The following is a 115343-nucleotide window of genomic DNA, read 5'->3' as shown; positions in this document are numbered from 1 at the left end:
TTTTCTCTGCAAACGCTGCGCCAATTGGCAGAAGAAGGAAAATATACAGAGCATCCGGCAGTCCAGCATTTCATAGGGTATGTGATCAACACATCATCTCTGCTGCCGGTGAAAGATGTTCTGCTGCTGGCGATGAGAAATTTTAGAGCATTGACACTGTACCACGTGATGCTGTGCTACAAATTTTGTCCGCAACGCAAATCTCCCAAAGAAAACGATCTGCACTTTTTCTCCTGCGCGCTGACTGCATACGCTGAAATCACAGTCAATTTCGGCGTGTCTTCACGCGACCGCATCAACAAAGCGTGCAGCGAACTGCATGAAAAAATGCAGCTAGCTGCCAAGAGTTGACTTCACCTCAACGTCTGCGCGTGACAGACCGCCACGGCTAACGCATCGGCAGCATCGCTGCTGGGCGGGCCGCTCAGTTCGAGCAGAGCCTGAATCATGTGCTGCACCTGCGTTTTGTCCGCGTGGCCATAGCCGGTCACAGCCTGCTTGACCAAACGCGGCGGATAGCCCTGCACCGGCAGTCCCTGCCGCAGCAGCGCGACGACCGCCGCGCCCCGCGCTTGGCCGAGCTTGAGGGCGGAGCGCACATTGTGGGCGACAAAAATTTCTTCCGCCGCCGCCGCTTCCGGCTTGTAGTGCGCCAGCACATCAGACAGCCCTTCAAAAATAAGCAGCAGCCGCCGGGAGAAATCCTTCTCCCGGTCAGCGCGGATGGTGCCGCAGGCGACAAAACCCAGCTCCGGCCCCAGCTTGTCAATGATGCCGTAGCCGGTGATCCGCGAGCCGGGATCAATGCCGATGATCCGCAGCGGCTTGAGCAGGGCTATGACAGCTTCTCCATCAGCTCTTCCGAGATGTCGAAGTTGGCGTGCACCTTCTGCACGTCATCGTGATCCTCAAGGCTTTCCAGTAGCTTGAGCAAATTGGCGGCAGTCTTTTCCTCAGTCACTTCAATGGTGTTCTTCGGCACCATCAAAATGCTCGCCTCACTCATCTTGACCTTGCTCTTTTCCAAGGCCTCGACCACCGCGTTGAAATCCTCCGGCGCAGTGTAAATCTGAAAGCTGCCGTCCTCGTTCACCACGTCCTCAGCCCCAGCTTCCAAGGCCAGCTCCATCAGCTGCTCCTCGTTCGCGCCCGCCGCGTCCACGCTGATCACGCCGCGCTTGTCGAACATCCAGCCCACGCAGCCGTTCTCGCCGAGGTTGCCGTTATTCTTGGCGAAGAAATGGCGGACATCCGCCACCGTGCGGTTCTTGTTGTCGGTCATGGTCTCAACTAAAACCGCCACGCCGCCTGGCCCGTAGCCCTCGTAGAGGATTTCATCATACACCGCGCCGCCCAGCTCGCCGGAGCCTTTCTTGATCGCCCGCTCAATGTTGTCCTTGGGCATGTTCTCGGCCTTGGCCGCGTTCACCGCGCTGCGCAGGCGGGGATTGCCGTCAATGTCGCCGCCGCCCATCCGGGCCGCAACCATGATCTCTTTGATCAGCTTGGTGAAAATCTTGCCCCGCTTCGCATCAAGAGCGCCCTTCTTGCGTTTAATGGTGCTCCATTTAGAATGTCCTGACACTGCCGCCTTCTCCTTCGTTGGTGTGTTTCAGCTGAAACTCCAGCCCTTCTTCGTCTTCAGAACGCTCATACAGCTGGAGCAGGATACAATGACACAGCCGCCTGTCTCTCTCCCGCAGGTGCGGGCGGCTGGCTCTTCCGCCCGCAGCGACGGTAGTTTAGGCAGTTTATCAGGTCAGGACAAGTTTTTTTTGAAAAAATGGCGCAGGTGGCCGCCTCGTCGCCACGAGTTGGTGGAGACCCCAATGCAGAGACATGCGCACCTACCTGCCCAGCATCGATTGCAGCAGCCGAGCAAAGAGGCCGGACTGCTGGCCCCGCAGCAGGGCGCGAACTGCTGCCAATGTCTTGCGGTCTTTCTCCAAATCAGGGTGGCCAATCTCCTCTTCAAGCTGCACAGCGCGGCTAAGGTATGGCTCCGCCTTGGCTAAGTTGCCTTGCTCTTTATATGTAAGACCGATATTCCAGCTCGTCACCGCTTCGCCTGCCTTATCGCCAATCTCCCGGCTGATGCTCAGACTCTGCTCCAGATACTTCAGGGCAGTGGCGTAGTCGCCCCGCGCATCGTAAATCTGGCTGATGTTGTTCAGCGTCGCGCCTTCGCCTGCCTTGTCGCCAATCTCTTGGCGGATGCGCAGGCTCTGCTCCAGATGCTTCAGGGCGGCAGCGTAGTCGCCCTGTGCTCGGTATATACCGGCGATGTTGTTCAGCGTCGTGCCTTCGCCTGCCTTGTCGCCAATCTCCCGGCTGATGCGCAGGCTTTGCTCCAGATACTTCAGGGCCGTGGCGTAGTCGCCCCGTGCCTTGTAAATCTGGCTGATGTTGTTCAGTAGCGTACCTTCCTCCGCCTTGCTTCCTGCCTCATGGAATATAGCTACGCTCTGCTCAAATAAGGAAAGGGCCTTGTCGTAGTCGCCCTTGCTGTAATGAATCGCAGCGATGTTACTCAGCGTCGTGCCTTCGCCTGCCTTGTCGCCAATCTCCCGGCTGATGCTCAGGCTCTGCTCCAGATACTTCAGGGCGGTGGTGTAGTCGCCCCGTGCATCGTAAATCTGGCTGATGTTGTTCAGCGTCGTGCCTTCGCCTTGCCTGTCTCCCAGCTCTTGGTCTATAACCAGGCTCTGCTCATACAGCGGTAGTGCCTCCTTGTACTTGGCAATGCGGTCAAGGTCATAGGCTGCGCTGTGCAGATACAGCGAGCGTTCCTTCTTGCTCTCCTCCGGCAGCAGGGCGGCTGCCTTCTGCCAGTAAGCGGCTGCTTTGGCGTAGCGCAACTGCACTTCTTGCAGCTTGGCGTTGTCGGCATAAGCCTTGGCAGCAGCAAGGCTGTGGTGTCTGGCAATGTCCTCCAGCAGCCCCTCCGCCTTGGCGTAGTCGCCCGCCTCAATGGCCTGCTTGGCCGCTTGGTCGTCGCCCACGCGGGCAAGCAGTGCCTTGTAGTCCGTGGCAATCTCGCGCAGCTTGCTGTCCAGGTCGTTGAGAGGAACCTGCTGCTCCTCCATGATTTTGAAGAAGCTGGCAAGGGCGGACTCGGTGACGGCGTGCTTCCCTGCCAGCTCGCCATACGCCTCATACGGCACGCCGTACTTGTTCACCGTCACATCGCCGGTGCCGGAGAAGATGCAGCCGTCGCCGCGCACCTCCTGCGTGACGTTCTCCTGCCTGCCGATGGCGTTCTCGCCTTGAGCGATGTTCTGCCCGCCGCCCTTGCTGTCGAAGTGGCTGCTCATGCTGGCTGTTTCTCGGTAAAGCCCCAGTAGGGATAATCAAGCTGATAGGACGCGACGAGGCCGGGGCTGTGCTCGCGGCTGGCCACCAGCCAGAGGTCATTGAGCCGCAGCTCGGCAGGCTCGCGGTTGAAGGGATCCCACTGCGGCAGCAGCACCATCGCGTTGTCGGCGGAATACTCAATGTCGCCGGAGACTTTGAACGAGCCGAGCTGCGGCTGCTGGTCGTACTGGCCATCCTCGCGGCGCGTCAGCTCGGAGATGACGAGAAACGAGGCGTTGAACTCGTCCCGGAGCGATTCCAGCTGCCGCAGCCAGGCATCAATGCCGGTGCGCCGCTCGGCGAAATCCTTGAAGGGCAGCTTGTGCAGGCTGTCTATCACCACCATCAGGTGCTCGGAGCCGGTTTCACGGCGGAGGAAGTCGAAATGGCTGCGCATCAGCTCCGGGGTCAGCTTGCGGTCTGTCACCACCCGGAACCACGGCAGGAGCTTGTTCAGCTCGTTCTTGCCATCCCGCAGCCTGACCTGCTCGTCCTCGGTCAGCCCGGAGCCTCTGATCTGCTCGCTGTTCAGGCGGGCCAAGCGGCAGAGCGTCCGCTGGTAAATCTTCTGGCGGCCATTCTCGAAGTCGTAGTAGATCACCGGCAGCCTGCGCCGGGCCATCTCGGTGGCGATCTGGATGAAGAAGCAGGATTTGCCCGCTTTAGGCAGACCGCCCATGATGTTGATGCCGTGGATGCCGCCCAGCGCACTGTCTAATTTGGCGAAGCCGGAGCGCATTGCGGCGTGGCCCGCGCCGCCCTCAAGCTGAAGTTGTTCCTCGAAGTGGAGGAATTCCCGCTCCGGCGAGCTGAAGGGCGAAAAGGACTTGGCCTCGCGGATCAGACGGAACACCGCCTTTTGGAAGGTGTTGCCCTGCTCGGCGGCCAGCTTGGTCAGGCAGCAGTGTCTGGGCGCGGCATCCGGCCAGCGGATCATCCGCACTTTGAAGCCCAAACGGCCAGCAAATTCGCGTGCCGCCGTCTCCGATTCCGGGCTTTTGTTGACGCAGACATACACTGTCTTGAGCCAGGCCAGCCGCTCCGCCTCCAAATAAACAAGATCAGCGGCGGCAATCAAGGCGATGCCGGGCAGGCCGATCTGGCGCAAAGCCAGCAGGTTGTCCTCTCCCTCGACGATGATTAAGCTGCCGTTTTCGCAGCGGGCGATGTCTTGCAGATTGAAAATGCGGAAGCTGGGCGCGGAGAATTCCTCATCGCCGTGCCAGAAGATATCGTCAGCCCGCTCTGGATGGACGCAGCGGGCCGCATAGCAGTTGCCGTCGTCCTGCACATAGGGATACGCCAAGTAACGGCCATTGAAGCCGATGCGCATTTCCTCCAGCACCGCCTTGGAAATACCCATCGCCGCAAAGCGGATCAACAGATCGGCGGTCAGCTTGCTCGTGAAGCCGAGCACGTCGTTGTTGATGTTTTTGATCGGGTAATGCACCTTGGAGGCGGTGTAGTCGCGGTCTGGATCAAAGCCGGGGGCAAGACTGGGGCTGAGGCGGGCTTGGCGGGCAAAATGGAGCGAAAAGCCGCCGGGCGTGCAGCGGTGCAGGCAGCGGAAGTAGCCGTGAAAGGCGCTTTCTGGGCTGATCAGCACAGCCAGCAGGCGGGTTGGCCCGCTTTTTCCCTGCTGTGTGCAGAATGGACAAGCGGCGGTCAGGAAGTTGTTCTTCAGCTTTGCGCCGGGCAGATGTCTGCTGTAAAACTCCAGCACCGGATCAGGGCGGCTCATGGCGTTCTCCTGCGGCGGTCAGGCGGGAAGGAGCAGATGGCGCAGTGCGGCATCCAGCTCCGGGAATTTGAAGACATAGCCTGAGTCCAGCAGCCGTCCCGGCCTGACCTTCGCGCTGGCCAGCAGCAAGTCCTCCGCCATTTCCCCGAAAAGCAGCTTCAGCAGGAAAACTGGCGCAGGCAGGAAGGCGGGACGGCGGAGAACGTGGGCCAAAGTTTCAGTGAAATCACGGTTGCTGACGGGCTGCGGCGCGGTCAGGTTGACCGGGCCGGACAGCTCCTCATGCTGAAGAAGATGGGCTATGATCATAGGCAGCTCGCGGAGGCTGATCCAACTCAGCCACTGCCTGCCGCTGCCTAAACAGCCGCCCAGGCCCATGCGGAAAGGCGGCAGCATTGTGGCCAGTGCGCCGCCCTGCGGACTGAGCACAATGCCGAAGCGGGCGTTGACCACCCGGATGCCAGCCGCCGCCGCTGGTTCCGTGGCCGCTTCCCAAGCCTGGCCAAGTTCCGCCAGAAAGCCTGCGCCGCTGTGGCTGCGCTCGGTCAGCTCCTCATCGCCCCGGTCGCCGTAGATGCCGACAGCAGAGGCCGAAATCAGCACCTTGGGCTTTTGTTCCGCTTGCGCAAAAAATTCAGTCAGCAGGCGGGTGCTGGCAATCCGGCTGCGCAGCATTCGTTGTTTCCGCTCCGCTGTCCAACGGCCAGCGGCAATGTTTTCTCCGGCCAAGTTGATGACCGCGTCCGGCGGTCCGCATGATCCCAGCTCAATAATGCCGCGTTCAATGTCCCAATACGGCGGAATCTGCCATGATTTGCGGCGGAGGGCGAAAATGTTATGGCCGTGCTCGGCGAGCGTCCGGCTCAGTTCGCGGCCAATCAGCCCGGACGCGCCGGTGATGAGGATGTTCATGATTTCGTTCTCCATGCAGGTGCCTGAACAGCGCAGGACGAGGAGCCTCTCTTTGCATAGATACTCCTTTTTTCACCTGCGGGCAATCACTTCCATGCAGCCTCCCGCCCTTCCTGCTTTCCCGTTTGACTTTGCCCGCGCACTTCCGCTACAATATTTTGCAAATCAGCAACCGTGCGGTTTGATAACAACTTGGAGGAAAAGATGACCGTGAAGAAATGCGCAGTCTCGGCAGCACTTTTGACCGCAGTCCTGTTTGCCGGAGCAGCATGGGCGGCAGAAGAGCCGATCAAACCGATCAGCCCGCCTAAAGATGTCAATCAGGCGAAAGCCGAGCTGGGCAAGAAGCTCTTTTTTGATCCGCGTCTGTCCAAGTCCGGCTTCATTTCCTGCAACTCCTGCCACAATCTGAGCATGGGCGGCTCAGACAACCTGAAGACCTCCATTGGCCATAACTGGCAGAAAGGGCCGATCAACGCCCCGACCGTGCTCAACTCCAGCCTGAATTTCGTGCAATTCTGGGATGGCCGGGCGGAGAATCTGAAGGCGCAGGCGGGCGGCCCGATTGCCAATCCTGGCGAAATGGCCTTCACGCATGAGCTGGCCGAAGGCGTGGTGAAATCTATTCCCGGTTATGTGGCAGAGTTCAAGCAAGTTTACAGCGATGACACCGTGAATATTGACCGGATGACGGATGCCATTGCCGAGTTTGAGAAAACCTTGGTCACGCCGAACTCCCGCTTTGACAAATGGCTGCTGGGCGATGCCAAGGCTTTGACTGAACAGGAGCTGGCGGGCTACCAACTATTCAAAAAATCCGGCTGCGTGTCCTGTCACTACGGCACTTCGGTCGGCGGTGGCACCTTCCATAAAATGGGCATGGTCGCGGAGTATAACACCAAGAATCCTTCTGAAGGCCGAAAAGGTGTTACAGGCAAGGAGGAAGACCGGCGGATGTTCAAGGTGCCAAATCTGCGCAATATCGAGCTGACCTATCCGTATTTCCATGACGGTGGAGCAGCGACCTTGAGCCAAGCTGTGGAAACGATGGGCCGCATTCAGTTAGGCAAGAAGTTCACCGATGAGGAAAACGCCAAAATTGTCGCCTTCCTCAAGAGCTTGACCGGCGAGCAGCCCAGCTTCACGTTGCCGATGCTGCCGCCGTCCTCGGACAAAACCCCGCCGCCCAAACCCTTTGAGAACTGAGCGGCAGTTTGCGCCGCATCCGGGCAATAAGCTCGGATGCGGCCTTTGTTCGTCAGCCTGCCGTTTTTTCCTCCGCCCATGTAGGTCGCTTCACCACCTGCGCCAGCAGCGAGCCGACCACCAGCAAGCCTGCTGAGATGTAAAAGGCGTAATCCAAGCTGCCGGTTTTGTCCTGAATCACCCCGCCGAGCTTGGCCATGAATGAGCCAAGCCCCCAGCCGATGAAGACCAGCCCGTAGTTCACGCCCAAGTTCTTCGCGCCGTAGAAATCGCCGGTGAAAAGCGGCATCAGCGACAGGCCGCCGCCGTACTGCCAGTAGGCGTTGCCCACGACGATGAAGAGCAGGGGGATATTCTGCGTTTTCAGGGCATAAGGCACCAGCAGCAGACAACAGGCCGAGATCATGCAGTTTATAGTGTAGGTGTTGGCCCGGCCTATTTTATCGGAATAAAAACCGGTGCCCACGCGGCCCAAGGCGTTGACCAGCCCGCCGTAGGCCACCAGCAGCCAGGCGTATTGCCCCGCGCCTGCTGTCACCAGCAGTTTGGCGGCATTGGCGATGATCAACATGCCCGACTGCGTGGTGAGGATGAACATGAAGGCCAAGGCGTAAAACTGCCACGTGCGCAGCATCTCTCTGGCGCTCCAGTCATGGCGGGTGGCCGCTGCTGCGACCTTGGCGGTGCGGGCGCATTTCGGCGCAGGCGGCACGTAGGAGCCGTCGGGATAGACCTCGTTCGGGGTTTTCAGAAGCTGCCCGGCGATGACCACCACCGTGGCGAAGAAGATGCCAAGATAAATGAAGCTCTTGGAAATGCCAAAGCTGTCAATCAGGTATTTGGCCAGCGGGCTGATGTACAGGGCCGCGCCGCCGTAGCCGCCCACCACCAGCCCGGCAATCAGACCACGGCGGTGCGGGCCAAACCATTTCAGGGCCGCCGGAGTCGGCGCGGCGTAGCCGATGCCCATGCCCATGCCGCCAAGAATGCCGAAGCCGAGAATCAGGCCGGTGTAGCTTTTCATCAGGCCCGCGACGATGCAGCCTGCGGCCAAAAACAGTCCGCCCAGCGTCGCTCCGAATTTCGGGCTGATTTTGTCCTGAATCCGTCCGCCGGGGATCATCAGCAGGGCGAAAGTGATCATGCACAGCGACAGCGGCGTGGCCGCCTGCGCATTGGTCAGATACGTCCAGCCCTCATTCAACCCGGTCATCGCTTCACCCGCCTTGCCGCCGGTCAGCGATTTCGACCACATGCTCCAAGCATAAAGTATGCCCAGACATAAATTGACCGCCATGCCCGCAAAAGTGGTGATCCACGCCTGCCTCGGCTCTTTCGCGCAGTGCTCCGCCATACTTCCTCCTTTTTTTTGAGTTGAACAGCTTCGCTGCCAGCAGTTTCTCCGGCATCCGGCTTTAACTGTAACACAAAAGCGCACCGAGCGGGAGACAAACCATTTTGCGGTTTCTTGAAGCTGGAGCGGCTGCGCCGTCCCGCTTTCTTGTTGCCCGCTGCGGCCATCTGGCGTATATTAGACCTCTTGCATAAATCGTAATTACCTGATAATAAACAGCTATAAAAATAAAAACGTGTAGCAGTCGGCGTTCAACGTGATATTTTCAATATTATGTTGGAGGAAATAAAGAAGAATATAAGAGATTTTGGCCGTCCGCCAAAATTGAGCCGGACTGAATTCCATATAGTAGTTTCTTGTGGAATCAGTGAATCAGCAGTACGAAGGACTGTAAAAAAATGAAGGTGCTCTGATTGAATCAAAAAAATATTTCATCATCCTGGAGTAAAGATAGAAAAACGCATAATTTCAGAATTTTTAAAGAAGGTGAATCTTCTGTGCAGGCAATGGTCTATGCAGCACGGTTGTATGCACCACAGTATCATGGCCTTTTTCCTCCTTTGTCAATTATGTTCCCGCAAATCCCGCTGTCCGCCGAGATTCGGCGCATCCTCGCCGCAAGCCGCACTGTGGCTGTGGTCGGCCTCTCACCCAAGTCGGAGCGGCCCAGCTATCAGGTCGCCCGCTATCTGCAAGAGGCAGGTTATTGGATCATCCCGGTCAATCCAAGTTGCGCCGAGGCGCTCGGCGAAATCTCCTATCCTGATCTGCGCTCGGTTCCTGTGTCAATTGATATTGTGGACATCTTCCGCCGCTCTGAGGAGGTGGAGCCGATTGTCCGCGAGGCGCTTGCCGTCGGCGCGAAGCTGGTTTGGATGCAGCAGGGCGTGGTCAACGAAGCGGCGGCCAAGATTGCCGAGCAGGCCGGGTTGCATGTTGTCATGGACCGCTGTCTGAAGATCGAGCTGGAGCGGCTGCGCCGCCCGCTTTCGTGTTGCCCGCTGCGGCCATCTGGCGTATAGTTTTTTCGTGTGGTTTTCTTTTTTAAACAGACAGGAGGGTCGGCAGGATGAAGGTTGTGGCATTCAACGGCAGCGCACGCAAAGGCGGCAACACCGAAAAATTGATCAGTTATGTTTTTGAGGAACTGGAAAAGGAAGGCGTGGAGACTGAGCTGGTCAGCTTGGCCGGGCAGCATCCGCACGGCTGCATCGCCTGCTACCAGTGTTTTGCGAATAAAAACCGCCGCTGCGCGGTGACAACCGACTGCGTCAACGACTGCATCGCCAAAATGGACGAGGCGGACGGCATCATCCTTGCCTCGCCCACCTATTTCGCTGATATGAGTTCCGAGCTGAAGGCCCTGATTGACCGCAGCGGCATGGTCTCGCGGGCCAATGGCGACATGCACCGCCGCAAGGTTGGAGCTGCCGTGGTCGCCTGCCGCCGTGGCGGGGCAATCCATGTCTTTGACTCAATCAATCACTTCTTCACCATCGGTCAGATGATCATCGTCGGCTCCTCCTACTGGAACATCGGCATGGGCCGGGAGAAAGGCGAGGTGGCCGACGATGCCGAAGGCGTGGCCACCATGCGCACGCTGGGCCAGAATATGGCTTGGCTGCTGAAAAAGCTCAAGGACTGAGCTGCGCTGCGGCCAGCAGCAGTGAGAATCCGGCAAAATAAGCATTGACCGCCGGCTTTCCAAGCCGTTATAACTGAAACAGGGTCTGGCTGCGGCAGCCGCCGGATGCGGTCAAGATATGCCTCTGCTCCTGCCGCGAGGAGGACAGAAAAGGAGCTTGCCATGCTGGTAATATGCGAGGACTGCGCCAAGAAATATCATATTGATGAGAGCCGGATTCAAGGGAAACGCGCCAAGTTCTCCTGCAAAGCCTGCGGTCATATTGTCGTGGTGGAGAAGCCGGAGCAACCAGAAGCTCCTGCTCCGGTCGTACCGGCAGTCTTTCCTGAAGTTCCGCCTGCCGCTGCGGCCAAGGACATTCCGTCTGTCCAGTCCAGCCGGAAAATAGCTGATGCCGTCGCTGCTGTGCCCGCTGCGGTCAAGGGCCGGGGCAAACCCTTCCTCCTGCCCCTACTGGCGGTGCTGACCGCTGGATTTGCTGCTGTCGGCGGCACCTTTTTTTATTTGTATCTTCAACATGTTCCATCTTTGATCAATGAGGAAAGCAGCCTGCGCAGCATGGCTCTGGCGACTGCTTTTGAGCAGGCTGTGAAAACGCCCCTGCTGCGCAAGGACTACTGGTTAGTCAGCCAGGAAACGAAACGGGCGGCCTTGCTGCCGGGTGTGGCCTACGCCGCTGCGGTGAATGGGAAAGGCGTGGTGACTGCTGGATTTTTCAACCCGCAGGCCGGATTTGACAGCAGCTTCATGCAGCGGGTCAAAGAGAAAGGTTTTCCGGTGGATGTGCTGGCCCAGCATGGTCTCAAGACCGGGGCTGAAGAAGGCAGTCTCCGTCTCAACATCGGCGGTTTGCTGGTTGATGACCGAGTGCTGGCTCTGCGCGGCGGCGACGGCGAAATTCATCTCGGTCTGCCTGCGCCCGGAACTGGCCAGCATGTCGTGCTCCATCTGCTGGCTTCGCCCCTGCTGCTCATACCTGCTGGCTTGGCGTTGTTGGTGATCGGCATCCTGCTTGTCCTCACCAATCTGCTCATCATCCGCCCCGCCCGCAGCCTGACCAACACCGCCAACCGGATCAGCCTTGGCGAGCTGGATTTGGTCATTCCGGCCAAAGGCTCCCGCGAGCTGCGCGAGCTGGCCCTTGCTGTGGAACGGATGCGCCATTCCGTCCGCATCGCTGTCGAGCGGCTGACCGCAAGGCCGCAATGAGACCGTCATGAAGAAGACCGCATTTGTCCTGCTTGCCCTGCTCTGCTGCGCCGAGCCGCGTGCCGAAGAGCTGACCTTGGCCATCCAGCCGCAGCCCAGCGTTGCGCCGGAACAGTTAGCCGCAATGACCGCTCCGCTGGCCGCCAAAATCAGCGCGGCGGTCAAGAGCAGCATCCGTCCGTTGTTGAGCAAAAATTCGGCTGAATACGAGACTGAACTGCTGCGCGGCGGCATCGCCATCGGCTATCAAAGCCCGCTGCTGTATGTCAAAGCCGCTGACCGGCACGAGGTGCTGCTCACCGCCTCAGAAGGCAAAAACGGCGGCCAAATTCGTGGCATTGTGATCAGCAGGCCGGAGTCTGGGATCAGCAAGGCTGCGGATTTGAAAGGCAAACGAATCATGATCGTCAGCAAGGTCTCGGCAGGCGGCTATCTGTCGCAGAAGCAGACGCTCAAGGAAGCCGGATTGGATGTGGAGCGGGACTGCCAGCTTGCCGAAGCAGCAGAGAATCGTGAAGAAAATGTCATTCTTGCGGTGAGTCTTGGCGATGCCGATGCCGGGTTCATTCCTGCCTCCGCATTGCACAAGGCGGATGAATTCATTTCGCCCGGCGCGGTGGCGGATGTGCTGCAAACTGCGCCGCTGCCAAACTGGGCCTTGTCGGTCAGCCGCAGCCTGCCGCAAGAGTTGAAGGATGGCATCCAGACCGCTTTGGCGCAACTGCCGGAAAACGACCCTGCCCTTGCCGCGCTGGGCATCAGCGGATTCAAGGCGGCCCAAGATGCGGACTACAATCCGGTCCGCAGCTTGGCGGAATGAGCAAACCAGCACGTGCGGATTGTCTCCCATGCTCCTGCCCCGCGAAAAACCTTTTCTGAGCGGACTGAACAGCTACTATCTGGACATAGAGAAGTTCATCCAGCATCTGCAAGGCGAGATCGGCACCGGCTGCCTTTACGGCAAAGGCGCGGATCAAGAGCTGATGGTCTATTTTGACGAAGCGGATATAGTCCGGGGCCTGACGCAGAACAAGGGCGAGCACGCTTTAGCCTCCGAGCAGCTTGACCATGTTTTTGCCGCCCTGACCCAGCGCAGCTTTCAGGTTTCTGTCTATTATTTGGATGCCGATTCGATTTTCTTCTGGGGCCAACTGCCGACATTCCGCCGGGCCAAATCTCAGCTCTCTTCGAGTAAAGTCAGCCTGCCGGACTTGGTGTTCCGCCTCTGCCAAAAAAAATTTTCCGGCTTTATCGAAGTGGATGTGCGGGGCCGGAGCAACTGCGCCGTCCTCTTCTTTCATCAGGGGGAACGGCGGGGCGGCTCCTATTACTGGGGCACTGGCGGTTTCAGTGCCTTGGATGACGATTACAACACCCTGCTCGGCATGATTCAGAAAAGCGGCGGCACCTACGGGCTGGGCTATTTCACCAACGATCCTGCCGCCGCTCCGGCCTTGCCGCCCGCGCTGTCAGCAGAACAAGAAGAACCGCCCGCCCTTGCCGCTGTTCCCGCCCGCCAGCTTGAAGCGATAGATCAGGCGGTCAGCGAATTCATCGCCCTGTATCAGGAAACCGCTGCCAGCAAAAGCGGTTTTGAGCCGCTGCTGGAGCTGAAACTGAAATTTATTGATTTTGTCTCTATTTATCCAGTGCTTGATCCCTACGGCAAAGCCTGCATTCTTCATGCGGACGGCAGTGTCAGCTTTGCCGACGACATTGCGGCCAAAGCAGGCGCGGAAGGGCTTGTGGACTGCGTTTGGATGGTGATTGAAGAGCAGAAATTGCACAAAAAATTTAAAGCGGCCCTGAAAAATATGGCGGCAAAAGACCTGCTGCGGTCGAACGGCATTGAGGTGGAACGGTGACGCTGCGGGTCGCAGTCGCCACGCTGGGCTGCAAGGTGAACCAGTTTGAGTCTGCCGCCTTTGTCACCGGTTTTCGCGAGCAGGGCTGCGAAATCGCGCCAGCCACCGGGCCAGCGGACATTTTTGTGATCAACACCTGTGCGGTCACAGGCCGGGCCGGGCAGCAGTCGCGCCAGCTCATCCGCAAAATCGCCCGGGAAAATCCTCATGCCCGGCTGGTGATCACCGGCTGCTACGCCCAAATTTCCGCCGCCGCGCTGTCCGATTTGGCTCCGGCCAGCTCACTGACCGTGATTGGCAACAGCGGCAAGCATCTGGTGGTGCAGACTGCTTTGGCCGCCAGCCCGCCTCAGCTGCTGGCGGCGGACATTGCATCAGCCTGTGAAATCAGCCCGCTGCCGGTGCGCCGTTTCAGCGGCAGAACCCGCGCCTGCCTCCGCATTCAAGATGGCTGCAACAATTTTTGCTCATACTGCATCGTTCCATACGCACGGGGCCGCAGCCGCAGCCTGCCGGTCGCCGCTGTGCTGGAGCAGGCCCGGATTTTTGCTGAGGAAGGCTGTTTGGAGCTGATCGTCACCGGCATCAATGTCGGCAAATACGGTCTTGATCTGAGCGAAGGCGAGGATATTTATTCCCTGCTCGGCAGGCTCTGCCACGAATTCCCGGCGGTCCGCATCCGCCTCAGTTCCATTGAACCGACGGAAGTCAACGACCACCTGCTCCGTCTGCTCACCGGCTGCCGGAACTTCATGCCCCATCTCCACATTCCCCTGCAAAGCGGCGACAGCGGCGTGCTGGCCCGGATGAACCGCCGCTACACAGCGGAAACCTTTGCCGAGGCCGTCGGACGCATCCACGCCGCTGCGCCTCATGCGGCGATCGGCTGCGATATTCTGACCGGTTTTCCCGGCGAAGACGAGCGGGCGGCAGCCAACAGCTTCCGCCTGCTCGCTGCGCTGCCGATCAGCTATCTCCATGTTTTCCCTTATTCAATCCGGCCCGGCACTGCGGCGGCCAATTTCCCGGATCAGGTGCCTGCGCCAGTCAAAGAAGAACGGGCTGCCCGCCTGCATGACCTTGATCAAACGCAACGGGCCGCCTTTTATCAGCGGCATATAGGCACAGAGCAACGGGTGCTGATCGAACGGCAGGACAAGAAAACCGGCCTGCTGAAGGGTTTTTCAGAAAACTACATTCCTGTGCAATGCAATGGCCCGGTCAGTTTAGTGAAAACCGTGGCTGCGGTGCGGCTGGTCAGTTTGCGGAACAGCGCAGTGACTGCCATCTTGGCGCAATAATTCTTTTTCGCGTTCCACCGCTTTGCGCTTGACACGGACGCGCCTGCATGGTTATTAACCAGCTAATTCAAAATCCGGCCCGGCCAAGGATCATCTCCCCTTCCTTCTGACTCAAGGACTGCGCAATGGTGTTTTTGCTGAATGTCATCACGCACATCATGATCATTTTAGGGATAGTTGGGCTGATTTTTTATATCGCTTATGCTGTCCACAAAGAAGAGGCCATGTTTGAAAAGGTCATTTTGGTTATTTCTGCTATGACTGGCTTTTTGATTTATTTCGGAGCAAGAGCACTGGGACTGTCTATTCCGGCTATGATGATGTCCTCAGTTTCTATTGCCAGCCCGATCAGAATGACTCTGTTTTCCATTCTAATTCCGTGGTCTGTTGGCGTTGCGGTGGCATGGTACTTCAGCTGGTGTCTCAACAAGCATATTGATATTGCCTTTCGGATAGTTATTCTTATTAGTGCCTTTATCGTGACCTTGTTTGGCGATGTGTATGCCGCCTCATACGCTGTGACAGCAGGCGGAGGGATTGACACCTCGCTGCTGCCCAATCTGACCTTCACAGTCGGCATGGGCCTGTACATTATCTTGAATTACAAAACCAGGTGAGCATTCGCCTTTTTTATACCTGTCCTTGACAAGGAGTGCTGTGATGATGCAAATTGTTGTTTTATTGCTGTCAGTCATATTGATTGGCTTGAATCAGGCTGCTGCTGCAGTCAAACCCTGCGAGGAGCTGAAGGCAGCGATTGCCGCCAAACTCGACAGCAAAAATGTCAAAAAGTATGAGCTGAAGATTGTTGCGGCGGACAGCAGCGTGACAGAAGGCAAAATTGTGGGCAGCTGCGAAGACGGCTCCAAAAAGATAGTGTATGTCCGGCAGATCGCGCAGGAGCAGCCGCCTCTGGTCGCCGCTGTCATTCCGTCGGCGGCAGCGCAGCCGGATGTGCCGGTGGTTGCGGTCAAAATGATTCCGGCGGCCATCAGGTCGTGTGAAGAGGTCAAGGCGGATATCGTCGCCAAGCTGGCGGAAAAAGGCGTGACCGACTATGAGCTGACTGTCGTCGAAAGTGGCAGCGCAGCCGCAGGCAAGATGGTCGGCAGTTGCGAAAATGGTTCCAAGCAAATTCTTTACAGCAAAAAATAGCCGCGAGCTGTTTCTTCCGCACGTGTGTCTTGCCGGTTTGCGCCTGTTTTGGGTGTAAACCGGCTTTTTTGTGCCGTTTTCCCTGCCGCAGACAGGCAATTTTCGTGACATTGCGGCAAAACTTGGTAAAATAACTGATAAAATGCGGTGTCGGCATATCAGCGCGCCGCGCTGCGGCAATCACGGTAAAACATACAATATGTTGTTTTACAATCAAATAAGCGGCAAAAGGAGGCAGGCTGCATGATGCGCTCAACCGCACCAAATTCTATGACAGGAAGCCGGAGCAAATTGCGCCAAGAAAAGCAGAGCGGCTTGACAACAGGCCGCATCGGCAAAAATTTGGAGCAGTATTTCACCGACATCGCCACTCACTGCCCCTACGAGCTGCCGTTCAAGGCTGTTTATCATCAGGCAATGTTTGGCTCCCTGACCGATTCCACCGTAGGGCTTTTTTTAGAAAACGGCTACCGCCGCAACGGCAACTGCATGTATTCCATGCGCTGCCCTGAATGCAAGGAGTGCGTCTCCATCCGTCTGAATCCAAGCCAATTTCAGCCAAACCGCAACCAGCGGCGGGTCTGGAAAAAAAATTATGATGTTGCGGTCGGCTTGGCTCCAGTGACTATGTCGGATGAAAATCTTGACCTGCTGGAGCGTTTCCTGAAGTCCCGCTTTCCGAACGGTAGGGCGGACGCGGAGAGCTACTATAATGGCTTTTTCATCACGGCGATGACGAGGTGCTTTGAAATCCGCTACCGGACCGAGAACAACAAGCTGTTGGGCGTGGCAATTATTGATTGCTCCGATCAATGGATGAATGCGGTCTATTTTTATTTTGATCCAGATCAGGCGGAACGCAGTCCCGGCACGTTGAATATCCTCTACTTAATTGATTTCTGCCGCCGACATGGCATCAGAAATTTGTATCTCGGCTACTGGATCAAGCAGCTCAAGGGAATGGAGTATAAAGAAGCCTTCCGTCCTCACGAGATTCTTGTTAACGGCACATGGCAGTGGGTGGAAAAATAACCTGAGTTCAGCGCAACCAAAGGAGGAGGCAAATGCGCAGCCATCTGTTGGCGAAGGTAGGATTTGTAGTGTTCACAGGAAGTCTGGTCATCTGCATTTCTCAGGCAAAGGCTGCCGCTCCCCAAGCTGGCGGCGCAATAGATGCCGCTGTCATGCTCGCAGCGCATAATCAGTGGCGGGCGAAAGTCGGCGTGCCTGCATTGCGGTGGTCGGACAAACTGGCCGGGACCGCGCAGCAGTGGGCCGCGCATCTTGCTGAATCGGGGTGCAAGCAGATGAGCAGCGGCAGCGAATACGGCGAAAATTTATATTGGGCCAGCGCGGTGAAATGGTCTGACGGCGCACGCCAAATCAGCAGAAAGCCGTCAAGCGAAGTGGTGAACAGCTGGGGCAGGCAGGAGGCGCAATACGACTATGCCAGCAACAGCTGTTCCGGCATTTGCGGCAATTACACCCAGATAATCTGGAAGGACACCCGCGAAGTCGGCTGCGGCATGGCCATTTGCGGCGACAAGGGACAAATCTGGGTCTGCAACTACTTCCCGGCAGGCAATGTGAATAATCAGCGGCCCTATTGAGCTGGTCAAGGCAGCGGCAGGTTCTGCTGCCTGCCACAAAGTTCCTTTTTTTTGCCCCTGCCAGACGGTTCTGCTTGACAGGAACAAAAAAATTTGATTAGTTGCATCCATTCGATTTAGGACAGAAAGCCTGCCGCTCAGGCGGGGCAGCTCATCCGCATCTTAAACTTTTAATGCACCCAGGAGGAATCCATGTCCGGCACCGAAGACAAGATTGAAAGCCTGCTCAAAGAAGGCGTATCCTTCCCCCCGCCCGCCGCAGGACGCGAGACAGCCTATGTCAAGTCCATCGAGGAGTACAAGGCGATTTACAAACGCTCTATGGATGATCCAGAAGGTTTCTGGGCCGAGCGGGCCGAGCAGCTTGTCACGTGGGACAAAAAGTGGGATAAGGTGATGAACTGTGATTTCCACAAGCCGGAAATCAAATGGTTCGAGGGCGGCAAGCTGAACATGTCCGTCAACTGCCTTGACCGCCACCTGACCGATGGCCGCCGCAACAAGGCCGCAATCATTTGGCAGGGCGAGCCGGAAGGCGATGTCAAGGTCTATACCTATCAGATGCTGCACACCGAGGTCTGCCGCTTCGCCAACGTCCTGAAAAAGAAGGGCGTGAAGAAGGGCGACCGCGTCTCCATCTACCTGCCGATGATCCCGGAACTGGCGATTTCTCTGCTCGCCTGCTCTCGCATCGGCGCGATTCACTCGGTGGTTTTCGCGGGCTTCTCAGCCATCGCCCTGCAAAGCCGGATTGAGGACTGCCAGGCCAAGGTGCTGATCACTTCCGACGCAGTGCTGCGCGCCGGCAAGACCATTCCGCTGAAGCCGAACGCCGACACCGCGCTGGCCACCTGTCCGTCCGTGGAGAGCTGCATTGTGGTCAAGCGGGCTGGCAACGAGGTGCCGATGCAGGCTGGCCGCGATTCGTGGTGGCATGATGAGGTCGCCGCTGCTGACATCTCCAGTAGCTGCGAGCCGGAGTCAATGGATGCCGAAGACACCCTGTTCATCCTCTATACCTCTGGTTCCACCGGCAAACCGAAGGGCGTTGTCCACACCACTGGCGGCTACCTGACCTATGCGATGCACACCACGCAGTGGGTCTTTGATGTGAAGGACAATGATGTGTACTGGTGCACCGCCGACATCGGCTGGGTCACTGGTCACTCCTACATTCTCTACGGGCCGCTCGGCTTGGGCGCAACCTCAATCATGTTCGAGGGTGTGCCTTCTTGGCCGGGACCGGACCGCTTCTGGAAGATCGTCGAGAAGTTCCGGGTCAACATATTCTACACCGCCCCGACCGTTATCCGCTCGCTGATGCGCGACGGCGAGGAGCCGATCAAACGCTGGGATTTGTCCAGCCTGCGCATTCTTGGTTCGGTCGGCGAGCCGATCAACCCGGAAGCGTGGATGTGGTATTATGTCAACATCGGCAAGGAGAAGCTGCCCATCGTGGACACGTGGTGGCAGACCGAGACCGGCGGCATCATGATTTCGCCGCTGCCTTACGCCACCACCCTCAAGCCCGGTTCGGCCACCTATCCGCTGCCCGGCATTGACGCGGCCATTTATGATGAGCAGGGTAACGAGGCCGGTGTCAACGAAGGCGGCCATCTTGTCATCCGCAAGCCGTGGCCCGGAATGCTGCGCGGCGTGTTCGGTGATCCAGCCCGCTTCAAGAAGGCCTATTTCAGCCGCTATGCTGGCATCTACGACCCGGAGGACGGGGCGCGCAAGGATGCGGACGGCTGCTTCTGGGTCATGGGCCGCTTGGACGACGTGATCAACGTCTCCGGCCATCGTCTCGGCACCGCTGAGATTGAGTCCGCGCTGGTCTCTCATTCGGCAGTGGCTGAGGCCGCTGTTGTAGGAATGCCGCACGCAATCAAGGGCCAGAGCATTTTCGCCTATGTCACCCTGAAGGCTTCGGCAACCGAGTCCGACGCGCTGAAGAAGGAGCTGAACGCTCATGTGCGCAAAGAGATCGGGCCGATTGCCACCCCAGAGGTGATCATGTGGGCACCGGGCCTGCCGAAAACCCGCTCCGGCAAGATCATGCGCCGCATCCTGCGCAAGATCGCGGCGGACGACTTCGACAACTTCGGCGACACCTCCACCTTGGCTGATCCTTCGGTGGTGGACAACTTGGTTGATGGCCGGAAGCAGATGCTGTAACCTGCTGAACCAGTGAGCGAAGCCTGAAAAGGCACGACAGGGCAGGATGTCGAAAGGCATCTTGCCCTGTCTTATTTGGGCTTGCCAATCTGTATTGAAAAAAATCATAGATAGAGAAAGCGGCAATGGCAACAAAACAGCTTAATCCTTTCACCCGCGCCATTTTGATGGCAAAACATGCTTGGGCGGTATTCCGGGCAAAAAATACGCCGCGCCACGTCAAGCTGATCCTTGCGCTGGGCTTGGCCTACATCATTTCGCCGTGGGATATCATTCCTGAATGGCTGCCGGTTATTGGTGTGCTCGATGATTTTGCTTTAGCTGCGCTGCTGATTTCTTGGGCGAGCGGGTTTGAGGTGGAAGAATAATCGCAGTTATATATCCTTGTAACAAAAGATCATGACTGAAAAAAAGAACAACAGAGATGATTTTTCTCCAAAAACAATAACTGCGTTACGAAGAAGAGCAGGAAACAGATGTTCAAATCCTGATTGCCGTGTCCCAACTGATGCACCGTCTGATGAAGGGCCGGAAAAAGTAAACAGCATCGGCGAAGCTGCGCACATCACAGCGGCAGCAGAAGGAGGCCCGCGTTACAATAAGGCATTAAAGCCTGACGAAAGACGAGCCATAACAAATGGAATCTGGTTATGTGCAAATTGTGCTGACAAAATTGATAAAGATGAAAAAACATACACTGTAGCATTGCTGCATGAGTGGAAAAGAAAGGCGGAAGAGAGCGCAAAGCGTGAACAAGGAAGGAAGCTCCTGACTGAACAGGAATCTCAACAGGAAGCGGTGAATACTTTGGTTGCTGCTGCAACTGGACAGACAGCGGTTTTTCTTCCTAACTTAGTGCCAAATGCAATCAAGGCAGAATCGAGTTATTGGGAAAAAATAGATCCAAGATTTACTGTCGAAACGAGTTATGATAAGGGAAAAACTGGTTATGCTGTTTATCCGAATGAAATTGTTAACTTTAAAATATCAGCAAAGGATTCTCACGAAAAATATTTTACCGAACAATTCGATAAATTAATAAAACACGGAGAGGATATTATCCTTAGCAGTAAATCTGTTAAACTTAAAGGGTTACCAATAGTAGAAAAAATGATAGAAGTCTTAAACTTAGATGGTTTTTTCAGGTTTGAGAATTTAGAAAAAAAAGCTATTAATCTTAACATTAAAACGATATCACCTGATTTGAAAACAGAATCGTTTTTTTGCGACTTACATGGGTATGCTATTTATGGAACTGAATCAATAACTATAAAATCAAAAGGATTAAATGATATGCTCTCAATGAGCATTAGGATTTACCCAGATAATACCGCTAAAGCAGAACTTGATGTGAATTACAATATATGGGAACAAAAAGAATTGAGATCCCTGGAATACTTTGATCGAATTTACGATTTTTATCGTAAATTAAATAATAATTGGACATTAAATATCACTGAAGAAAGAGAAAAAACAGTTATCTTGTCATTCTTGCATGATGACAATTTGTCATTATTTAGCCAATTTGTTTATTTTGATTTTATCAGAATGACAAGAGATATATCAAGAAAAATAATATGCCAGATTTATTATAATAGTTATTTTAAGCTAACGCATGATTTGTACCTAAAAATAAAAGAAATTCATGGAGTCCTGTCAAAAATAGGCCATAGATTTTCTTTTGACGGTACGTTACGTGCAAATTTGGAGGTAAATGATTATTCTGCAGAATTATTAAACCGTTGCAATACTGAGGATATATATTTTTTATTCAAACATGAACAATCAGAACATGAACAAATATATTTGTTTGAAACAAATATAACTATTCCAAAATTATCACGTACATTCACAAAGGTTAAACTAAAAATATGCAATAAATATGAAAATATTAAAGCTGGAGATTTGGTAGAAATAGAATTGATACCGGCAGATAATTGTGAGTGCATACTTGAAAAAATACCTGATATCAGAAAAGATGGAAAAGTTGGCATTGTTGAACAATAAAATATAACCAAAAGCGGCCATGAACCTTGCCACACCGGAGCAGATGCAGGCCCTTGACCGGGCCTCGATGGAAGATTTCGGCATTCCCGGCCTTGTGCTGATGGAGAATGCGGGTCGTGCCGCTGCGGATCAAATGGAGGCGCAGTTCGGCCCGGTTGCGGGCAAAACAGTCTGTGTTTTCATTGGGCCGGGCAACAACGGCGGCGACGGTTTGGTGATCGCCCGGCATGTGCATCAGCGCGGCGGTTCGCCCTTTTTGATTTTTTTGGTTGAGCCGGAGAAGCTGCGCGGCGATGCGGCAGTCAATGCGGCCATCTGCGGCAACCTGAAGCTGCCGAGCTGCGTCATCCACCAAGAAAACGAACTGCCGCAGCTCGCGGAGCGCATCGGGCGGCTGCATTGCGACCGCCCGATGCACAGTCTGGTGGACGCACTCTTCGGCACCGGTTTGGCCCGGCCTTTGGAGGGACGCTGCGCCGCCACAGTGCGCTTTATCAACGAATTGCGGCAGCGGCACGGCTGGCCTGTCGCGGCGGCGGACATCCCTTCCGGTCTCTGCGGGCGGACCGGAATGCCGCTGGGCTGTGCGGTGCAGGCTGATCTGACCATAACCTTTGGCCTGCCCAAGCCCGGCCATTTTCTGCATGGCGGCGAGGCGGTCGGCACGCTTGCGGTGGCGGATATCGGCATTCCGCCGCAGGCGGTTGCAGCGGCGAAGCTGCCGGGCGTTTTGCTCAACCGGCAGAGCGTCGCACCCCTGCTTCGGCAGCGGCCCAAAGCCGGACATAAAGGCACCTTCGGCCATCTGTTGATTCTCGCTGGCTCTGAAGGCAAAACTGGCGCGGCCTTGCTGGCGGCGCAGGCGGCCTTGCGCAGCGGCTGCGGCTTGGTGACGCTGGCTGTGCCGAAGGCTCTGAATGCAATTTTTGCAACTGCCCTGCCGGAAGCGATGACAGTGCCGCTGCCGAATTCAGATAAGTGCCTGTCTGTGGCGGATTATAAATTCATCCGCATCCTGATGGCAGGCAAGGCTGCGGCAGTCCTTGGCCCTGGCCTCGGCATGGCTGAAGAAACCGGCAGGCTGGTGCTGCGGCTGCATCAGGAACTGCCCATGCCCATGCCCATGCTCTTGGATGCGGATGCCCTCAACTTGCTGGCTTTGGAGCCGAACTGCATTGCGGATGCCGCCGCGCCGCGCATTCTCACCCCGCATCCCGGTGAAATGGCCCGTCTCGCCGGTTTGAGCGTCGGCGCAATTCAGCAAGACCGGCTGCACGCGGCGGATTGGCTGGCGGCAAAGCAGATTAAGGATGGACATGAAATCATCACCGTGCTGAAAGGCGCGGGCACCGTGCTTCGCTCCACAAAAGGCCGCTGGGCAGTCAACAGCAGCGGCAACAGCGGCATGGCGGTCGGCGGCATGGGCGATGTGCTGGCCGGTCTGATTGGCGGCCTGCTCGCTCAAGGCGCACCGCTTTGGGACGCGGCGGCAGCCGGAGTCTTTCTACATGGCTTGGCCGCTGATCTGCTTGCCGAAAAACGCCGCTTGGGCTACACTGCCTCCGAAGTGGCTGCGGCATTGCCGCTGGCCTTCATGCAGCTTACTTAACGAGGAACACGATGCTGACCGCAAAAGATTTGATGACTGCCAATGTCATCGCCGTCACCCCGGACACCCCTGTGCGCGAGCTGGCCCGCACTCTTGCTGACAACCGCATCAGCGGCGCGCCGGTTGTGGACGGCGCAGGCCAATTGATCGGCGTGGTCACGGAAAGCGATTTAATTTTTCAGAACAAAAAAGTCCATATTCCCACCGCGCTGGCGATTCTTGATTCCTTCATTTTTCTGGAAGCGCCGGACAAGATGGAGCAGGAGCTGAAGAAAATGGCCGGAACCACAGCAGGGGACATTTGCACCCGCAAGCCGGTCACGGTGCAGCAGGACACGCCGCTGGAGGAAGTAGCGACCTTGATGGCGGAGAAGAAAATTCACACTCTGCCAGTACTGGATGCCGACGGGCAATTAATTGGCGTGATCGGCAAGTCCGACATTATCCGCATGATCGCGGCGGGAATATGAAGGGTCATTTGCTCCGCATGTCTGTGATCCAATCCCAGTGCGCGGGCGGATTCTCCAGCAGATTGCGGCAGCGCGCAGCGTGCAGGGCATAGAGCTTCGAGCTGGGATCAAGCTTGGTCAAGGCTTGAAAAAGCGGCAGGGCGGCGGTAAAATTGCCAAAGCTGTATAGGTCGAAGGCACTGCTGTACATCTCCATTTCTTCGGCCCGATCAAGGCAGTTGTCGGCATTGAGGAGCTGGTAGATGGCCACCGGTTCGCTTTTTCCTACCACCCGCACAGTGTCAATCTGGCGGAAGATAAAATGATGGCCGATATCCACATCCACGGTCTCATGCACTGCCCCACTGACAATGATGTCCACGCCGTAGTGTTTCGTCAGCCCCTCCAAGCGCGAGGCAAGATTGACCATGTCGCCGATGACGGTATATTGAAACCGCTGCCGCGATCCCATATTGCCGACCCGCGCCAAGCCGCAGTGGATGCCGATGCCGATGCGGATTGAGGGCAGGCCGCGCCGCAGCCAGTCTTTGTTCAATTTTTCCAGCTCGCACAGCATGTCAAGGGCGCATTCGCAGGCCTGCCGGACATGCCCCGGCGTGGCCAGCGGCGCATTCCAGAAGGCCATCAGCGCGTCGCCGATGAATTTGTCCACCGTGCCGCGCCGGTCCATGACCGCTGCAGTCATCGGTGTCAGATATTCGTTGAGGAACGAGCAGAGGGCATCTGGCCGCATCTTCTCCGACATGCTGGTAAAGCCACGGATGTCGGAAAACAGGACGCTCAACACCCGCTCCTCGCCGCTGAGGACAAGGTGGTTTTTGTTTTTCACCAGCTCTTTCACCACCGCCGGAGCCAGATATTGGGTGAAGGCGGAATAGAGCCAGGCATTTTTCCGCTTTTCAGTGAAATAATTCAGTGAAGTCAGAACAGTGTACAGCAAGCCGGATGCGAGCGTCGGCGTGACCATGTCCACCAGCAGATGATTGGCACGGAAATTCCAGATTGAAAAAACAATGCTGCCGCAGGCGGCGGCAACGGCGAGGAGAAAGCCTTGCGCTGCCCCGATTCTGGGCAGGAAAATGATCAGCAGCAGGCTGATACACAGGAGCTGGAGAATATCCAGCCCCTCGACCCATTGCGATCGCTGAAGAAAACTGCCCGTCAGAATGGTGTTGAGGGCTTGGCCGTGCAGCTCCACCCCAGGAAAAAATTTCATTTTTACCGGCACAGCGACCTGGTCAAAAAGACCAGGGGCGGACGTGCCGACAAGGACATAGGCTTTGCGTAACTCGTTCAGACTGCGGCCTGCAAAAATTGCAGCGGCTGAAACATAGCGGAATTGTTCCGCCTGCTTTTCTTGGCTGTTTGAAGGAGCTTGCAGAAAATTCAGCCAGTTCATCGCATTGACAAAGCAGCTCAACACGTTCCTGAGTAACACGCCGAACAATTTTGACACGCGGTTTGGCTCAATCGCGTTGTCCATCTCCGGCGGCTGGCGGCTGAAATTGATCAGCAGCTCGCCCCGCTCGGTTGTCGGAATCCGATATGGCCCAACCTGCACCTCCCGAATTCCGTGCTCATTGCTTTCAACAAGTGCCGGACTGCCTTCCGCCGCAGCCGCTTGGAGCATGGCCAACACCAAACTGGGGTACAGGTTCAGCTCACCCGGTGTTTTTATCAGCAGGGGCAGGCGGCGGGTGATGGCGTCCTGATCGGGAATAATGTTGAAAAATCCGCTTCCTCGCGCCGCCTCTTCCAGCAAGGGCAGATTGACATCGGCATGACTGAAGCTGTGCAGCCGCCGGGTTGGATCAGGCCCGCGCAAAAGAAGGCTGCCTGTGCGCAACGGAAAAACAGGGCTGCTGGAATCTGCGCGGTTGGCAAAGAGATGGCCGACAACAACCGGAACTGGGCTGGCCGCCAAAACTCCGGCCAGCAGCTGGTCATGGTCAGGCAGGCCGTTCAAATAACGTTGCACGTCCGGTGGCATGGCCGCACCGTAGTTTTTAACGAACTGAGTGGGCGAAGTGCCGTCCGGTTCAGCAAAAACTATATCCAGCCCGATCACCGCCGGGCGGGCAGCGGCGATCTTGTTAATCAGCTCCGCCGTCCGGCTGCGCGGCCAAGGCCATTGGCCCAGCGTGACAAGGCTTTGCTGGTCAATGTCCACAATCACCACCGGCGGCTCGGCCAGCGGGGCGGGCATCTGCTCAATCAGCAGATCAAAGTTTTTTAGGCGCATATCGTGCAGCAGCGACGACTTCGACAACACCAGAGCTGCCAAGAAAAGCGAAATAATCCCGCCGACAATATGCAGCAGGTGTCCGCCTGAAATGCATTTTTTCCAAACAGCAGAAAACATTTCAGCGGTCAAACGGCGAAAGGCAGCTCATGGAGCATGAGGGCTGACAATTTTGTCGTTTTCATCAGGTTTATTGATCAATTCCTTGAGTTGATAGGTCGGATCGGCTTTCAATTTTTTCCCATCATCCAGAAAAAGCTGCACCTGCCAAAATCCTTTGAAATCAAGCTCAGGGGCAAGATTATGAAGCATGTTCAACGTGGAGTTGCCGATTTGCAGTGATGGGCAAACTCCGCAGTCCAAAGCAGCGCTGGCGATAGACAACGGCCCGACCAGCACAGAATTTCCAGTGTCGCCAATCAGCTCCACCCGCGAGCCTCCTCCGCCCGTCAACAAAACAGTCATCAAATCGGACGGTGAATGCAACGAAGGGCCTACTGCAAGCAGAAAATCTGTACCACGCACTCCCGCCACCACATTTGGGGTTTTGATGCGGAAAGAGCTGGGGCCGGTCACTTTTGACACGATGGTGCGCAGCCGCCCCAGCAAAAGTTGCAGTTTCGTATCTCGATGCCCGGTTTCAGATTGATAAACCGCTTGATCAATCACTAGCTTTGAATTGGCGGTAAGGGTGAGCTGGCTGTCATCCGTCAGCCGCATGGTGACACGGCTGGTCGGCGCAGTAATTAATGTATCGCCATTAAAAATCGGCAAATTTTGCTTCAGCCGATAAGCAGAAGTCCCGCCCTGATGTATGACCAACACTGCGCCTTGCACATTTTCAATTGCGCCTGCCTTTTCTGTTGTTCCGGGCGTAAAACCTTCGGCGATGCTGACCGACGGTGGCAACAAAGACGCGGAAGGCTTTTGCTCGGATTCCAAAAATTGGAGCAGTTCTTGGTCAGAAGGACAAACAACAGTTCGTGGAGGAGCAGCTAGCAGGTTGGATGAGGAAAAAAAGAAAAATACACTACAGGCCAGAAATACTGCATGAAGAATCTGTTGCATGGGTTAGGTGACGGCAAAAGGTGACTGAAATGAACGGGTAGTGGGTGAAATCCGTTGGCCGCAAGCGATAACTATCTGTTATCAAAGAAACAGAATGTACCTATCAACTGGTTTGGCCCACCACCAATGAACGTAATGCGATATTACTCAGATTACTCAGTCTGCCTGATTGTTTCACCGCTTTTTTTCTTTTTTCTGTTTTTTCACCATGCCGCCCTGCATCGTTCCACGCAATGACGAAGAGCTGCGCCGCTTGCGCACACTCATCCGGTCAACCCCGGTACCGCGCAGCGCTTTCAGCCCGGCCCAGATTTTTTCCTGATCGCCTTTGCGGACAAGGACGGCAAGTATTTCTGCCGGGGCCGCGCCATTGTTGACAGCATTCCGCTGCGGCCCGCGCCAGTTCCGGGGCAAGATCGCGCAGCACCTGCCGTGCGGCTGGGCCAAAAGAGAAAGCGGCTGCGAAGCGGGCTGGCCTGCTGCCGCACTGGCAGCGGACAAAGAGCCGATTTTTACTCTGCCGCCGGTCTCGCCTTTCAGCATCACGCTGGAATTATTTCCTGTGGTCAGGGAGGGCGGTCAGAAGGCGAGTCTGGCGCGGTGCCAGCAGCCCGCAGCGGAGAAAAATTATACGCGGTCGCAACCAGGTGGTGTTCATTGCCTTGCCTCTTCGGGAGCGCAATAGAGTGAGCATGACGGCATCTGCTTGATGCTCCGTCCTTCAGCCTGTGGCGCGATGTTTTCGCTCTCAGCAATGCTGTCCATTTTCATCAGGAGAGCGAGCAGGCCGCCTATGAGATAAATCAGCCCGCCTGCCCAGAGAATGTCGCTGGGAAAATGGCCGCCCTGGAGGATGCGGGCAATACCGACCAAGGAGCCGAAGAGCAGCCCTGCGGCAAGAAAGCCCGCCGCCGCCCGCCGCCGCCACTCCCGCAGCGCAAACCACGGAATCATGACCGCGAAGGCGATGGCGGCATGACCAGAGGGAAACGAGCTGTTGCTGCCAGCTTGGCCCGGCTGCCAGAATGGGGTGAACTGCTCGCTGCCGCCGAATTCAACAACTTCTCTGGGCCGCGCCCGCCCGTACTGCTCCTTGAACAGGAAGTTGACGGTCAAGCCGGGGCCAAGGGCGAGGCACAGCAGGACAAAAGCCGCCTGCCTGCGCCACTGTGCGCACCGCTGCTTGACAAAACCGAGCAGGAAGAGCAGGAAGGCTGCGCTGCCAATAAGGGCGGCTGGCACTCCCGCCCAGCGGTAGAGGGTGTTCCAAGGAAAGACATTGCCCTGCGGCCAAGCCCAGCTTGAGGCGGGCAGCACCGCAGCGATGGTGAGATTGCGCGGCACGACAGAGAAAACAAGACGGTCGGCATCGGTCAGCCAGAGCACTGCGCTGGCCAGCAGCAGGAAGAGGCTTACCAAAGCAAGTTCAAGCAGGCGTTTTTTCACCATTCGGCATTCGGGGGCTGAGGCGGCTGAAGCGGCGGCGAAGGGAGAATTCCTGCCGCTGCGCAGTTTTTTGTTTGCACAGTCAGCTGAATGATACTATATTATCGCCGTAGATGCCAAGGCCGCCGTGCCGCCGCATCTACCCTCACCCGTGGGCGGGTAGCTCAGATGGATAGAGTGTTGGCCTCCGAAGCCAAAGGTCGCGGGTTCGAATCCCGCCTCGCCCACCAGCCAATCAGTGAAGAAGTATCGCGTTCTTCGTTTTTGTATTTTCTGTTATATTTCCTACTTTTTCCATCAAAGTCCGCGTTCATAGCTGATAATGCTTGAAAATATCCAAGCATACCTTCAGAATAGGGTAATCCTCAAGGCGTAGTGGTGCACTTGATTCCTGCGCTGGAAATTTCCGCCGGACTTTGTTGTAATCACGTAAAAACAAACCGTTGTCAAGGAGAGCAAAAATGCTATCCTGTCCTATCTGCGGCTCTGAGAAGGTCATAAAAAACGGCTCCATCCATAATGGAAAACCGAAATTTTCCTGCAAGGAATGCCGCCGTCAGTTTGTTGAGAACCCGTCAAATAAAATAATTCCGCAGGAGGCCATGGAATTCAGTTGACAAGCTGCTCTTTGAAAATATTTCATCAACAGGAATTTCGAGAATCACGGGGATTAAACAAAAAATATGAAGATGTTCCGAAACAGACAGAAGATGTTTTTAAAAAAGATATCTGATTCTGCAATTCCATGAAATATGGTCGTTTGCCGTGTCAAAGAAGAAAAAAAATTGGATATGGATTGCGATTGACAGAGATTCGAAAAAAATTGACGGAGCATATGCCGGACGCAGAGACGCGGAAGGCGCTCTTGGCCCTTCGAATCACTTCCAGAATCATACAGAAAAATGCTGTGTTTCATACTGATTTATGGTCAGCATATAAAGAAATTCTTCCTCAAGGCAGACATTTTTCCGCCGGAAAGGACAGCGGAAAGACAAGTCATATCGAACGGTTCAATCTTACTTTGCGGCAGCGAGTTTCACATCTTGGAAGAAAAACGCTTTCATTTTCTAAAAATATGAAGAATCATATCGGATCACTTATTGTCTGCATTAGCCGGAAAAATATGGTCGTTTTCGAGAAGCATTGAAAACTTGGCCGCATCTGTTTGGATATCTGTCAATGATCGTTTTTGTTTTATTGATCTGCATGATTATTACCACCGGAAGCCAACCTCAGCCCAATATCCGCCCGGCCTGAAAAATCAGCACAGCGAGGCTGTAAGCGATCAGCGTATTGAAGGCGATGGAGAAGGCCGCCCATTTCCACGAGCCGCTTTCTTTGGCGATGGCCACGGCGGTGACGAAGCAGGGCGCGTAGCACATGATGAAGGCGAGAAAGGCTAAAGCCGCCGCCGGAGTCCAGCGCGGGTCGGCCTTCAGCCGTTCCTTGAGCGGGGCCGCCTCTTCCGGGTTCGTCTCGCCGAGGGAATAGGCGGTGCCGAGGGTGGAGACAATCACCTCTTTGGCCGCGAAACCGCCGACCAAGGCGATGTTGGCCCGCCAGTCAAAGCCAGCCCATTGACTGAGCGGCTCCAAAGCTATGCCGATCCGCCCGGCCACAGACGAGCGCAGTCTGGCTTCGGCCTGCTCGCGCTCAATCTGCTGCATCAATTCTGCCGAATTAGAGGCCGCCGACCGCCGGGCCGCGAATTTCTCCGCCTCCGCCGCTGGCAGACCGGGATAGGTCATCATCGCCCAGAGGAGAATGGAGATGCCGAGAATGACGGTGCCCGCCTTTTTCATGTACTGCCACGTGCGCTCCCACGTGTGCGTGAGCAGGCCCCGGAGGGTTGGGAAGCGGTAGGGCGGCAGCTCCATGACAAAGGGTGTGGATTCGCCGCGCAGCACAGTCAGGCGGAGAAACTTGGCTGCCAGCAGAGCCATAGTCCAGCTTGCCACCGTGGCCGCGAACATGTAGAGGGCTTGGTGATCAGCGAAAAAAGCTCCGATGATCAGGGTCAGCACCGGCAGCTTGGCCCCGCAGTTCATGAAAGGCACGGTGAGCAGCGTGGCCATCCGCTCCTTGGGCGAGCGAAGGGTGCGGGCCGCGAACACGCCCGGCACAGCGCAGCCGCCCGCAATGCCGCCGGAGACGATGAAGGGCATGACCGAGGAGCCGTGCAGGCCGAAAATATGGAAAATCCGGTCCATCATGAAAGCCACGCGGGCTAAGTAACCGGAATCCTCCAGCACAGCGATGCCGAAAAACATGAACATAATGATCGGGACAAAGCCGAGCACGCCGCCCGCGCCGTCAATCACTCCGGCGATGAGCATGGACTTCAGCGGGCCGTCTGGCAGGAATGCGTCCGCCAGCCCGCCAAGAGCCTCAAAGACACCTTCGAGCAGCTCGACAAAAAATCCTGACCAGCCGAAGGTGAAGCTGTAGAGGCCAAAAAGGATGGCGGCCATCAGCAGCGGCCCCAGCAGCCGGTGGGTGACGATTTTGTCTATTTTATCGGAAGCGTAAAGCCGGTCTTCATCAAAGGCCCGCGTCACCACGCCTTGGCGGATGATGGATTTGATGAAGCCGTAGCGGTGGTCGGCGATCACCGCTTCCGGGTATGCGTCAATGGTGTTGCGCAGATGTTTGCTCAGATTCTCGCTGCGGCTGATCAGCTGGCGGCCCAGCGCCGCGTCGGCCCGCATCACCCGGCTGATAATCTGCTCGTCGTTCTCAAGAATTTTCAGGGCGGTCCAGCGGGGCGGGTAGATGTCGGCCAGCAGGCTGCTTGCCTCAATCAGCGGGACGAAATCGCGCAGGGCTTGGTCAATGTCCGAGCCGTAGCGGAGCAGGGTCGGCGGATGCTCCTGCTGCTGGCTGACCGCGACCACCGCCTGCAACAGCTCGTCCACGCCTTGGCCGCTGCGGGCGACAATCGGCAGCACCGGCGCGCCGAGCAGGCGGCTCAGTTCAGCGGCGTTGATGCTGATGCCCCGCTTCTCCGCCGCGTCCACCATGTTCAGGGCGATGACCAAGGGCACTCCCAGTTCAAGAAACTGGCAGGTCAGATAGAGGTTGCGCTCCAGATTGACCGCATCCACAATGTTGACCACCACATCGGGCCGCTCGTTGACGAGATAATCGCGGGCCACCAGCTCCTCGACCGAATAGGCGGTGAGGGAATAGGTGCCGGGCAGATCAACTATCCGCAGCTCATTGCCGTCATGGACGAGCGAGCCTTCCTTTTTCTCCACGGTCACGCCGGGATAATTACCGACATGCTGCCGCGAGCCGGTGAGGCGGTTGAAAAGCGTGGTTTTGCCCGCGTTGGGATTGCCGGCAAGGGCGATATGAAGAGGGCTGTGCACCGGAATGCTCTGCGGTTGAGGTTGCGGAGGAAGGAAAGAACTCAGTCCCGGCGTTCAGCTTCTGGCTGCGCCGCAGCGCAGTCTGTTTTGCCGCAGGCGGAACAACCGCCCGCGCAGCCGCCGCTGCGGAAGGCGCGGAACAGGCGGCAGCAGAACCAGACAAGAATCGCAAAAACAATGAGACCGACAAGCAATTCCTGCATGATTTCAGGTCGGTTCGACGAAGATGCTGGCAGCGGTCAGTTCGTCCAGACTGAGTGTGCCGCCGTTGACTTTGACCATGCACTGCCGCCTGCGGCCACGGCCCGGACAAAGCAGCTCCATCTCCGCGCCCGGCAGCAGGCCCATGCTGGCCATCCTGCCGCAGGCCGCCCGGTCGCCGCTGATCCGGCAGACTTTGACCCGGCTGCACGCGCAGCATTCTGACAATGGCCGCGCCCCGGCCTGTGCTTCAGCTTGGCCGCCGAACAGACAATGAAAAAACATTTTTCCACCCGCCTGAACTTCCTTGGGAAACATGGATAAATCCGCACCTGATGCAAATAATAAATATTGTCAACAGGCTTGACAAGCATTTTCTTGCAATGCGCCGCGCCGCTGTTCCGGCTTTTTGAGAATTCAGCTTGTTTTTCGGCGAGAAAGATGATATTTTTGAATTTTCTAGTCCCGATACAATAAGGAAGCATCTTCACCTTCTGCACATAACTCGCGCACGGCATGACTGAGGCACAGTCGGATCACGGCGAACATTCCGCATTGCCTGGAAAAGATTTTTTTACAGCAGGCGCGGGAGGCAGCATGGCATCTTACGAAAAAAGCTCTCCGATCTACACCTTGCTCAGCGGCCAGCGGGTCGGGCAGATGTCGATAGATGAGCACAAGGAAATTGACCGCGAAGAACGCGCTGCGCACCAGAACATTTTTTCTGGGTTTCAATTTCTGCTGCTGCTCGTCGTTTTCCTCTGCACCCGCCTTCCCTGCGTGCAGATGCCGCAGCCTGCAACCCTGAGCGGCACCTTGACTGGTTTCACGCTCTTCGCCTTGATTTCCCGCTACGGTCTGCGGGAGCATCGCGGCACAGAGTGGCATCTACTGCTCGATAGCTGGGGGCTGCTCTTTTTTGCCGCCGCTGCCATCTGGCAGACTGGTTTTCTTTCCAGCCCCTTCCAATCCCTTTTTTTCATCAGCATCTTGCTCACCGGCATCTCCCTTGGTTCAAAAGCTGTTTATCATCAGGCTGGGGCAGCCACAGTCTGTCTGATATTGCTCGCTGCCGCAGACCGCAAGGCCTTTTCCGGCAATTTAGCCGCCTTAAAGGTGGACACCGAATATCTTTCCGAGCCGTTGATCCGGGTGACGCTGCTCTGGCTGCTGGCTTGGGCTGTTTCCAAGCTGTCGCAGGAAGCTGAAGTGACTAAGGAAAAAATCCGTCAACTTTCGCGCACAGACCAGCTCACCGGCTTGTGGAACATGAAAATGCTCCTGATTTTCATGCAGCGCGAGTACCAGCGCATCTTGATTCGTTCAGGAAAATTCTCAGTGCTGATGATTGACGCGGACAATTTGAAGGCGGTCAATGACATGTTCGGCCATCATGCTGGCACCATGCTGATCATTTTCATTTCCGAGACCATGCGCTCTGAGCTGCGCGAGGAGGACATGCTGGCCCGCTTCGGCGGCGACGAATTTGTCGCCTTCCTGCCAGACACCGCCTGCCAAGATGCGTGGAAGGTGGCGGAACGGCTGCGCCGCCGGATTGAGGACGCGCCCTTGGTCTATGAGGGGCATACAGTGCATATCACCGTCAGCTGCGGCATAGCCTGTTTCCCGGTGCATGGCGACGAACTGACTGAGATTATGAAAGTGGCCGACCGTGCCCTGTACCAGAGCAAAGATTTAGGCAAAAACCGCTGCACCATCTTCAATCAGCCTGCCCCGGAGCCGGTCAACTCTCCCTCACCTCAATCATTCCGCGCAGGTGATGCTTGACTGCGCCGATGGGCACTTCTTTACGGTGGAAAATTCCTGCCGCCAAGGCCGCGTCCGCGCCAGTTTTCTGAAAGACCTCAAGGAAATGCTCGGCGCAGCCTGCACCGCTGGAGGCAATCACCGGGATGCGCACCGCCTGTTTCACCGCCTGAATCAGTTCCAGATCAAAGCCCGCGTTGGTGCCGTCGCGGTCTATGCAGTTGAGCAGGATTTCACCTGCGCCAAGCTGCTCGCAGACCTTGGCCAGCGTCACCGCATCTACATCGCGCCCCTCACGCCCGCCCCGAACAGTGCATTGATACCAGCAGAATCGCTCACCGTTTGGCCCAGAAAATTTGGTTGGAATGACCTGATGCGGCACGGCATCAGGCGAATTCACATACACCCGGCGGGGATCAATCGAAATCACCACCGCCTGATTGCCATAGACGCGGGCAATTTGTTCAATGGAACTCATGCCAGTGGCCTTGCCGCTCTTCAGCGCTTCTTCCACAATCAGCACGGCATCAGAACCAATCGAGACCTTGTCCGCGCCAGAGCGGAAATACGCTGATGCCACCTCTAATGCAGAATAAAACTTGCCGTTCTCATCCTTGAAATCGCGGATGCCGCCGCCGATGGTCAGGGGCACAAAGACCTGTTTGGAGGTCTCCTCCAGCACGGCGAGCATGGGCATGTCTTGCAGCGGAAAAGCGCGGAAGGCCGTGATATTGAGGAAGGTGATTTCGTCGGCACCCTGTTGGTAATAGTCCTTGGCCAAAGCAACCGGCTTGCCGAGATTGCGCACTTGGCCCTGCTCGCGCACATCGTACTGGTCACCCTTGGTGACGACCAAATCACCGTGGTCATTCGAGCGCACATCGAGGCAGGCGATGATCCGGGCGGCGAGCTTAGTTGGCTGATGGTCTGTGCGGATGCTGACGCTTCCCCTGCTGGAATCTAAGAAATTCTCCAACAGGCGCAATCCAGCCTTGCCGCTTTTTTCCGGGTGGAATTGAGTGGCGATCACATTGCCGCGCTGCACCGCGCTGACAAAGGGACAGCCGTAGTCGGTCAGGGTCAGCACATCGTCGGGCTGCTCCGCCTCGGCGTAATACGAATGGACGAAGTAGAATTTTTCCTCGCCGGTGAAGCCGTGCAGCAGCCGCGATGCCTGCTGCGGCCTGATGCCGTTCCAGCCGATATGCGGCACGGGCAAATTTCCTTGAAAACGGCGCACCCGGCCCGGCAGAAAGCCGAGGCCCGGTTCCTCCGGGGCTTCTTCAGAGGCGGCGAAGAGGGCTTGCAGGCCGACACAGATGCCGAAAAAAGGCCGGTTGGCGCGAAGATGTTCAAGCAGCGGCTCGGCAAGCTGCTGCTCGCGCAGGCTGCGCATCATCGCCCCGAAATTGCCCACGCCGGGAAAAACCAGCCTTTCGGCCCGGCGAATATCTTCTGGCGAATTGACCCGCGCCACGGTCTCGCCCAACGATTCAAGGGCATTCACCACCGAGCGCACGTTGCCTGCGCCGTAATCAAGCAGAGTAATCATGACAGGCTGTTCCGCCTCGCGAAAAAATGATGGACGGCGGCTCCATGCCGCCGCCGTATTCTTAAAAGGGATTGCCCGGCAAGTCAAGACGGAAATCATCGGCTGCATTTTTGCCCGCCCGTCTTGGATAATCAGTTGCTGAACCGGAAAAGTCACGTTATACCAAAGGAGACAGGCGGCGGGCAGAACAGACCGCCCCGCCATCACCATATATTTTCATCATCTGAGATTGCTCATGAACTTGAACAACAAGAGCCTGCTCCGCAGCCGCTGCTTTGTCGGCGGCGGCTGGACGGACGCAGTCGCAGGCCGAACTATTGCGGTGCATAATCCGGCTGACGGCGGGCTGCTCGGCGCGGTGCCGTCCTTGAGCCGCGAAGAAACCCGGCAAGCCATTGCCGCCGCCGAGGCTGCTTGGCCGGGCTGGAAAAATCGCACTGCTCACGAGCGCAGCCGGATCATCCGCCGCTGGTACGAGCTGATCGTGGAGAACATGCACGATCTGGCGGTGATCATGACTGCGGAGCAGGGCAAGCCGCTGGTTGAGGCGCAGGGCGAAGTGCTGTATGGGGCCAGCTTTGTCGAGTGGTTCGCGGAAGAGGCCAAACGGGTGTACGGCGACACCATCCCAATGGCCCAGCCGGGCAAACGGATCATTGTGCTCAAGCAGCCGGTTGGGGTCAGCGCCTTGATCACGCCGTGGAATTTTCCCTCCTCAATGATCACCCGCAAGGCCGCGCCAGCCTTGGCCGCAGGCTGCCCGGTGGTGGTCAAGCCCGCTGTTCAGACTCCCTTTTCCGCCCTAGCCTTGGCCGCGCTGGCTGAGGAAGCGGGCTTTCCGCCCGGCGTGTTCAATGTCCTCACCGGCCCGGCGGAGGAAATCGGCGGCGAGCTGTGCGCCAATCCGGCGGTGCGCAAGCTGAGTTTCACCGGCTCGACGCGGGTGGGCAAAATCCTGATGCGTCAATGCGCCGACACGGTGAAAAAGGTCTCGCTGGAGCTGGGCGGCCATGCGCCCTTCATCGTTTTTGACGATGCTGATCTGGATGAGGCGGTGACCGGAGCGATTGCCTCAAAATACCGCAACTCCGGCCAGACCTGTGTCTGCGCCAACCGCTTCATCATCCAGCGCGGCATTTATCAGAAATTCGCGGAGAGGCTGATTCAAGCGGTGCAGGAGCAGCTCAAGGTCGGCAGCGGCTTTGATGAAGGCGTGACGCAGGGGCCGCTGATTGACCTCAACGCGGTCATGCGCATGGAGGCACAGGTCAAGGACGCGCTCGACAAAGGCGCACGCTTGGGCTGCGGCGGAAAACGGGCGGCACGGGCAGGCTTTTTCTTCGAGCCGACCGTGCTCTTGGACGTGACCCCCGCCATGCGCATCGCGCAGGAGGAAACCTTCGGCCCGGTCGCGCCGCTGTTTGCATTTTCCACGGAAGAAGAGGCGGTGGCCTTGGCCAACGACACGCCCTACGGTTTAGCCTCCTATTTCTACAGCCGCGATATTGGCAAGTGCTGGCGGGTGGCGGAAAATTTGGAATACGGCATGGTCGGCATCAACACCGGCATCATGTCCACTGAATCCGCGCCGTTCGGCGGCATCAAGGAATCCGGCATCGGGCGGGAAGGCTCGAAGTACGGGATTGACGAGTATCTGGAAATGAAATATCTCTGTTTGGGAGGAATTGAGAACTGACGCGGTAATTCAACTGGTTCGGCGCGGCGGAAGGACAACTTTGCTTGGCTCAACCCGATTGCGGCCATTGTTCTTGGCCAGATAGAGATTGCGGTCTGCCGCCTCGAACAGGTTGTCGTATTCGGCCAGATTGGCGGTGCAGGCCACTCCCAGCGTCACTGTGATCACCGGCACAATGTCCGAGCTGATATGGGGGATGGCGAGGCTGACTATCGCCCGCCGTGCGCCTTCCGCGATGTCCGCCGCCGAATGCAGATCCGTGCGCGGCAGGACAATGACAAATTCCTCGCCGCCGTAGCGGGCCACGCAGTCGCTGCTGCGCCGCGCTTGGCCTTTGAGGCTGTCGGCTATTTTTTTCAAACACTCATCGCCGGCCTTATGGCCGTAGGTGTCGTTATAACGTTTAAAATAATCCACATCGCAGATAATCAGCGACAAGGGCAGGTCAGCCCGGCGCAGCTCATTCTCCAGCAGCTCGTCAAAATAGCGGCGGTTGTAGAGACCGGTCAGCTCGTCAATCGCTGCGCACTGCTCGGCCACATACAGCCGGTTTTCCCGGTTCAGCATCCAGATCAGGCCGATTTCAATCAGAACAAAGCCTAACGCAGACAGTCCGACATACACTGCAAAGGTTTTGGCGGTCCGGCGCACCTGCTCAGTGACATCCTCCCAGATCAGCATGAACCCGGCCTGAAGCGTCGGCACAGCGTCCAGCTCGTTCTCCTGCGCATCCGGCAACGGAAAATAATACACTGAATAGAAAGCGGATTTTTTATACATCAGGGAAATATCGTCCACCTTGTAATCGCTCCTGATGAACAGTTCCGCCAGTATTTCATTCATCATCTCCCGTGAGCTGGTCACTTCAATATAATGATTGGCATCAATGTGCTCCTCAAAATATTTTTTCGTCTGGTCAGTCCACATCTTGCTGCGGACATAATCCTTGTTCAGCAGAGCGGCGGCATCAATGCGAAAAAGTTTGGCGTACAGAGGGACAATATCCTTGAACGAGGTGCTGATTTCCAAGGAGCCGACATACACTTTTTCTCCGCTGGCCGGATCAAGCACCCAAAGCGGCAGCACGCCGCGTTGCCAGGTGTAATTCTGCATGGCATCCGGCTGGAGGTGCGTTGCTTTTGTCTGACCAAATTGATACGTTTTGCGAAGGATGCCGTCCTCTTCGCTTGTCGGCTGGCTGATGCTGCTCGGCTCTGTCGGCGAGGCATTGGCTGCTTTGTTGCTTTCGAGCAAAAATGCCTGACTGAATTTGCTGCTGCTGATCAAGGTGGACATCTGCAGCATGCTGCTGTACACCATCTTCAAATTGAGCTTGAATTCCTCCTCGTGCCGCTTCGCTTGATCAAGCAGCGAGCTGGACAGCTCTTTCTTGAAGGTATAAAAAATAACCCCCAAGAACGTCGCGTTGACCAGAAGGATGACCAGCGTGAGACAGATGAGCAGCTTTTTATTTTTTCGGAGGGTTCTGCCGACAGACAGCCGCACCGGCAACTTGCCCTGCTGGCGGCGGCAGTGCGATGCAGCCTGATTGAGGATGCGCGAGATCATTCCACTTCGGTCATGAAAGAAAGAGCAGCTCCGGCAGAACCGCCGCTTGACTGCCGACGGTGATTGGTACAAGAAATTGTACCAAGATAGGTTATAATACAATTTTCTGCCGCAAAGTTCAAGCAGCTTTCTTCCGGCAGATAAGAAAAAAGCGGTCTGCCTGCTCAAAACTCCTCAGTCGCTGCCGTACATCAGGCAGAAAAGACAATCACAAGGCTGTTAAACGAGGGCGGCTCTGGCGCAGCGGGGCGAGAACTGCGGTCAAGGCCGCAGCGGCAAGGACGGCAGCAGACGGATGAGTTGAAGACGCATATCAGTCGTCTCCGGCGGGCGGCAGATGCACTTGCCTGAGCAGCTCGGCGGAATAGTGCCTCCTGATTCTGCGCCAAGCCGCGCGGATCTGCAGGGTCGGCGCGCCGAGCAGCTCGGTTTCTTCGCCGTTTTTGTGATCGGTCAGAAAAAGTCTGCGCTGCCGCAGCGTAACGGCATGACTCCAATCCACTTCGATCAGCTCCTGACTCTCCAGCACCGGCGGCGGCAGAGGCTGGCCCGCTGCGGCTACCTGCACGGCATCGCGCTCTGTGGTTTCCAGAAACCATGCGTCGCCGTTTTTGGTGCTGAAAAAAATGAACACGCCCAGTTCACGGCACTGCTCCTCGCAGCGTGCGGCAGCTTCCTGAATTTTTTCAATCTCCCCCTGAAGGGAAACTTGGCTCCGCCGCACTGGAGCAGGCGGCGGCAGCCCTGCTTGCTGCATCGGCAGACAGCAGTGCTTGTATTTTTTTCCAGAACGGCAGGGGCAGGATTGATTGCGGCTGATTTTGATCATGGCGGCAGCGCGTTGTTGAACAAGGAAAGCAAAGCGATGCACTCATAATCCTGCAACACGGCGCGGCTGTCAAAGGAAAAATGCGGCAGACGGCCTCAGCGGGTAACAGGCTTTTCTTCGCTGCCAGGCAGAGCCGGTTCCGGCTGGAGCGGCGGAACGGCATCTGCGCCGGGACGAAATACAGCCGACGGCGATGACGCGCTGTTGCGCCCGCCCTCTCCCTCTTTGGCATACAGCAGCACCTTGTTCAGGGGCGGTCTGCCGCTGCCATGCTGCGCTGTATAGACAAAAAGGCTGTTGAAATTCTGGGTGATCCGCCGCAGTCCCTCCTCCAGCGGAATGCGGCGGAGATCAGCAGAAACCGGCTGCTCAACGGCACCCCGCACGGTGATTTCCACCTTGGCCTGCGCGGCAATTTCTTGCAGAATCTCGCGTAAAGGCCGATTCCGAGCCTGCATGGTCAGCAAGCCGTCCTCAATCACGAGCTGAGGTTCGGACAAGGCTGGCACTGCTGCGGCAAAAAACGCCGCAGCCAAAGCCAGTCGAGCGCACAGCCTGTTCTTCATGATTACGAGCAGCGCGAATAGCCGCAGTCGCGGCAGACTTCGCAGCCTTCGGCAAAGACCAAAGTGCCGGGGCATTCCGGGCAGGACGAGGTGAAGCCCTTCTGCGTCCCAGCCATGAAGGATTTGAGCAGCCTGCCGAGCTGGGCGGGCAGATCGAACATGTGGCCGCTGGAGCGATCAAGCTGGCGGATGATCTCCTCCATCGGAATCTGATAGCGCAGGGCGAGCGAGACCAGTCGGCAGGTGGTGGTCCACATGGTGGATTTATCCTTCAGATCCAGCCGATTGTCGAATGGAAACTTGGCGAAGACCTCCATCGGGCTTTCCGCCTCGTCAAAGCAGACGATGATGTACACTGCATTGCCGTCCGCGTCTTTGAGCCGGTAGCGCTTGGCATCAAGCACATCGGGCAGCTCTTTTTTCTGCATCTCGCCTTGAGTTGACACCACAGCGGTCTGCTGCTTGGCCGCCGAAGCGGCGGTGCTGAGAACCTGGCCGTCCCGCGAGCCGTCGCGATAGACGGTCAGTCCCTTGCAGCCCAGCTCAAAGCCGAGCAGATAAGAAAGGCGCACATCCTCTTTGCTCGCTGTTGCAGGCAGATTGATGGTCTTGCTGATTGAGGAGTCCACGCCGCTGGCCTGCAACGCGCCCTGCATCCTGATATGATCCTCCGGGGCGATGTCCTGCGCGGCTTGGAAAATGCGCTGCCATTTTTCCGGGATTTCCGCATGGCCGAGCACTGTGCCGCTCTTGGCCACCTTCCGCATCAGCTCTTCAGAGAAAAAGCCCTCGCGCTTGGCGGCGGCCTCGAAATGTTTGTTGACCATCAGAAAGCGGTCTCCGTCCATGACATTTTTTTCTGTCACCACCGCAAAATACGGCTCACAGCCGGAAGAGCAGTCAGCGATCATCGAAACCGTGCCGGTAGGCTGAATGGAGGTCAGAGCGGCATTGCGCCGGGCCGGATAGTGGTTGTGCTGCGGATCCCAAGCCGGGAACGGGCTTTTCAGCTCCGCCAAAGCGATGGAGGCGGCCTCAGCCTCGTCGCGGATGAACTGCATGACCTTGGCTGATTCCGCCCGGCCTGTCTCGTCGCCGTAGGGCAGCTCCAGTTGGATGAGCATGTCGTGCAGGCCCATGATGCCAAGGCCGATTTTGCGCGTTTTCTTGGTCATCTCCGCGATTTCCGGGATGGGAAAGCGGTTGCAGTCAATCACGTTGTCCAAGAAGCGCACCGCTGTCCGCACCGTCTGCGCCAAGCGGGGATAATCCACCGCGCCGTCCTTGACGTAACTGTTGAGATTTATTGAACCTAAATTGCACGATTCGTATGGCAGAAGCCACTGCTCGCCACAAGGATTTGTCGCCTCAAATTCACCAAGCTGCGGGGTGGCGTTGGCGCGGTTGGCCGCGTCAATGAAGAGAACGCCCGGCTCGCCGTTGTGCCACGCCAGATCAACAATTTTATCAAAAACTTTGGCCGCGTTCATCCGGCAGACCACCTTGCGGTTGGAAGGGTCAATCAGGTCGTATTCCTGATTATTTTTTGCCGCCTCCATGAACTTGTCGGTGATGGCCACCGAAAAATTGAAGTTGGTGAATTTGCTCTGATCCTGCTTGGCACTGATAAAGTCCATGATGTCAGGATGATCCACGCGTAGGATGCCCATGTTGGCGCCGCGCCGCTTGCCGCCCTGCTTGATGGTCTCGGTGGCCACGTCGAACACGGCGGCGAAACTGAGCGGCCCGGAGGCCACGCCCTGCGTCGAGCGCACCGCTGAATTTTTTGGCCGCAGCCGGGAGAAGGAATAGCCGGTGCCGCCGCCGGTCTTATGCACCAATGCGCCGTTGCGGATGGAAGTGAAAATGCCGTCCATCGAGTCGTCAACGGGCAGGACAAAGCAGGCGGAAAGCTGGCCAAGGTCGGTGCCCGCATTCATCAGGCAGGGCGAGTTGGGCAGAAAATCGAGATGATAGATCAGACTGAAGAACTGCTCGCGCAGCAGCTCGAAATCCTCGCGCTCCCGGTCCGGCGCGGCCACTGCGTCCGCCACCCGGCGGCAGAGCGATTCCCAGTTCTCCAGCACATTACCCTGCCCATCTTTGAGGTAGTAACGGCGGGTCAACACGGTCTCGGCGGTCTCGGTCAGAACCTGTCTGGCAACGGTTCTGGTCATCTCTTTTCCCATCTCTTCCTTCCTTTTTGAGCAATGAGTCGGGCCTGTCCCTCAGGCGGTCGCGTTATCTTATAACACAACATATTGTGCGGACTCAAGTGGAAAATATGCTACCAGTTGTATTTTTGCTCAAATTAAAGAAAACGTCTGTTTTCACGGCGTTCAGAAATGGGCGGCCTTTGTCAATCGCTTTCCAGCGAAAAAATATTGGTGCCCTTCTCCGCTGTCAGGGATATCGTTTAACCTGCTCGAAAAATCACGCGGCTGGTTTGACTTTTTCCTTTTGCTCGGCTATATTGACCTTCCGTTCGCCGTCTGTATGCGTTGACCGCAAAAATACAGACCTTTTCTTGTACCGTCTTCTATGATGAGGAGCTGACAGTGGCCAGTGTCGTGGTGATTGGAACCCAGTGGGGGGATGAGGGCAAAGGCAAGATTGTTGATCTGCTGACAGGCCATGCAGACTGCATCGTCCGCTTTCAGGGCGGCAACAACGCCGGGCACACCCTCGTGGTGGCCGGGAAAAAATATGTCTTTCATATCATCCCCTCCGGCATTCTCTATGAGGACAAACGCTGCATGATCGGCAACGGGGTGATTATTGATCCGGGCGTGCTCTTGGAGGAAATGGAGGAGCTGCGCGGTCACGGCCTGCCGGTCACGCCCGCCCGCCTGCTGATCAGCGAGAACGCCCATCTGATCATGCCGTATCACCGGATGCTCGATCAGGCGCGGGAAGCGGCTCTGTCCAGCGGCAAAAAAATCGGCACCACCGGACGCGGCATCGGCCCCTGCTACATGGACAAAGTAGGCCGGGTCGGCATCAAAGCGGGCGATCTTCTTGATTTCAGCCAGTTTTTGGACAAGCTCCAAGCTAACGTCGAGGAGAAAAATTTCTTCCTGACCAAGCAGTACAACGCTGCGCCCGCCTGTTTTGACGAGATCAAGGCGCAGTTTGAAGCCCACGCCGAGCGGCTGATGCCCTTCATCGGCAATGTCTCGGTCGAGCTGGATCAGGCGCGGAAAGCTGGCAAAAACATCCTCTTCGAGGGCGCGCAGGGCACGCAGTTGGATATAGACCACGGCACATATCCCTTTGTCACCTCGTCCAACACGGTGGCGGGCAACGCCTGCATCGGTTCCGGCTTTGGCCCGGCCCATATTGACGAGGTCATCGGCATTCTCAAGGCCTACACCACGCGGGTCGGCTCCGGCCCGTTTCCGTCTGAGCTGCCAGAAGGCGACGCGATTGGCGACGAGCTGCAACGCAAGGGCGGAGAATTCGGCGCGACCACAGGCCGCCGCCGCCGCTGCGGCTGGCTGGACATGGTGGTGGCCAATGACGCAGTGCGCCTGAACGGCCTCACCGGCTTGGCGATCACCAAATTAGACGTGCTGTCCGGCCAGCCCACGCTGAAAATCGGCCTGAGCTACACGGTCGAGGGTCGGCGTTTTGACCAGATGCCGAGCAACATCCGGCAGGCCGCGCTGGCGCAGCCGGTGTACGAGGAGATGCCCGGTTGGAGCAAGGAACTGAGCAAAGTGCGTGATTTCAGCGAGCTGCCGCAGCAGGCCAAGGACTACATCCGCCGGATTGAAGACCTTGCCGGGGTGCCGCCGATGATCGTCTCGGTCGGCCCTGACCGCGCGGAGACCCTGCTTCTGCGCAACCCCTTCGCGAAATAGTTTGTTTTCAATTTCACATTCACTGGAAAACCAGATATTATACTTCAGGGTTCCTGCTCGGCACCCTGTTTGAGGAGAGCGTATATGGCCCGTATCACAGTGGAAGACTGCCTTGATCAAGTCGGCGACGACAACCGTTTCGCCTTGGTGCATCTGGCGGTGGAGCGCATCCGCCAGCACCGCAACGGCGAGCCGTTTCTGGTCGGCGGCAAAAACAAGGAAGTGGTCATGACCCTGCGCGAAATCGCGTCAGGCAAAGTCACCTTTGGCAACATCCGCGAGCTGCCTGCCCAGCGCCGGGCGCGGGAAGATGTGGCGGCGGACATGGCAGATGACGACGAGCAGGCATAGGCGGTTATGAGCAGAGATTATTATGAAATCCTTGGCGTGCCGCGCGGCGCGGACGGGGATGTCATAAAGAAGGCGTACCGGAAGCTGGCCATGCAGTATCACCCGGACCGCAATCCGGGCGACAAAGAGGCCGAGTCCCGCTTCAAAGAGGCCGCCGAGGCCTACGAAGTCCTCAGCGACGCGAAGAAGCGGCAGGTCTATGATGCCTACGGCCACGACGGCCTGAAGAGCAGCGGCTATTCCGGCCCCGGCGACATGGGGGATATTTTCTCTCATATCAACGACCTCTTCGGCGGCATGTTCGGCGGCTTCGGCGGGCGGGCGCAGCAGCGCGATCCCAATGCGCCCGCGCACGGCAGCGACCTCCGCTATGATTTGGAAATCTCCTTCATGGACGCGGCGCACGGCGTGGAGAAGGAGGTCGAGATTGAAAAGCCGGAAACCTGCTGGACCTGCGAGGGCAGCGGCGCACGGCCCGGCAGCAGGCCGCAGCCATGCGCAACCTGCAAGGGCCGGGGGCAAGTGACCCGCTCGCAGGGCTTTTTTCAGGTCAGCTCGACCTGTCCGCATTGCCGGGGCGCAGGCCAGACCATCGCCGACCCCTGCGGCGACTGTCACGGCGAAGGGCTGGTGCGGAAGAAAGAAAAAATTTTGCTCAAAATTCCTGCGGGCGTGGACACTGGCTCGCGGATGCGGCTGAACGGCAAGGGCGAAGGAGGCCGTCGGGGCGGCTCGGCAGGCGACCTCTACGTGATCATTCATGTCAAAGAGCATGAGTATTTTGTCCGGGACGATCAGACCGTTTATCTCCGCTATCCGGTCTCGATGGTCAAAGCCGCTTTGGGCTGCGAGCTGGATGTGCCCACAGTCAACGGCACGGCCAAGCTGAAGATCAAGCCCGGCACTCAGTCCGGCGAGCGGTTCACTCTGCGCGGCGAAGGCATCGTCGGCCTGCGCGGGCGTTCTGCCGGAGACATGATCGTCGAGGTGCAGGTGCAGACCCCGACCAATCTGAGCAGCAGGCAGCGGGAGCTGCTGGAGGAGTTTGACGGGCATTGCAAGAACGGCGAGGAGGAAGGATTTTTCGCCAAGATGTTCGGCTCCTTCATGGGCAAAGAAAAGGAGAACGGGTGAGCGCGGAGCTGACGCATTTTGATGCCGCAGGCCAGGCGCGGATGGTGGATGTCGGCGGCAAGGCCGAGACGGAGCGCGTGGCTGTGGCCGAGGGCCGGATTGCCCTTTGCCCGGAAGCCTACGCTATGGTCAAGGCCGGGACGGTGAAAAAAGGCGACGTGCTGGGCGTGGCCCGGCTGGCGGGCATCATGGCCGCCAAGCAGACTTCAGCCCTGATTCCGCTCTGTCATCCGCTGGCGATCAGCGGGGCGGAAGTCGCCTTTGCCTTTGATGATGCGCGGTATTCCATCATCATTGAGGCCAGCGTCCGCATCACCGGCAGAACCGGGGTGGAGATGGAGGCATTGACCGCTGTTTCCGTTGCCGCCCTGACTATTTATGACATGTGCAAGGCCGTGGACAAGGGAATGGAGATTTCCCAAGTCCGCCTGATGAAAAAAAGCGGCGGCAGAAGCGGCGAGTTCCGTCGGGCCGCAGGATGAGCCAGATAGAGGAAAAGGCATGAACAGCGAGCAATTAGGAAAATTCAGAGCGATGTTGGAAAATATGCGGCAGGAAATCGTCTCTGACGTGGAGCAGACTATTTCGGAGATGACCGATCATCAGTTCAACACCCCGGACATCACCGACCGCGCCACGCTGGAGTCGGACCGCAGCTTCGAGCTGCGCCTGCGCAGCCGCGAGCAGCATCTGCTGGAGAAAATCAACGAGGCTATCGCCCGGCTTGACGACGGCAGCTACGGCATCTGCGAGGACTGCGAAGAAGAAATCGGCCTCAAACGGCTGGAGGCCAGACCCGTGGCCACGCACTGCATTGACTGCAAGATCAAGCAGGAGCAGCGGGAAAAAAATTTAGGACGATGAGCCATGCCTGAACTGCGGAAAGACCCGATACTCGGACGCTGGATCATCATTGCCAGCGAGCGGAGCAAGCGGCCCAGCGACTTCGCGGTGGACTGCCACGAATCAAAGGGCGGTTTCTGCCCGCTCTGCCCGGACAACGAGCGCACCACTCCGCCGGAAGTGCTGGTTTATGGCCGGGGCTACGGCCAGCAGGCCAACTCGCCCGGCTGGCAGCTGCGCGTGGTGCCGAACAAATATCCGGCTTTGGTGATTGAAGGCGAATTGGACAAGCAGGGCGAGGGGCTGTATGACCGGATGAACGGCATCGGCGCGCACGAGGTGGTGATTGAAAGCCCGGATCACGCCGCCCGCTTCAGCTACCTGCCGCAGCAGCAGATGATGCTGACTTTCCGGGCCTTCAAGGAGCGCATCGCTGATCTGTCCAAGGACGAGCGTTTCTCCTACGTCATGGTCTTCAAGAACAACGGCAAGGCCGCCGGAGCCTCGCTGGAGCATTCCCATTCCCAGCTCGTCGCCCTGCCGGTCATGCCGCGAATGCTGGTCTCGGAGCTGGAGGGCAGCAGGCAGTATTACAGCTACAAAGACCGCTGCGTCTTCTGCGACATCATCCGCCAGGAGGTGCAGCAGAAGGTGCGCTTAGTCTGTGAGAACAGCCGGTTCGTCACCCTGACTCCCTTCGCCCCGCGCACGCCCTTTGAAATGTGGGTGCTGCCGAAGAAGCACAATTCTTCTTATATTGAGCAGGACGAGGCCTCGCTTGCCGATCTGGCTCAGATTTTCTCCGAGACCCTGCGGCGGCTGGATGCCTGCATTCCCGGCATCCCCTACAACTTTGTCCTGCACACTCAGCCGCTGCGCTCCAGACCACTGGAGCATTATCACTGGCATTTCGAGATCGTGCCCAAGCTGACCAGCATCGCCGGTTTTGAATGGGGCACCGGCTTTTACATCAACCCCATGCCGCCGGAGGATGCCTGCCGCTATCTCCGCGAGGTGCAGCTTTAACCTGTGGAACAAAGGAGGCCGTTGTGGAACGCAAGAAAAAAGTTCTGATCGTTGATGACGAAGAGGTCATTCAGTTTCTGTATCAAGAGGAGCTGGAGGAAGAAGGCTTCGCCGTGGAGACGGCCTTGAATGGCGAGCTGGCCCTGCGTCAGTTTGAGGCCGCGCCGCCGGACTTGGTCATCCTTGACATCAACATGCCGGGCATGAACGGCATTGAGGTCCTGCGGCAGATGAAGGAGCGCAATCCTGGCCTGCCGGTGATTCTCAGCTCGGCCTATCCAGAGTACAAGCAGGATTTTGGTGCTTGGGCCTCAGATGAATACATCGTCAAATCAGCGGACACCAGCGCGTTGAAAGCGGCGGTGCATAAATATTTGGACTGAATCCTTGGAACGGATCGCCACCTTCTTCCGCTGGGTCTGGAGACTGACCGCCGCTGCCAGCATCCTGTTCACGCTGTTTTTTTTTCTCGCCCTGTTCGCGCTGCTGTCCGGCGCAGTTTCGCTGCACCGGCAGGCCAAGTCTGCGGCTGCTGTGCCGGAACGCTGTGTCTTGGTGCTGGCTCCGGGCGGCAGCATCCTCGAAAAACGTCCGCCCTTCAATCCTGCTGACGAGTTATCCGGGCTGCTGAACCGCAGTCCGCAGCGCAAGGAGTTGTTTCTGCAAGACATCATCAGCGGTCTGCGGAAAGCGGCCAAAGACAGCCGGATCAAACTGCTGCTGATCGTCCCAGACCGGCTGGAGCGGGCCGGACTGAATCAGCTCCGGGAGATCGGCCAAGCTGTCGCACAGTTCCGGGCTTCCGGCAAACGGGTGCTTGCAGTCGCCGACACCTACAGCCAAGGGCAATATTATCTTGCCGCAGGGAGCGATGAAATTTACCTTCATCCGATGGGGTCGGTGGATATTGAAGGATTCGGCCTGTTTAACCTGTATCTGCGTGAACTGCTCGACCGGCTTGAAATAACCTTTCATATTTTCCGGGTGGGCGAGTTCAAATCTGCGGTCGAGCCGTTCCTGCGCAAAGACATGTCGCCGGAAGCCAAGGAAAACGCCCGGCACTGGCTGGGCCGCCTTTGGGATGGCTACTGCCGTGACATCGCCGCCTGGCGGAAGATTCCGCCGCAGAGCGTGAGTGATGCCGCAGACCGGCTGGCGGAAAACATGGAAGCGGCTGGCGGTGATGCCGCCTTGATGGCCCGGCGCGGCAAACTGATTGACGGGGTGATCAGTTCCGAGGAGCTGACCGAGCGTCTGCGCCGTTTGGTTGGCAAAGGCGCTGACGAGGAGGACGGCTACAGCCGGATTGATTTCAGCGATTATTTGGACGCGGTCGGCGGCAGTTACAGCAAAAAGCTGGCTGAGAAAGACCGGATCGCCATCCTGACCGCCCAAGGCGACATTGTTTATGGCGAAGGCAGCGAAGGCCAGATAGGCTCCGGCGGGCTGGTGCGGCAGCTCCGCAAGCTGCGCCGTGACAAGCATGTCCGGGCCGTTGTGCTGCGGATTGACAGCGGCGGCGGCAGCGCTTTTGCTTCCGAACTGATTCGGCAGGAACTGCTCCTCACTCGGAAATCTGGAAAATCTGTGGTTATTTCAATGGGATCCGTCGCAGCCTCCGGCGCATATTGGATCGCCGCCGCCGCTGACCGTATCTGCGCCTCTCCGTATACCATCACCGGCTCCATCGGCATTTTTGGCGCCATTCCCACGATTGAAAAATCCTTAGCCAAAGCGGGTATTTTCAGCGATGGCATCGGCACAGCGGGCATCACTGGAGCGGGAAGCCTTGTCCGTCCTTTGCCGGAAAATTTCCGCAAAGCCATGCAGGCGCAAATTGAGCTGGGCTACCGCCGTTTTATTCAAATCGTGGCTGAAGGGCGAAAAATGAACCCAGCAGATGTGGAAAAAATTGCCGGTGGCAGGGTCTGGGATGGCGCAACAGCCTTTGAACTCGGCTTGGCGGATCAGCTCGGCGGCTTGGAAGAGGCTGTTGCAGCGGCAGCGCAATTAAGCGGCCTGCCTGCGGATCAAGCCAGTTATGTGGAGGACGAGCAAAGTCCAGCAGAAATTTTGCTGCACAGCTTGCGCATGGTTTGGTGGCATAGCACACCAGACAGTCTTGCCGCCCGCACAGGAACTATTCTCAGCCGCCTTGCTGGGCAATACCGCCTCCTTGTGCAGCAAAATGATCCGCAACATATCTACAGCCACTGTCTGCTGCCGGAACTGCTGTAACACAAAAAAACAAGAGCCGCAAGATTTCTAAAAATCTTGCGGCTCTTGTTGCAAACACTGAAAAATTCAGTGCAGCACTGCTAAACTTATTTGCCGGTGGTTGCAGTTGCGCCAGTGGTTGCGGTGGTGCCGGTAGGTGCCGGTGTGCCGGTGGTTGCGGTGGTGCCTTTCTCAGCAAAAACAAAATTGCTGGCAGCAACAGTCAACAGAGCGGCGGCAAACAGTACCAGTGCTTTCTTCATGATCAAGGCTCCTTGCGGGGATTGTCCCCTATTGGAAATTTTTTATGAAGCGGTCGGCTGCGACATGCAGCCAACTCTTCGTTTTTGAAAGCGAGAATCTTTCTTAAGAAGAGATTCTATTCGTTCGCCAGAAGAAAATCAAGCATATTTTTCATTCCACGTTTTTTTTTCGCAACTGGTTTTTCCATCTCAGTTTTTTGCTCTTTCAGTCAGTTAGAAGACACCTTCGGCACCGTAAAATACTCGCGCATTGCCTCCACCCCTTGGTTGGCTGCCCGCAACATGGGCAGCTCAAGCGGATTGTCTTCAAGCAGCAGCGTGGTCAAGTTCGCCAGATTCGCCAGTTCTGGCGGCAGGGAAACAAGCTGATTGAGGCGCAGGTTGAGCTTGGTGAGCTGGGTAAGCTGTCCAATTTCCGGCGGCAGGGCGGCCAGCTTGTTGCGGCTGAGAATAAGCTGCGTTAAATTGACTAATTGACCAATTTCCGGCGGCAATTCAGTCAAGGCGTTGCCGCTGAGATCAAGATGCGTCAGATGGGTGAGGTGAAACAGTTCCGGCGGCAGCTCAGTCAGACGGTTGAAACCAAGGTGCATCTGCGGCTGGCTGGTCAGACGGGCAATTTCCGGCGGCAGCTCGGTTAAACGGTTCCAGCTCAAAATTAAGCTGTTGAGCTTCGGCAGCTGAAACAATTCCGGCGGCAAGGCGGTCAGCAAATTAAAGCTGAGGTCCAGCTCGGTCAGCTCGACTAACTGGCTGATTTCTGGCGGCAGATTGATCAGCTCGTTGTCGCTGAGATCAAGATGTGTCAGGTTCGTGAGCTGAAACAGTTCCGGCGGCAGCGAGCTGAGGTGGTTCAGACTGAGGTCAAGCTGCGTCAGACTGGTAACTTGGCCGATTTCCGGCGGCAGAGCGACCAATCCATGATCGCTGAGATTGAGGCTGCTCACCTCATGCGCTGCAGCGTCCTGAAACAGGCCAGACAATTCGTCGTGGAACATGGCGAGGCCTCCCGTTCAAAAAATAGTATTTTTCCCCTCTCCAATGTCCATGCTACGGGGCTGACTGTGCTTTGTCAAGATGATGTCACGGCGAAGAGATTTGTAAATTTCAAGAGGCTGGCGGCCTGACCAACTCCAGCACAGCAATTTCTGGGTAGCAGTTGAAGCGCACCGGATAAATCGCCCAGCCAATGCCCCGGCTGATGAAGAGCTTGGTTTTCGGCGTGTCAATCAGCCCACTGGAATAGCGTTTGTTTTCTACCGGCAGCACAAGCGGGCCGTAGAATGGCAGCACCACCTGCCCGCCATGAGTATGGCCGCTGAGAACTAACGAAATCGGCGTGTTGAACGGACTGTCCACCGAATCCGGGTTGTGCGCCAGCAGAATGCGGCAGTCGCCAGGAGCAGACGCGGCAAAGGCGGCATCTATATTTAGCTGATCTCCCCAGAGTTCGCCCGCGCCGCCAAAAACAAGCCGCTCCTTGCCCCGCTCAAGTGCCTTGCATTGATGGCGGAGATTTTGCCCGCTCCGTTCCAGCCAATACAGCGAACGTGCTGTATCCGCCGAATGATCATGATTGCCCAAGACCGAGAACACGCCCTGCCGCGCGTGCAGCTTCATCAAGAGCGGCCAGATTTGATCAATCTCCGCCGTGGTGTTATTTGTGTGCACATAATCGCCGGTGCAGACGATAAGGTCAGGCCGCAGGGCGTTGGTGCGCTCCACCAGCTTGCTGATGAACGCGGCGGAAACGAGCTTGCCGAAATGCAGATCAGTCAAATGAGCAATGGTGAAGCCGTGAAAGGCGGGCGGCAGATTGGCGAGCGGAATCTGATAGCGGTTGACAAGAACGATGTTGCGTTCAATCAGCACTGTGTAGCTGCCTGCCAGCGCGGCAGCAAGACCGTATGCGCCTAAGCGGAGCGCAGTTCTGCGGCTGATTCCGCTCATTTGCTTTTCAGAGCCTCAATCACCTGCCGCATTTCCCACGCTCCGGTCAGCTCCAGGAAAATTTCCTCCAGATTAAGTGCCTGATCCGCCCTGCCCGCCTGGCTGCGCAGTTCCTCCATTGTGCCGATGACGCGCAGCGTGCCGTTGGTGATGATGGCGATGCGGCGGCACAGCTCCTCAGCGATTTCGAGCGAATGCGTGGAAAGGAAAATCGCCGTGCCCTCCGCCGCCTTCTGCTTGAACAGCTCCTTGACGATGCGGGCGGATTTGGGATCCAGCCCGACCATCGGCTCGTCAATGATCAGCAGCGGCTGGTCGAGCATGAAGGCCGAGGTCATGATCAGCTTCTGCCGCATCCCGTGCGAGTAGCTTTCGATCAGATGATCCTGCCACTTGCTCAGGTCGAAGAGATCGAGATATTGCGCTGACCCGGCCTTGAAACGCTCCTCCGGCAAGCGGTAGAGGCTGGCGATGAACTTCAGATATTCGCTGCCGGTCAATTTCTCAAACAGCCACGGCCTGTCCGGCACATAGCCGGTGTCCTGCTTGCAGGCCAGCGGCTGCTCGGCCAGCGACTTGCCGTTGATCAGCACCGTGCCGCTGTCCGGCTGAAGCAGTCCGGCCAGTATCTTGATAGTGGTGGTCTTGCCTGCGCCGTTCGGGCCGAGAAAGCCGAAAATCTCCCCGGCTTCCACCTCAAGGCTGATATTGTTCACCGCCGTGAAATCGGCGAAGGATTTGCGCAGATTTTGAATGTGCAGGACAGGATTCATAACGCTCGCGCTCCGATGATGTTCAGGGTCAAGCCGCGTTTTTTGTGCTGCCGCCAAGCAATGGCAGACGCAGCACCCGCACTGGCTGCGCGGCAACGGCATAAATCGGCGCAGAATCCGGGCTATCGTGCAGTTTGGCGGTGATTTTCACGATGAATGTTCCAGCTTTATCGGCAGAAAAATTCCAGCGATAGACGACAGGCAGCGCACTGAGTTCATAAATTTGCCGCCGTTCGCCATCAATCCGCAGTCCTTCCGCCTCAATTTCGATTTCCAAAGAAGGGCAGGAAACATGATTGCAATAAATAAAGCTGCTGACGCTGCCGCATTCGTTGTCCTCGCTGTGCAGTGGACTTTTCCACGGAAAAGACAGCGTGAGCTGGCCAGTGCCGCCGACATAAAACCATGCTGGAATTTTTCCACCGACCACATCTGAATAATGCGGCACCTGATAACAGCAGGTCATGCCGGATGAAAATTGCTTCTTTATCTTCCGCCGCAGTATCTCCGGCAGGCGGCAGAACAGAAAGAGCGGCAGTTCCTTGAGCAGCAGCACCCGGCGTTTGCGCTTGCTGATTTTCACGCCTTCTGCCGTACCGCTGTCGTTCAGCTCAAAAACTTCGCAGAAGATGTGCTGCGGATATGCAATCAGCACGATGATGCCCGCAGCAAGGCAGATAAGCAGCACGACTGCCGTCATATTCTGTACCGCGCCGGAATAATTTTATCGTACTTGCTGTCCACAAGAGCCTTAGTCGCCGGATCAACCTCCAATACTTCAGTGTACCAAGGCTTCATCCGGCAGTCAAAGACGATGGGCGGAGTCAGGCCGACATGGAAGCGGCGCACCTGCTGCTGGCGGGCGTGGATGTCTGCCGCTGGTTCAAAGCGGGTGAAGAATATCCAGAGGAATTCCTGCACATTCTCGGTCGCGGCGGCGGTGGAATCAACCAACAAGACCACCGGCCATTCAGACAAGCCCGGCCAGTTCGCCAGCATTGCGCCTAATTTCGGATTGCTTGCGTAGCTCTCGCCTTGCACCACCAGCGTTCCGGGCAAGAAAGCCTTGGCCGGGCCGCATTCTGGCGGCAGATTCCCGTTGAATTCTCGCGGCAGCTCACGCTGCTGTTCGCCTAAGCCCAGCAGCATGGCCTTTGAGCCTTTATTCACCGAAGGGCCGGTGTAATCCAGCGTGTCCTGCGAGACATTGGCAAAGACGAATAAGTCCCTCTCCCACTGGACACGCTCTAAAACATGCTGCCAGAGTTTCGGGAAATCCGCTACATCCAAGCTGCCGTCGGTGACGATGAGGAATTTAGTCAGGGAAAGCTGGCCCTCGCCGAGAATGCGCAGCCCGGCGGCAAAGGCCTCGCGGGGATAGCGGTTATAAACCTTTGCCGCTGCCAAGCAATGAAAGCCGGTTTCGCCGAAAGTCTTGAGCTGCTGCACCCCGTTCAGGGCGAGCGGGAAGATCGGCGAAAGCAAATCCTGCAAGAAATCGCCAATGAAATAATCTTCTTGCGGCGGATGTCCAACCACCGTGGCCGGGTAAATCGCATCCTTGCGGTGGTAGAGGTGCGTGGTCTGAAAGACCGGATAATCGTGCGCCAGCGAGTTGTAGCCGTAGTGGTCGCCGAAAGGGCCTTCCGGCTGCCGCAGCTTGGGCGGCACTACGCCTTTGATCGCAAATTCCGCCTCCGCCACGAGATGATGCCCGCCGAACGGATCGGCACTCATCGCCAATCTGCTGCCCTGAAGCAGCGAAGCCAGCATCAGCTCCGGGATGTTTTCCGGCAGCGGCGCGATGGCGGCCAGCATCAAAGCAGGCGGCCCGCCGATGAACAGGGTCATAGGCAGGCTCTGGCCGCGCCGCTCGGCTTCATAATAATGATAGCCGCCGCCCTTGTGAATCTGCCAATGCACGCCGGTGCTGCGGTCGTCGTGGCGGTGGATGCGGTACATGCCGAGATTGTGGCCGCGCCCGTCCGGGTGTTCGGTGTACACCAGCGGCAGAGTGACGAACGCGCCGCCGTCGCTGTGCCACGAGGTGAGCATGGGCAGGCTGCTGAGGCGGGCGGGCTTTTGCAGCCGCTCCATCACTGGCGCGTGGCTGCGGCTGACGTTCTTCAAGCCGACCTTGAGGGCTTGCAGGCCGACGGAGCGCGACTGCCAGAGCTTGCCCAGCGTCGGCGGCATGATCTCTTCCGCCAAGCGCACCAAGTTGCGGACGAAATCCAGCGGCCTGCGGCCAAAGGCCAGCTCCAGCCTGCGGTTGGTGCCGAAAAGGTTCGTGACCACCGGGAAGGTCGAGCCTTTGACCTTGGTGAAGAGCAAGGCCGGGCCGCCCGCAGCGATCACCCGGCGATGGATTTCCGCGATTTCAAGGCAGGGATCAACTTCAGCGTCAATGACGAGAAGTTCGTTTTCCCGACGGAGGAGGTCAAGGTAGTGACGGAGGTTGGTGATGGGGGGCATGGAGTCTCTCAGAAAGATTGAAAAACTATCCCTTGTACGGGCCAAGGAATTTTTCTCCGTTGAAATGCACTAAGTGATCTGGATTCTCAGCTATCCACACCTCTGTTTCCCACGCTATTTCTGCGATGAATTGCCGAAATTTCTGTTTGTTGAGGAAAGCTGTGATATAAACAATGTCCGCAGTGCAATGTTGAGTGAGCTGTTTGAGCTGCAACAATCTGATTTCAGAAATAGGCCCGGAAGCATGAACTGCTTCGATCAGATACAGCCAATTCTTCTTCTCGGAATACGCAATAATATCAGGCAACTCATCATGAGCAAGCTCAAAGAAATTTAGCTGTTCCAGCCGCTCTTTGTCCAAGTGCAAATATTTATCAGAGGTGTCGCCGACATAAAGCACTTCTGCGCCGTAGCCATATCTTGGCAGAAGTTCTTCAATAATGCATTTCTGCAAATTATTATGTTCTCCCGGCGAGAAAGAAAGTTTGCTTCCTGACGGAAGCAGCACATCAATTTTTTCAATCTTTCTTTCACGTTTCAGCTTTGAATGCAATAATTCGATGTTTCCAAGACGCTGCGTAACTTGCTTTCGCCAATCTTCTGCGCCAAATGTCCTGATAAGATCAGCGTAACTTGGATTAAGGGAATATCCGCGAGTCGAATCATTTGTTGCCGAGTTTGGATTCGACTGCAAAACTACCCCGGCCAGAACCAACAATTTTAAATCATTCCGCCGTATGTCATCGTAAGAGCCGGAGCTTATCTTTTCGTTAAAGTGAAGGTTGACAAAGTTGATGATGTCTCGTGTTTTGAGAGCGTAGCCGCTATTTAGGTCTTTTGCATTTTTCAAATCAGAAAATGATTTGATATCGCCGCTGGCCAAGAACGCCATAGCTATTCTTTCAAGCCGCCGAGGCGTTGTATTCAACGGTACTCCAAAACATTCAAGCATACAGAGAACCGTGTTGATCAACTGCTGTGTCTCGGCTGTCTTTTCGTTAAATGTTTTTGACTGTTCTGGATTGATATATTGTTTCATGTGCAAACAAATTGAGTTGCCGAGCATCTCTCAAGGAAGAGCTGTTTTCCGCATTGCCGAGCAGATACTTTTTAACCTGCCGCGCCAGATGATACGCGAAATACGGAGCGACCGCATTGCCAATTTGATTAAACTGCTGCGTTTCGTTTCCGGCAAATTCAAACCAATCAGGGAAACTTTGCAGCCGGGCCGCTTCACGCACGGTCAACCGCCTTCTTCTGCCATCCTGCAAGCGGATTCTGTGCATGTCGCCGGTTGAACCGGCCAGATTTCTGCATGTCAACGTCCGGGCTGGTTTATTCAAATGCAAATCTCTCGGCGTGACGCACTTCGAGGCTTTTTCGTATTTGGCAACATACTGATCCATAGATTCTGTCAGGAATTTTGAGGAATCATCATGCTGCAAGGCCAATTCTCCCAATGCCTGCCCAGCAGCAATTCGTTTATTCGCTTTTTTCGGCAGGTTGATTTTCTGTTTTGCTCCGATAACGATTACCCGCTCCCTGTTTTGCGGAACTTCATAATCAACCGCATTGAGCAATGAATATCTAATATAATAGCCAAATTTTTCAAGAGCATTGACAACTTCATGCAGATACCATTTATTTTTGTACAACATCCCCCTCACATTTTCAAAGAGCACAACTTCCGGCTCAAGCTGCTTGACGGCTGCCAAAAAGATCGGAAAGCCATCCCGCGCATCTTGCAAGCCAAGCTGTTTGCCTCCTACGCTGAATGGTTGACATGGTGGCCCGCCAATGACGATGTCTGCCTTTGGATACACAGAATCAACAGTCAATGTTTCTTGAACGCATTTGCCAAGCAAGTTGCGATTGTATGTTTCTGCGGCATATTCATCCATTTCATAGGCAATGGTTCTAAAGCCATGCGCTTCAAAACCAAGCGACAAGCCTCCGCAGCCTGCAAAAAGATCAAGAACTGTTGTATGCAGCCTGTTATCAATCCAAGGTTTCAACTCTATATTTATTTTCTCAACAAATTCCATTGTTAATCATAAAATGATAATATTTGTTTATTATAGACACTTTCCAGCCCCGCAACAAGCCGCAGACGCAGCCTGACATCTTGGCTACGTCTGTGGCGAGAGGCAAAAATGCCGCTCTTTACTCACGCCAAGGCCGCTTTGATCCGCTCTATCGCCTTCACCACGTTCTCGCGGGAGTTGAAGGCGGAAAGGCGGATGTAGCCCTGCCCGCATTTGCCGAAGCCTGCGCCCGGCGTGCAGACCACGCCCGCCTTGTTCAGCAGCATGTCGAAGAATTCCCATGAGTCGCGCCCGCAGCGTATCCAGACATACGGCGCATTGGCCGCGCCAACATAGGCATAGCCCAAGTCGTTCATCGCCGCCGCGATCAGGTCAGCATTCTCCAGATAGCCGCTGATCAGTGCCTTGCACTGGGCCTTGCCTTCGTCCGAATACACAGCCTCGGCGGCCCGCTGCACTGGATAAGAAACGCCGTTGAACTTGGTGCAATGGCGGCGGTTCCAGAGCGGATGAATGAGCTGCTTATTGCCTGCGCTGTCATAAGCCGCGCATTCTTTCGGCACCACCGTGTACGCGCAGCGGGTGCCGGTGAAGCCTGCGCTTTTCGAGAAGGAGCGGAACTCAATCGCCACTTCCCGCGCTCCTTCGATCTCATAAATGGAATGCGGCAGCGACTCATCGCGGATGAAGGCCTCGTAGGCCGCGTCAAAGAGGATCAAGGCTTTGTTCTTTTTGGCATAGTCCACCCAGGTTTGCAGCTCGGCCTTGCTGACCGTTGCGCCGGTCGGGTTGTTAGGGAAGCAGAGATAGATCAAATCCACCGGCTCTTGCGGCAAAGCAGGCACATAGTTGTTTTCCGCTGTGGAATCCAAATAGACCAGCCCCTGATAGCGGCCATCGGCAAACGCGCCGGTGCGCCCGGCCATGACGTTGGTGTCGAGATAAACTGGATAAACCGGGTCAGGAAGAGCCACCCGCGCATCGGTGCTGAACAGCTCCTGGATGTTGCCGGTGTCGCATTTCGCTCCGTCGGAAATGAAGATTTCATCAGCACTGATTGCCGCTCCGCGAGCCTGAAAGTCGTTTTTGGCAATGGCCTCGCGCAGGAAAGCGTAGCCCTGCTCCGGGCCATAGCCCCGGAAACTGCTGTCTGCCGCCATCTCGTCCACAGCCTTGTGAAAGGCGGCGCCGCAGGCTTGCGGCAATGCTTTGGTCACATCGCCGATGCCGAGACGGATGATGCTTTTGTCCGGGTTGGCCTGCTGAAAGGCGGCCACACGGCGGGCGATGTCGGCAAAGAGGTACGAAGCCTGGAGCTTCAGATAATGTTCGTTGATTGTAAGCATGGTGTTCCAATAGAAGATGCTGGCGTTTTGTGTTGACAGGCTGCATACTGCAACGTAAAGAAAGGTGCAGAGATATTACCTGATGCGGGCGAATGAAGTCAAGCTGCGGAGCGGATGCGGTGGCGGAAGCGGCTCACAATTTTTTTTCACGATAAGGGGCGGTTCATGGACGCAACACTTTCTTTGCATGACAGCGGGATGGCGGCGGAAGACCTTCAGAGTTTGACGGCCAGGCTGCTGCGCAGCATTAACCAAGAAACTGATTTGACAGCAACGCTGCCGGAAGAGCGCAGCGGCGCAGGCGCGAAAGGTGATGCCGTCACCATCGGGGCAATCATCTTGGCCGCGCTGAGTTCCCCCGCAGTTGAGGCCTTGTTTCAGGTGCTGAAATCCTACGTTGAGCGCAAGCCGACGTTGCGCTTTGAGGTTAAAACAGCGGATGGCCGGGAGCTGAAAATTGAAGCCGAGCATTTCAGCCCGGAGCAGATCGCCCAGACCATGCAGGCGGTGAAGCAGCTTTGTGAACAAAAATAAGGGGCGTAGGGGCGAAAAATTTTTCGCCCCTACTACTATAACCCCGTGTGAATGACATGGCCAACAAACGCTACGCCATCCTCATTGCCAGCAGCAGATACCCGGAAGAGCCGGGCCTGACTGAGCTGCGCTGCCCGGAAAACGACGTTGACGCGCTCAACGAAGTGCTGTCCTCGCCGGACTTCGGGCAGTTTGCTGAGACACTTGTTTTCAAGAACAAGCCCAGTCATGAGGTGCTGGAGCAGCTTGAAACCGTCTTGGCTGAGGCGGGCAAGGATGATCTGGTGCTCATTTATTTTTCTGGGCACGGCAAGCTCAATCCTTCAGGCAAGCTCTGTCTTGCAACCGTTAATACCAAGCCAAAGAAACTTGGCTCTACCTCTATTCCTGCGTCAATGATCACGTCGTTCTTCGAGCATTCCAACGTGCAGAGAAAAATTCTCATCCTCGATTGCTGCTATAGTGGCGCAATTGGGGAGGAGTTTAAAGGCGGCGTGGATGAGCAGCTCCAGATCATGGCGAAAGGCCAAGGCACCTTCATCATGACCGCCTCGACCAATATTCAGGTGGCGGTGGAGAAGGAGGGCGACTCGCTCGCTCTTTTCACCAAACATTTGGTGGACGGCATCCGCAGCGGCGAGGCGGACAGAGATGAGGATGGTGAAATAGACATCCACGAGCTATACCAGCATGTTTATGAGAAAGTGCAGGCGGAAGGCGCGCAGGAGCCGATGAAGTGGGACATCAATGCCAGAGGCAGGATGATTATTGCCAAGAGCGGCAATGCCCTGCACGAGCAGCGGCGGCAGGAGATGGAGCGCAGCCTGCACCGCTTGGCGGCGGACGGCCTGCTCACCAGCCGGGTTGCGCATGAGGCGGCGCGGGTGCTGCGTCTGCCGAAGAAAAAGCTAGCTGACAGGGAACAGCAGCGCATAGGCCTGATTGAGCAGCTTATGGGCAGCAAGCTCGGCAAGGCTGATTTCATGGAGCAGTGGATGGACTTGCGCTGCCTTGACTGCGCAGCGGCGGCGAAAAAGACGGACAATTTGAAGCCGCAAGCTGAAGCCAAGCAGGAATCGCCTGCGCTGTCCTTGCCAAAGCGGGGCGACACAATGACCAATGCTGGCACCGGGATGCAATTTGTTTATATCCCTGCTGGCTGCTTCATGATGGGGTCAGATGAAGATGCTAATGAAAAGCCGGTGCATGAAGTCTGCGTGGATGCTTTTTGGATGGGAAAATATCCAGTAACGCAGGAGCAGTGGCGGAAGATCATGGGCGAAAATCCTTCTTATTTTAAGAAGGGCGGCACGTATCCAGTGGAGCAGGTCTCGTGGGATGACGCGCAGGACTTTATCAAGAAGCTGAATCAGCGGTCTGGCAAAGCATATCGTCTGCCTACAGAAGCGGAGTGGGAATATGCCTGCCGGGCGGGCGGCTCTGGGATATACGATCTGGATGTTGTGGCGTGGTACCGCAACATCAGCAGCGGCACCCATCCTGTGGGTGAGAAAGAGGCCAACGCTTTTGGTCTGCACGACATGCTTGGCAATGTCTGGGAGTGGTGCGCTGATTGGTACGACGGCAAATATTATGCCGTCAGCCCTAAGGACAATCCGACTGGGCCTGAGAAAGGCTCGTACCGCTTGTTTCGCGGCGGTAGCTGGTCCGACGCGCCCGAGAACGTGCGGGCGGCGGACCGCTACTGGGGCACGCCGGGCTTCCGCAGCACCTTCTTGGGCTTCCGGCTCCTCCTCCCAGGTCAGCAGGGCAAGTAAAGCAGGTCCGGCCCGGCCCGTGCGGCAGCCGGGCCGGAATGAATCCCCTTGCCTGTTGCTGCGCTTGCGCTATATACTGTCAGTATACACAAGGAGGTTTTTATGCGCACCGGCTCAATTTTTTCCAACAACCGCACCCAAGCTGTCCGCCTGCCTGCGGAAACCCGTTTTCCAGACCACGTCAAAAAAGTGACTGTCCGCGTCTCAGGAAAAGATCGGGTTCTGTCGCCAGTTGAAAGCACATGGGACAGCTTCTTTCACTCTGGCGAGAACGTCACAGATGATTTCATGACAGAACGTGCTGCGCAGGAGCAGCAGGAAAGGGAAGCGTTCTGATGTTGAAATACATGCTTGACACCAACATCGTCATTTATGTCATCAAGCGGCGGCCTCTCGAAATTTCTGAGACATTCAACCGCTGCGCCGGGCAGATGTGCATCAGCTCCATCACCTTTGCCGAGCTGATGCACGGCGCGGAGAAAAGCAGCAGGCCGGAACACAACCTGCGGCAGGTCGAGGACTTCACCTCCCGTTTGGAGGTGTTGGACTACGGCAGAAAAGCTGCCTTGCATTATGGGAATATTCGCGCTGATTTGGAACGCCGTGGCACAACCATCGGCGTGAATGATCTGCACATTGCCGGTCATGCCCGCAGCGAGGGACTGACGCTGGTCACCAACAACCTGCGTGAATTCGAGCGGGTTGCGGGACTGCGGCTGGAAAATTGGGTGTCATGAAATCTTCTGGTTCTCCCCCCGCCTGAACCACTTTTCCACCTCCTGCTTGGAAAAACTCTTCAGCGCCGGGCGGCCTTGGCGGAGCCGGGACGAGCCGCAGCCTGCGCCGAGAAAGTAGGGGCGAAAAATTTTTCGCCCCTACTTCAAGCACATGCTTGGTGCAGCCACTCAACGCAAGAATTAAATATATTGCTTAGTTAAAATTCATGAACGCATCTGCTGTTATCGGCATCATCATCGGCGGCATTCTGGGAGGCGCAGGGCTGCTCCGTCATACAGGCGGCTGGCTGGCTGGAATGCTCTTCGGCTGGCTGCTGGCGCGGAGTTTCCGCCAAAGCGCGAAGATCGAGGGCTTGGAGCGGCGGCTGCGGGATATTGAAGCCTTGGTCGAGGAGCAGCCGGAAGCGGCTGCGGAACAGCCTGTCCAAGAGCTGCAACCGGTCACTTCGCCGCCGCGCCGAGAGGAGCGCAAGGAAGCTCGGCCCGCACCTGCTCCGGCAGCCGTGCGCAGCGAGATCAAGTTGGCACCGCCGTCCTTGGAAGACCGCCTGCACGCCAAGATCACCGCCTTTTTCACCGAAGGCAATGTGGTGCTCCGCGTCGGCCTGCTGGTGCTCTTCTTCGGCGTGGCCTTCCTGCTCAAATACGCTGCTGACCGCAACGTCATCTCCCTGGAAATGCGGCTGCTCGGCGTGGCGTTGGGCGGACTGGCCCTGCTCGGCTTCGGCTGGCGGCAAAGGCAGGCGCGGCCCGGCTTTGCCCTGCTGCTGCAAGGCGGCGGCATCGGCATCATGTACCTGACCGTCTTCGCCGCCTTCAAGCTCTATCACCTGCTGCCTTCGCCGCTGGCCTTCGCAGTCATGCTCGGCTTGGTTGTCACATCCACGGCCCTTGCCCTGCTGCAAAACTCCAGCCCGCTCGCCCAATTCGGCGCGGCTGGCGGCTTCTTGGCCCCGGTGCTGCTCTCCACAGGCAGCGGCAATCACGTCGCGCTTTTCAGCTACTACGCCCTGCTCAACTCCGGCATTCTCGCGGTCTCGTGGTTCAAAGCCTGGCGCAGCCTGAACCTGCTCGGCTTCATTTTCACGCTCGGCATCGGCTCAATGTGGGGCCTGAACAGCTACCAGCCCCAGCATTTCGCCACCGCCGAGCCGTTCCTGATTCTCTTCTTCCTCATGTTCAACGCCATTGGCGTGCTCTTCGCCTTCCGCCAGCCGCCGAATCTGCGCGGCTATGTGGACGGCACTTTGGTCTTTGGCACGCCAGTGGTCTGCTTCTCCCTGCAAGCGGGCATGGTGCAGGACATGCCGCACGGCCTGGCCTACAGCGCATTGGCCGTGAGCCTCTTCTACATCGTGCTGGCGCGGTGGCTGTGGAATCGCGGCAACGAGCGGCTGCGCCAAGGAATGCGCACCATGACCGAAGCCTTCCTCGCGCTTGGCGTGGTCTTTGTCACATTGGCTGTGCCGCTGGCCCTGAGCGGACGCTGGGTTGCGGTGACTTGGGCGATGGAAGGCGCGGCCTTGGTCTGGGTCGGCATCCGGCAGAACCGCTTCCTCGCCCGCAGCAGCGGCTTCCTGCTTCAGTTCGGGGCCGGCGTGTTTTTTCTGGCGGATCTCAGTCAGCGGGATTACTCCGCCTCGGATCTCCCGCTGCTCAACGGCAATTATCTCGGCGCAGTGATCATTGCAGTGTCCGCGCTCTTCGCCTCTTGGCAGCTTTATAAGGCCGACAATCTCCGCCGCTGCGAGAAGTGGAATCACCTGCCGCTTTTCTTCTGGGGCTGCTTCTGGTGGTTCTGCGGCGGATTGGCTGAAATTGACCGCTGCTTCAGCTTTGCCGCTGAAGATAACTTGTGTCTGCTTTTCGCCGCCCTCAGCTGCGCCGCGCTCGCCCGTCTGGCCGCGCGGCTGCGCTGGAAGACCGCCGCATGGCCCAGCCTTGTTCTGCCCGGTTACATGATGTGGAAAATCATCATGAGCGCAGGGATCCTGCCGGTCTTTTGGCTGCTGGTCTTTCTGCTCCTGCATGACAGTCTGCGGCAGGGGCATGGCCTGATCCGCGCACGCTGTCTGTCCGCCAGCCACATTCTCAGCTTCCTGCTGCTGGCCTTCATAGTCTGCCTGGAGACAAGTCAGGCGGTGAGCAAGTTCACCGGCGGGGAAGGCGTTTGGCACCAGATCGTCTGGGGCCTGATTCCGGCAGGCATGATTCTGCTGGCGCACAACCGCTGGCTGGAGAAACGCTGGCCGCTGACGGAATACGCTGCGGTCTATCAGCGGCAGGCCGCTGGCCTCTTGGCTGTTCAGCTCTGGCTCTGGCTGATCAGCAGCAGCTTCGGCAATCCGGGCAACGCTGCCCCGCTGCCGTTTATTCCCCTGCTCAATCCGCTGGAAGTAAGCCAGATAGCTGTGCTGCTCGTGCTGGCCTGGTGGATGCTGCGGCACCGTGCTGCCGCCAAGCTGCCTGAAGAGCTGCTGCCCGCGCTCGGCGCAGGCACGGCCTTCCTCTGGCTGAACACAGCACTGGCCCGTGCAGTGCATCACCTCGCTGCTGTGCCCTTTGCTGCGGACGCAATGCTGGATTCCCGCCTCTATCAGACCTCGCTGGCCATCCTCTGGGCCTTGCTCTCGCTCGCGCTGATGATCGCCGCCGACCGCAAGCAGAGCCGGACCGTCTGGTTCGCGGGCTGCACGCTGATTGGAGCCACTGTGCTGAAACTCTTCCTGATTGATCTGGCCAACAGCGGTGCTGTGGAGCGCATCGTCTCCTTCATCTCTGTCGGCCTCTTAGTTATCGTCATCAGCTACTTCTCGCCGCTGCCGCCGAAGAAGGAGGAATCCAAATGAACCGCCTGCTTATATTGCTCATGCTGCTGGCCGCTGTTCCCTGCCGCGCTGCTGAGGAAGCGCAGCCTCTGCTCCGCGAGGACTTCGCTTACGGCATGGAGCTGGCCGTCAGTGGCAAAAACGCCATGTACAGCCTGACCCTGCCCGCAGAGGTGTACAAAGGCTGCGCCCGGCCTGATCTCGGCGACCTGCGCGTCTTCAACGCCCACGGCCCGGTGCCGCATCTGCTCCGCCAGCCTAAGCCGGAGCAGGAAGCTCGTCCCGCCCATGCCCTGCCCTTCTTTCCGCTCGCCGCGCCTGCGGGCAGAGCGCAGAACGCAGGCTTGGGCATCGCCATCGGCAGCAATGGCGCGTTGATCGCCATCAGCGCCGCCGGGCCGGAACAGCCTGCCCAGGCAGTCGCCGCCTATCTCATTGACATCTCTGCTTTGAAGCGCCGCCCGGACTGGCTGGAGCTGGCCTGGCAAGGGCAGAGCGGCCAGTTCTCGGTCTCGGTGCAGGTGGACAGCAGCGACGACCTGAACTCCTGGCAGCCTGCGGCCTCTGCCGCGCTGGCCGAACTGAGCTTCGGCGGTCATCAGCTGCTGCGCAACCGGATCGAGCTGGGCCAGGGCGCGGCAGGCAAGTATCTGCGCCTGTCGTGGCCGCCGGGCAAGGACGGAGTCAGCCTGAACGCGGTCAAGGCGGGCTATGAAAGCGAGACGCGGACGCAGCCCCGCACCGTGCTGACTTTGACCGGGCAGCCGGATGCGTCCGCAGCGGCAGGCCGGGCGGCTTGGCTCTACAGCAGCGGCGGCCTGTTTCCGGTCGATCAGCTCAACATCCGCCTGCCGGAGCAGAACTCCTTGGCCGAGTTTGCGGTCTATTCCCGGCCTGATGCGCAGGCGGTCTGGCAGCGGCGGGCGACGCTGCTTGCCTGGCGGCTGCTGGTGAATGGAGTCAATTTGGATAACAGCGCACTGCACCTGCCTATAACCACTGACCGCTTCTGGCGGCTGGAAACCGAGGCCGGTGCTGGCAGCAAGGCTCCATCACTGGAGCTGGGCTGGCTGCCGGGACAGCTCGTTTTCATGGCTCAAGGCGAGGGTCCGTACAGTCTGGCCTATGGCCGGGCAGGATTACAGCCTGCGCGTTCGCAGGTTGCGCAGCTCTTGCAGGCGGTGGAGCCGGTCAGCGGCGGGGCATTGATTGAGACGGCACAGGCCGGTGCTCAGACCGTGCTGGCAGGCGATGCGGCTTTAGCGGTCAAGAAGGAAATACCTTGGCGCGTCTGGCTGCTTTGGGCCGGGCTGATTGCCGGAGTGCTGGCCGCAGGGGCAATGGCCTGGAAGCTGTTCCAAGAAATGAAGAATGCGCGTTGACGGGCGGACGACGCAGGATTATTGTGCGGGACAAATAATATGAGTTCCGCAGTTGGGAAAAACTGTGTACTATAGCGGCATGAACGAAGGCAACAGATCACGATCACATCGATTTCCACTTATTATGCCGAAGCCGCATGATCATATCAACGGCACTGACAACATTATAGCAATATTACTCAATATCCTGCAACAGGATGAAGTCTGATGAATACCCAACCCCGCAAAACAGTCTATATTATCGACGGCAGCGCGTACATCTACCGCGCCTTTCATGCGGTCAAGCCGCTGCACACCAGCGGCGGCCTGCCCACGCACGCGGTTTTCGGCTTCATCAGCATCATCCGCCGCATTTTGCGCGAGAAGCAGCCGGACTATCTGGCCGTGGCCTTTGACAGCAAAGGGCCGGTGTTCCGCCATCAAATCGCTGTTGACTACAAGGCCAACCGTCCGGCCATGCCGGAAGAGCTGGCGGTGCAGATTCCTTACATCCGCCGGATCACCGAGGCGTACCGAATCTTCAGCCTTGCCGAGCAGGGCTTGGAAGCGGATGATCTGATCGCCGCTGCCGCCAAGCGTCTGGCTGAACAAGGCTGCCACGTGGTCGTGGTTTCCGGCGACAAAGACCTGCTGCAATTGGTCGGCGAGAACATCACCTGCTGGGAGCCGATGAGCGACAAGCTCTTGGACGCGGCGGCGGTGGAGGAGAAATACGGCCTGCCGCCGTCACGGCTGCTGGATTATTTCGCCCTGATCGGCGACAGCTCTGACAACATCAAGGGCGTGCCGGGCGTTGGGCCGAAGACGGCGCAGAAGCTGATTGCCGAGCACGGCACGCTGGAGGAGCTGTACGCGCAGGCCGCCGGGATGAAGAAATCCAAGGTCAAAGACAACCTGCTGGCGCACCGCGAGGATGCCTTTCTTGCCCGCGAGCTGGTGCGGCTCCGCGAGCAGGCCGAGGTGGAAACGGACTTGGAGAAATACCGCATCGCCGCGCCGGATGCCGGACTGCTGCGCGAGCTGCTCACCGAGCTGGAATTCACCAGCCTGCTCAAGAGCGATGTGCCTGCCGCCGGATTGGACACCGCAGGCTTCCAACTCATCAGCCGCCGCGACGAGCTGGAGCGGCTGGCGGCAGAGCTGCGCGCGGCGGAATATTTGGTCATCGACACCGAAACCACCTCGCTTGATCCGCTGCTGGCCGAACTGGTCGGTTTATCGCTCTGCACTGGCATCGGGCGGGCGTGGTATCTGCCCTGCGGCCACCGCGACGCGCTTGGCCAGCTTCTGCCGGAGCAGCTATCCCGTCAAGATATGCTCGACTGCGTTGGCCCGCTGCTCACAGATGCCCGCCTGCCGAAGATCGGCCACAATCTCAAGTATGATTACGCCGTGTTGGCCGCGCCGCAGAACGGCGGCCTGCGCTTGGCCGGGCTGCTCTGGGACAGCATGATCGGAGCCTGGCTGCTTGATCCAAATCGCCGCTCCTACAAATTAGATGATCTTTGTCTGGAGCAGGGCTTCAAGCTCACCAGTTTCACGGAAGTGACCGAGGCGAGCAAAGCGGCGGACGCATTCTGTCGGGTGCCGCTGAATAAAGCCAAGGATTACAGCTGCGAGGACGTGCAGGGCAGTCTGCGCCTGTTCTTGCAGCAGCAGCCTGAGCTGGAGCGGCTCGGCCTCTGGCAGCTCTTCACCGAGGTGGAAGGCCAGCTTATTCCTGTGCTGGCGGAGATGGAGGCCAGCGGCATCCTTATTGATCAGGAGCTGCTAGGCCAGTTATCCGAGGATTTTTCCGCCCAGTTAGCCGTGCTGGAGACAGAGATTCACCTTGCCGCAGGCGGGCCGTTCAACATCAACTCGCCTCAGCAATTGGCTGAGATTCTGTTCGACAAACTGAACCTGCCGCGTGACCGCAAGACCAAGACCGGCTACTCGACCGACGCGCAGGTGCTGGAAAAGCTGGCGTGGCGGCACGAGCTGCCCGCGCTGATTGTTCGCTACCGCAACCTCGCCAAGCTGAAATCCACCTATGTGGACAAGCTGCCGGAGCATGTCAGTTCGGTCAGCGGGCGGGTGCATTCCTCCTTCAATCAGTGCGGCACCGCTACCGGACGACTCAGTTCCAGCAATCCGAATTTGCAGAATATTCCCATCCGCAGCGAGGAGGGCCGCCGCATCCGCGCCGCCTTTGTTGCAGGCGAAGGAAAGATTTTGCTCTCCGCTGATTATTCGCAGATTGACCTCCGGGTTCTGGCGCATTACAGCCAAGATGCTGCGTTGATTGAAGCGTTCAGGAAAGATGAGGACATTCACGCCTGCACAGCGGCGGAGATTTTCCGTGTCTCCCGTGCGCTGCTCACCTCGGAGATGCGTCGGATTGCCAAAAGCATCAATTTCGGCATAGTCTATGGCATGTCGAGCTTTGGCCTTTCCGAGCAGCTCGGCATCAGCCGCCGGGAGGCCCAGCTCTTTATTGACCGTTATTTTGAGCAATATCTGGGCATCAGGCGGTTTATGGACGCGACCATTGAGCAGGCAAAAACGGACGGCTTTGTCAGCACCCTGCTTGGCCGCCGCAGACTGCTGCCAGAGATCAACTCATCCAACCGCAACCGCCGCGAATTTGCCGAGCGCACGGCCATCAACACGCCGATTCAAGGCACAGCGTCGGACATCATCAAACTGGCGATGCTCAAGGCGCATGAAGTCTTGAAGAACGGACAGCTTCAAGCCAAGCTGCTTCTGCAAATCCACGACGAGCTGGTCTTTGAAGTCGCAGAAAGCGAGGCCGAGGCTGTCCAAAACTTCATCGTGCCGCTGATGGAATCGGTCATGGAGCTGGCTGTGCCGCTGAAAGTGAATGCGCGGACAGGGCGGCGGCTTAGTATTTAATAGCTGCTGATCAAAGGGGAAAATAATGTTGAATATCAACGCAAGCATCATTGACCAGCAAGTGCGGGCATTTGCTGAACGTCAGAAAACGGCGATCATGGAGAAGGCGAATTGTAAAAACGACGAGGCAAAGCTGCGGTCAGCGGCCTTTGTCGCTTTTTCTGTGAAGACAGTGCTTGACCTGAATGAGGACGAGGCGGTTGAATGCCTGACCGAAGGCGGCGGAGATTTCGGCGTTGATGCCGTTGAAGTCGGCGAAGTTCAGGACGGGGAGTTTGGTGTCACCTTGTTTCAAGGGAAATATAAAACAGATTTTGATGGAACATCAAATTTTCCGCAAACAGGGATTGAAAAGCTGATTCAGGCGGCGGGAACACTGTTTGACCCGTACAAAAAAATCACCGTCAATCGCAATCTGGAGACAAAAATAGAATCAATCCGTTCGCTGGTCTCTGACGGCTACCTGCCGCAGGTCAGGATCATCGCCTGCAACAACGGTCTGATCTGGAATAAAGAGGCTCAAAATCTGATTGACAATGCCGGATTCGGCGAACAGGTGCTCTTCGAGCATGTCAACCATGACAGTTTGGTCTCCATCATCAAATCGCTGAAACCAGTGGATGACACGCTTCGCCTCACCGGCAAAGCCATTGTTGAGGAATATGATTTCCGTCGTGTTCTGGTGGGAAAAATCGCTGTCGCCGAGCTTGCGGCCCTCTTTGACCGGCATGGAGACCGCCTGCTGGAGAGAAACATTCGCCGCTATCTTGGACTGCAAGGCAACCGTGTCAACGAAGGCATTGCCAGCACTTTGAAAAATACGCAAGAGCAGACGAATTTTTATTTTTACAACAACGGCATCACTCTGACCTGCAATCAATTTCAGCACAACGCCTTGCAGGGCGAAAACTGGTCGGTGAAGCTGTCAGGAATGCAGATCATCAATGGCGGGCAGACCTGCAAGACCATTCAGCGGACTTTGAATGCTAGCATGATCACCACGTCGAAGGCGGCTGTGCTGGTCAGAATTTATGAGCTGCCCAAGGAGCGCGAGGACAAAAAAAGCGAGGACGACTTGGTGCGGAACATCACCTATGCGACCAACAGCCAGAACCCTGTTGACCTCCGCGACCTGCGTTCCAATGACGACCGGCAGCGGAATTTAGTTCTGTCGATAGAGCAGCTTGGCTACAGCTACAAGCGGCATCGGAGCGAAACCGCCGCTAAAAGCACGGACATCAGCAGCGCGACCGCCGCCGAGGCCGTCTTGTCCATCTGGCGGCACCGTCCGCAGCAAGCCAAATTTAAAACAGGAGAGCATTTCGGCAAGCTCTATGACATCATTTTCACTGCTGATTTGAACGGAGCGCAGGTGATTGCCGCTGTGCTGCTCTTCAGAATCGCGGAAAACAAACGCAAGCGGCCTGCGGATGACGCGCCTGACTTCATCCGCTACGCATCCTGTTTTGCCGCGATGATCATGGGCGATCTGCTGCTGGCCGACTTGAAAATTCAGCTTGCGCAGCTTGATCATACAAAATTTGACGAGTCCCGCAGACTGATCGAAAGCAAGGGTGAAGCCTATCACGCTGCGGCGGCGGATAAAATTGAAAAGGCACTGCGGGCGCTGTACAAGGAGGAGGCGTTGAGCCTGCAACGCCTCGCTGCCGCCTTCAGGCGCGGCGACCTGATTGAGATGCTGAGAAGAAAAAACGTAGTGCCGGGTTCATAGGCGGGCTGCGCTGATCATCGCCAATGACCCCGGCGCATTCAGTTTTGACTGCTGCAGGCATCCTGAAATCAGCCCTGTTCCGGCATGATGCTTTTCTGTTCCGTAAAACTGAAGGCATCAAGGATGGTGCTGACGATAAAAAGCAGCACCATTGGATAGACGGACTGCATGGGCCGCTGAATCTCGGAATACGAGGTGATGGCCAGCAGGGTGAGGATGAAGGCGACTGCGCAGGTGCCGGTCAAGGCGGCTGCGCTGGCTGCGGTGAACAATGATAGTTCCCGCTTGCGGATGCTGTTAATTGCCCGGAACAGAAAAAAAGCCAAGGCGGCGATGAACAGCAGTGGCATCATTTTTTTATATCCTTTGCCGATATCCAGCAAAATTTTCCTCTTTTCCTTATTCAAGCGGCGATAATATTCCGGCTTCGCTTCAATATCCTTGAGCTGGGTTGGCAGCAGCTTATCCCATAGCACCGACGCATACAGCAGCATAGTGCTTTTGAAGGCAAAACTGGTTTCGTTCTTGCTGATCAAAAGATTGCTGAATGTCGCTTCCTGCTGTAGCACATCAAAAAACGTCGGCAGCAGAAGTTTGTTGTAGTCCTGATGCCATGACGGAACCAAACTGGTAACTCTCGTTTGGCATTCGAGTTTGCCTGATTCGCAAGCCTGATCAATTTCCTGTCCAATTGTGGCATAAAATTGCAGCGCGTCGGTTCCGTTTTTTGCATGACCAGCAGCAGCGACCGCATCACGGAAGGCCCAGATGAAAAAGGCTGCCGGAATATCGTCACTGCCCGCCAGATTTTTCCAATTTTGCCCAGCACCTCCTTCCAGATGCGGTTTCAGCTCGCTGAATGCCGGACTCACCGCATAGGCTTTTTCGCGGACATCCTGCACCACGGGATAAAATTGCCGCCATTTGTCGGACTTGATACGGAGCAGTCCGCCGTAAGCGGATTCAAATTCATCGGTGCGCAGCTCAATTACTGCTGGAACGCCGTACTGACTGGCATTGATGCTTTTCAGGGTGAAATGGGCCGCCAGCAGGATCAGCCACGGCAGCAGATACAGGCCGAGCAGGACGGCAATGCGGTCACGGCGCAGGTGCAGCAGGCCCGGCAGCATGAGCAGGAACAGCACCGGCACCAGCCAGATGGACTCTTCGCGGGTGTGCCAAAAAGCGGCGAGGGCAATTCCCGCTCCGGCAGACCAGATTGATGCCCGTTTCCACGAGCTGTTGAAACGAACATGCAGGCCAAGATAACAGGCGAAGACTAACAGTCCTAAAGACGCATAGACAAATTCCCGAAATATACGCCCAACCCCTGGATAATTATAAGAAAAAGGATTAAGAAGGAGGAAAGCGAAGAGCAGCGGCAACAGCCATTTTTTCTGCACTACAGGATACACCGCCCAGACAGCAGCTAAGGCAGCCAGCCAGTACAAAAGCTGCTGGGCGGTCAGCAGGGGAATGTTCAACCACCATGCCAAGGCAATGAAAAGGGGATAAAACGGCCCTTTAATCATCACAAACTGATCGTAGGGGCCAAGCCAGTTGCCGCTCAACAGGTGGTACGCTTGAGTGATGAAGAGCTTGTCGTCATGCGGTGCCTCCCGCACCATCACATAATGGCTGCTGACTAGCCATAATTTGGCCGCCAGCAACACCAGCGCAAAGAAAAAAAGATTTCGTTTCGACCACCAGCTGCTCATCATTTCACTCCGCTGTTCAACTCAGGATTGCTTCCGCGCTGCCTCGTCTTTCTGCCGCTGCGCCTCGCGCTCTGCCTTGAGCTGCTTGTATTCCTCCTCCAGCTGACGCAGATTTTCTTCCTGCTCGTGACGCATGGATTTGACTTTTGCCGCCACTTTCTCTTTGTTCATGTTCATGCCTTCCGCGCCGAACAGCGTGTTGGCCAAGTATTTGAACGAGAAGTGCATCAGGGCCACGTCGTCTTGTCGAATCTGCTCGACAGTCTCCTGATCAATTTCGTAGGTCTGGAGGAAGGAGCTTTCAAAAATAAAGCGGCGGAAATGATCCAAATCAGTGCTGGCCATGAAGAACATCCGCTGGGCCGCCTCAGAGAGCGTGGCCTGAAGACTGAACGACTTGCGCCGCATCACCAAGCGCAGCCAAGCCTTGTTCATCTCGTCGCGCAGCTCCACGCCCTGATCCTCCCGCCATGCGCGGATGGTCCATGTTTTCGGCTCGTCAAAGCCCTTGCAATGCGGCTCTTTGACAAGAAAGAAAAATTTTTCCTCGCCGCCTTCTTGGCCAGCCTCATGAAAATCAGCCATGCCGACTGGATAATAGCGGCAGGCTGTGGGCCGGTCGGCATACACCGTGCAGCCTTCCGGGGTGACAAAAGGGCAGCCCTGCTTGTCTCCGACCAGTTTGAGCTGCACACCGGGCATGTCGGTTTTTTCCAGATAAATCGGATCAGTATATTGGGTGATAAATTCGTGCGCTGACAGCTTCAACCGCTGCCGCAGCATCAGGATGTCGTAGGGCGTGAGCACGATTCTGATGTTGTGGCAGCAGGCAGTAAAGCAGCTCACCCCCGGATGACATTCAAATTTGAGCGGCGAATCAAGGCTCAGTTTCTCCGGCATGATGCAGGAAGGGTTTTTGTCCGTTTCCGTCAGAAAATCTTTGGTGATGCCGTCGCGCTTGCTGTCGCTCATGATCGTAGTCCTTGCTTAGTTGCCGCCCGAGCTGATGCCCGGTCTTGATTGTTCTGTCTTTTTCTTTCGCTTCAGCCAGCCGCCTGCCTGAGCCTGCCCCACTATACGCCAAAAAATTGGGCCTGTCATCTCCGGCCTACGCAGGCCGGAGCGGATAGATGATTGGGGGAAGCCAAAAGCGCCGCAATCAGCTTGCGGTGGCCTGAGGGAAAGGCGAAATGGTTGAGTTCAGCCTGCGTGACCCAGCGGAATTGGCTGGCAGCGTGCAGGTGCGGGGCGATGCTTTGCCCGTCGGCTAATCGGCAGAAAAAGCTGTGCAGCGTCACCCGGTGCTTGGTGTAGCAATGCGTGACTACAGCAAAAGGCCGCAGCGCAGTCACATACAGTTCTGTTTCTTCAGCAATTTCGCGTACTGCCGCCTGCTCCGGGGTTTCTCCCGGCTCCACGCGTCCGCCGGGAAATTCCCACAGACCGCCCCAGACATCATCTGCCAGCCGCTGCTGGATGTACATCGTTCCCTCATGCTCAATAATGCCGCAGGCCATGACAATGTTGATTTTTTCCGGCTTGCTGACCGGGGCAGGACGCTGGCTGACTGTTCCCGCAGAACAGGCTTGGCAAAAATCGCGTACCGGGCAGGCGGCGCAGGCCGGATTTCGCGGCGTGCAAATCAGTGCACCCAGCTCCATCAGGGCTTGATTGAATTGGCGCGGTTCGTCCGCAGGCAGCAGCGCGGCGCAGAGCTGAAGCAGGCGTTTTTTGGTCGCCGTCTGCTTGGGCGGCTCGGCGATGTCCTCAATCCGGCATACTATTCGCTCAACATTGGCATCAACAAGCGGCACCGGCTGGTTGAAGGCGATGGAGCAGATGGCTGCCGCTGTGTATGGCCCTATGCCAGGCAAAGTCAGCAAGGCCGCTTGATCACGCGGCAATTCGCCGCCATGCTCACGGATCAGCAGTTCGGCAGTCGCCCGGATATTCCGCGCCCGGCTGTAATAGCCCAGTCCTTCCCAAGCCTTAAAGACCTCCTGCTCGGAAGCCGCAGCCAAGGCATGAATGTCCGGGAATCGCTCCAGCCAGCGGTGAAAATAGACCACGACCCGCTCCATCTGGGTCTGCTGGCCCATGATTTCGGAAATCCAGATTTCATAGGGCAAATACCTGCTGCGCCACGGTAGGGGCCGCTGCTTTTCGGCGAACCACGCCAGTAAAGCACAGCGGAATTGCTGAATATTTTTCATGTCACACTCACCTTCAGGTAGGGGCGAAAAATTTTTCGCCCCTACTGCATCACGTAGATGCTTGACGCAACGACTCAGCACCGAGGCCGTTATGCAATATTTTTCTCAAGGATTCAGGAGCCATTGAGAAAAATTAAAGTTACTCTGTTAGGTTTGCTCAGGAAGACCTGTTGACAAGATTAGCTCGCATCTGGCGATTTCGCCAGAAAAAAGCGGCGTGAGAAAGCTATGGGATGACCCTTCCTGCCAAATCAGGTACAGTAAGCAGGTTAAGCCATCATCCCCAAAATAGCGTCAGGTATTCTGTAACTATCACCATGAACGACCAAACTGCCTTCCGCGCCCTTGTCGTGCGGGAAGAGAACGGCAGCTTTCAGCGGGCTGTTGAAGAACGCCGCATTGCCGACCTGCCGCCCGGCGACGTGCTGATCCGGGTGCATTTTTCCTCGCTCAATTACAAAGATGCGCTTTCCGCCAGCGGAAACAAGGGCGTGACCAAGAAATATCCGCACACGCCGGGCATTGACGCGGCGGGCGTGGTCGCGGCCTCCAGCGTGCCGCAGTTCAGCGCGGGTGACGAAGCGCTCTGCATGTGTTATGATCTCGGCATGAACACGCCCGGCGGCTTCGGCGAATACATCCGCGTTCCCGCCGCTTGGACGCTGGCCAAGCCGGAGCCGCTGTCCCTGCTCGAAACCATGCAGATCGGCACCGCCGGTTTCACCGCTGCGCAGTGCGTGGACAAGCTGCTTGCCTGTGGCCTGCGCCCAGAGCAGGGGCCGGTTTTAGTCACCGGCGCGACCGGCGGGGTTGGCTCCTTGGCCTGCGCCTTGTTAGCCAAGCTCGGCTTTGCGGTCACGGCAGTCACTGGCAAGGAGAGCGAACACGACTTTCTGCGCCAGCTCGGCTGCGCGGCGGTGCTCAACCGGCAGCAGGCCATAGGCCGGGCCAGCGCGGCTCTGCTCCGCGAACGCTGGGCTGGCGTGGTGGACACCGTGGGCGGCGATATCCTTGCAGGCGCGGTCAAGGCGGCGCAATACAACGGCATTGTCGTCTGCTGCGGCAACGCGGCCTCCGGCGAGCTGCCGCTGACCGTCTATCCCTTCATCCTGCGCGGGGTCAGCCTGATCGGCATTGATTCCGCCGAATGCCCGCTCGCGCGGCGCAAGGATATCTGGGACAAATTGGCCGGGCCGTGGCGGCCTTTGCTGCGCGACGCGCTGGCCGCTCTCAGCGTCCGCATCAGTCTGGCCCAGCTCAGTCAGATGGTTGACGAGATGCTGGCAGGCCGGACACGCGGAAGAATTGTTGTTGATTTGACAGGAGAAAAGTGAATGACCGTTGAACAGGCGCGGGAAGTGCTGACCATTGAGGCCGAGGGCATCCATGCGGTGCGCGATGCCTTGGGGCCGGAGTTTGTGCAGGCGGTTGACCTGATCATGGCCTGTCCGCCCAACCGGCTGATCATCACCGGCATTGGCAAATCCGGGCTGGTCGGGCAGAAAATGGCGGCCACCTTCAACTCCACCGGCACGCCGTCGTTTTTCCTTCATCCGGTCGAGGCGATGCACGGCGATCTCGGCATGGTCAGCCCGAACGATGTGGTGCTGGCGATTTCCTATTCCGGCGAAACGGCGGAACTGAACCGGCTGCTTTCCAGCCTGAAGGAACGGGCCGTGCCGGTGATCGCCATGACCAGCAATCCGCGTTCATTCTTGGCGGAACAGGCCGCCGTTGTCCTGAATATTGCTGTGCCGAAGGAAGCCTGCCCGCTCGGTTTGGCCCCGACCGCCTCGACCACGGCCACACTTGCGCTGGGCGATGCGTTGGCAGTGGCTCTGCTTCAGCGGCGGCGGTTCAAGGCCGAGGATTTCCGGCGCAATCATCCCGGCGGCAGCCTCGGCGAGCGGCTGAAAGTGGCGGTGCGCGAGGTCATGCTCACCGGCGACAAGGTGCCGACAGTCAGTGAGACAGCGGCCTTTGACGAGGCGATCAGCGAGCTGAACCGCAAGAATCTCGGCGCGGTGCTGATCATCGCCGCATCCGGCGAGCTGCGCGGCATCATCACCGACGGCGACCTCCGCCGTTACCTGATCAGCAGACTACTGCCCGATTCCAGTCATAAGGCTGGAACAGACCTTGCTGAAATAATGACTAAAACACCGGTGAGCATCGGTCCGGACACTATGGCCGCCGACGCGCTCAGTCTGATGCAGGAGAAGGACATCACGGTGCTGGCTGTGCTGGACGAGCAGGGCAGGGTGCAGGGACTGCTGCATCTGCACGATCTGCTTGGAAAAGGCGAATTTCGTTTTCTGATTTGAGAGGCGGCTATGTGTCAGCTTAAAGCGGTGGTGGAACGGCAAGGCAGTCGGGAAACGGTGATGGAGTCCGTGACCACGGTAGATGTGACGGCGGACGGTGTGGTTCTCAGCACTTATTTTGAGGAGCCGCTGGCCCTGAGCGGGGTGCGAATCAGGAGCGTTGACCTGCTCAACGGCTTCATTCTTTTAATGGCAGACGAATCGAGGAAAAAATGAACAACTTGGACAAGGTGCGGGTGCTGCTGCCGCATTGGATTGAGCACAATCAGGGCCACGGCGCGGAATTCCTCCAATGGGCGGAAACCTTAGCCGCAGATGCGCCGGAAATCACAGCCTTGCTGCGCAGCGCGGCAGATTCTCTCCACGCAGCAGAACACGCTCTTCAGGAGGCGATGCAGAAAGCAGGCGGGCCGCTCGCCGCGCCGGGGCATTGTCATGCCCACGGCGGCGGCTGTCACCATCATCACTGACAGTCCGGGCACGCTGTCCACTGATCGCTGGCCGGATTGTAGAGATAGCAGCAGACCTCAAGCTGAATATAGGAACGTTCTGTGCAGTTAAGTCTGTACAATTCTTGATTATTTAGCTTTTTCAGGAACTGAAAACTGGGCGAGCTGAGGAGTTCCGCACGGGTTTGCGGATAGGCTTTGAGGAAGATAGATTTGTAGTTCCGCTTCAGCCAATCATTTTTCCGAGCATTTTCCTCGGTTTTGCGATTCTGTTGTTCAGCTCCGCTTAACGCCTCGATTTTCTTGTCAATATCATTGGCAAGCGAAGCCAGGCCATTGTCGTTAAATGTGCCGAGGGTGCGGATGAGCTGCTGCACCTCACGGTAACGGCGAAGAGCGCCAGACAAATTATTCCGCTGCTCTGCGTCGGCGGCATCATTCAGCCCGCTGCTGATCTCAATCATGGCGGCGGTTCTGCTGATTTTTTCCCCCATGCGGAGTTCCTCTTCCTTGAAGAGTCCCCGTTTTTCTTGCAGCAATGCCGCAGCCTGACGATAGAAAGTGACAGCGTCAGCATACGCGTCTTTGCTGTACTTTTCATTAGCTTGCGATAGGAACTGATAGAACTGCGACTGTGTCAGCAGAGATTCCAGCTCCTGCCGTTTTTCAGCAGTAACTGTTTCAGGATTTATTTCTAACTGATCCTTGTACTGTTTGAGCTGCTCCAGCAGATTCTGGAAACGATGAGGCGCATCTTGAAATTTATTTTTTGCCTGTTTAAGTTCAGCGTTGAACGCTTTCCGACGGATGCTGTCACAGTCCGATACGCAGAACTGCAACGCCTTCTGGTACCACATTGCCGCTGCGTCGTAATCACCAGTTTGATCTGCTTTTCCTGCCTTATCCAAGGCCTCGTTTAGCCGCAGCTGCCGCGCTTTTTCCTTGAACTTCTCCGCTTCGCCAGGAAGAGGAACAGGAGAAGCTCCTGCAAGTTCCGCAGCTTTTTCATAATTGGCAGCCGCCTCACTAAGTTTGCCTTCCTTTTCCAACTGATCAGCCGGAACTGTCAGTTTGTCAAGCTGCTCGCGTTTGCTGACTTCTTCTATCGGCAGGTAGTTGTCTTTATATTTGCCCTGCCCGTCGCGGCCTTTCGTAACTTCTTCTGTGGAAAGGAGCGCATCAATCTCTTTTCTCAGTCTGCTTTTGCCCGGCAGCGGCAGGAAGACTGTCTTCAATTTGGTCAGCGCGGTGTCCGCTTTCCCCTCAGCCTCTTTAAATTTTTTCTGCCGCACTAACTGCTGCGTCTCCTGCCAGTTAAGTTCGGCTTCCAGCAGCACGTTGCTGTCTCTGGTGTAAATCACGCCGCCAGCGATGATCAGCGCAGCAGCCACTGCCGCAACCGCAAAAGGCATAACCGGAATTTCGCGGTGCAGAGCTGACCGGGCAATGCGGGTCTTTGTTTTGACAACTTCTTTTTTTTCTTGGGGCGGCGGCGCAACGGCGGCTTTTTCCTTCTTTTCCTCTTTCTGTTTTGGCGGCGGGGGAGGAGCAGCTTTCTTTTTTTTTTCACTGCCGGGCTGCGGCAACTCCTCCTGCGCTTCCTCGACCTTCTTTTCTTTCAGCGAGAAGGTGTCCAGCATGGACTGCGACTGCTGCAGCCGTCTGCCGATGTCGGCCAGCCCCGGCGTGTCCACGGCCACTTTTTTCAGCTTTTCAAAAATTTTCTGCGCTTCCGGGAAATTGTCCTCATCCTCCATCACCTTCATTTCTTGGAGGAGCTGATCGCATTGCGCCTGCGCGGCCTTCACTTTTTTCCGCAGCGGCTCGGCTTCTGGCAGAGCGGTAGGCAGCTCCGCGAGCAGCCGACCCGCGATGGTCATTTCCCTGCGCTCAACATGGGAACGTATTTCCGCTATTTTTGCGCTGAAATCCTCCGGCGGCGCGGCGGCCTCTTCCTGCCCGCCGATCTCCAGCCCCAGATCAAGGCCGTCATCGTCATCTGCGGCACCAAAGGTCTCCACGCCGAGATCAATATCCTCGTGCGCGGCGGACGATTGCGGAGTCTCAAGCTCCAGCGATATGCCGCCGTGCTGCGGAGCCGCTCCGCTGGCGGCAAGAGCAGCAATATCTTGAACTGGCTGCGGCCCTTCCAACTCCAACGATATCCCGCCGTCCTCTTCTGCCCCGCTGTCGGTCTGCGTCAGATCAATATCTTCCAAGCCGAGATCAAAATCATCCGCAACCGTGTCCGCCCCTTCCAAGGCATCAAGAGGCAGCTCCGCCGCATGGCTGGCGTACCAGTCCGCAGCCTCCTGATTGAACGGCTCGTCAAGGCTGTACACCTTGCCGCAGAACATCTCGCCGATGTAGGGAATGATTTTGGCAAGGGAGGCCTCCTGCTGCCAGCGCGAGGAGATGCGCACCCCGTCCGGGTCAACATCTGGATGGAAGACTGGAGTCAGCGGCTTGACTGCGGGCGGGAAATGCGGATAGCCAAAGGGCAGGGTGATCATCACCTCGTGCTTGGAAACCTTGGCGATGCTGCCGTCCTCGGCCTTGGCCAGCCCGATCAGGTGATAGGCGATGTGATAGCAGTCCGGCGGCTCGCCTTCGGTCTGCACCAAGCTGATGCGCGGATGCTGCGCAAGGATTTTTTTGACTTCTTCAAAGTCGGTGGCCCGCTGATCAGTCTGTGAAGCCATGTTCCCTGCCCAAAATAAAAATCAAGATGGAACCAAGCTGCTGCTTGGCTGTCAAAAGTCATTATAGGAGATTTTATCTGCCCCAACAAGCGGCATTCCGGCGCGGTTCAAAAATTTTTCCTTCCTTTCTGGCTGCGGAGTTGTCCAGCTTGCGCTTTCTGTGTACAATGCCTGCGCCGACAGCGCAAGGAGGAACTGAAAAATATGGCGAAGCTGATTGAAATCAATCCGGTCAACCCGCAGCAGCGGCTGATCGGCATGGCGGTTGAGGTGCTGAAAAAGGGCGGGGTGATCTGTTATCCGACCGACACCATGTACGGTCTTGGCTGCGACATCTTCAACCAAAAGGCGGTCAAACGGGTGCATGACATTAAACAGCGGCCCAAGCACAAACCGTTCTCTTTCATGTGCGCCTCGCTGGCCGACATCAGCCAGTACGCCCATGTCAGCAGCCCGGCTTACCGCCTGCTGCGACGGCATCTGCCCGGCCCTTATACGATGGTGCTGCCCGGCTCCAAGCTGGTGCCGAACATCATGCTCACCAAACAGAAGACCGTGGGCATCCGGCTGCCGCAGTCGCCGATTTGTCTCGCTCTGATTGAGATGCTGGGCAATCCGGTGCTGAACAGCAGTGCCCTGCGGGAGGGCGAGGAAATTCCGGCAGACGCGTTCGCGGTCGATGAGCTGTTCGGCTGCCACGTGGATTTGATCATTGACGGCGGCGAGCTGGTCCCGGAGCCGTCCACAGTGGTTTCTTTAGTTGACGAGCAGCCAGAAATTCTCCGCGAAGGCAAAGGTGACATTGCCCCATTCTTGGAGCGGCAGACGAAATAATCTTTTCGTGCCGCCCCGCATTCTTTTTGTGCAAAAGCATCAGGTATGATCAAAACATTTCTTGCCAAGGCAGGCAAAAAGCTCCGTCATTGGATAGGCGGCAGAACCGACAGCGGCCCGGAAAAAGCAGTGCCGCCGCCGGAGCAACCGTTCAGTTCCGCGCTGCCGGAAAGCGCGCCGAAGAAGCCGCGCCGCAGGCGGAAGAAGCCGGAAGGCATCGTCGGAGAAATGCAGCAGCCCAAGCCGCCGCAATGGAGCGTAGCTGATTTCCCGGTTGATCCGGTTGAGGGCCGCAGCCGTTTTCATGACTTCGCCTTGCCTGCGGAGCTGATGCGCGGCATCGCCGACCTTGATTTCAAATACTGCACGCCCATCCAGGAAAAGGCCCTGCCTGCGGCCTTGGAAGGCAAGGACATCATCGGCAGGGCAGGCACCGGCACCGGCAAGAGCGCGGTCTTCTTGGTCGCGCTCTTCACCCGCCTGCTCAAGTACCAGCAGGCCTTGCGCAAGCCAGGCCTGCCCCGCGCCCTGATCATCGCCCCGACCCGCGAGCTGGTGGCGCAGATCGCCAAGGACGGCAAGGCCTTGGGCAAATATCTCCCGCTGCGGGTCGCCGCAGTCTTCGGCGGTACCGAGTACCAGAAGCAGGAGCAGCTTCTCAGCAGCCAGCCGGTGGACGTGATTGCGGCCACGCCGGGCCGTCTCTTGGACTATGTTTCCAAGCGCGTGATCAGCCTGGAGCAGGTTGAAATCATGGTCATTGATGAGGCCGACCGGATGCTGGACATGGGCTTCATCCCGGACGTGCGCCGGATCATTGCCCGCCTCCCGCCCAAGGAGCAGCGGCAGACCCTGCTCTTTTCCGCCACAGTCAGCGAGGATGTCAAGCATCTGGCCGCCCAGTGGTGCGTCAAGCCGGTCTCAATTGAGAGCGACCCGGAGCAGGTCGCGGTGGAGACGGTCAGGCAGGTGATTTACACCGTCACCAGCGAAGAGAAATACACCATTCTCTACAACCTGCTCGCTGGGCAGGAAACCGGGCGGGTGATGGTCTTTGTCAACATGAAGCACGAAGCGGCCAGACTGCACGAGCGTCTGCGCGGCAACGGCATTGACGCGGTGCTTCTCAGCGGTGACGTGCCGCAGGAAAAGCGCATGTCGCGCTTGGAGCGGTTCCGCGACGGCAAGGTGCAGGTGATGATCGCCACAGACGTGGCCGGGCGGGGCATTCATATTGACAGCATCAGCCACGTGATCAACTACAGCCTGCCCTACGAGCCGGAGGATTATGTCCACCGCATCGGCAGGACAGGCCGGGCGGGCGAAAGCGGCATTGCGGTCAGCTTTGCCTGCGAGGAAGGCGCGTTCCAGCTCCCGGCCATAGAGGAATATATCGGCAAGACGCTGCCCTGCGTTGTGCCGGAAGAGGCATTGCTTGTTCCCCCGCCGCCGCCGTCTGTAGCCGCAGTGCCTCCGGCTCATGGGCAGAAACGGCGCAGACGGAGGTAAGCCGGGGCGAAAACTTTTCCGCCCCAGCTTGCTTGCAATATCCTCAGCTCTTGGCTGGCGTGAAGACCGGCAGATAGACAGCCGCCGCCTTGAAGAGCAGGATGGCCCCGGCTATCAGTCCCAGACTGACGGCCAGTTCCGTCACGGAAGGCAGGTACGTCTTGCTGCCTTCAAGCTGGGTGAGCCAAAGCACATTGAAGCGGTTGAGCACCACTCCGGCAATGACCAAAAGCTGCGCGAAAAGGATGCTGCCTTCGTTGCGGGCCAGCGTGAAGAGCAGCAGCATGGGCAGGAGCGCCCCGCCAGCAACCTCCAGCAGGAAGTGCTTGCTGGCCTGATCTCCGGCCAAGGCCAAGCCGATGTTGCCCTTCAGCAGAAGATCAAGCAGGCGGACAGCGGCATACACGGCCAGAGCATACGCCGTGCCCTTCGCAAGCTGCCGCAGCAGTTTCAGGCTCACCGGATGCTTGAGTGCCCAGCCGGAGAGAATGGCCTCAACGCTGGTCATTGCCAAGCCCACTGCCACCGCAGAGAGCAAGAAGTTCCACGGCAGCATCGTTGTCCACCAGAGATCATTGAGTCGGCCCTTCATCAGCAGAAAGAGACCGCCCAAGGAGGATTGGTGGAAGAAGGAGAGCGTTGCCGCCAGAATGGCCAGCGGAATCACCACTGCCTTAGCCTGCATCATCTTCGCCAGCCGCGTCCAGCCGATGCCTTCAAGGAAGGTTGGTTTGAACTCCACCGCCAGCACGGCAGTATAGGTCATCGTGCAGCAGATGACCTCAAAGAGCATGGAGTGCGGCTGCCACATGACCAGCGGATGCCAGAAGGCCTGCGGTTTGCCGATGTCGAGCAACAGGCCTATGCACACCATGAGATAGCCAATAAACGCGGACAGCACCGCCGGTCTGGTCAGCGGCTTCCATTCCTTGAGATTGAAGACATGCACTGCCGCAGCAAGCGTGAAGCCGCCAGCGGCCAGCGCGACACCGGTCAGGACATCCAAGGCCACCCACAGTCCCCAAGGGACTTGGTCCGAAAGGTTGGTGGTTGCGCCCAAACCACCGATGAGCCGCCATGCCGCCGCGCCTGCGCCGATCACAGCGATGATGAGCAGCAGGATGATGCCTGCGGAGAGAAAAGACGGCTTGGCCGCGCTGGTCTGATAGGTGGTCATGAGCGTTTCTCCTCGTTTGCGCCTCGGTTTCTCAGATAGGCGATGCCGCCCAGCACAGCGGCGATGCCCGCCGCCTTGAGCGGCACATGCTGCAAGACATCCCAAGTGTATTGCGGCAGCTCCTCGCAGGGCACGCTCCTGAAGCCGAGCCTGTCAAAAGGCACGGCGGAGATGTACATCCAGCTCGTGCCGCCCGCCTCGCTCAAGCCGTAGATATGATCAACATACTTGCCCGGATGAGCGGCCATGCGCTTCTTGGCCTCGGCAACGACTGCGTCGCGCTCATCAAAGAGCATGGTGCTGGTCGGGCAGGTCTTGACGCAGGCAGGCAGGCCGCCCTCGGCAATGCGCTCGGCGCAGAAGCCGCATTTCTGCACCCAAGGATTCTGCGCCTTGTCCCACTCATACTTAGGGATGCCGAAGGGGCAGGCGATCATGCAGTAGCGGCAGCCAACGCACTTGTCAAAGTCGTAGCACACTGGCCCGGCTGCGCTCTTCTGCAAGGCTCCGACCGGGCAGGCTGACACGCAGGCCGGGTTCTGGCAGTGGAAGCACTGCTCCTTGACAAAGCTCCAGACCGGCCTGCTCTTGCTCTCCGCCTCGACAAAACGGATGCGGGTGTAGGTGTCCGCGTTCAGCTTCACCGGATTAGTGAAGTCGCCATGAAAGGAGGTCTTCAGCCCCTTCCTTTCGTTCCATTGCTTGCAGGAGACCTGACAGCCCCGGCAGCCGATGCAGCGGGTGAGGTCAACCAGCACTGCTTTTGCCATTTCTTGCCCTCCTTATGAGGATGGATGGTTCCCTTGCCCGACAGGAGACAGCAGACTGTCTCTCCGGGCGACACTATGCTGTCACGCAGAGTGGCACTACGCTGTCATGTTGGGTGACAGCCTGCTGACACCTTGCCTGACACTATGCTGTCACTGTTGGCCGCAGGAGAGTGCGGCGGAAACTCGCACTATGGTGTGAAGCAATCTCGCACTATGGTCTGAAGGAGGCTCACACTATGGTGTGACTCTTCCTCGCAGCACCGGGCCGTTGCAGCGGCCACGTAGGGGCAAAAAATCTTTTGCCCCCGCACCGCCCCACCGTGTTATTACCCATGCCGCGCTGCCCGCAGCCGTGCCAATCCTTTGCGCCATCTCTTTAGCCAAGGATGGCTGATAGCCTCTGCTGTCTGCACGGCTTGGTAGATATATTCCTCTGCCTTGGCAATGTTGCCTTCCTTTTCATAAGTGAGGCCGATATTCCAGCGTGTTACTGCTTCTCCGGCCTTGTCACAAAGCTGCTGGCATATCATCAAGGCTTGTTTGCAATTTTCCAACGCCTTAGCAGTATCACCCTGTGCGCGGTAGATAGCGGCAATACTGTTTCTTGTTATACCCTCGCCAGTCCTATCTTTAACCTCTTGCCTAATAGTCAGACACTCGCATAGATATCTTAATGCTATCTCATAGTCGCCTTGATCACAGTAAAGCTGACCTATATTATTTAATGTCCATCCTTCCCCTTGTCTATCTCTGATGTCTTGCGCTATCGTTAAGCTTTGCTGATATTTCTGTATGGCCAGCGTTGGTTTACCTTGCGAGGCATATATTTTAGCGATATTGTTTAGGCTTCTGGCTTCTCCCTGTCTATCACCTGTTTCACGGTGTATCGCCAAGCTCTGCAAGCAGCAATCTAATGCCTTCTTATTCTTTCCACGCCAGTTATAAATGCGGCCAATTGAGTTCAAGAACAAACCTTCATTTTTGCGGTCTTGACTCTGCCGAACGGCATTTAACTGCATCTCAAGGGCAGCCAATCGCTCTATCCAATGTCCCTGCCGGTCTAAATATTCCCATATTGCACCTTCCAAGGCTTGCAGTTGCTGCCACAGCTTGCTGTCTAAGCAACTCTCCATCAGCCGCAGGCAATGCGCCCGTTCCGCATCAAGGCGGACATAGCCCTTCACGCCTTCCTTGCTCGCAGTCTCGCAGAAGGTGATGTACCAAGCTGCCAGCCGCTTCAGCGCATCTGTGCTCAAAGCCAGCTCTGTGCGGGCGTAGGTATGCACCAGCGCATGACTTACCTGCCAGCGTTCCTCCTTCGTCTCCAGCAAGCCGTAATTGACCAGCTCACCCAAGGCATCAGCACTGCGCAGCTCATCACCATCGAGAACAGCCATGACCGGCTCGCGGGCTATCGAGGCAAAGGCCAAGCAGCCTGCCAGCCCCAGCGCAAGGCGGGCATCCGCGCTCACCTTTGCCACGCTGCGCCGCAGCAGCAAGGCCGCGTTCTCCTGCTGATGCTCCTCGTTGCCCAGCCTTTTGAATGGCACCTTGCTCAGAAAGCGCAGGTAGTCCGCCGCGCTTTCGCCCGTGCTGCTGAGATAGCGGCCCGCAATGCGCAGGGCAACCGGCCAGCCGCCCAGCAGCGTGCAAATGCCCGCCACACTGGGAGCATCCGCCGCAACGCCGCTGTACAGTCGGAAGACCTCGGCTGCGGGCTGCTCGTCCAGCGGCTTCAGGTCAAGGCGGAGACCCTGCGCGTCGGCCCGCTTCCTGCTAGTGATCAGAACGCCGCATGTCCCGCGCAGCCGCAGCACCGCTGGCAGGTCATCGGCCTGCTCCGTCCCATCAAGGATGAGCAAGGCCTTCCTGCCTGAGAGCGCATTCCGCACGGCAGTCTCAAGCCCCGCCTTCGCCTCCACCTGAAAGGCGGCGCAAATGGCTTGCAGGGCTTGCTCTGTGCTCGGCTGATGATAGAAGCTGTGGAAGATGATGCCGTCCGGGAAGCGGGCTTCCTCCAAGCGATGCACTGCCTGCGCCGCCAGCGCGCTCTTGCCCATGCCGCCCGGCCCGCACACCGCCACAACCACGCCCGGTTGCAGCTTGTCGTTCAGCCAGACAAGCTCCTCGTCGCGGTGGAGAAAGCAGGGTTCAAGGGCAGGGCGTTGGTTGGGCGGCGGAGGCTTCTGCGCAGCGCAGTTGTAGTTCTCAATGTGAACATTCCCGCTGCCAGAGAAGACGTTGCCGCTGCCGTCCACGTGTTGGTTGATGGTGCTCATGCCAAGTTCTTCATGCAGAAAGACTGACTCACGGCAGCACTGTCTCCGCGATCATGCGGATGGCCGCCACTGCCTGCCGGATTTCTTCCGCCGTGGTGAAACAGCCCGGACTGAGCCGCACCGTGCCCAGCGGCAGGGTGCCCAGCGTGCGGTGGGCGAGCGGGGCGCAGTGCAGGCCGGTGCGCACCTGAATGCCGTGGTTGTGATGGAGAATGCCGCCGATGTCCTCCGGCTCCCAGCCGTGAATGCTGAACGAGAGGATGGCGATGCGCTCTTTGCCCGGCGGCGGGCCGTGCAGCGTCACGCCGTCAAGTTCACTCAGGCCGCGCCAGAGTCCGGCGAACAAGGCATCTTCCTTGGCCCGCACTGTGTCCACGCCCTCTGCCATGAGAAAGGCTATGCCTTCGCCCAAGGCTAAAATGCCCGGCACATTGGGCGTGCCCGCCTCGAAGCGTTCCGGCCACTCCTGCGGCTGCTCCTCGGAGAGCGAGTTGAAGCCGGTGCCGCCTTCCCGCCAAGGCCGCAGCGACTTGACGCGCTCGCCGATGATCAGTGCGCCGGTGCCTTGCAGGCCGTACAGCCCCTTGTGACCAGAGAAGACGAGCAGATCGGCGTTGAGGGTCTGGAAGTCAATCGGCAGGATACCAGCAGTTTGCGCCGCATCCACGAGCAGATATGCCCCGCGCTCCCGCACTAATCTGCCTATCTCTGCAACAGGCTGCACTGCGCCAGTCACGTTCGAGGCGTGCGAGACTACGACCAAACGGGTGCGGTCGTTCATGCGGCGGGCCACCTCGTCGGGATCAAGGCGGCCTTCGCTGTCGCAGGGCACGATGTCCAAGCTGATGCCGCGCTCCTGCTGCAAACCGCGCAGCGGGCGGAGCACGGAGTTGTGCTCCATCGCCGAGATAAGGACGTGATCGCCCGGATTGAGGAAGCCTTTCAGGGCGAGATTGAGGCCGTCGGTCGCGCTGGCGCAGAAGATGATGCGGTGCTCGTGCGGGGCATTGAAGAAGCGGGCCAGGCTGCGGCGGGTCAGACTGAGGACATCCCCGGCTTTGCGGGCAAAGGCGTGTGTGCCCCGCCCCGGCGAGCCGCCGCCGTGCTCCAGCCAGTCCTGCGCGGCCCGGCGCACCTGCTCCGGTTTCGGCCAGCTTGTCGCGGCGTTGTCCAAATACAGCATGACTCAGAGGCGGTAGAGGGACTCAGCCCGCCGCTGCCAGCCCTGCTGCATGGCCAGCGCATCAAGGTGGAGGGATGACCAGTCGGCGAGCAGGGGCGGTTCGTGAACCGCCCCTACAGTGTCGTCCTTGCCGGTGCAGGTCTTGATGTAGCCTTTGCACTGCTGGCAGCAGTCTATGCGGAACGGCTCGTCTTCCAGCTCGATGATGGAGAGCTGGCTCTGCTCCTCATTGCCGCAGTGCGGGCAGCCGATGCGCTTGTACTCCCAGCGGGTTGTGCAGCAGCCGCAGACCAAAAGCCGCTTGCGGCCCGTGCTGGTGCGGACAAGCTGCGCCATGCTCGGCCCTGCGCCGCAGAGCGGGCAGATGGGTTCTTCCCAGGCCATATCCGGCAGCCGCTGCTCCAAGTACTCGCGCCAAGGGGCAAGCAGCTTGGCCAGCAGCTTCCAGATGAGGAAGGCCAGCAGGGGTGACACCGTAGGGGCAGGCCCCTGTGCCTGCCCTTCTGCCGCATCAGGGCGAACACAGGGGTTCGCCCCTACAGCGTCCTCAATCAGACGCGCCGCCTCGTCCGCCGATTGCCCCAGCCCCTCGCGGAGGCGGACGCATTCGTGCAAGAAGGGCGCAGGCAGTCCCTCAGCAGGCAGAGCAGCAAGCAGACGCAGCAAGGCCCTGCCCGCCTGCGTCAGGAATGCGGTGTCAAGGTGCTGATGCAGCAATAAAGGCAATTCCGCCGTAGGGGCAGGCCCCTGTGCCTGCCCTTCTGCCACATCAGGGCGAACACAGGGGTTCGCCCCTACAGCATCCGTCAACGCCTCCTCCAAACACCGATGCAGGCGCGCCAGCTCGGCAAGGTGCGGATGCGCCTCTGTCCACTGTTCCATCATACCTTGGCCAGATTGACTAAGCACGCCTTGGTCTCCTGTATCCACGTGTTGGGGTCGCCTGCGTCAATGGTGATCAAGTTGGTGCTGGCTGCGGTGCTGAGGCCCTTGTAGCCCCAGTTGTAAGGCATCCAGATGATGAAGACCTCCCGCCCGTTGACCTGCAAGGTCTGCATCCGTTTCGTGACCAGCGTTGGCACAGTCAGCTCGCCCCTCGCTGACCAGACCCGCACCTTGTCGCCGCTGGCGATGCTGAGTTTGCTGGCCAGCCGCTCCGGGATCTCGACAAAGGTTTCCGGCACCATCTCGTTCAGCCACGGCACGTTGCGGGTAAAGGTGCCTGCGCACCAGTGCTCGGCCAAGCTGGAGGTGCAGAGGACGTAAGGATAATCCTTGACCGCGCCCAGCGGCTGCTTGGTCTTGATGCGCGGGTACTTGACACAGGGATTGACCGCCACGTTCGGGTGGAGGATGTTGCCGGTCGGACTTTCCATCGGCTCGTAGAACTCTGGGAAGGGGCCATCTGTCGCCACCGAAGAGCTGTCGCGGGGAAGGCCTTCGGCGCTGGCAGCGTCCGGGTCTTTGTACGGAGCTGTCAGCAGGCGGGCCACGCCTTCAGCCGCCATGCGGAAGGGCCGCTGGCCGCTGGGCTTGTCCGGGCCTTCGTCGGCTTTGGGCACATCAGGCGTGTCATGTCCGGCCCACTTGCCCTGATCAGCATCCCACCAGATGAGCTTGTTCGCTTCGTCTAAAGGCTTTCCCTGCGCGTCGCAAGAGGCGCGGTTGTACAGCACCTTCATGTTGCCAGGCCAGCTCCAAGCAAAGTCGCGGTACAGGCCCAAGCCGCTGGGATCAGTCTTGTTGTCCTTGCGTTTGCTGAGATTCTTGCCGCCGCCAAAGACACCAGCATAGATCCAGCAGCCAGAGGAGGTGCTGCCGTCCGCCTGAAGCTCGGCAATGCCTTTCAGCGGCTCGCCGGTCTTGAGGTTGCTGCCGTTGATCTCCTTCAGCACGGCCTCGGCCATGTTCTCTTGCGGGTAGTTCCAGTTCACCCGCTTGAATATCTGGTCTTTCTCCTCTGTCGAAGCAGCGTACAGCTCGCGCACCTTGCGGAAGAGCAGGTCAATAATCTCCAAATCGCTTTTGGCCTGGCCCGGCGGTTTAATGCCGGTGTAGCGCCACTGCACCAGTCGCCCGGAGTTGGTCAGCGAGCCTTCTTTCTCCAAGAAGGAAGCCGCTGGCAGGAAGACCACCTCGGTTTTGACCGCCTTGGGATCCGTGCCCGGCTTTTCCCAGAAGGCGGCAGTCTCGGTCATGAACAGATCAGCCACCACCAGCATGTCTAATTTGCTCAGGGCATCATGCACCAAGTTCAGGTTGGGGCTGGAGACCATCGGATTCTGGCCCATGACATACAGCATCTTCATGCTGTCTTCATAGGCGGTCTCAAAGATGCGGAAGATCGAATAGTTCTTCTTGGCGTTCTTCTTGGGCAGCCAGCCGTAGCCGTACTCGTTCTCGGCGGTGGCGTTCTCGCCGAACCAAGCCTTGAACAGGTTGATCAGGAACTTGGCCCGGAAGGTGCCTGCGCCCTTGGTCCACTCGGCCAGCGTGGGTTGGTTGTGGCTGGGGCAGGACAGATAGCCCGGCAGAGTGTTGAAGAGCAGGGCCATGTCCGAGGAGCCTTGCACGTTCGGTTCACCGCGCAGGGCGTTGATACCGCCGCCGGGCTTGCCCAAGTTGCCGAGCAGCATTTGCAGCACGCCGAAGGAGCGGATGTTCTGCACCCCGACGGTGTGCTGAGTCATGCCCAAGGCATAGAGCACGGTGCCAGGCCGGTTCTTGGCAAAGGTCTCAGCGATCAGCTGAATGGTCGCTTCCGGGATGCCGGAGATTTCTGAGCCGACCTTCAGGGTGTAGCGTTTGAAGAAGTCCTTCAGCTTGGCAAAGACGCAGCGCGGATCGTCCAAGCTCTCGGCCTTGAGCGGTTTCTTGGTCTCTGGATCAAGCTGATAGCCCCAAGAAGCGGTGTCATATTTAAACTCCGCCGCGTTGTAGCCGGAGAACAGCCCTTCGTTAAAGGCAAAGCCTTCTGTTGGCAGCAGCAGCGCGTTGGTGTTCAGTTTGACGTAGTCGGCATCGTAGAGATTGTTCTCGATGATGTAATTGATCACCGCATTAAGAAAGGCAATGTCGGTGCCGGGGCGAATGCAGGCGTAGATGTCCGCAGCAGTGGAAGTGCGGGTGAAGCGGGGATCAACGTGGATGACTATGGCCCCTTTCTCTTTGGCCTTCATGATCCAGCGCATGGACATGGTGTGATTCTCGGCGCAGTTGCTGCCTTCAATCAGGAAGACCTTAGCATTTTTGAGGTCCAACCAATGATTGGTCATGGCCCCGCGCCCAAAAGAGGCACCCAAACTGGCGACCGTGGAGCTGTGACAGAGCCGGGCCTGATGCTCGACAAAAACCGTGCCGAACAGACGGCTCATTTTGCTCATCAGGTAGCATTCCTCGTTGTTGTTCTGCGCCCCGCCGAGGAAGGACAGCGCATCTGTCCGGTTGACCGGGAACTCCTGCTCGCCGTCTTTTTCAGTGGCGATCCAGTGCTTGTCCCGCGTCTCTTTGATTTTCGCCGCCACCTTGCTGATGGCTTCATCCCAGCTGATTTCCTGCCATTTGTCCGAGCCAGGAGCGCGGTACAGCGGAGTTTTGATCCGCTGATCGGAGTTGGGAATGGCGGCCATCGCCGAACCCTTGCTGCACAGTGCGCCCTCGTTGATGATATGATCGGGGTTGCCTTCCAAGTTGATCAGCTTGCCATCCTTGACATGGCAGAGCATTCCGCAGCCGCAGGAGCAAAAGGTGCAGATCGAGGTGAATTCGCTGGCGTTTTTTGTTCGTGATTCTTTCAACGCGGCGGCGTGGATGGGCTTGGTGTTGAAGCCAAGCTCGGCCAAGGCTAATCCTGCGCCAAGACCTCCTCCTGCCTTGAGCAGAGAGCGGCGACTCAATTTCATGCTGCGCACCTCGTGTGATTATTTTTTATATATGAATTTGCAAACATTACAATACGGCACGGCGGCCCAAACCCTGTGTGCTAAACCACAACGTGGTAACTATTGCCGAGCAATATATATTCACGCCGCATGTTATGTCAACTAAAAAGATAAGAACGATTATTTTTACTTATATATCAAACGGTAATCTCGTCGAGGCCAGCAAGAACAGCAGATGGTGCCGCAATAACGATGGTGGGGAGTCAAACAGCACTCCGTCGCAGTCAAAGACGGCAAGTTTGAGTATGATCAGCGGGAAAGGAGATCAATTGAAAGGTGAGGGCAATGGTGGCGGCTTTTATTTGCGGGACTCGCGCTGTCTCTGCTTCGCCCAAGCCAAGATTCGTGCAAACAGCTCATTCAGGTTGAAGCCTATGCCGATGATGTTCGGCTTCAGCTCAAACAGGCTGGCAGCTACTTCCGTCCCAGATTCCTTCTCATCAAGATGCGCACTGACCTTTCGCATCAGTTCGGTCAGCTCATCTTTACTCTTCGGCTGCACCAAGCCCAGCAGCTTGCGCACACTGTATCGCGTTTTTGAGCCGTCGGGAATAAAGATGTCCGAACCAGCCTCGGACAGATTGAGCAGGGTCTCGTAGTCCGCGCTGACCTGCGGGGCATCCGGCATGGGCACGCGCTCGCTGACGGTCAGCTTCTCAAAGCTGCTGTTGATGTCGGCCAGCGTGTAGCGGAGATAGTGCAGATACTCCCGGCGGCGTTCACCCTGCGCCCAGATGTTGATCCGCCGCGCCTCAACATCCGCCTTGACCAACGCCTGCGCCCCGCTGCATTTGTCCTCCAGCAGCACGCCGGTGCGCCAGCAGGTTTCCGCCTTGATGTCTTTATGCACCTTGACCATGAAGCGAGGAAAGACGGACGGCGGCAGAAAGTCAGGATAATGCAGGGCGAAACGGAGTGCGCCGCCCTGCTCGAAGTTAAGCTGCGGCTCCTGCACTGGCAGAAGCTGCGGGATGAGCACCGCCTCCTTGCCGACCGGGTAGCACAGCTCGAACTTCTCCATCAGGCGGAGGATGTATGGATGCGTGCCGGGCGGGAAGCAGTGCTTTCCTTGGCAGCAGTCCGGCAGAATTGCACCCATGTCGTTCAAATGCAGACAGCCCTGCTTGTCCGCCATGCTCTCGGCAGTGATGATCTTATACACTGCCTCTGTGACCCAGACCGGATCCAGCACGTGCATGGCATCGAGGAGGAATTCCCGAAAATGCACGGCCACGCCGAGATCATGAAGGAAGTCAACCAGCGTCTCGCGGCTTTGCTCCTCGGTGATGCCCGCCTCTTGGCAGAAGCCGCCGTATTCCGCCGCGCTGATGTAGGGCCTGTCCATTTCCTCCAACCTGCGCTTGACCGCAAACCAGCTGCCGGGCCAAACCGTGCCGATCATTTCCACCTTGTTCAGCTCCTCCAGCAGCGCCGCTCTGAACTCGGCCACGCCCTTGCCGGTCTTGCAGGAGATGCGGAAGAAGTCGCGGATGCCGGGGTATTTCTCCAGCAGAAAAGGCCGGTTGAGATCAAACGAGGGGTTGCTGTCCATTTTGTTGAGCACCACCAGCACGGGCGAGTCGCCGCCAAAGGCTTCAACGTGCCGCAGCCAGTATTCCGTCCGCTCGTCCTTGCGGCCATCAAGCACCAGCACATACAGGCTGCGCTTGGAGAGGAAGAACTGGTGCGTGGCGTGCTGTATCTCCTGGCCGCCAAAGTCCCAGAGATTGATAGTGATTTTCCGCCCGCTGACCTCCTGTTTCCAGCCCCGGATGCTGATGCCATGCGTGGTGTCTTCGTCCTTGTCAAAGGGCTGGCCGAAGAGCTGCTTGACCAGCGAGGTCTTGCCTGCGGCCCCGTCACCGATGAGGAGGACTTTTACTTCGTTGAGAGGCCGCTTGCTCTTTTCCAGCTCGGCGAAATATTCACGTATAGCATCAATGCCCTTCTCGGCTATCTCTAACGGCGGGGAAATGAGAGGGTTGCCGTCAAGGCGAAGTTCTTTCAGCTTGGTGAGCTGGCAGATTTCCGGTGGCAGGGCGGTGAGCTGGTTGCGGCCGAGGTCAAGCTCCGTCAGGTTCGTGAGCTGGAACAACTCTGGCGGCAGGGCAGTGAGTTTATTCTCCCAGAGGATAAGTTTTTGTAGATTCCTGAGCTGGCAGATTTCTGGCGGCAGGGCAGTGAGCTGGTTGCGGCCGAGGTCAAGCTCCGTCAGGTTCGTAAGCTGGAACAACTCTGGCGGCAGGGCAGTGAGCTGGTTGCTCCTGAGGTCAAGCTCCGTCAGGTTCGTGAGCTGGAACAACTCTGGCGGCAGGGCGGTGAGCTGGTTGCGGCTGAGGTCAAGCTCCGTCGCCCTGCTCGCCTTAGCCTCCGCTATCTTCTTCAGCAGTTCTTGCTTTGTCATTGCCTGCGCACCTGCGTTGTTTGTGGTGTAAGGGCGGTTCGCGAACCGCCCTTACGGTTGGCCATTGCATTGTTCATGAGCAGCCCGACTTACCTCCTGTTACAAGCAGATGGCCTTCAAATTCTCCAGCAGCCGCACATGAATATTGTCAAAGCCGCCATTGGAAAGGATGGCGATGACATCGCCTGATTTCGCCTGCGCCAGCAGAAAAGCAAGAATGGCATCGGTGTCGGGGAAATATTCCGCCGGAATGTCTTGCGCATTCAGGGCCGCCGCAAGCTGCCGAGAAGAGAAGCTGTCGCCCGGCGCGGCGTGGTCAAGCGGCATGATCTCGCGCACAACCACCATCTCCGCGCCAGCGAAGGCGGTTTCGTAGTCCTGTTGAAATACCGCCCGGCGGCTGGTGTTGGTGCGCGGCTCAAACACCACCAGCAGGCGGCGTTCCGGCCAGGCCAGCCGCAATGCGCTGATGGTTTCGCGCACTGCTGTGGGATGATGAGCAAAATCATCCACCACTGTGATGCCGTTGACCTCGCCGCGCACCTGCTGCCGCCGCTTCACGCCCTCGAACGAAGCCAGCCCGTGCCGGATTTCCTCCACGCTCAGGCCGACATGTTCCAGCAGGGCGATCACGGCCAAGGCGTTGAGGGCGTTGTGCTTGCCGGGCATGGGCAGCGCGAATTCACCGAACAATTTGCCGTCCTTGTGCGCAGCAAAAATTGAGCCAAGCCCCTTGGCAGCAAAATCTGCCAGCCGCCAGCGGCAGTTTGCGCCTGTGCCATAGCCAATGATTTGGCCGGAACAGAGCGCGGCAGTCTCCGCGACAATCGGATCATCCATGCAGGCCACCAATGCGCCTTCCTTTGGAATCAGGCGGACAAACTGACTGAACGATGCCCGGATTTGGTCGAGATCGGCGAATATGTCAGCGTGATCAAACTCTATTGAAGTAACGATGGCGTAATGCGGGCGGTAGTGCAGAAACTTCGAGACTTTGTTGAAAAAGGCGGTGTCGTATTCGTCGCCTTCTATAACAAAGTGCTCGCCATTGCCGATGCGGTAGTTGCTGCCGAATGCCTCAACAATTCCGCCGATAAAAAAGCCCGGCGAGCGGTCGGCGCGATGCAACGCGGTGGCTAATAGCGAGGACGTGGTTGTTTTTCCGTGCGTTCCGGCCACCACCATCGGCCTGATGCCGCTGCGGAGAAAAAAATGCCCCAGAGCCTGCGGCATAGAGAGGTAGGGAATGCGCAGCTCGGCGAGCCGCTGCGCCTCTGGGTAAATAGCCCGGATGACGTTGCCGACGATAACCAAGTCCGGGCGCGGCTCCAAATTTTCCGGCCTGTAGCCCTGCATGACCGCGATGCCCGCTTGCGCGAGAAAATCTGACATCGGCGGATAAACGTTCTGATCCGAGCCGCTGACGATGTAACCGTTTTCCTTGAGCATCCCGGCCATCGCCGCCATCGCCGTGCCGCAGATGCCCATCAGATGGATGTGCCGGATCTGCTCCGGCGCACGGTTGAGCTGCGGATCAAGCTGCGCTGCCGTCGTCATTTGTTCAACTCCTCCGCCGATTGTTTGACGGTGTTGAAGACCAGCCTGTAGTGCTCCTCGAAGTTTGCCGGAGTCACTTTGCCGATTTCGATGAATTTAACCATGATCTCTTTGACCGTTTTCAGCACCGCCTCGTCAGTCACGGGCCGGACAAATTTCTGCTCAGACATGTTCTCTCGCCGGATAGAAAAGAAAAAACCACCGCCGCCCGGAAGAAGGCCAGTTCAGTTCGGGCGGCGGCTGTCTCACGCAGGAAAAACCCTTGAAGGCACTTCCTCGGAGAATCTTATGATTTTGTTACAGCGTCTCGGCCAATGCCGTGATGTGGCTGCTTTCTCCCAGCACGATCAGAATATCACCTGCCATAATCTTGGTTTCTGAGCCAGGATTGAAGATCATGGGCAGCTCTGCTCGTTTAATCGCCACGACAATGATGCCATATTTTTTTCTGACCCCAGTTTCGATCAGTGTTTTGCCGACGCAGTGCGCCTGCGCTCCCACCAGCAGTTCTTCCATGCGCAGCCCCAAGTCGCCAGCCTGCATGGCTAAATCAACAAAATCCACCACTGTAGGCCGAACGATGAGCTGGGCCATGCGGCGTGCGCCAATGGAATAGGGTGAAATCACCCGGCTGGCTCCTGCCCGTTCGAGCTTTTTGGCCGCGCCGGGCAGGCCGCTGGAGCGGGCAAGGATGAACAGATTCGGATTGAGGCCGCGTGCGGTCAGGGTGATATAGACATTTCTTTCATCGGATGAGACTGCTGTGACCAATCCTTTTGCCTGCTTGATGCCAGCAGCAAGCAGGATGTCATCATCGGAGGCATCGCCTTTCAGTTCGGCGTAACTAAGGCGGTCAAGTTGCTCGATCACTGCCTCGTCGCTTTCAATCACGACAAAAGGCCGGTTATTTTCTTTGAGCAGCGAGCAAATTTCTTGGCCGATTCTGCCGAAACCGCAGACGATATAATGATTATGCAGTTTTGTTATTTTTTTCTGCATTTTTCTTTTTGCCACAATGTGCCGCAGACCGCCTTCGACCATCGTCTCGGTGATCTGGCTGAACAGATACATCACATAGCCAACACCAGAGAAAATCAGCAGAATGGTGAAGAGGCGGCCTCCAATGGTGACTGGGGCGATGTCGCCGTAGCCGACGGTGGTGATAGTGATCGCGGTCAGATAGAGACCATCGAGAAAACTCATTCCCTCCAGCAGCTCGTAGCCAAGCGGTCCGATGACGAGAAGCAGGAGCAACGGCGCGATGGGAAAAAGATATTTGCGAATTTTCTCCACAAACCATCTGACCAGCCGCCGCATCGCTGGCTGCTACCACTCCAACCGCAGGGTGTTCTCCAGCGCGTCCACTTTGGCGATGCGGACGTTGACCTCGTCGCCCGGCTCGGCCCGCAAGGAAGGATGCGGCGGCAGCTCAATATCAAAAAGGCAGTCTAAAAGCAGGGCGTTGATGCGCTGCGGCCCGTTGCTGACCACCAGCGCGGGCAGGCTTTTGCCGATCTGATCCTCCAGCCAGCGCAGGATCCAGTAGCGGTGCCGCTGCTGGCGCACCTTGTTGGCGCGGGAGAGCTTGTCCTGAATGATCCCGGCGAATTTCCGGCATTCATCGAGCGGGAAGAGAATGCCTTTGCCGCTGATCAGGCTGGAGATTTGCAGCTGCACCACCGTGTCTAAAACCCGGCGGATGGGCGAGGTGACCGTAGTGTAGCAGTTGAGGCCAAGGCCGGAATGCGGCTTCGGATTGGCGGTCAGCTCGCCGCGAGCAAGGAAACGCCGCTGGCAGGCGATGTCGGCCAAGCTGTTCTGCACACCGGAGATCAGCCGTTTTTTGGGCGGCGGCTGGGAGCGGAACAGGCCCGGCGCCTCATGAGCGGCGAGATAGTCAGCGGCGATGCCGTTGGCGAGTATCATGCACTCGGAAACAATGCTGCGGGCGGGCGTGTCCGACGGCGTGAGGCCGACCATCACTTTGCCTTCTTCCAGATAAATATTCACATCCGGCAGCGAGAGCAGCAGCGCGCCGCGCTCGGCCCGCCGCTGCCGCAGCTGGAGCTGGAGGCGGTTGAGCAGGCGCAGGGCTTTGTCCTCCTCCACCATTCGGTCGGCTTCGCTGTAGGTGAGCTGGCGTTTGACCTGAATGACGCTGAGAACGATTTTGCTGCTGAGAATTTCCCCGTCCGGCGACATTTTCACCAAGAAGCTGACTGCTGGCCGCACGCGGTCTTTAATCAGGCTGAACACGCCCTGCGACAGCTCTTTGGGCATCATCGGCACCTGATTTTCCGGGAAATAGAGCGAGGTCGCCCGCTCCAAGCTCTCGGCGAAAAGCGGGTCTTTCGGGCTGATAAAATAGGCCACGTCCGAGACATGCACGCCGACGAGCAGGCTGCCGTCCTCCTGCGGCTCGACATGCAGCGCGTCGTCGTAGTCGCGGGTGGAGGAGCCGTCAATGGTGAAAATGTCCAGCTCGCGGAAATCTTTGCGCTTTGGATCAGCCAGCAGTTCCTCCGCGCTCGGCTCGGCAATGGCGGCGGCCCGCTCCAGCAGCTCCGGGGCGAAATCCACCGGCTGCCCGGCTTGGAGCAGGGCAATATTTTCATCCTTCTGCCAGATTCCGGCTTGCACCAGCAGGCGGAAAGGATCGTCAGGCCGGTGCAGCCCGGCGTTTTTCAAAAGCTGGCGGATTAAATCAAGGTCGCAGTCCGCCGCTTCGCTGCCGAAAAGGGCATAATCCGCCAGCCAGCCAAGAATTTTGCCGCGCTCCGGCCATTCCTCTGCGCTGATCTGCCTGCCTTCCATGATTGCGGCCAAATTGGCGGCCCCGGTTTTGAGCAAATCCTCCTTCTCCTGCTCGCGCTGCCGCTGAAGGCGGAGCTGCTCGACCTGCTCCGGGCTGTGGACGCTGACCAGGTCGTTTTTATATTTGAAGAAAAGCCGGTCTTCAAACACCGCCCGCAGAAAGGCGGCGGACTGGTCGTCGTTCAAGCTGCCGCCGAAGAAGAGGCCCGCGAGAAAATCCGGCGGAAAGGCGTTCTGCTCCTCCGCGCTGGCCAATTCCCAGATTTCTTCCAGCGGAATCGAGCCAGTGAGGACGGCGCGGTTCTCGGCCATGCTTTTCAGCACAGCCATACGGTCCTCGCGGCTGCCGTCCACATGATGCCGGGCTTTGGACACGGTCAGCACCCGCGAGGCAGGCAGGACGATTTCCTTGCCGTTCTGGTTGAAAAGCCGCAGTCTGCCGTTGCTGTCTTGCAGAACAAGGGCGCAGAGGAAACGGCCTCCGTCTATATATTCAACGATGCTTCCCGGAGAAGTCATGACAAGGTGCGAGCAGAAGTTGGCGAGCAGGCGCTCAGGGCAATAAGAGGGAAATATACCGGCAGCCCGGCAAAAAGACAAAACGTTTGTGCAGGGCGCGAGAAGGCGAACTGCGGAATCCGCAAAAAACAGCCAGAGATGGCGGGATGCGGCGGACTCGGTCAGCAATTCGCATCTGGCAGACCTGTCCGCGCTTCAGGCGCAGATGAGGAACAGCGGCCTGTTCCCGGAAATGCTGCTGCAAGCGGCTGGAACTGCCGCATCCCAGGAAGAGATTGGGAATGCAATGGGCGATGCGGCGGCGTTCTACGGCACTGACATCGGCAATGCCGCCGCAAAGAAAATGGCCATGCTGGAAATCTTGGCCTTGGTTGTTCTCGGCGTGCTGGTCGGCGCGATTGTCATCAGCATGTACCTGCCGATTTTCTCGCTGGCCAAAAATATATAACGTTGAGGATGCGCCATGAACAAGACAGCACGATTCAGCAAGTTTCTTGCCAAAAAAAGCGGCGATCAGGGTTTCACGCTGATTGAACTGATGATTGTCATAGCCATCATGGGAATTCTCTCCACCATCGCCATCCCTTCCTATCAAGACCGGGTGATCAGGGCGCAGATGGAAGAGGCGTTCAATATGGCGGAGTTTGCCAAGAAGGGTGTTGAGGAGTATTACAAGACCACGCAGAAGCTGCCGGCAAGCAACACTGAAGCAGGTTTGCCGCCAAAGGAGAAGATTGTCGGCAATTATGTCGCAGGACTTGAGATCGCCCAAGGCGGCGTGATCAATATCAGCTTAGGCAATCGGGGGAACAAGAACATCAATGGCAAGACAGTCAGTCTTCGGCCTGCTGTTGTCGCCGATGCTCCTGCCGTGCCTATTGCATGGGTCAGCGGCTATGCTTCAGTACCCAAAGGCATGACCGTGCAGGGCGAGAATAAAACTGATGTCATGCTTCGGCATCTGCCGATGCACTGCCGCTATTAGTTAGCGGCAGATGCGATGGCGGGTTAACCCGGTAATATCTACGTTGAAAAGCAGAACCCTCATTATAAGAGCAAGAAACGCAGCTTATTCCACCGTCACGCTCTTGGCCAGATTGCGCGGCTGATCCACGTCGCAGCCACGGCGGCAGGCGATTTCATAGGCCAAAAGCTGGGCCGGGATGGTGTAGAGCAGCGGATTCAGCTCCTCATGCACTTTGGGCAGATACAGAACATCGTCAGTCAGAGCGGCAAGATGCGTGTCGTCTTCGCTGCCGATCAATCTTTTCACCTTTATTTTCTCGTTATTGCGGATTGTTGTCATTCTTTTTGTCGTTCTAGCCAAGAAGTCTTCCGGTAGGTATGATTCTTGAACGAACCGCATTGATTTCATCTTTAACATACTGTAGTTGCCTAGGTAAACTAGAACTCATATAACTTTTCCTACACGCTCCGTACAAACGTGCAACTGCGCCAGCTGCTATCTGCGCACAGTCTATCTCCTCTGCTGTTAAGTTGCGCCCATTTTTCATTTGTTTGTTTATTCTTTTCAAGAATAAGGCCAGATAGGCTGCCTGCATAGTTGCAAGCGTGATATTGCGCTGGTAATGACTTATATATTGAATTGACTTGCGTTCAGATGAAGATCGATGTTGGTGAAAATATTCAGGCAACCAAATAGAACGGCCACTACGGTAGGCATAGAGCACATCGTATTTTTGATTCCCTTTTGTAGGCAGCAAAGCATCTTCTATCTTAGAAATTTTAGCAGTCTTCCATCTTTTATTGAATGTAGAGATGGCATGTAAAAACTCATGTAAGTTTTTGTCCATATTTTGCTTTTCAGTCAATTTGGCATTATCCGCATCCACTATGGCGGTGATTGTATATGGGTCTAAATGTTCATATAGTTCACCTCGATTTTTACCCGATAAATAATTTAATATTTCTAAGCTAATATCATTTAAATTAGATCGAGTGATTCTTTTTGACCATTGATAGTACCCATATCTTAATTTTATTAAGAAATCAGCAACTTCCTCAAGGAGGAGGCCATCATTTGCTTGCCAACGCAGAGTGATTATGCAAGCCACGCCATGAGGATAAGCAAATCCCTCACCATAGACAAATAGCTTTCCATTTATCTCGTCATTATTCATGGAGATGATTTTCCCTATATCCTTCGCCCTCAGCGGCACTAAACAGTGAGCAGCTTTCGTGGAATTGACTGCACAATTCTTTTTACCATCAAGATATTTTTCCCAGAAACTAACCCTATTTTTTTCTGACCACGGGGCAGACCATTCACCGCTACTGCTATCTGTATTGTCAAATTCATGCTGGTAGGTAACGTTTTTTTCAAGCATCCCGCCTTGCCTGAATAAGGAAACCCAAATTAACGAACAACGAAATTCTTTTACCTTCACCTTCATTTTTATTGCCTCCTTCGAAGGGAAATGTTATGCTGGATTTTATCCACCTAAGACCTCTGTAGAGGCGCACCCTAAAGGGTGTAAAGACACTTGAGCACCTAAGGGGTGCTCTTTTTTTTCATACCGACAACAGATGTTAATCGTAATTCTGAACGATGGGCTTCAGAAAGGTCGGTAAATGCTTCACGTTTGAGCTATCCGTACAAATTGGTGTTCCGCGTTGATACCAATTTACTGCAATTTTTTTATCCTTAATAGCCTGTTTGACTGCTTTAAGCAACCTACCTGCGTTATCATTATTATTATTCAAATAATCTCTGAAAGTAGCATCGCTTTCTGTAGATAACCATTTATACTCGATCATTGGCGCAATCCATATTTGGTCACCTTTTTCTCGATAAATAAAATATTGGGCAGAATCATTATCCAGCTTCACTTGTGCCATTGAAGCGCATGAGCACCTTGCTTTACATAAAGCCTGTAGAGGCGTATCTTCTTTCTGCGGCTCAAAATAACGGCACATAATGATAGGTTGAACGGTTACGATAATAACAATTATGGCAAGCAGTAACGCACCTAACCATAGGTAATCTGGAGCTATTAACTTTAGCGAGCCAACAACTGCTACTATTAAGCCAATCAGGGGTTCAATAAATTTCAGCGTTGAAACCGCTGGAATATTTTCAAGTATATTTGTCATTTCAGGTAGTAACGATTCTTTGAGCGTTTTTTTATCCGCATAGATTATAAGCACAAAACATCTTGTATATCCTTACCCAACAATAAAAGTCAACACATTTTTCTTAATGCCGCTGTGTTTTCGCCAGCATCACAGCGGCATGTTCTCTCACTCCACCGTCACACTCTTCGCCAGATTGCGCGGCTGATCAACATCGCAGCCCCGGCGGCAGGCGATTTCATAAGCCAAGAGCTGGGCCGGGATGGTGTAGAGCAGCGGGTTCAGCTCCTCATGCACCTTGGGAAGATAGAGCACATCCGCAGTCAGGGCGGCAAGGTGCGTGTCTCCTTCGCTGCCGATCAGCAGCAGGCGGCCTTGCCGCGCCCTGATCTCCTCGACATTGGAAATGGTTTTGTGATAGACCGCGTCCTGCGGCACAATGGCCAGCACCGGCATGTCCTTGTCAATCAAGGCAATCGGGCCGTGCTTCAGCTCGCCCGCAGCGTAGCCTTCGGCGTGGATGTAGGAAATTTCCTTCAGTTTGAGCGCGCCTTCCAAGGCAATGGGGAAATTCAGGCCGCGCCCGACAAAGAGAAAGTCCCGCGCATCGTAATACCGCTCCAGCAGTGCCTGAATCTGCTGCTGCACCGCAGGCAGCACCGCGTTGATCACCGGCGGCAGGCTGATCAGCGCGGCTCCCAGCTCCTTGATTTCCTCCGGCGAGGCCGTGCCGCGCACCTTGGCTAAATGCAGCGTGAGCAGGAACAGGGCTGAAAGCTGACAGGTGAAGGCCTTGGTTGAGGCCACGCCGATTTCCGGCCCGGCATGGGTGTAGATGATGCCGTCCGCCTCGCGGGTCATGGTCGAGCCGACCACGTTGCAGATGGTCAGCACCTTGGAGCCGAGCGAAGCGGCGCGGCGCGTTCCGGCCAAAGTGTCAGCGGTTTCGCCGGACTGAGAAATGGCCACAGTCAGGACTCGCTCGTTGAGCAGCAGGCGGCGGTAGCGAAATTCTGAAGCGATATCCACATCAACCGAAACACCCGCCCATTTTTCCAGCCAGTATTTGGCTACTAAGGCCGCGTGCCAGGACGTGCCGCAGGCAACCAAGGCGATGCGCTCAATCTTGCGCAGATCGTCATCGCTGAGGCCGATTTCCGGCAGATTGAGGCTGCCGCTTTCCGGGTCTATTCTGCCGCTGATGGTATTCAGTATTGCCTGCGGTTGCTCGAATATCTCCTTGAGCATGAAATGCCGGTAGCCGCCTTTCTCAGCCATTGCCGCATTCCAGTCAATGGTGCGGATTTCTTTTTCAATCCGCTCACCGCTCTCAATGCTGATGATGGAATACGCGCCCTTGTCCAAGATAGCCAGCTCGTGGTCATCCAAAAAAATCACTTTGCGGGTGTAGGGCAGCAGGGCAGGGATGTCGGAAGCAATATGACAGGCATCGTCGCTCAGGCCCATGACCAGCGGGCTTTGGTTGCGGGCGGCCACCAAACGGCCTGGCTCTTTAGCCCAAATCACGCCAAGCGCGTATGAGCCTTCCACCCGCGCCAAGGCCTTGCGCACCGCCGCGACCAAGTCGTTCTCCAGATATTTCTCAATCAGATGGGCGAGCACCTCGGTGTCGGTCTGCGAGGAGAAAACGTGTCCCTCTGCCAGCAGCTCCTGCTTGAGACTGCCGTAGTTTTCGATAATGCCGTTGTGCACCACAACCAGCTCGCCGGTGCAGTCGGTGTGCGGATGGGCGTTGATTTCGGTCGGCGCGCCGTGCGTGGCCCAGCGGGTGTGGCCAAGGCCGGTGTGCGTGTCCGCGCCGATCTGCTCTTCCACCGCTTTTTCCAAGTTGATCAGCTTGCCTGCCGCCCGGAAGCGCACCAGCCTGCCGTCCTGCTGGCAAACCAATCCGGCAGAATCATAGCCCCGGTATTCCAAACGGCGCAAACCTTCGAGCAGCACCGGAATCACCTTCCTGCTGCCAGTGTAGCCGACTATTCCGCACATGATGAACTCCTCGTTAATCGCATAGTTGCCGCGCCGCAGCGGACGCGAAAGATGACAGGCCGCTTCAGCCGGGACTTTTCCGGCAGATGCGGGCATAGTAGCATATATCCCTTGTGAAAAACACTGCAAAGTGGTTATGATTCTGCAAGGAGGGAGGAGAAGAATGCCGCAGCATCGGCGGCGAAACCTTTCTGTGTATCCAATTTGATTTAACGGAATAAAACGATACGTTATCAGCCAATGAATTAAATCATGACCAATATCAAAGGAAAACTGCTCATCTTTATCGTCGCATATCATGCAGAAAGAACAATTGAGCAGGTCGTCAGCCGCATTCCTCTTGCATTAGCGCAAGACTATGACGTTGAGGTGCTGATTATTGATGATTCTTCAGGGGACGAGACCTTTCTGCGTGGCGAGTTGATGCGGCGCGGGCAAAAAATCCCCTTCAAAATGACGGTGCTGTTCAATCCGGTCAATCAAGGCTACGGCGGCAATCAAAAAATTGGCTATCATTATGCGGTGGAAAATGGCTTTGACTGGGTTGCGCTGGTGCATGGTGACGGCCAATATGCGCCAGAGTGCCTGCCGCAGCTTGTTGATGTGCTGGCCAACGGCCAAGCGGAAGCGGTGTTCGGTTCGCGGATGCTGGCAAAAGGCGGTGCGCTCAAAGGTGGAATGCCGCTGTACAAATATATCGGCAATAAAATACTAACCACCTATCAGAACACCCTGCTGGGAACGAACCTCAGCGAATTTCACAGCGGCTACCGACTCTATGCGGTGAAAGCATTGGCGGCAGTTCCCTTTGAACTGAATTCCAATGATTTTCATTTTGACACCGAAATCATTATCCAGTTCGTCAATGCGGAGTTCCGCATCAAAGAATTGCCAATACCAACCTTCTACGGCGATGAAGTCTGTCGTGTCAATGGAATGGCCTATGCGTGGAATGTCTCAATGACCACCTTGCAGGCCAGATTACAGCGGTATTATATCTTTTATGATAGAAAATTTGACTGTTCGGCCCGCAAGCGGAGAGAGAAAAGCAGATATGACATCCGTTTTGTTGACCAACAGCTTGCAAACCAAGTGCGCAACGGTTCCACCGTGCTGATTATCGGTGCTGCGAGAGAGCCGCTGCTCCGGGATATGGAGAAGAAAGAATGCCGGATCATCAGCTATAAAGACGAGGACTGCCTTGTTGAGAGTCAAATTCTGGCCGGGGCTGATTATATCGTGCTGACCGACACCAAATTTCTTGGTCACTATCCTGAACAGTTGCTTGCTAAACTGCGGAATTTCAGCATTGAAGCACCTGACATCACCCTGCTGCTGCCAGTCGGCAATGTTGCCTTCGCTTGGATTCGCTTGATGCTCCTTTGCGGCAGATTCGGCTATGCCCGGCGCGGCATCCTCAATACGTGGCATCAGCGGCTCTTTACCAAGCATTCCTTGCAACAGCTTTTTCTTCAGAATGGCTTCACGGTATTGCAACTGACTGGGGTGCCAGTTCCGTATGAGCTGATTTGCTCCAGCGCAAAAACTGCCAGCGTGTTCCGTGCCGTACATCTGGTGCTGATTGCGCTCTGGAAAAATTTGTTCAGTTATCAATTTGTGGTGATGGCTAAACCTCAGCCGACGCTGCAGCATCTTCTGAAACGAGCAAAACAAGCCGCAGCGGAAAAACAAGCCGCGCATGACAGCTCGTTCAATTCAAACAGCACACGCTCATGAACAGCGGATTTTTTTCTTTCTGCAAGCAACGAAGAGCCTTCTTTGAGCTTGCCGCCTTTTCTGTGCTTTTAGCTTTGGCAATTCTCTTGGCCGTCAAGCCGTGGCGAGGGTATTTTTTCGACGGGCTACCAGCAAATCACTGGGATCCGCAGCTCATGGACACATGGATGGCGTGGAATGCCCACAATATCCTGCGTGGTCGTTTTCTTCTGCCGGATTACCACATCAATTTTTTCTATCCGCACTCGTATGTGCTGGCATTCAGCGAGCTGCTCTGGCCGCAGTCGTTTGTCTATGCTGCGGCGTATACTATAACAGGCAATCATTTTTTCTGCTTCAACACCTGCATGCTCTTTTTTTGGACGCTGTCTGGTGTGCTGCTGTATATCCTGCTCCGCTCGCTTGAAATATCACGAACTGTCAGCGCGCTGGGTGGTTTCATCTACTGCCTCATGCCGTTCAGGATGCCGTATTATCTTGAATTCAACATGCAGTTAGTGTTCATCTTTCCGCTGCTGCTCTTGGCATCGCTGCGCTGGCTTAAAAAAACGTCGTGGCAGAACAGCCTCTGGTTCTGTTGCTGCTATTTTCTTGCCGCCACATCCTGCATCTATTACACGCTCATGGCCAGCATAATGCTGGCTTTTGTCTTTCTTGTTTTTTTTGCGAACAACAAGGATTTGCTTAAAAAGAAAGAGACGTATTTTTCTTTCCTGCTGCTCCTTGCTGGCTGCGTGGCTGTCACGGCTGTTTACCTGCACCCCTATGCGCTGCTGCGCTTTAAAGGCGGCTATCAACGCTCGATGTCTGATTATCTGCAATACTTTTCCCAGCCAATGCAGTATGCAGATACACGCTGGTCCGTGTTTCTCAAATGGCTGAAACTGCCACTGCCGAGCTTTGCCGAAACCCATCTTTTTCCCGGTGCTGTGCTCTGTCTGCTGACACTTGTCTTCCTTATCCATGACAGTGTGCAGTTTTGCAGAAATTATAAGGCGGCGCCGAAAATCGGCAGATGGATCGCCGCTGCCAAGACCGTGCTCTGGCTGTTCTTTTGGGCGGTCATCCTGATCAATACCTTCTGGGAGAAAGAGCAGTGGCTCGTGCCCGTTGAGCCGTACCTTTATCATGTCGCTTTTGCACTGATTGGCCTGCACGTTGCCGGGCTGTTCTTTCTGGCTGAAAAAGAACGCAGTTCGGCCAAACTGCTGGCAGCCCTTTCCGCCGCCGCCGTGCTCTGCTTTTTCATCAGCTGCGGGCCGTTTATCAGCACTGGCCCGGATGAACATGTCCTCCAGCTGGCACGCGGTGTTTTTGCTGATTTGCTGCAATGGAATCCGCTGTTTGGAGCTGTCCGGGTGCTGACACGCTTTTCGATAGTCATTCTGACCTATCTGGTTATTGCTGGCTGTTATACGTTCAATCACCTTGCTCTTCGGCAGCGGAAGATTCTTTGGCTGGTGCCGCTATTGCTTTTCCTATTGGGTTATGAGGCGAGAAATATGGAGTCCTATAAATTCACGCGGGACTTTCCTAATCCGGCTAAGTCCCATGTTCTTCACACAGCCTACAGTCTGCCGGGAAAAAATGTGTTTCTTCAGCTTCCCGTAGGAATGCGCACCGTTGACTCCAATGTGGTCATGACCACTATCGGCAATTTTTCGCTGATCATTGACGGCTTATCAGGCTTTATCCCAGATTTCTACGGCAGACTGTTTCGTTGGGAGGAGAGCCAATGGAACGTGGATAAGATGCTGGCTTGGGCACATGATGTCTGGCCAACACCATATCTGATTATTGACCGGCCAACTACTTTTTTTCTTGAAGCAGGATGGCATAAGCAATTCCCGTGGAAGGAGATTGAAAAATATGGCGAGCTGATTGAGGAGGATGATGTCTATTCGCTCTATCGTCCCAAGCAGGATGTTTCCAGCGCGGAACGGATTATCCGCTATGTCCGCACGGACTTGCTTCAAGCGAACCGCGTGCTGACCTTCAAGGCTCGTCATGCTGACACATTGCCCTGCTCCATTTCTGTGTCGCTCAATCAGCATCCGGTCTCGGCAAAAATTCCTTTAACGGGAACAGCGGAAACATGGCAGGAATATAAAATTCCTCTGCCGCCAGACGACATGGGCAATGTGAAGGGCGAAGAAGTGGAAATCCGGCTCTCCTCGGCAGGGCATTGGCAGGTTAAGGATGTTGATTTCAGGGCTGTTCCATAATGGACAAGCTGTTTCTCTTTATCGCCACCGGCGCAGGCAGCGGGCGGCTGCCCAAAGCACCCGGCACATGGGGTTCTCTGCTTGGCGTGCTCCTTTGGCTGCTGCTGCGCCGCCTTGATTTTTCCGCCTACGCGGCGGCAGTTGCTGTCCTGTTTGTGCTTGGCGTTGCTGCCGCAGGCGCGGCGGAAAAAATTCTTGATCAGGGCGACCCCGGCATGGTGGTGATTGACGAGATAGTCGGCCAGCTCATCGCCTTGGCGTTGGCCCCTAATCTGCTGACCGCCGGTGCCGGGTTTGTCCTGTTCCGCTTCTTTGACATCCTCAAGCCCTTTCCGGTCGGCTGGCTGGATCGGCGCATTCACGGCGGACTGGGCATCATGCTCGATGACGCAGCAGCGGGTCTGATGGCTTTTGCTGTGCTCCACGCTGTTCTGCGTTTGGCCGGAATTTTTTGACTGCGACTATGAAACCTGATTTTCTCAGCTATATCCAAGATCATGTAGTGCTGGGCGACGGTGCGCTCGGCTCCTATCTGTTTGAACAGGGCGTGGAGCGGGGCCGCAATCTTGACCTGCTCAACCTGCAAGCCCCGGAAATCGTGCTGGCCGCGCATGAGGAATACATCCGGGCAGGCAGTCAGCTCATTGAAACCAACACCTTCGGCGCGAACCGCTTCAAATTGCGCGAGGCCGGAGCAGGCGAGCAGGCGCGGGAAATCAGCCGTCTTGGCGCGGAGATTGCGGGCAAAGCGGCAGGGAAGCGGATTTATGTCGCTGGCTCAATCGGGCCGAGCGGGATCAGCTTTCCCGTGCATGAGGACAACATCAGCTCGGAGGAGATCAGCGCGAGTTTCCGCGAGCAGGCGGCAGGCTTGGCTGAAGGCGGGGCTGACCTTTTGCTTTTAGAGACATTTTCCAGCTTGGAAGAAATCCTTGTGGCGATTGCGGCGGCCCGCAGCGCGGCCCCGCAGCTGCCGGTGGTGGCGCAGATGGTCTTTCCGGCCAAAGGGCTGACTGTGCTGGGCGAGGATGCTCTGTTCTGCGGGCAACAGATGCGGGCTGCCGGAGCCGCTTTGGTCGGCACCAACTGCGGGCGAGGGACAGATGCCGCTGTGCAGGCCATTGCCCGCATGTCGCCGTTGGCAGGGGAGGGCGTGCCGCTCTCCGCCTTCCCCAACGCCGGAATGCCGGAGCTGCTCGGCGGGCGGATGATCTATCCGGCACAGCCGGGCTACATGGCGCTGCGGGCGAAGGAAATGCTCCGCAGCGGCGTGCATCTGATCGGCGGCTGCTGCGGCACCACACCTGCGCATATCCGCGAGTTCCGGGCCACGCTGCGAATCAAACCGGTGCGGGTCAGCCGCAGCAGCGTAGAAATCATACAGGAACTGGCTGAACCGACGGCGGCACCAGCAACGCGGGGCGGCTTTCTCGATTCCCTTCAACCAGGCCGTCTGCCGATCATCGTCGAGCTGGATCCGCCCGCCCATTTGGATGCGGAGCCGGTGCTGCGCGGGGCCGCCGAATTGGCTGAAGCTGGAGCGGATGCCATTTCGTTAGGAGAAAATCCGCTGGCCGTGCTGCGGGCGGGCAACCTGAGCATGGCCGCCCTGATCCGTCAGCGCACCGGCATTCAGACCATCCTCCATCAGACCGGCAGAGATATCAACGCGCTTGGCTTGCAGTCGCGGATGATGGACGCGCATCTGCTCGGCATTGAGGCGGTGCTGGCCATTTCCGGCGACTCCGCCGCAGGCAGCGACCAGCCGGGCGTGAGCGGGGTTTTTGATCTGCGCTCCTATGGGTTGCTCGCCATGCTGGAAGGCCTGAACCGAGGCTTGAGCATGGCCGGGCAGCCGCTCCGGCAGCGGACCAATTTTTCCATCGGCGCGGCCTACAGCTTCCGCCCGGATGACCCGGAAACGCAGCTCCGGCGTTTGGAAAAAAAAGCGGAGCTGGGGGCGCGGTTCGCCATGACCCAGCCGCTTTTTTCCGCTGAAACGGTGGAGCAGATGCTGGAGCATGTCCGGCATCTTGATCTGCTGATTTTTCCGGGCATTTTTCCGCTGATTTCTTTGCGCAATGCCGAGTTCCTGCATAATGAAGTACCGGGCATTTCAGTGCCGCAGGAACTGCGCCGCCGCCTTGCTCAGTTTGAGCAGGTTGCTGATCAGCGCAAGGCAGCCTTGGAATACACTGCTGAGATGATTGCGCAAATTGCCCCGCTGATTGACGGGCTGTACCTGATCAGTCCGCTCAATAAATGGGAAATCGCGCTGGACTTTGTCCGTCAGGCCCGGCAAGCTGGCTGGCAGGGAAACGGCAGGATCAACACATTCACCGCACACAATACCACAAGCATCTGAAAGGAGAAACGCTATGCCCTACGTGAGCATCCGGGTTGCCGGAACACTGACCAGAACGCAGAAGAAGAACATCGCCAGAGGCGTGACCGACGTGCTTGTCCGCGAGACCGGCAAGCCGGAGGATTCCATCCTTATCTTCATCGACGAGGAGCAGCGCGAGAACATCGCTTCCGGCGGCAGGCTGCTGGATGAGCCGAACTGAGATGAGGCGGCAGCAGGCGGAACAGCGGCTGGCGGCCTTGCGGACGGAGCTGCACGAACATGCGCACCGTTATTACGTGCTTGATGCGCCCATCATCAGCGACGCGGAATATGACCGTCTTTTCCGCGAGCTGCTGGATTTGGAGGCGCAGTTTCCGGAGCTGGTCACGTCGGACTCGCCCAGCCAGCGCGTGGGCGGCGAGCCGCTGCCCGCCTTTGCCGAGGCGGCGCACGCGTTGCCAATGCTCAGTTTGGACAACATCTTCGCTGCTGAGGAGCTGGCGGATTTTGAGGAACGCGTCCGGCGGCGGATGCAATCTTCGGTTCAGCTGACTTGGACAGCGGAGCCGAAGATTGACGGTCTGGCCGTGGAGCTGATCTACGAGAACGGTCTCTTCGTCGAGGGTTCAACACGCGGCAACGGCTTGGTCGGCGAGAACATCACTGCCAATCTGCGCACGGTGCGCAACATTCCCCTGCGCCTACATGGTGCGGAAGTGCCAGAACGGCTGGCCGTCCGGGGCGAGGTCTATCTGTCAAAAAAGGATTTTGCCGAATTGAACCGCCAGCGGGCCGAGCAGGGCGAGCCGCTCTTCGCCAATCCGCGCAATGCCGCCGCCGGTTCGCTGCGCCAGCTTGATCCAAAAATCACCGCCGCCAGACCGCTCAGTTTCTTCGTTTATGGGGTGGCCGATCCTGCCGCCCTGCCCTGTTCCAGCTTGACCGAGCTGTTTCCTCATCTGCGCTCGCTCGGCTTCCCGGTCAATCCGCTGATCAAATTCTGCCGCAGTCTGGCCGAGGCCGAGGAGCACTACCATCATCTTCAGCAAATCCGCCACGAGCTGGATTACGAAATCGACGGCATGGTGATCAAGGCCGCCAGCTTTGCCGCGCAGGAGGAGCTGGGCAGCACGGCCCGCGCCCCGCGCTGGGCTGTCGCATGGAAGTTCCCGGCGGAAGAGGCTGAAGCGGTGATGAGCGGAGTGGAATTTCAGCTTGGCCGGACAGGCGCGGTCACGCCGGTGGCGGTGCTGGAGCCGGTGCGCATCGGCGGAGTGGTCGTGCGGCGGGCCGCCCTGCACAATCAGGATGAAATCCGGCGCAAGGGCCTGATGATCGGCGACACGGTGTTGGTGCGGCGGGCAGGCGATGTCATCCCGGAAGTGCTCAGGCCGCTGACCGAGCGGCGCACAGGGCAGGAGCAGGCGATTGTTTTCCCAACGGAATGCCCGGCCTGCAATAATGCTCTGCATCGGCCTGAAGGCGAAGCCGTGACCCGCTGCCGCAATCCGCACTGCCCGGCGCAGCGGCTTCAGCGCATCATCTGGTTTGCCGGGAAATCAGGACTGGATATTGAAGGCTTAGGGCCGAAGAACGTGGAGAAGCTGGCCGAGGCCGGGCTGATTGCGGACATCCCTGACATTTTCCGTTTGGACAAGGAACGGCTGGCTGCCCTCGATGGCTGGGGCGAAAAATCTGCTGAGAAGCTGCTGGCTGCGGTTGAGCAGGCCAAGCAGACCACACTGGCCAAGCTCCTTGCCGCGCTGGGGATTCGTCACGTCGGCGAGACCACGGCGGAGCTGCTGGCGGCGCGGTTCGTTGATATAAACAAGCTGATGCAGGCGGGCGAAGAGCAGCTTTTGGCTGTGGACGGCATCGGCGGGCAGACAGCGGCGGCTCTGCGGGAATACTTCGCCGACCCTGCTAACCGCGAGCTGATCGCCCGCCTGCTGGAACTGGGCTTGACAGTGCAGGCGGCGGAGAAAACGGCAAGCGGCGGCCCGCTTGCAGGCATGGTCTTTCTCTTCACCGGCACCCTCGCCAGCATGAGCCGCGCTGAGGCGGAAGAGCGTGTGCGGCAGCTTGGCGGTGCCACAGCCAGCAGCATCAGCAAAAAAGTGACGCATCTGGTCGCCGGAGAAAAGGCGGGCAGCAAGCTGAAGAAAGCTGCGGAGCTGGGGATTGCGGCACTGAATGAATTGGAATTTCTTCGGCTGCTTGAAACAGCCGCACCAGACAAAAAATAAACAGGAGAAAACCATGAAGGTGCTTGGCTATGCAGCGCATTCTGCACAGGATTCTTTATCCCCGCATCGTTTTGAACGTCGCGAGCCGCGCCCGGATGATGTGCTCATTCAAATTCTTTACTGCGGGGTTTGCCACTCTGATTTGCATCAGGTGCGCAACGACTGGGGCGGCAGCATGTATCCCATCGTGCCCGGCCATGAAATTATTGGCCGGGTGATCAGCGTCGGCCCGGAGGTTGTCAAATTCAAAGCGGGCGATCATGTGGGCGTTGGCTGCATGGTTGATTCCTGCCAATGCTGCTCCGCCTGCGAGCAAGGACTGGAGCAGTATTGCGCAGCCTATCCCACCTTCACCTACAATTCAATTGACCGGCGCGATCAGATGCCTACCTACGGCGGCTATTCGGAAAAAATTGTCGTCTCTGATAAATTTGTGGTCAAGGTGCCGGACGGCTTGGATTTGCAAGGGGCGGCTCCGCTGCTCTGCGCGGGCATCACGACCTGGTCGCCGCTGCGGCATTGGAAGGTGGGCAAGGGCAGCCGGATTGCGGTCATTGGTCTGGGCGGCCTTGGTCATATGGCCCTGAAGCTGGCCAAGGCATTAGGCGCAGAGGTGACGCTCTTCACCCGTTCACCCGGCAAGGAGGCGGACGCACGCCGTCTTGGCGCGGATGCGGTTGTTCTGTCCACAGACGCAGCGCAGATGGCCGCAGTCACCAGACAGTTCGAGCTGATTATTGACACAGTGCCGTATGCGCACGATCTTAATCCGTATCTGCCCGCACTTGCGGTGAATGGCACGCTGGTGCTGGTGGGCTATCTCGGCGGACTGGAACCTTTCCTGCACAGCGTGCCGCTGATCATGGGGCGCAAAGCTGTGGCCGGTTCGGTCATCGGCGGCATTGCCGAGACGCAGGAACTGCTGGATTTCTGCGGTGCGCATGGCATCACCTCGGATATTGAGCTGATCAAGATACAGGATATCAACGAAGCCTATGAACGGATGCTGAAGAGCGATGTGAAATACCGTTTCGTGATTGACATGGCATCGTTGCATATAGCTTGAACAGCAGTGCTTGACCGAATTCTCCATTTTCAACTTGCTGGCAGGACGCTAATCGTTCTGCCGGCAACACAATGCCCTCATGAAAATAAACAAACTAATTATTTTAGCATCTTTTCTGATAGTGCTTCTTCACGGCTGCGGCCCTGAGACGGACATTCCAGCCAATGCGGACTACGGCAAAGGAGATGATGTCAAACTGATTAAATTTTACGCCGACTGGTGCGGCCCTTGCCAAGCCATGAAGCCTGAATACGAGAAGGTGAAGAAGCTCTATCCGCATGTTGAATTTTACGAGGTGGATTGGGACAAGAACCGCAGAAAGGCGGCTGAGTTTGGCATCAACGGTGTTCCCCATGTCATCAAACTGACGAATAAAAATAAAGTCAAGAGTCATTCTGGCTATATGAGCAGAAATGACTTGGTGCGCTTCATAGAAAATGATTAGCGGGGGCTTTGCCCTTACTTTTACCTTTTTGAACTAATTTAGGAGCTGCCAATGAACACCAAAGAACGGCTGGCCATTCCCCGCCAGCACCCCAAGGAGCTTGCGCCAGCGGAGCGGATCAAGGGATTTGCGGAAGTGACCGCAGGCTACGATGAGGCAACCGCTTTGCTGGAGGCCAACCGCTGTCTGCAATGCAAGAAGCCCGCCTGCGTGCAGGGCTGCCCGATCCGCAACGACATCCCCGGCTTCATCGGCCTGCTGCGGGAGAAAAAATTTGAAGAGGCCTACTGGAAGGTGCGTGAGACCAGCACCATGCCTTCGGTCTGCTCCCGCGTCTGCCCGCACGAGTTTCAGTGCGAGGGCAGCTGCGTGCGCGGCAAAAGCGGCGAGCCGGTGGCCATCGGAATGCTGGAGCGCTACCTGACCGACTGGATGGTGGCCAACCGCAAATCAATGAACCAAGCCTGCGGCCTGCCCAACGGACGCAAGGCGGCCATTGTCGGCTCCGGCCCGGCAGGCATCACCGCCGCGTATCTGCTTGCGCATCAGGGCTACAAATGCACGATCTACGAGGCCTTGCCGGTCTTTGGTGGGATGCTCTCAGTCGGCATTCCGCACTACCGCCTGCCCCGCGACATCATCGGCGCGGAGCTGGCCTCGCTGAAAAGCTGCGGCGTGGAGATCAAGCTCGGCGTGACCATCGGCAAGGATAAAACGCTGAACGAGCTGCGTGAGGAAGGCTGCGGCGCGGTCTTCATCGCCACCGGCGCACATTCCGGCAAACGGCTCGGTATTGAGGGCGAGCAGGGCACCAAGGGCGTGCTGCACGGCGTGGACTATCTGCGCCGGGTGCTCACCGGCGAGGAAATGAACATCGGCAGAAAAGTTGTGGTCGTCGGCGGCGGCAACGTGGCCATTGACGTGGCCCGCACCGCTCTGCGCACCGGCTCGGATCAGGTTTTCATCCTTTACCGCCGCACGCGCGAGGAAATGCCCGCCTCCAAAGAGGAAATCCGGCATCTGGAGGAGGAGGGCGTGCGGATTGAATTTCTGGCCGCGCCGGTCAAAATTCACGCCGATGCCAGCGGCAAGCTGACCGGCTTGGAGTGCGTCCGCATGGGCTTGGGCGAGCCGGACGCTTCAGGCCGCCGCCGTCCTGTGGAGCAGGCAGGCTCGAATTTCATCATCGAGGCGGACGCGGTCATTCCTGCCATCAGCCAGACTGTTCAGCACGAGGCCGACGCAGGTGCGGATTTGCAGCTCGAATCTTGGGGCACTTACAAGGTCAATCCCCGCACCCTGCAAACCACCGTGCCGTGGATCTTCGCGGGCGGCGACGACGTGCTCGGCCCGCAGACCGCCGCCAAGGCCGTCTATCAGGGCAAGGTGGCGGCGGAGTCCATGCAGCGGTACATGGAGGGCCTTGACCTTGAGGAGGGCCGCCAGCTCTCCTGCTACATGGTGACGTGGTAGATTTTTCCTATTCCCCCGGTTCTGCCGGGGGATGACAGCAACTCTTGCCGTTGCGGAGAAAAATGAAGTGAACCGAACAGTCCTGGCCTTTATGAGCTAGGGCCTGTTAACACTATTTGATTGCAATCACGATCAGGGCGAAAACGACAAACCCGATGAACATGACATCCAGTTTATCAAACCGGGTGATAATACGGCGGAATCCCTTCAGCCTCC

99 protein-coding genes, 1 tRNA gene and 2 pseudogenes (1 of these 102 running past the window's edge) are annotated in these 115343 nt (G+C 57.0%); 56 read left to right on the top strand and 46 right to left on the bottom strand.

Annotated features, from left to right (window positions below; genetic code table 11):
• A protein-coding gene (locus ACNKH6_RS10075; protein WP_417915426.1) for a hypothetical protein crosses the window boundary here: on the top strand, nt 1-351 show its 3' portion. The gene continues 651 nt to the left of window position 1, outside the view; the window shows 351 of its 1002 coding nt (coding positions 652-1002); its start codon lies off the left edge, out of view; its stop codon occupies nt 349-351.
• Nucleotides 352-353: 2 nt separating this feature from the next.
• Here ACNKH6_RS10075 and ruvC read toward each other — a convergent pair whose 3' ends face one another.
• Nucleotides 354-761 (bottom strand): crossover junction endodeoxyribonuclease RuvC, encoded by a 408-nt coding sequence (gene ruvC, locus ACNKH6_RS10070; RefSeq protein WP_417915521.1) that lies wholly within the window; start codon nt 759-761, stop codon nt 354-356.
• Between ruvC and ACNKH6_RS10065 the strand changes: the two genes are divergently transcribed.
• Entirely contained in the window at nt 648-905 is a 258-nt protein-coding gene (locus ACNKH6_RS10065; RefSeq protein ID WP_417915425.1) for a hypothetical protein, read from the top strand. The genes ruvC and ACNKH6_RS10065 overlap by 114 nt on opposite strands.
• Here ACNKH6_RS10065 and ACNKH6_RS10060 read toward each other — a convergent pair.
• From ACNKH6_RS10060 to ACNKH6_RS10045, 4 genes are all read right to left on the bottom strand, one after another.
• Entirely contained in the window at nt 836-1585 is a 750-nt protein-coding gene (locus ACNKH6_RS10060) for a YebC/PmpR family DNA-binding transcriptional regulator (protein WP_417915424.1), read from the bottom strand. The two genes, ACNKH6_RS10065 and ACNKH6_RS10060, sit on opposite strands and share 70 nt — an antisense overlap.
• A 262-nt stretch (nt 1586-1847) precedes the next feature.
• Complete coding sequence (locus ACNKH6_RS10055) at nt 1848-3314, bottom strand: tetratricopeptide repeat protein (RefSeq protein WP_417915423.1); 1467 nt, start codon at nt 3312-3314, stop codon at nt 1848-1850.
• A complete protein-coding gene (locus ACNKH6_RS10050) occupies nt 3311-5095 on the bottom strand; it encodes a DnaB-like helicase C-terminal domain-containing protein (protein ID WP_417915422.1) in 1785 nt (594 codons plus the stop codon). Before ACNKH6_RS10050 ends, ACNKH6_RS10055 begins: the two co-directional genes overlap by 4 nt.
• Nucleotides 5096-5113: 18 nt before the next feature.
• The gene (locus tag ACNKH6_RS10045) at nt 5114-6007 is read right to left on the bottom strand and encodes a TIGR01777 family oxidoreductase (RefSeq protein WP_417915421.1); all 894 of its coding nucleotides are present in this window, start codon (nt 6005-6007) and stop codon (nt 5114-5116) included.
• Nucleotides 6008-6217: 210 nt separating this feature from the next.
• Between ACNKH6_RS10045 and ACNKH6_RS10040 the strand changes: the two genes are divergently transcribed.
• Nucleotides 6218-7213, top strand: coding sequence for a cytochrome-c peroxidase (locus ACNKH6_RS10040; protein WP_417915520.1), 996 nt, complete (start codon nt 6218-6220; stop codon nt 7211-7213).
• A 52-nt stretch (nt 7214-7265) separates the two neighbouring features.
• Here ACNKH6_RS10040 and ACNKH6_RS10035 read toward each other — a convergent pair whose 3' ends face one another.
• Nucleotides 7266-8567, bottom strand: coding sequence for an OFA family MFS transporter (locus tag ACNKH6_RS10035; RefSeq protein WP_417915420.1), 1302 nt, complete (start codon nt 8565-8567; stop codon nt 7266-7268).
• Nucleotides 8568-9136: 569 nt separating this feature from the next.
• Between ACNKH6_RS10035 and ACNKH6_RS10030 the strand changes: the two genes are divergently transcribed.
• The 16 genes and pseudogenes from ACNKH6_RS10030 to ACNKH6_RS09955 all read left to right on the top strand — a co-directional run bounded on the left by ACNKH6_RS10030 (nt 9137) and on the right by ACNKH6_RS09955 (nt 23616).
• Nucleotides 9137-9589, top strand: coding sequence for a CoA-binding protein (locus ACNKH6_RS10030; RefSeq protein ID WP_417915419.1), 453 nt, complete (start codon nt 9137-9139; stop codon nt 9587-9589).
• Nucleotides 9590-9636: 47 nt separating this feature from the next.
• The gene (locus tag ACNKH6_RS10025; RefSeq protein ID WP_417915418.1) at nt 9637-10212 is read left to right on the top strand and encodes a flavodoxin family protein; all 576 of its coding nucleotides are present in this window, start codon (nt 9637-9639) and stop codon (nt 10210-10212) included.
• Between the two features lie 162 nt (nt 10213-10374).
• Entirely contained in the window at nt 10375-11421 is a 1047-nt protein-coding gene (locus tag ACNKH6_RS10020) for a zinc-ribbon domain-containing protein (protein WP_417915417.1), read from the top strand.
• Nucleotides 11422-11428: 7 nt separating this feature from the next.
• Nucleotides 11429-12241, top strand: a complete 813-nt coding sequence (locus ACNKH6_RS10015) for a phosphate/phosphite/phosphonate ABC transporter substrate-binding protein (protein WP_417915416.1) — start codon at nt 11429-11431, stop codon at nt 12239-12241.
• Between the two features lie 28 nt (nt 12242-12269).
• Entirely contained in the window at nt 12270-13286 is a 1017-nt protein-coding gene (locus tag ACNKH6_RS10010) for a hypothetical protein (protein WP_417915415.1), read from the top strand.
• Nucleotides 13283-14587, top strand: coding sequence for a tRNA (N(6)-L-threonylcarbamoyladenosine(37)-C(2))-methylthiotransferase MtaB (gene mtaB, locus ACNKH6_RS10005; protein WP_417915414.1), 1305 nt, complete (start codon nt 13283-13285; stop codon nt 14585-14587). The genes ACNKH6_RS10010 and mtaB overlap by 4 nt, the downstream gene beginning before the upstream one ends.
• Nucleotides 14588-14712: 125 nt before the next feature.
• Entirely contained in the window at nt 14713-15204 is a 492-nt protein-coding gene (locus tag ACNKH6_RS10000; RefSeq protein ID WP_417915413.1) for a hypothetical protein, read from the top strand.
• A gap of 43 nt (nt 15205-15247) precedes the next feature.
• Nucleotides 15248-15475, top strand: a pseudogene (locus ACNKH6_RS09995) (DUF1161 domain-containing protein); the annotation flags it as partial.
• Nucleotides 15476-15562: 87 nt separating this feature from the next.
• On the top strand, nt 15563-15742 hold the full coding sequence (locus ACNKH6_RS09990; protein WP_417915519.1) for a DUF1161 domain-containing protein: 180 nt from the start codon (nt 15563-15565) through the stop codon (nt 15740-15742).
• Between the two features lie 243 nt (nt 15743-15985).
• Nucleotides 15986-16774: an arginyltransferase gene (locus tag ACNKH6_RS09985; protein WP_417915412.1), complete on the top strand. Its 789-nt coding sequence runs from the start codon at nt 15986-15988 to the stop codon at nt 16772-16774.
• A 32-nt stretch (nt 16775-16806) separates the two neighbouring features.
• A complete protein-coding gene (locus ACNKH6_RS09980; RefSeq protein WP_417915411.1) occupies nt 16807-17352 on the top strand; it encodes a CAP domain-containing protein in 546 nt (181 codons plus the stop codon).
• Between the two features lie 192 nt (nt 17353-17544).
• Nucleotides 17545-19530 carry an acetate--CoA ligase gene (gene acs / locus ACNKH6_RS09975; RefSeq protein ID WP_417915410.1) on the top strand — a complete coding sequence of 662 codons (1986 nt, stop codon included), beginning with the start codon at nt 17545-17547 and terminating at the stop codon, nt 19528-19530.
• Nucleotides 19531-19655: 125 nt separating this feature from the next.
• Entirely contained in the window at nt 19656-19898 is a 243-nt protein-coding gene (locus tag ACNKH6_RS09970) for a YkvA family protein (protein ID WP_417915409.1), read from the top strand.
• 31 nt (nt 19899-19929) lie between these two features.
• Nucleotides 19930-21537, top strand: coding sequence for a hypothetical protein (locus tag ACNKH6_RS09965; RefSeq protein WP_417915408.1), 1608 nt, complete (start codon nt 19930-19932; stop codon nt 21535-21537).
• Nucleotides 21538-21556: 19 nt separating this feature from the next.
• Nucleotides 21557-23146, top strand: coding sequence for an NAD(P)H-hydrate dehydratase (locus ACNKH6_RS09960; RefSeq protein ID WP_417915407.1), 1590 nt, complete (start codon nt 21557-21559; stop codon nt 23144-23146).
• 11 nt (nt 23147-23157) lie between these two features.
• Nucleotides 23158-23616, top strand: a complete 459-nt coding sequence (locus ACNKH6_RS09955) for a CBS domain-containing protein (RefSeq protein ID WP_417915406.1) — start codon at nt 23158-23160, stop codon at nt 23614-23616.
• A 4-nt stretch (nt 23617-23620) separates the two neighbouring features.
• On the opposite strand, the gene ACNKH6_RS09950 is transcribed toward ACNKH6_RS09955, so the two are convergent.
• The 4 genes from ACNKH6_RS09950 to ACNKH6_RS09935 all read right to left on the bottom strand — a co-directional run bounded on the left by ACNKH6_RS09950 (nt 23621) and on the right by ACNKH6_RS09935 (nt 28375).
• Nucleotides 23621-25978, bottom strand: a complete 2358-nt coding sequence (locus tag ACNKH6_RS09950; RefSeq protein ID WP_417915405.1) for a CHASE2 domain-containing protein — start codon at nt 25976-25978, stop codon at nt 23621-23623.
• A gap of 27 nt (nt 25979-26005) precedes the next feature.
• The gene (locus ACNKH6_RS09945) at nt 26006-26926 is read right to left on the bottom strand and encodes a FecR family protein (RefSeq protein WP_417915404.1); all 921 of its coding nucleotides are present in this window, start codon (nt 26924-26926) and stop codon (nt 26006-26008) included.
• A gap of 174 nt (nt 26927-27100) precedes the next feature.
• A complete protein-coding gene (locus ACNKH6_RS09940; RefSeq protein WP_417915403.1) occupies nt 27101-27472 on the bottom strand; it encodes a hypothetical protein in 372 nt (123 codons plus the stop codon).
• Between the two features lie 108 nt (nt 27473-27580).
• Nucleotides 27581-28375, bottom strand: coding sequence for a phosphatase PAP2 family protein (locus tag ACNKH6_RS09935; protein WP_417915402.1), 795 nt, complete (start codon nt 28373-28375; stop codon nt 27581-27583).
• A 150-nt stretch (nt 28376-28525) separates the two neighbouring features.
• Here ACNKH6_RS09935 and ACNKH6_RS09930 point away from each other — a divergent pair.
• Both ACNKH6_RS09930 and ACNKH6_RS09925 read left to right on the top strand, forming a co-directional pair.
• Nucleotides 28526-28602, top strand: a tRNA-Arg gene (locus ACNKH6_RS09930).
• Between the two features lie 231 nt (nt 28603-28833).
• Nucleotides 28834-29519: pseudogene (locus ACNKH6_RS09925) on the top strand (IS1 family transposase).
• A gap of 85 nt (nt 29520-29604) precedes the next feature.
• Here the strand turns inward: ACNKH6_RS09925 and feoB are convergent.
• From feoB to ACNKH6_RS09910, 3 genes are read right to left on the bottom strand one after another with little or no spacing between them, the layout of a single operon-like run.
• Complete coding sequence (gene feoB, locus ACNKH6_RS09920; protein WP_417915401.1) at nt 29605-31743, bottom strand: ferrous iron transport protein B; 2139 nt, start codon at nt 31741-31743, stop codon at nt 29605-29607.
• A 41-nt stretch (nt 31744-31784) separates the two neighbouring features.
• Nucleotides 31785-31946, bottom strand: a complete 162-nt coding sequence (locus tag ACNKH6_RS09915) for a FeoB-associated Cys-rich membrane protein (RefSeq protein WP_417915400.1) — start codon at nt 31944-31946, stop codon at nt 31785-31787.
• Nucleotides 31947-31950: 4 nt separating this feature from the next.
• Nucleotides 31951-32229 carry a FeoA family protein gene (locus ACNKH6_RS09910; protein ID WP_417915399.1) on the bottom strand — a complete coding sequence of 93 codons (279 nt, stop codon included), beginning with the start codon at nt 32227-32229 and terminating at the stop codon, nt 31951-31953.
• A 312-nt stretch (nt 32230-32541) separates the two neighbouring features.
• On the opposite strand from ACNKH6_RS09910, the gene ACNKH6_RS09905 reads away from it, so the two are divergent.
• Entirely contained in the window at nt 32542-33732 is a 1191-nt protein-coding gene (locus tag ACNKH6_RS09905) for a GGDEF domain-containing protein (protein ID WP_417915398.1), read from the top strand.
• Here ACNKH6_RS09905 and hisF read toward each other — a convergent pair.
• A complete protein-coding gene (gene hisF, locus ACNKH6_RS09900) occupies nt 33689-35263 on the bottom strand; it encodes an imidazole glycerol phosphate synthase subunit HisF (RefSeq protein ID WP_417915397.1) in 1575 nt (524 codons plus the stop codon). The genes ACNKH6_RS09905 and hisF overlap by 44 nt on opposite strands.
• Before the next feature lie 235 nt (nt 35264-35498).
• Here hisF and ACNKH6_RS09895 point away from each other — a divergent pair, with 235 nt between their 5' ends.
• Nucleotides 35499-36959, top strand: a complete 1461-nt coding sequence (locus ACNKH6_RS09895) for an NAD-dependent succinate-semialdehyde dehydrogenase (protein WP_417915396.1) — start codon at nt 35499-35501, stop codon at nt 36957-36959.
• Between the two features lie 9 nt (nt 36960-36968).
• On the opposite strand, the gene ACNKH6_RS09890 is transcribed toward ACNKH6_RS09895, so the two are convergent.
• The 4 genes from ACNKH6_RS09890 to ACNKH6_RS09875 all read right to left on the bottom strand — a co-directional run bounded on the left by ACNKH6_RS09890 (nt 36969) and on the right by ACNKH6_RS09875 (nt 42100).
• A complete protein-coding gene (locus tag ACNKH6_RS09890; protein WP_417915395.1) occupies nt 36969-38528 on the bottom strand; it encodes a diguanylate cyclase in 1560 nt (519 codons plus the stop codon).
• A 313-nt stretch (nt 38529-38841) separates the two neighbouring features.
• On the bottom strand, nt 38842-39357 hold the full coding sequence (locus ACNKH6_RS09885; RefSeq protein ID WP_417915394.1) for an SEC-C metal-binding domain-containing protein: 516 nt from the start codon (nt 39355-39357) through the stop codon (nt 38842-38844).
• A gap of 95 nt (nt 39358-39452) precedes the next feature.
• Nucleotides 39453-39923 carry a hypothetical protein gene (locus ACNKH6_RS09880; RefSeq protein ID WP_417915393.1) on the bottom strand — a complete coding sequence of 157 codons (471 nt, stop codon included), beginning with the start codon at nt 39921-39923 and terminating at the stop codon, nt 39453-39455.
• Nucleotides 39924-39925: 2 nt separating this feature from the next.
• Complete coding sequence (locus tag ACNKH6_RS09875; RefSeq protein WP_417915392.1) at nt 39926-42100, bottom strand: adenosylcobalamin-dependent ribonucleoside-diphosphate reductase; 2175 nt, start codon at nt 42098-42100, stop codon at nt 39926-39928.
• Between the two features lie 381 nt (nt 42101-42481).
• On the opposite strand from ACNKH6_RS09875, the gene ACNKH6_RS09870 reads away from it, so the two are divergent.
• From ACNKH6_RS09870 to sppA, 8 genes are all read left to right on the top strand, one after another.
• Entirely contained in the window at nt 42482-43786 is a 1305-nt protein-coding gene (locus tag ACNKH6_RS09870; RefSeq protein WP_417915391.1) for an adenylosuccinate synthase, read from the top strand.
• Between the two features lie 84 nt (nt 43787-43870).
• Nucleotides 43871-44137, top strand: a complete 267-nt coding sequence (rpoZ, locus tag ACNKH6_RS09865) for a DNA-directed RNA polymerase subunit omega (protein ID WP_417915390.1) — start codon at nt 43871-43873, stop codon at nt 44135-44137.
• 6 nt (nt 44138-44143) lie between these two features.
• Nucleotides 44144-45271, top strand: a complete 1128-nt coding sequence (dnaJ, locus tag ACNKH6_RS09860; RefSeq protein ID WP_417915389.1) for a molecular chaperone DnaJ — start codon at nt 44144-44146, stop codon at nt 45269-45271.
• Nucleotides 45268-45753: a cyclic pyranopterin monophosphate synthase MoaC gene (moaC, locus tag ACNKH6_RS09855; protein WP_417915388.1), complete on the top strand. Its 486-nt coding sequence runs from the start codon at nt 45268-45270 to the stop codon at nt 45751-45753. Before dnaJ ends, moaC begins: the two co-directional genes overlap by 4 nt.
• A 19-nt stretch (nt 45754-45772) precedes the next feature.
• Nucleotides 45773-46135 carry an RNA polymerase-binding protein DksA gene (gene dksA / locus ACNKH6_RS09850; RefSeq protein WP_417915387.1) on the top strand — a complete coding sequence of 121 codons (363 nt, stop codon included), beginning with the start codon at nt 45773-45775 and terminating at the stop codon, nt 46133-46135.
• A 3-nt stretch (nt 46136-46138) separates the two neighbouring features.
• Nucleotides 46139-47140 carry a galactose-1-phosphate uridylyltransferase gene (galT, locus tag ACNKH6_RS09845; protein WP_417915386.1) on the top strand — a complete coding sequence of 334 codons (1002 nt, stop codon included), beginning with the start codon at nt 46139-46141 and terminating at the stop codon, nt 47138-47140.
• A 23-nt stretch (nt 47141-47163) separates the two neighbouring features.
• On the top strand, nt 47164-47523 hold the full coding sequence (locus ACNKH6_RS09840) for a response regulator (RefSeq protein ID WP_417915385.1): 360 nt from the start codon (nt 47164-47166) through the stop codon (nt 47521-47523).
• Nucleotides 47524-47527: 4 nt separating this feature from the next.
• Nucleotides 47528-49378 (top strand): signal peptide peptidase SppA, encoded by a 1851-nt coding sequence (gene sppA, locus ACNKH6_RS09835; RefSeq protein WP_417915384.1) that lies wholly within the window; start codon nt 47528-47530, stop codon nt 49376-49378.
• Between the two features lie 86 nt (nt 49379-49464).
• Here the strand turns inward: sppA and ACNKH6_RS09830 are convergent, their stop codons facing one another.
• The 9 genes from ACNKH6_RS09830 to ACNKH6_RS09790 form a co-directional block, all read right to left on the bottom strand.
• Nucleotides 49465-49620 (bottom strand): hypothetical protein, encoded by a 156-nt coding sequence (locus tag ACNKH6_RS09830; RefSeq protein WP_417915383.1) that lies wholly within the window; start codon nt 49618-49620, stop codon nt 49465-49467.
• A 209-nt stretch (nt 49621-49829) separates the two neighbouring features.
• Nucleotides 49830-50618, bottom strand: coding sequence for a leucine-rich repeat domain-containing protein (locus ACNKH6_RS09825; protein ID WP_417915382.1), 789 nt, complete (start codon nt 50616-50618; stop codon nt 49830-49832).
• A 109-nt stretch (nt 50619-50727) separates the two neighbouring features.
• Nucleotides 50728-51570 (bottom strand): metallophosphoesterase, encoded by an 843-nt coding sequence (locus ACNKH6_RS09820; protein WP_417915381.1) that lies wholly within the window; start codon nt 51568-51570, stop codon nt 50728-50730.
• On the bottom strand, nt 51567-52343 hold the full coding sequence (locus tag ACNKH6_RS09815) for an ABC transporter ATP-binding protein (RefSeq protein WP_417915380.1): 777 nt from the start codon (nt 52341-52343) through the stop codon (nt 51567-51569). The genes ACNKH6_RS09820 and ACNKH6_RS09815 overlap by 4 nt, the downstream gene beginning before the upstream one ends.
• Nucleotides 52344-52371: 28 nt before the next feature.
• Nucleotides 52372-53043, bottom strand: a complete 672-nt coding sequence (locus tag ACNKH6_RS09810) for a hypothetical protein (protein ID WP_417915379.1) — start codon at nt 53041-53043, stop codon at nt 52372-52374.
• Complete coding sequence (locus tag ACNKH6_RS09805; protein WP_417915378.1) at nt 53040-54818, bottom strand: UbiD family decarboxylase; 1779 nt, start codon at nt 54816-54818, stop codon at nt 53040-53042. Before ACNKH6_RS09805 ends, ACNKH6_RS09810 begins: the two co-directional genes overlap by 4 nt.
• 25 nt (nt 54819-54843) lie before the next feature.
• The gene (locus ACNKH6_RS09800) at nt 54844-55857 is read right to left on the bottom strand and encodes a BsuBI/PstI family type II restriction endonuclease (protein WP_417915377.1); all 1014 of its coding nucleotides are present in this window, start codon (nt 55855-55857) and stop codon (nt 54844-54846) included.
• On the bottom strand, nt 55817-56863 hold the full coding sequence (locus tag ACNKH6_RS09795; protein WP_417915376.1) for a DNA cytosine methyltransferase: 1047 nt from the start codon (nt 56861-56863) through the stop codon (nt 55817-55819). The genes ACNKH6_RS09800 and ACNKH6_RS09795 overlap by 41 nt, the downstream gene beginning before the upstream one ends.
• A 122-nt stretch (nt 56864-56985) precedes the next feature.
• A complete protein-coding gene (locus ACNKH6_RS09790; protein ID WP_417915375.1) occupies nt 56986-58209 on the bottom strand; it encodes an LL-diaminopimelate aminotransferase in 1224 nt (407 codons plus the stop codon).
• Between the two features lie 165 nt (nt 58210-58374).
• On the opposite strand from ACNKH6_RS09790, the gene ACNKH6_RS09785 reads away from it, so the two are divergent.
• The 8 genes from ACNKH6_RS09785 (at nt 58375) to ACNKH6_RS09750 (ending at nt 70095) form a co-directional block, all read left to right on the top strand.
• On the top strand, nt 58375-58743 hold the full coding sequence (locus ACNKH6_RS09785; protein ID WP_417915374.1) for an effector-associated constant component EACC1: 369 nt from the start codon (nt 58375-58377) through the stop codon (nt 58741-58743).
• Between the two features lie 56 nt (nt 58744-58799).
• On the top strand, nt 58800-60521 hold the full coding sequence (locus tag ACNKH6_RS09780) for a caspase, EACC1-associated type (protein WP_417915373.1): 1722 nt from the start codon (nt 58800-58802) through the stop codon (nt 60519-60521).
• Between the two features lie 102 nt (nt 60522-60623).
• Nucleotides 60624-60857, top strand: coding sequence for a type II toxin-antitoxin system VapB family antitoxin (vapB, locus tag ACNKH6_RS09775; protein ID WP_417915372.1), 234 nt, complete (start codon nt 60624-60626; stop codon nt 60855-60857).
• Nucleotides 60857-61258: a type II toxin-antitoxin system tRNA(fMet)-specific endonuclease VapC gene (gene vapC, locus ACNKH6_RS09770; protein WP_417915371.1), complete on the top strand. Its 402-nt coding sequence runs from the start codon at nt 60857-60859 to the stop codon at nt 61256-61258. Before vapB ends, vapC begins: the two co-directional genes overlap by 1 nt.
• Nucleotides 61259-61464: 206 nt before the next feature.
• Complete coding sequence (locus ACNKH6_RS09765; protein WP_417915370.1) at nt 61465-64107, top strand: DUF2339 domain-containing protein; 2643 nt, start codon at nt 61465-61467, stop codon at nt 64105-64107.
• Entirely contained in the window at nt 64104-65468 is a 1365-nt protein-coding gene (locus ACNKH6_RS09760) for a DUF3999 domain-containing protein (RefSeq protein WP_417915369.1), read from the top strand. The genes ACNKH6_RS09765 and ACNKH6_RS09760 overlap by 4 nt, the downstream gene beginning before the upstream one ends.
• Before the next feature lie 207 nt (nt 65469-65675).
• Nucleotides 65676-68363 (top strand): DNA polymerase I, encoded by a 2688-nt coding sequence (gene polA, locus ACNKH6_RS09755; protein ID WP_417915368.1) that lies wholly within the window; start codon nt 65676-65678, stop codon nt 68361-68363.
• A gap of 28 nt (nt 68364-68391) precedes the next feature.
• On the top strand, nt 68392-70095 hold the full coding sequence (locus ACNKH6_RS09750) for an AIPR family protein (protein WP_417915518.1): 1704 nt from the start codon (nt 68392-68394) through the stop codon (nt 70093-70095).
• A gap of 68 nt (nt 70096-70163) precedes the next feature.
• Here ACNKH6_RS09750 and ACNKH6_RS09745 read toward each other — a convergent pair whose 3' ends face one another.
• The 3 genes from ACNKH6_RS09745 to mutY all read right to left on the bottom strand — a co-directional run bounded on the left by ACNKH6_RS09745 (nt 70164) and on the right by mutY (nt 74026).
• Complete coding sequence (locus ACNKH6_RS09745; RefSeq protein ID WP_417915367.1) at nt 70164-71816, bottom strand: hypothetical protein; 1653 nt, start codon at nt 71814-71816, stop codon at nt 70164-70166.
• Nucleotides 71817-71834: 18 nt separating this feature from the next.
• Nucleotides 71835-72785 (bottom strand): YkgJ family cysteine cluster protein, encoded by a 951-nt coding sequence (locus ACNKH6_RS09740; RefSeq protein WP_417915366.1) that lies wholly within the window; start codon nt 72783-72785, stop codon nt 71835-71837.
• Between the two features lie 125 nt (nt 72786-72910).
• Nucleotides 72911-74026, bottom strand: coding sequence for an A/G-specific adenine glycosylase (gene mutY, locus ACNKH6_RS09735; RefSeq protein ID WP_417915365.1), 1116 nt, complete (start codon nt 74024-74026; stop codon nt 72911-72913).
• A gap of 317 nt (nt 74027-74343) precedes the next feature.
• Between mutY and ACNKH6_RS09730 the strand changes: the two genes are divergently transcribed.
• Genes ACNKH6_RS09730 through ACNKH6_RS09715 form a run of 4 tightly spaced genes read left to right on the top strand, consistent with a single transcriptional unit; the run spans nt 74344 to nt 76820 of the window.
• Nucleotides 74344-75360: a YhdH/YhfP family quinone oxidoreductase gene (locus ACNKH6_RS09730; protein WP_417915364.1), complete on the top strand. Its 1017-nt coding sequence runs from the start codon at nt 74344-74346 to the stop codon at nt 75358-75360.
• Nucleotides 75361-76350, top strand: a complete 990-nt coding sequence (locus ACNKH6_RS09725) for a KpsF/GutQ family sugar-phosphate isomerase (RefSeq protein ID WP_417915363.1) — start codon at nt 75361-75363, stop codon at nt 76348-76350.
• Nucleotides 76351-76359: 9 nt separating this feature from the next.
• On the top strand, nt 76360-76566 hold the full coding sequence (locus tag ACNKH6_RS09720; protein ID WP_417915362.1) for a CooT family nickel-binding protein: 207 nt from the start codon (nt 76360-76362) through the stop codon (nt 76564-76566).
• Nucleotides 76563-76820 (top strand): hypothetical protein, encoded by a 258-nt coding sequence (locus ACNKH6_RS09715; protein ID WP_417915361.1) that lies wholly within the window; start codon nt 76563-76565, stop codon nt 76818-76820. Before ACNKH6_RS09720 ends, ACNKH6_RS09715 begins: the two co-directional genes overlap by 4 nt.
• Here ACNKH6_RS09715 and ACNKH6_RS09710 read toward each other — a convergent pair.
• A complete protein-coding gene (locus tag ACNKH6_RS09710) occupies nt 76814-79501 on the bottom strand; it encodes a ubiquitin-conjugating enzyme E2 (RefSeq protein ID WP_417915360.1) in 2688 nt (895 codons plus the stop codon). The genes ACNKH6_RS09715 and ACNKH6_RS09710 overlap by 7 nt on opposite strands.
• A 204-nt stretch (nt 79502-79705) precedes the next feature.
• On the opposite strand from ACNKH6_RS09710, the gene ACNKH6_RS09705 reads away from it, so the two are divergent.
• Entirely contained in the window at nt 79706-80335 is a 630-nt protein-coding gene (locus ACNKH6_RS09705) for an L-threonylcarbamoyladenylate synthase (protein WP_417915359.1), read from the top strand.
• 45 nt (nt 80336-80380) lie between these two features.
• Nucleotides 80381-81844: a DEAD/DEAH box helicase gene (locus tag ACNKH6_RS09700; RefSeq protein WP_417915358.1), complete on the top strand. Its 1464-nt coding sequence runs from the start codon at nt 80381-80383 to the stop codon at nt 81842-81844.
• Between the two features lie 43 nt (nt 81845-81887).
• Here the strand turns inward: ACNKH6_RS09700 and nrfD are convergent, their stop codons facing one another.
• The 11 genes from nrfD to ACNKH6_RS09645 form a co-directional block, all read right to left on the bottom strand.
• Nucleotides 81888-83021: an NrfD/PsrC family molybdoenzyme membrane anchor subunit gene (gene nrfD / locus ACNKH6_RS09695; protein ID WP_417915357.1), complete on the bottom strand. Its 1134-nt coding sequence runs from the start codon at nt 83019-83021 to the stop codon at nt 81888-81890.
• A complete protein-coding gene (locus ACNKH6_RS09690) occupies nt 83018-83791 on the bottom strand; it encodes a 4Fe-4S dicluster domain-containing protein (RefSeq protein ID WP_417915356.1) in 774 nt (257 codons plus the stop codon). The genes nrfD and ACNKH6_RS09690 overlap by 4 nt, the downstream gene beginning before the upstream one ends.
• A 326-nt stretch (nt 83792-84117) precedes the next feature.
• Nucleotides 84118-86070, bottom strand: a complete 1953-nt coding sequence (locus tag ACNKH6_RS09685) for a tetratricopeptide repeat protein (RefSeq protein WP_417915355.1) — start codon at nt 86068-86070, stop codon at nt 84118-84120.
• A 28-nt stretch (nt 86071-86098) separates the two neighbouring features.
• Nucleotides 86099-87253: an aminotransferase class V-fold PLP-dependent enzyme gene (locus ACNKH6_RS09680; RefSeq protein WP_417915354.1), complete on the bottom strand. Its 1155-nt coding sequence runs from the start codon at nt 87251-87253 to the stop codon at nt 86099-86101.
• A gap of 3 nt (nt 87254-87256) precedes the next feature.
• Nucleotides 87257-88162, bottom strand: a complete 906-nt coding sequence (locus tag ACNKH6_RS09675) for a formate dehydrogenase accessory protein FdhE (RefSeq protein WP_417915353.1) — start codon at nt 88160-88162, stop codon at nt 87257-87259.
• Entirely contained in the window at nt 88135-91155 is a 3021-nt protein-coding gene (gene fdnG, locus ACNKH6_RS09670) for a formate dehydrogenase-N subunit alpha (protein ID WP_417915352.1), read from the bottom strand. The genes ACNKH6_RS09675 and fdnG overlap by 28 nt, the downstream gene beginning before the upstream one ends.
• Before the next feature lie 337 nt (nt 91156-91492).
• Nucleotides 91493-93598, bottom strand: a complete 2106-nt coding sequence (locus ACNKH6_RS09665) for a COR domain-containing protein (RefSeq protein WP_417915351.1) — start codon at nt 93596-93598, stop codon at nt 91493-91495.
• 99 nt (nt 93599-93697) lie between these two features.
• A complete protein-coding gene (gene mpl / locus ACNKH6_RS09660; RefSeq protein WP_417915350.1) occupies nt 93698-95155 on the bottom strand; it encodes a UDP-N-acetylmuramate:L-alanyl-gamma-D-glutamyl-meso-diaminopimelate ligase in 1458 nt (485 codons plus the stop codon).
• Complete coding sequence (locus tag ACNKH6_RS09655) at nt 95152-95325, bottom strand: hypothetical protein (RefSeq protein WP_417915349.1); 174 nt, start codon at nt 95323-95325, stop codon at nt 95152-95154. Before ACNKH6_RS09655 ends, mpl begins: the two co-directional genes overlap by 4 nt.
• A gap of 127 nt (nt 95326-95452) precedes the next feature.
• Nucleotides 95453-96472, bottom strand: coding sequence for a potassium channel family protein (locus ACNKH6_RS09650; protein ID WP_417915348.1), 1020 nt, complete (start codon nt 96470-96472; stop codon nt 95453-95455).
• A gap of 9 nt (nt 96473-96481) precedes the next feature.
• Nucleotides 96482-98488 (bottom strand): ribonuclease catalytic domain-containing protein, encoded by a 2007-nt coding sequence (locus ACNKH6_RS09645; protein ID WP_417915347.1) that lies wholly within the window; start codon nt 98486-98488, stop codon nt 96482-96484.
• An 88-nt stretch (nt 98489-98576) separates the two neighbouring features.
• On the opposite strand from ACNKH6_RS09645, the gene ACNKH6_RS09640 reads away from it, so the two are divergent.
• A complete protein-coding gene (locus ACNKH6_RS09640) occupies nt 98577-98936 on the top strand; it encodes a type II secretion system F family protein (protein ID WP_417915346.1) in 360 nt (119 codons plus the stop codon).
• 15 nt (nt 98937-98951) lie between these two features.
• Nucleotides 98952-99473, top strand: coding sequence for a pilin (locus ACNKH6_RS09635; protein WP_417915345.1), 522 nt, complete (start codon nt 98952-98954; stop codon nt 99471-99473).
• An 84-nt stretch (nt 99474-99557) separates the two neighbouring features.
• Here ACNKH6_RS09635 and ACNKH6_RS09630 read toward each other — a convergent pair whose 3' ends face one another.
• The 4 genes from ACNKH6_RS09630 to glmS form a co-directional block, all read right to left on the bottom strand.
• Nucleotides 99558-99761, bottom strand: a complete 204-nt coding sequence (locus ACNKH6_RS09630; protein WP_417915344.1) for a hypothetical protein — start codon at nt 99759-99761, stop codon at nt 99558-99560.
• Between the two features lie 46 nt (nt 99762-99807).
• Nucleotides 99808-100902, bottom strand: a complete 1095-nt coding sequence (locus tag ACNKH6_RS09625; protein ID WP_417915343.1) for a hypothetical protein — start codon at nt 100900-100902, stop codon at nt 99808-99810.
• Between the two features lie 136 nt (nt 100903-101038).
• Complete coding sequence (locus tag ACNKH6_RS09620) at nt 101039-101656, bottom strand: hypothetical protein (RefSeq protein ID WP_417915342.1); 618 nt, start codon at nt 101654-101656, stop codon at nt 101039-101041.
• A 93-nt stretch (nt 101657-101749) separates the two neighbouring features.
• Nucleotides 101750-103588: a glutamine--fructose-6-phosphate transaminase (isomerizing) gene (gene glmS, locus ACNKH6_RS09615; protein WP_417915517.1), complete on the bottom strand. Its 1839-nt coding sequence runs from the start codon at nt 103586-103588 to the stop codon at nt 101750-101752.
• 252 nt (nt 103589-103840) lie between these two features.
• Between glmS and ACNKH6_RS09610 the strand changes: the two genes are divergently transcribed.
• The 9 genes from ACNKH6_RS09610 (at nt 103841) to ACNKH6_RS09570 (ending at nt 115127) form a co-directional block, all read left to right on the top strand.
• Complete coding sequence (locus ACNKH6_RS09610; protein ID WP_417915341.1) at nt 103841-105325, top strand: glycosyltransferase family 2 protein; 1485 nt, start codon at nt 103841-103843, stop codon at nt 105323-105325.
• The gene (locus ACNKH6_RS09605; RefSeq protein ID WP_417915340.1) at nt 105322-107550 is read left to right on the top strand and encodes a hypothetical protein; all 2229 of its coding nucleotides are present in this window, start codon (nt 105322-105324) and stop codon (nt 107548-107550) included. The genes ACNKH6_RS09610 and ACNKH6_RS09605 overlap by 4 nt, the downstream gene beginning before the upstream one ends.
• Nucleotides 107550-108005, top strand: a complete 456-nt coding sequence (locus tag ACNKH6_RS09600; RefSeq protein WP_417915339.1) for a phosphatidylglycerophosphatase A — start codon at nt 107550-107552, stop codon at nt 108003-108005. The genes ACNKH6_RS09605 and ACNKH6_RS09600 overlap by 1 nt, the downstream gene beginning before the upstream one ends.
• Before the next feature lie 8 nt (nt 108006-108013).
• Complete coding sequence (locus tag ACNKH6_RS09595; protein WP_417915338.1) at nt 108014-109915, top strand: bifunctional homocysteine S-methyltransferase/methylenetetrahydrofolate reductase; 1902 nt, start codon at nt 108014-108016, stop codon at nt 109913-109915.
• A 13-nt stretch (nt 109916-109928) separates the two neighbouring features.
• Entirely contained in the window at nt 109929-110117 is a 189-nt protein-coding gene (locus tag ACNKH6_RS09590; RefSeq protein WP_417915337.1) for a tautomerase family protein, read from the top strand.
• Nucleotide 110118: 1 nt separating this feature from the next.
• A complete protein-coding gene (ligA, locus tag ACNKH6_RS09585; protein ID WP_417915516.1) occupies nt 110119-112143 on the top strand; it encodes an NAD-dependent DNA ligase LigA in 2025 nt (674 codons plus the stop codon).
• Between the two features lie 13 nt (nt 112144-112156).
• Nucleotides 112157-113209: an NAD(P)-dependent alcohol dehydrogenase gene (locus ACNKH6_RS09580; RefSeq protein WP_417915336.1), complete on the top strand. Its 1053-nt coding sequence runs from the start codon at nt 112157-112159 to the stop codon at nt 113207-113209.
• A 121-nt stretch (nt 113210-113330) separates the two neighbouring features.
• A complete protein-coding gene (locus tag ACNKH6_RS09575) occupies nt 113331-113654 on the top strand; it encodes a thioredoxin family protein (protein WP_417915335.1) in 324 nt (107 codons plus the stop codon).
• Nucleotides 113655-113705: 51 nt separating this feature from the next.
• On the top strand, nt 113706-115127 hold the full coding sequence (locus ACNKH6_RS09570) for an NAD(P)-dependent oxidoreductase (protein WP_417915334.1): 1422 nt from the start codon (nt 113706-113708) through the stop codon (nt 115125-115127).
• Nucleotides 115128-115343 lie beyond the last annotated feature (216 nt).

It is taken from the genome of Candidatus Electronema sp. JM (genome assembly GCF_048287415.1).
Taxonomy (GTDB): Bacteria; Desulfobacterota; Desulfobulbia; order Desulfobulbales; family Desulfobulbaceae; genus Electronema.
Note: the sequence above shows the minus strand (reverse complement) of the source record. Positions and strands in the feature narration are given on the sequence as shown.

Bases quoted from the DNA above. Each gene is read 5' to 3' on its own strand.
- ACNKH6_RS10055 (WP_417915423.1), bottom strand. From the start codon at position 3,314: ATGAGCAGCCACTTCGACAGCAAGGGCGGCGGGCAGAACATCGCTCAA.
- ACNKH6_RS10050 (WP_417915422.1), bottom strand. From the start codon at position 5,095: ATGAGCCGCCCTGATCCGGTGCTGGAGTTTTACAGCAGACATCTGCCC.
- ACNKH6_RS10045 (WP_417915421.1), bottom strand. From the start codon at position 6,007: ATGAACATCCTCATCACCGGCGCGTCCGGGCTGATTGGCCGCGAACTG.
- ACNKH6_RS10035 (WP_417915420.1), bottom strand. From the start codon at position 8,567: ATGGCGGAGCACTGCGCGAAAGAGCCGAGGCAGGCGTGGATCACCACT.
- ACNKH6_RS10030 (WP_417915419.1), top strand. From the start codon at position 9,137: ATGTTCCCGCAAATCCCGCTGTCCGCCGAGATTCGGCGCATCCTCGCC.
- ACNKH6_RS10025 (WP_417915418.1), top strand. From the start codon at position 9,637: ATGAAGGTTGTGGCATTCAACGGCAGCGCACGCAAAGGCGGCAACACC.
- ACNKH6_RS10020 (WP_417915417.1), top strand. From the start codon at position 10,375: ATGCTGGTAATATGCGAGGACTGCGCCAAGAAATATCATATTGATGAG.
- ACNKH6_RS10015 (WP_417915416.1), top strand. From the start codon at position 11,429: ATGAAGAAGACCGCATTTGTCCTGCTTGCCCTGCTCTGCTGCGCCGAG.
- ACNKH6_RS10010 (WP_417915415.1), top strand. From the start codon at position 12,270: ATGCTCCTGCCCCGCGAAAAACCTTTTCTGAGCGGACTGAACAGCTAC.
- ACNKH6_RS10000 (WP_417915413.1), top strand. From the start codon at position 14,713: ATGGTGTTTTTGCTGAATGTCATCACGCACATCATGATCATTTTAGGG.
- ACNKH6_RS09990 (WP_417915519.1), top strand. From the start codon at position 15,563: ATGATTCCGGCGGCCATCAGGTCGTGTGAAGAGGTCAAGGCGGATATC.
- ACNKH6_RS09985 (WP_417915412.1), top strand. From the start codon at position 15,986: ATGATGCGCTCAACCGCACCAAATTCTATGACAGGAAGCCGGAGCAAA.
- ACNKH6_RS09980 (WP_417915411.1), top strand. From the start codon at position 16,807: ATGCGCAGCCATCTGTTGGCGAAGGTAGGATTTGTAGTGTTCACAGGA.
- acs (WP_417915410.1), top strand. From the start codon at position 17,545: ATGTCCGGCACCGAAGACAAGATTGAAAGCCTGCTCAAAGAAGGCGTA.
- ACNKH6_RS09970 (WP_417915409.1), top strand. From the start codon at position 19,656: ATGGCAACAAAACAGCTTAATCCTTTCACCCGCGCCATTTTGATGGCA.
- ACNKH6_RS09965 (WP_417915408.1), top strand. From the start codon at position 19,930: ATGACTGAAAAAAAGAACAACAGAGATGATTTTTCTCCAAAAACAATA.
- ACNKH6_RS09960 (WP_417915407.1), top strand. From the start codon at position 21,557: ATGAACCTTGCCACACCGGAGCAGATGCAGGCCCTTGACCGGGCCTCG.
- ACNKH6_RS09955 (WP_417915406.1), top strand. From the start codon at position 23,158: ATGCTGACCGCAAAAGATTTGATGACTGCCAATGTCATCGCCGTCACC.
- ACNKH6_RS09950 (WP_417915405.1), bottom strand. From the start codon at position 25,978: ATGTTTTCTGCTGTTTGGAAAAAATGCATTTCAGGCGGACACCTGCTG.
- ACNKH6_RS09945 (WP_417915404.1), bottom strand. From the start codon at position 26,926: ATGCAACAGATTCTTCATGCAGTATTTCTGGCCTGTAGTGTATTTTTC.
- ACNKH6_RS09935 (WP_417915402.1), bottom strand. From the start codon at position 28,375: ATGGTGAAAAAACGCCTGCTTGAACTTGCTTTGGTAAGCCTCTTCCTG.
- ACNKH6_RS09915 (WP_417915400.1), bottom strand. From the start codon at position 31,946: ATGCAGGAATTGCTTGTCGGTCTCATTGTTTTTGCGATTCTTGTCTGG.
- ACNKH6_RS09910 (WP_417915399.1), bottom strand. From the start codon at position 32,229: ATGTTTTTTCATTGTCTGTTCGGCGGCCAAGCTGAAGCACAGGCCGGG.
- ACNKH6_RS09905 (WP_417915398.1), top strand. From the start codon at position 32,542: ATGGCATCTTACGAAAAAAGCTCTCCGATCTACACCTTGCTCAGCGGC.
- hisF (WP_417915397.1), bottom strand. From the start codon at position 35,263: ATGATTACTCTGCTTGATTACGGCGCAGGCAACGTGCGCTCGGTGGTG.
- ACNKH6_RS09895 (WP_417915396.1), top strand. From the start codon at position 35,499: ATGAACTTGAACAACAAGAGCCTGCTCCGCAGCCGCTGCTTTGTCGGC.
- ACNKH6_RS09890 (WP_417915395.1), bottom strand. From the start codon at position 38,528: ATGATCTCGCGCATCCTCAATCAGGCTGCATCGCACTGCCGCCGCCAG.
- ACNKH6_RS09885 (WP_417915394.1), bottom strand. From the start codon at position 39,357: ATGATCAAAATCAGCCGCAATCAATCCTGCCCCTGCCGTTCTGGAAAA.
- ACNKH6_RS09880 (WP_417915393.1), bottom strand. From the start codon at position 39,923: ATGAAGAACAGGCTGTGCGCTCGACTGGCTTTGGCTGCGGCGTTTTTT.
- ACNKH6_RS09875 (WP_417915392.1), bottom strand. From the start codon at position 42,100: ATGACCAGAACCGTTGCCAGACAGGTTCTGACCGAGACCGCCGAGACC.
- rpoZ (WP_417915390.1), top strand. From the start codon at position 43,871: ATGGCCCGTATCACAGTGGAAGACTGCCTTGATCAAGTCGGCGACGAC.
- dnaJ (WP_417915389.1), top strand. From the start codon at position 44,144: ATGAGCAGAGATTATTATGAAATCCTTGGCGTGCCGCGCGGCGCGGAC.
- dksA (WP_417915387.1), top strand. From the start codon at position 45,773: ATGAACAGCGAGCAATTAGGAAAATTCAGAGCGATGTTGGAAAATATG.
- galT (WP_417915386.1), top strand. From the start codon at position 46,139: ATGCCTGAACTGCGGAAAGACCCGATACTCGGACGCTGGATCATCATT.
- ACNKH6_RS09830 (WP_417915383.1), bottom strand. From the start codon at position 49,620: ATGAAGAAAGCACTGGTACTGTTTGCCGCCGCTCTGTTGACTGTTGCT.
- ACNKH6_RS09825 (WP_417915382.1), bottom strand. From the start codon at position 50,618: ATGTTCCACGACGAATTGTCTGGCCTGTTTCAGGACGCTGCAGCGCAT.
- ACNKH6_RS09820 (WP_417915381.1), bottom strand. From the start codon at position 51,570: ATGAGCGGAATCAGCCGCAGAACTGCGCTCCGCTTAGGCGCATACGGT.
- ACNKH6_RS09815 (WP_417915380.1), bottom strand. From the start codon at position 52,343: ATGAATCCTGTCCTGCACATTCAAAATCTGCGCAAATCCTTCGCCGAT.
- ACNKH6_RS09810 (WP_417915379.1), bottom strand. From the start codon at position 53,043: ATGACGGCAGTCGTGCTGCTTATCTGCCTTGCTGCGGGCATCATCGTG.
- ACNKH6_RS09805 (WP_417915378.1), bottom strand. From the start codon at position 54,818: ATGCCCCCCATCACCAACCTCCGTCACTACCTTGACCTCCTCCGTCGG.
- ACNKH6_RS09800 (WP_417915377.1), bottom strand. From the start codon at position 55,857: ATGAAACAATATATCAATCCAGAACAGTCAAAAACATTTAACGAAAAG.
- ACNKH6_RS09795 (WP_417915376.1), bottom strand. From the start codon at position 56,863: ATGGAATTTGTTGAGAAAATAAATATAGAGTTGAAACCTTGGATTGAT.
- ACNKH6_RS09790 (WP_417915375.1), bottom strand. From the start codon at position 58,209: ATGCTTACAATCAACGAACATTATCTGAAGCTCCAGGCTTCGTACCTC.
- ACNKH6_RS09785 (WP_417915374.1), top strand. From the start codon at position 58,375: ATGGACGCAACACTTTCTTTGCATGACAGCGGGATGGCGGCGGAAGAC.
- ACNKH6_RS09780 (WP_417915373.1), top strand. From the start codon at position 58,800: ATGGCCAACAAACGCTACGCCATCCTCATTGCCAGCAGCAGATACCCG.
- vapB (WP_417915372.1), top strand. From the start codon at position 60,624: ATGCGCACCGGCTCAATTTTTTCCAACAACCGCACCCAAGCTGTCCGC.
- vapC (WP_417915371.1), top strand. From the start codon at position 60,857: ATGTTGAAATACATGCTTGACACCAACATCGTCATTTATGTCATCAAG.
- ACNKH6_RS09765 (WP_417915370.1), top strand. From the start codon at position 61,465: ATGAACGCATCTGCTGTTATCGGCATCATCATCGGCGGCATTCTGGGA.
- ACNKH6_RS09760 (WP_417915369.1), top strand. From the start codon at position 64,104: ATGAACCGCCTGCTTATATTGCTCATGCTGCTGGCCGCTGTTCCCTGC.
- polA (WP_417915368.1), top strand. From the start codon at position 65,676: ATGAATACCCAACCCCGCAAAACAGTCTATATTATCGACGGCAGCGCG.
- ACNKH6_RS09745 (WP_417915367.1), bottom strand. From the start codon at position 71,816: ATGATGAGCAGCTGGTGGTCGAAACGAAATCTTTTTTTCTTTGCGCTG.
- ACNKH6_RS09740 (WP_417915366.1), bottom strand. From the start codon at position 72,785: ATGAGCGACAGCAAGCGCGACGGCATCACCAAAGATTTTCTGACGGAA.
- mutY (WP_417915365.1), bottom strand. From the start codon at position 74,026: ATGAAAAATATTCAGCAATTCCGCTGTGCTTTACTGGCGTGGTTCGCC.
- ACNKH6_RS09730 (WP_417915364.1), top strand. From the start codon at position 74,344: ATGAACGACCAAACTGCCTTCCGCGCCCTTGTCGTGCGGGAAGAGAAC.
- ACNKH6_RS09725 (WP_417915363.1), top strand. From the start codon at position 75,361: ATGACCGTTGAACAGGCGCGGGAAGTGCTGACCATTGAGGCCGAGGGC.
- ACNKH6_RS09720 (WP_417915362.1), top strand. From the start codon at position 76,360: ATGTGTCAGCTTAAAGCGGTGGTGGAACGGCAAGGCAGTCGGGAAACG.
- ACNKH6_RS09715 (WP_417915361.1), top strand. From the start codon at position 76,563: ATGAACAACTTGGACAAGGTGCGGGTGCTGCTGCCGCATTGGATTGAG.
- ACNKH6_RS09710 (WP_417915360.1), bottom strand. From the start codon at position 79,501: ATGGCTTCACAGACTGATCAGCGGGCCACCGACTTTGAAGAAGTCAAA.
- ACNKH6_RS09705 (WP_417915359.1), top strand. From the start codon at position 79,706: ATGGCGAAGCTGATTGAAATCAATCCGGTCAACCCGCAGCAGCGGCTG.
- ACNKH6_RS09700 (WP_417915358.1), top strand. From the start codon at position 80,381: ATGATCAAAACATTTCTTGCCAAGGCAGGCAAAAAGCTCCGTCATTGG.
- nrfD (WP_417915357.1), bottom strand. From the start codon at position 83,021: ATGACCACCTATCAGACCAGCGCGGCCAAGCCGTCTTTTCTCTCCGCA.
- ACNKH6_RS09690 (WP_417915356.1), bottom strand. From the start codon at position 83,791: ATGGCAAAAGCAGTGCTGGTTGACCTCACCCGCTGCATCGGCTGCCGG.
- ACNKH6_RS09685 (WP_417915355.1), bottom strand. From the start codon at position 86,070: ATGAGCACCATCAACCAACACGTGGACGGCAGCGGCAACGTCTTCTCT.
- ACNKH6_RS09680 (WP_417915354.1), bottom strand. From the start codon at position 87,253: ATGCTGTATTTGGACAACGCCGCGACAAGCTGGCCGAAACCGGAGCAG.
- fdnG (WP_417915352.1), bottom strand. From the start codon at position 91,155: ATGAAATTGAGTCGCCGCTCTCTGCTCAAGGCAGGAGGAGGTCTTGGC.
- ACNKH6_RS09665 (WP_417915351.1), bottom strand. From the start codon at position 93,598: ATGACAAAGCAAGAACTGCTGAAGAAGATAGCGGAGGCTAAGGCGAGC.
- mpl (WP_417915350.1), bottom strand. From the start codon at position 95,155: ATGACGACGGCAGCGCAGCTTGATCCGCAGCTCAACCGTGCGCCGGAG.
- ACNKH6_RS09655 (WP_417915349.1), bottom strand. From the start codon at position 95,325: ATGTCTGAGCAGAAATTTGTCCGGCCCGTGACTGACGAGGCGGTGCTG.
- ACNKH6_RS09650 (WP_417915348.1), bottom strand. From the start codon at position 96,472: ATGCGGCGGCTGGTCAGATGGTTTGTGGAGAAAATTCGCAAATATCTT.
- ACNKH6_RS09645 (WP_417915347.1), bottom strand. From the start codon at position 98,488: ATGACTTCTCCGGGAAGCATCGTTGAATATATAGACGGAGGCCGTTTC.
- ACNKH6_RS09635 (WP_417915345.1), top strand. From the start codon at position 98,952: ATGAACAAGACAGCACGATTCAGCAAGTTTCTTGCCAAAAAAAGCGGC.
- ACNKH6_RS09625 (WP_417915343.1), bottom strand. From the start codon at position 100,902: ATGAAGGTGAAGGTAAAAGAATTTCGTTGTTCGTTAATTTGGGTTTCC.
- glmS (WP_417915517.1), bottom strand. From the start codon at position 103,588: ATGTGCGGAATAGTCGGCTACACTGGCAGCAGGAAGGTGATTCCGGTG.
- ACNKH6_RS09610 (WP_417915341.1), top strand. From the start codon at position 103,841: ATGACCAATATCAAAGGAAAACTGCTCATCTTTATCGTCGCATATCAT.
- ACNKH6_RS09605 (WP_417915340.1), top strand. From the start codon at position 105,322: ATGAACAGCGGATTTTTTTCTTTCTGCAAGCAACGAAGAGCCTTCTTT.
- ACNKH6_RS09600 (WP_417915339.1), top strand. From the start codon at position 107,550: ATGGACAAGCTGTTTCTCTTTATCGCCACCGGCGCAGGCAGCGGGCGG.
- ACNKH6_RS09595 (WP_417915338.1), top strand. From the start codon at position 108,014: ATGAAACCTGATTTTCTCAGCTATATCCAAGATCATGTAGTGCTGGGC.
- ACNKH6_RS09590 (WP_417915337.1), top strand. From the start codon at position 109,929: ATGCCCTACGTGAGCATCCGGGTTGCCGGAACACTGACCAGAACGCAG.
- ligA (WP_417915516.1), top strand. From the start codon at position 110,119: ATGAGGCGGCAGCAGGCGGAACAGCGGCTGGCGGCCTTGCGGACGGAG.
- ACNKH6_RS09580 (WP_417915336.1), top strand. From the start codon at position 112,157: ATGAAGGTGCTTGGCTATGCAGCGCATTCTGCACAGGATTCTTTATCC.
- ACNKH6_RS09570 (WP_417915334.1), top strand. From the start codon at position 113,706: ATGAACACCAAAGAACGGCTGGCCATTCCCCGCCAGCACCCCAAGGAG.